Origin of the sequence: Streptomyces sp. NBC_00250 (assembly GCF_036192275.1) — a bacterium.
In the GTDB taxonomy this organism is placed as follows: domain Bacteria; phylum Actinomycetota; class Actinomycetes; order Streptomycetales; family Streptomycetaceae; genus Streptomyces.
The window spans coordinates 6,699,344-6,813,548 of record NZ_CP108088.1 but is presented as its reverse complement, the minus strand read 5'-3'; the positions used below and the strand labels follow the sequence as shown (position 1 = coordinate 6,813,548).

The window sequence follows — 114,205 nt, the reverse complement described above, 5'->3', positions numbered from 1 at the left end:
TCGACGGGGTGACCGTGCACGACCTGGACATGGAGGGCGTGCACTTCCGCAACTCCAGCAGGAACGGCGTCATCAAGAACTCGAAGATCTACGACACCGGGAACGACGGCCGGGGCATGGGCGAGGGCGTGTACGTCGGGACCGCCGGCAACCTCGGCGACCGCAGCGACGGCGCGCAGATCCTGAACAACGTCATCGGACCGGACGTCGGCGGCGAGAGCGTCGACATCAAGGAGGGCACCACCGGGGCGCGGATCGTCGGCAACACCTTCGACGGGCGCGGGCTGACCGGCGCCAACTTCGACGACTCCTGGGTCGACGTGAAGGGCAACGGCGTCCTCGTCGAGAACAACACCGGCGTGAACACGACGAACAACGGCTTCGAGACGCACACGCAGCAGAGCGGCTGGGGCTGCGGCACGGTCTTCAAGGGCAACCGCTCGAACCTGACGGGCGCGACCGGCGCGCAGCGGCTCGCGATCAACGTCACCAACCGGAGCGGCTCCTGCCCGACCACGGTCTACGCCTCGAACACCGTGACCGGCGGCAACGGCCTGACGAACATCCCCGTCACGCCCTGAGCCGACCCGTCGGGCACGGGCCCCCGGGAAATGACCGAGGCCCGCTCCCCCGAAGGGGAGCGGGCCTCGATTCGCTAGCGGCTAGCGCTCAGCGGAGAGCCTGTTCAGCTCTGGCCGCCGGCCAGCTTCTCGCGCAGGGCGGCAAGCGCCTCGTCCGACGCCAGGGCGCCGGAGGTGTCGTCCGACTCCGAGGAGTACGAACCACCCGAGATACCCGCACCGGCGTTGCCGGCGGCCGGGGCGGCAGCACCCTCGGCAGCGGCGGCCTCGTCGGCCTCGCGGGACTTGATGACCTGAGCCTGGTGCTGCTCGAAACGAGCCTGCGCCTCGGCGTACTGGGTCTCCCAGGCCTCGCGCTGGGTCTCGAAGCCCTCGAGCCAGTCGTTGGTCTCGGGGTCGAAGCCCTCGGGGTAGATGTAGTTGCCCTGGTCGTCGTAGGACGCGGCCATGCCGTACAGGGTCGGGTCGAACTCGACCGAGGCCGGGTCGGCACCGAAGGACTCGTTGGCCTGCTTCAGCGAGAGGCTGATGCGACGACGCTCGAGGTCGATGTCGATGACCTTGACGAAGATCTCGTCGTTGACCTGGACGACCTGCTCCGGGATCTCCACGTGGCGCTCGGCCAGCTCGGAGATGTGGACCAGACCCTCGATGCCCTCGTCCACGCGGACGAACGCACCGAACGGAACCAGCTTGGTGACCTTACCCGGGACGACCTGACCGATCTGGTGGGTCCGGGCGAACTGCTGCCACGGGTCCTCCTGCGTCGCCTTCAGCGACAGGGAGACACGCTCGCGGTCCATGTCCACGTCGAGAACCTCGACGGTGACCTCCTGGCCGACCTCGACAACCTCGGACGGGTGGTCGATGTGCTTCCAGGACAGCTCGGAGACGTGCACGAGACCGTCGACGCCACCCAGGTCCACGAAGGCACCGAAGTTGACGATCGAGGAAACGACGCCGGAGCGGACCTGACCCTTCTGCAGGGTGGTGAGGAACGTCTGGCGAACCTCGGACTGGGTCTGCTCGAGCCAGGCGCGGCGGGACAGGACCACGTTGTTGCGGTTCTTGTCCAGCTCGATGATCTTCGCCTCGAGCTCCTTGCCCACGTAGGGCTGGAGGTCGCGGACGCGACGCATCTCGACGAGGGAGGCCGGCAGGAAGCCACGGAGGCCGATGTCGAGGATGAGACCACCCTTGACGACCTCGATGACGGTACCGGTGACGATGCCGTCTTCTTCCTTGATCTTCTCGATCGTGCCCCAGGCACGCTCGTACTGAGCGCGCTTCTTGGACAGGATCAGGCGGCCTTCCTTGTCCTCCTTCTGGAGAACCAGGGCCTCGATCTCGTCGCCGACCTTGACGACCTCGTTCGGGTCGACGTCGTGCTTGATCGAGAGCTCACGGCTCGGGATCACGCCTTCGGTCTTGTAACCGATGTCGAGCAGGACCTCGTCCCGGTCGACCTTCACGATGACGCCGTCGACGATGTCGCCGTCGTTGAAGTACTTGATCGTCTCGTCGATCGCGGCGAGGAAGGCTTCCTCGTTACCGATGTCGTTGACCGCAACCTGCGGGGTGGTGCTGGTGGCGGTGGTCTCGGTGCTGCTCGTCATGTGGGAAAGGGCTCCGGTTACGGACAGAAAGTCGTAGGTACTGCTACGCCGAGAGCCCGTATCGCACCAAGAAGCCGGACAGCCAATGAGGCACCCTTCCCACACAGGGGAGGAGCCTCGAAAACCGAGGGGACATACAACAGGTACGAGCGCGGCCTGCTCCGTCTGAGGCGCGCAGGCCCGCAGCGCAACCTTTAGCATACGGGGGCGGCCGGACAGGGTCAATGCGCGAAGCGCGCACCCGGGGCAGATCTACTCAACTCCGGCACCAACTCGTGTCCATCCACGCCTCATCGGCGGGATCCGCGCACAGCGGCACTGAGCGCAAACTACATCGGCGGGCGAGATGAACCAAGAGTACGAACACGAAGTCCCCTCCGACTCGGCCGAGGAGGAGGCGGAAGCGACCCGGCGTGACGCGGGGGACGCGGAGAGCAGTCGGGCGAGCCGTGGCTGGTGGGACAGGAACGCCGACGAGTACCAGAGCGATCACGGATCGTTCCTCGGCGACGACCGGTTCGTCTGGGGTCCGGAAGGACTCGACGAGGCCGAGGCCGGGCTCCTCGGACCGGCCTCCTCGCTGAAGGGCCTCGACGTCCTGGAGATCGGCGCGGGCGCGGCGCAGTGCTCGCGGTGGCTGGCGGCGCAGGGGGCGCGGCCGGTGGCCCTCGACCTCTCGCACCGGCAGCTCCAGCACGCGCTGCGGATCGGCGGGGACGTGCCGCTGGTGGAGGCCGATGCCGGCGACCTCCCCTTCCGGGACGGCTCCTTCGATCTGGCGTGCTCGGCGTACGGCGCGGTGCCGTTCGTGGCCGACCCGGTGAAGGTGTTCCGCGAGGTGCGGCGGGTGCTGCGCCCCGGTGGCCGGTGGGTGTTCTCGGTGACGCACCCGATCCGGTGGGCGTTCCCCGACGAACCCGGCCCCGAGGGCCTCTCGATCGCCGCCTCGTATTTCGACCGCACCCCTTACGTGGAGCAGGACGAGCAGGGGCGTGCGGTGTACGTGGAGCACCACCGGACCGTCGGCGACCGGGTGCGGGACGTGGTGGCCGGCGGGTTCCGGCTGCTGGACCTGGTCGAACCGGAATGGCCGGAATGGAACAGCCAGGAGTGGGGCGGCTGGTCTCCGCTGCGGGGGAACCTGATCCCGGGCACGGCGATCTTCGTCTGCGAGCGCGAGGATTAGTCCTCTTTGAGGATCAGTCCTCTTTATAGGTGGGCCCTGTGGACAACGGGGCCCACCTTTTCGCGTCGCGTACGAGACTGAGTGCGTGATCCGAAACGACGCACTCGACCGTCTCCCCGTCCGCCATGCCGTCCCCGAGCTGCTGGCCGCGCTCGACCGGCGCGGTACGGCCGTGTTGTCCGCACCTCCCGGCACCGGCAAGACGACGCTGGTGCCGCTCGCGCTCGCGGGTCTCATAGGGGACGGACCGCGGCGGCGGGTCCTGGTGGCCGAGCCGCGGCGGATGGCGGTCCGGGCGGCGGCCCGGCGGATGGCGTGGCTGCTCGGCGAGGAGGTCGGCTCCACGGTCGGCTTCTCGGTGCGCGGGGAGCGGCGGACCGGTCCCTCGACCCGGGTCGAGGTGGTGACCACGGGCATCCTGCTCCAGCGGCTCCAGCGCGACCAGGAGCTGGCGGGTGTGGACGTGGTCCTGCTCGACGAGTGCCACGAGCGGCATCTGGACGCCGACACGGCGATGGCGTTCCTCGTGGACGTGCGGGCCGCCCTGCGGCCGGAGCTGAAGCTGATCGCCGCGTCGGCGACCAGCGACGCGGCGGCCTGGGCGGATCTCCTCACCTCCCTGGACGGCACGGGCCCGGCGCCGGTGGTGTGGAGCAAGGGCGAGGGGCACGGCTGTCGGGTCTCCTTCGCGGCGCCGCCCTCGGGCATCCGGCCGGCGCACGGCACGTGGGTGGACCCGGCGCTGCTCCGGCACGTCGCCGCGACGGTGCGGCTCGCGATGGAGCGGCACGAGGGAGACGTCCTCTGTTTCCTTCCGGGTGCGGGGGAGATCGCGCGGACGGCCGGGATGCTGGCCGACGTCGACGCGGAGGTGCTCCAGCTGCACGGGCGGGCCCCCGCGGCGGTGCAGGACGCGGTGCTGCGTGGTTCGGAGCCGGGCGGGCGGCGCAGAGTGGTGCTCGCGACCTCGGTGGCGGAGTCCAGCCTGACGGTGCCGGGGGTGCGGATCGTCGTGGACTCGGGGCTCGCCCGTGAGCCGCGCATGGACCACGCCCGGGGTCTCGGCTCGCTGGCGACGGTGACGGTCTCCGAGGCGACGGCGACCCAGCGTCTGGGCCGGGCCGGCCGTGAGGCCTTCGGTTTCGTCTACCGCTGCTGGGCGGAGGCGAGCGACGGAGGCAGGCCGCGCTTCCCGTCCCCGGAGATCAAGGTCGCCGACCTGGCGGACTTCGCCCTGCGGACCGCCTGCTGGGGCGACCCGACGGCGGAGGGGCTCGCGCTGCTCGACGCTCCGCCCGCCGGGGCGATGACGGCGGCCCGGTCGGTCCTCGACTCGATCGGAGCGGTGGATGCGGACGGCCGGGCAACCGACAGAGGGGTACGGATGTCCCGGCGGGGGCTCCATCCCCGGCTGGGCCGCGCCCTCCTCGACGGTGCGCCGGAGGTCGGGGCACGGCGGGCCGCGGAGGTGGTGGCGCTGCTCAGCGAGGAGCCGCCGCGCGACTACGGGGACGATCTGGCGGCGGCCTGGCGCGCCGCCCGCCGGGGCGCCGACGGGTACGGCGCCCGCTGGAAGGCGGAGGCGCGCCGACTGGAGCGGTCGGCGGCCGACGCGGTGGGCGGGGGCGCCGGGGCGGGTGCGGCCTCCGCGATCGGCGAGGACGCGGTGGCCGGTCTGGTGACGGCGCTCGCCTTCCCCGAGCGGGTGGCGAGGGCCAGGGAACAGGGGGGCTATCTGATGGTGTCGGGCAGCGGGGCGCGGCTCGGCGAGGGGTCCGGGCTGCGGTCCAGTCCGTGGCTGGCCGTGGCGGTGGCGGACCGTACGGCACGGGACGCCACGGCACGGGTGCGGCTGGCCGCGGTGGTGGACGAGGAGATGGCGCGGCGGGCCGCCGGACATCTGCGGTCCACCGGTGAGGAGGTCCGTTGGGAGGACGGGGACGTGGTCGCCCGCTCGGTGGACCGGCTCGGCGCGGTCGAGCTGACGGTCCGGCCGCTCGGGGCGAAGGCCGAGCCCTCGCTCGTACGGGAGGCGCTGCTCGACGGCCTGCGGCGCGAGGGGCTCGGGCTGCTGCGGTGGAGCCGGGAGGCCGGGGAGCTGCGCGAGCGGCTCGCCTTTCTGCACCGTGAGGTGGGGGAACCGTGGCCGGATGTGGCGGACGAGTCGCTCGTCGAGCGGGCCGGGGAGTGGCTGGAGCCGGAGCTGTCCCGGTTGGTGCGCCGCGCCGACCTGGGGCGGATCGACGCCGGTGACGCCCTGCGGCGGCTGCTGCCGTGGGCGTCGGGCGAGGCGGGCCGGCTGGGAGAGCTGGCGCCCGAGCGGATCGAGGTGCCCAGCGGATCGCGGATCCGGGTCGAGTACGGGGGTGAGCGGCCGGTGCTCGCGGTGAAGCTCCAGGAGATGTTCGGTCTGGCCGAGACCCCTCGGGTGGCGGGTGTCCCGGTGCTCGTCCATCTCCTCTCCCCCGCCGGGCGGCCGGCGGCGGTGACCGCCGACCTGGCGTCGTTCTGGCGGGACGGCTACCGGTCCGTGCGGGCGGAGCTGAGGGGGCGGTACCCGAAGCACCCGTGGCCCGAGGACCCGTCGGCGGCGGAGCCGACCCGGTTCACGAGCGCGCGGCTCAGACGGGAGGGGTGACCGGGGCCGTGGCGGGGGCCGGCGCCGGGTGGCGGGAGCGGGCCTCCAGCCAGAGGGCGAGGGCGAGGAGGAGCAGTGCGAGGAAGGTGAGGCTCCAGGGGAGGTAGGAGACGAGCAGGAGGATCGTGAAGCGGTTGGAGGAGACCATCTCGCCGACGCTCTTGATGTAGTCCTCGCGCATCTTCACGTGCCCCTCGAAGACGGTGAGGGTGTCGCGGCCCATCAGCGCCTTGGCGTTGCGGAGCTCCTCCTTGTGGATCTCCTCGCCGTTGACGGGGGCGCCGGTGACCGGCTCGATCCAGAACATCCGCTTGGTGGTGTACCAGCGGGTGAGGCCGGAGTCGGCGAGGATCTTCGGGGTGATGCCCTTGACCGGCATGGCCTTGGGCATGGGGACCTTGGTCCAGGGGATGGTCTGCTCGAAGTAGTAGACCTCCGTGCCCCGGAAGGTGCGGGTGCCCTTGTAGTGGATGGGGGCCGAGGTGCGGGTCTGGGCGTCGAAGTACTGGTAGTCCCGCTTCTCGGTGAGGAACGGCCACTTGAACTCGATGCCCTCGCGCCGGACCGGGTCGCCGTCGACGGATTCGCCGGTGGCGTTGACGGGGTCCTGGGTGTGGGCGTCGAAGATGTACCGCTCGGGGACCTGGGAGACCATCTTGCCGTCGGGGCCCGTGACATAGGCGAGGGCGTCCCAGACGACGACGTCGCGCCCGGCGTCGCGTTCGATCCGCCGCGACTCCTCCACATTGCCCTTGAGGGTCTGGATGATCGTGATCTTGTCGACCTTCTCCGCCTGGAGCGTGGAGTAGTTGAGCAGGGTCGCGGGCTTCGCCTCCAGGACGGTCTCCTGGTACTGGTTCGGCGGGATCTTCGCCAGGCGGGGAAAGGCGTACCAGCGCAGGGTCGGGGCCATCGCGGCGCAGAAGACGGCGAGGGCGAGGAGGACGAGGCTGGCTCGGCGGCGCACGGTCGCCCCCTACTTCTTGGGGCCGGGATCGGCGGTCAGCAGCGGCTTGGGCGAGGTGGGTCCGTCGGGCGGCAGATCGACCACGGAGACGAGGAGGACGAAGAGGAGGACTGGGGCGAGTCCGATGGCGGCGGCGACGAGGGCGCGCATGGTCGGCCTCCCGGGGTGCGATCTGATAGGTCGTCAGGGCGGGGGCACCGTAGCAACGCGGCCGCGAGATGAGAACACGTTGCACCGGGACACCGTCGGACCGTCGCGTCACCGGACCTTCGCGACCGGGGAACGCGAAGCGCCGCCCCTCCGCCCGGTGGGGCGGAGGAACGGCGCGAGGGGAACGCGGGCCGCGCGGGCGGCGGGTGCGTCAGGCCGAGGGCGAGGGAGAGGCCTCGGGCGAGCCGGTGCCGGAGGGCGTCGGCTCCGGGGTCGGCGTCGGAGTAGGGGTCGGCTCCGGGGTCGGGGTGGGTGCGGTGACCGTCAGCTTGATCTCCGTCTTCCCACCGCCGGGCGCGGTCAGGCGCAGCACGAACTCGCCCGCCTTGTCGCCCGCGAAGAGGTCCTTGAGGGAGATCAGGCCGTTGGCGTCGGTCTTCAGGACGAGCGTACGGACGTTGCCCGCCGCGCTCTTGAAGTACGGGCCCTCGGCGCTCTCCTCGGTGTCCGTCGCGGAGGCGACGATCACGGCGGTGACGAGCACACCGGGGGCGAGCGCGCCCTTGTCGGTGGCCTTCACCTGCGCGGGCTGGGTGAAGGCGGTACCGGTGGTGGCCGACAGGGGGTCACCGGCGACTCGGGCGAGGGTGTCCGCCCGGCGTTCGGTCACGGTCGCCGTGAACGCGGCCGCCTTCGAGCTGTTGCCCACCACGGTGGCCTTGACCGTGAACGGCCCGGTCTTCTCGCCCGCCCGCAGCGCGGGGGCGGCGGCGAGGCCTGCCGATCCGGTGGTGACGGTGGCGGTCGTCGCGCCGCCGGAGAAGCGGGTGTCTGTGGTGCCGGTGATCTCGAAGCGGATGCTCACCCCGGTGACCGGCGTGCCCGAGGCGTCGAGCGCCGCGACCGTCACCGCCTTGGCGAAGGCGCTCTCGGTGGTCGCGGTCAGTTCTCCGGTGGAGACGGTCGCGAGTCGCGCGACCTTGAGGGCCGGCGGGACGGTCGGCGGCTTCGTCGGCGGAGTGACCGGGGGCTTGGTCGGCGTGACCGGCTTCGTCGGAGACGGGGTGACCTCCGAGGGCCCGCCCGGCTTCGTCGGAGAGGGCTTCGGGGTGCCCGGCTCGGACGGCTTCGGAGCGGGGGGCGTCGGGGACGGCGAGGCGGGACGGCGGCGGTTGCCCTGACCCCGGTCGTCGCTGCGGTCGACCGGCAGCACTCCCGTGCCGTCCGGGACCTGGTGGGTGCCGCGCTGGTAGTACGTGAACCAGGACATGACCGTGTTCAGGTACTCCGTCGAGCGGTTGTAGCTGAGGATCGCCCGGTCGAGGTCCGCCTTGAGCGCGAGGTTGCGGTCGTTGGCGCAGAGGTAGAGACCGGCGGCCTGCGCGGCGTCGTAGATGTTGTTCGGGTCCTTCTTCCCGTCGCTGTTCGCGTCCTGGCCCCAGGTGGCCCAGGTGGACGGGATGAACTGCATCGGGCCGACGGCACGGTCGTGCTTGGTGTCACCGTCGTAGGCGCCACGATCGGTGTCGGAGATGAGGGCGAACCCGTTGCCGTCGAGGGCGGGACCGAGGATCGACTTGAGCGTCGTGCCGTTGGCGTCGACCCGGCCTCCGCTCGCCTGTCCGGACTCGACCTTGCCGATGCCGGCGAGCAGCTGCCAGGGCAGGTTGCAGCCGGGGGCGGTCGAACGGATCGACTGCTCGGCGCGCTTGTAGGCGGAGAGCACGGACGCGGGTATGCCGGCCTCGGCCGGCCCGGTGATGACCGGCAGGTTGGTGGCGGCCCCGGGCTTGTTCGGCGTGGCCAGCGGGGGCAGTTCCGTGTAGTACGGCGAGTCGCCGGTGGCGGAGCCGTCGCCGGACGGCGGCGCGGTGTCCCCGGCGCCGATGGTCCGGTCACCGCCGGCGTTGTCGGCGGGCGGCGTGGCCATCTCCGGCGCCTGCGAGGCGGCGAGCGCAGCGACCGCCGCAGCCACCACCGCACCGCTGGTGGCCCCCTTGCGCAGCCTGCGGCTCAAGTGCGCTGACATGTCCGTGGTCCCTTCCCCCTCGACTGAGGTCCCACGCTCCCCGCGTGAGACCTCCGGCGACCCTATGCCAACTCCGGACCACCGGGCACCGGCGCCTGATCGGCTTTCACGCTTTCGTCACCTCTCGGCTGCCTGCAGACCTCCCCGACCAGGCACAAAGGGGCGGCCGGTCGGGGCCCGGGCGGGAGCCGGAGCGGAGAACCAGGCACCTCCGGGCAACGATCGGGCAGAGACGGAGGGCCGGGCGCCCCTGCCGCGGGAACCGGGCGGAGGGTCGGGCGCCTCTTGCACTGCGGCCGATGATGTACCCCGGCCGTCACCACCGGATCCTGGGGGAACTCCCGTTGCCGTTCACGCTGAGCCATGCCGCTGCCGTACTGCCCGGGCTGCGCCGGAACGGGACCGCGCGCGGACCGCTGGTCGCGTCCGCTCTCGTCGCGGGCTCCTTCGCGCCCGACATGACCTATTTCGCCGCGACGGCCTTCCCCGGGGCGATGGTCCTCGGGGACGTGACCCACTCCCCCGTCGGGATCGTCACGGCCGACGTGCTGATCACCGCCGCGCTCGTGGCCCTGTGGCTGACCGTGCGTGAGCCGCTCGTGGCGCTGTTGCCCGCCCGGTGGCGCGGGCGGGTGTACGGGCTCGTCCGGGGCGACGCGTGGCGCGACCGGCACCCGGCCGTGCTCGCCGGGTGGTTCGGTCTCTCCGCGGTCGTCGGCTCGACGACCCATGTGGTGTGGGATTCGTTCACCCACCTCGACCGCTGGGGGACCCGGATGATCCCGTTCCTCGGGGACATCGTGGCCGGGTTCCCCGTCTATCTCTATGCGCAGTACGGCGGTTCGGCGCTGGCCCTGGGACTCCTCGGCTGGTTCACGGCGCGGGCCCTCCGGTCCGCCGCCCCGGGTGCGGAGCTGCCGGCCCGGGTGCGGGTCCCGGGCCGGCGCGGACGGCTGCTCGCGGCCGGGCTCATCGGCGGCTGCGTCCTCGCCGGGGTCGCCCACCGGGTGCTGCGCTGGGCGTCGTACTGGGGCTGGGACCGGATCGAGACGCCCCTGGACGTCATTCCGACGGCCTGCTTCGGGGCCGGCGCGGGGCTCGCCGTCGGGCTCGTGCTGTACGGGACGGGGGCGCGCCTCCTGGGAGCAGCGCCGGATCCGGGGCCGCCGGCCCCGGCCACCCCTCCCCCGGCGCCCGAGGGAGAGGGCCGCCCGGCTCCTCGTGCGGAGCGCTCCCGTCAGGGATCTCGCTGATCTTCTCCGGCGGGGTGAAGCCGCGGGCCGCGGCGGCGCCGGAGAGTCTGCGGTGCACGGCGAGCGAGACGCCCTCCAGGGTGCGGACGCCGTACCGCAGGGTGGGGTTGTCGTGGCTGAGGAGGGCGATCCGGTAGTCGACCGCCTCGGTGTCCGTGGTGCCCGCCGCCGGTCGTGCGATGCCGACGCTGTGGACGCGCCAGGCATGGGTGGCGCGGTGCAGCCAGCCGTTCTTGAGGTGGACCTTGACCGTACGGGGCGCGCCCGCGGTGACGCCCCAGGCCTGGTGGCGGACGACCCGGCCCATCAGTTTCATCGCCTCGGTGCGGCGTGAGACGGCGGCGAGCAGGGCCAGTTGGTCCCGGGCGGTGGTGCGGGTGAGGCCCCAGTAGCGGGCGCGGCCGAGGACGGTGTCCTGGGCTCCGGCCTCGCGCAGCACCCTGTTCAGCCGGGCGCGGGAGAGGCCCGCCCACAGTTCGGTGGCGGCGGTGTTGTCGGAGGTGGTGATCATCGCCTTCATCCGCCGGGACTCCGGCGCGGTGGGCGCCCTGCCGAGTTCCTCGGCGCGTCCGAGGACGGCCTGCAGGATGAGGACCTTGGCGATGCTGGCCGAGTCGTACGCCAGGGTGTCGCCGAGCCCGCAGCGCAGCCCGCGCCCGGGGTCGTGGACGGCGACGGACACCTGGCCGTGGCGGTCCTTGAGCGCGGCCGCGATGTCCTGGGACAGGCGGGCGGCGAGGGTGGGGTCGCGGGTCGAGGTGCAGAGTGCGGCTGCGCGGTGCGCTTCGGCCTCGGCGGGCCAGGCGGTGCCCGACGCCCCCAGGAGGGCGCCGAGCAGGGCGCAGGCGGTGAGGCGGGACCGGCGGCGCGTGAGCATGCTGCCAGTTTCGGGAGCCGGGCCTTGGGCCCGCTCCCTTACTGGTCCACCTGGCGCACAGCTTCCGGGGCCGGTCCCGCACCCCTGCGCGGCGCCCCCGTGGTGCCGGTTCAGGCCCGGAAGCCCGGGCCCGGCAGAGGGCGCCGTTCCGTGTGGCCGCCCTCCCCCGGGCTCCGTCGTCAGTGGGCCGCGGAGTCCCAGTCGTGGCCTACGCCCACCGAGACGTCGAGGGGGGCGCGGAGGTCGGCCGCTGCCGACATCTGCTCGCGCACCAGGGCCTCGACCTGCTCGCGCTCGCCGGGGGCGAGTTCGAGCACGATTTCGTCGTGGACCTGGAGGAGCATGCGGGAGGCGAGGCCCGCTTCCGTCAGCGCCCGGTCGACGTTCAGCATGGCGACCTTCACGATGTCGGCGGCCGTGCCCTGGATCGGGGCGTTGAGCGCCATCCGCTCGGCGGCCTCGCGGCGCTGGCGGTTGTCGCTGTTGAGGTCGGGCAGGTAGCGGCGGCGGCCCAGCATCGTCTCGGTGTAGCCGGTGGCGCGGGCCTCGTCGACGACCCGGCGCAGGTAGTCCCGTACCCCGCCGAAGCGCTCGAAGTAGGTGTCCATCAGGCCGCGGGCCTCGCCCGGGTCGATGTTCAGCTGCTGGGAGAGGCCGAAGGCGGAGAGGCCGTAGGCCAGGCCGTACGACATGGCCTTGATCTTGCGGCGCATCTCGGCGTCGACGGCGGACCGCTCGACGGAGAAGACCTGGGAGGCGACCGTGGTGTGGAGGTCCTCGCCGGAGGTGAAGGCCTCCAGGAGGCCCTCGTCCTCGGAGAGGTGGGCCATGACGCGCAGTTCGATCTGGCTGTAGTCGGCGGTCATGAGGGCCTCGAAGCCCTCGCCGACGACGAAGCCGTGCCGGATGGCGCGGCCCTCGTCCGTCCGTACCGGCACGTTCTGCAGGTTGGGGTCGGTGGAGGAGAGACGGCCGGTGGCGGCGACGGTCTGGCTGAAGGTGGTGTGGATCCGGCCGTCGGCGGCGACGGTCTTGATGAGGCCCTCGACGGTGGAGCGCAGCCGGGCCTGCTCGCGGTGGCGGAGCATGATGACGGGCAGGTCGTGCTCGGTCTGGCCGGCCAGCCAGGCGAGCGCGTCCGCGTCCGTCGTGTATCCGGTCTTGGTCTTCTTGGTCTTCGGCAGGTTGAGCTCGCCGAAGAAGACCTCCTGGAGCTGCTTGGGCGAGCCGAGGTTGAACTCGTGGCCGACGGAGGCGTGCGCCTCCTTCACGGCCTGCTGGACGGCGCCGGCGAACTGCTGCTCCATGGCCTCCAGGTGGTCGCGGTCGGCTGCGATGCCGTGCCGCTCCAGGCGGGCGAGGAGGGCGGAGGTGGGCAGCTCGACCTCGTGGAGGAGGTCACGTGCGCCGACCTCGCCGAGCTTCTCCTCGAAGGCCACGGCGAGGTCGAGGACGGCCCGCGCCTGGGTCATGAGGGCCTCGGCCTCGGCGGTGTCGTCGGCGCCGAAGGCGAGCTGGCCGTCGGCGGCGGCCGCGGGGGCGAGCTCGCGGTGGAGGTACTCGACGGAGAGTGCGTCGAGCGCGAAGGAGCGCCGGCCGGGCTTGACGAGGTAGGCGGCGAGAGCGGTGTCCATGGTGACGCCCGCGATGCTCCAGCCGTGCTCGGGGAAGACCCGCATGGCGCCCTTGGCGTTGTGCATGACCTTCGGCCGGTCGGCATCGGCGATCCAGGCGGCCCAGGCCTGCTCGTCGGCCTCGTCGAGCGTGCTCGGCTCGAACCAGGCGGCGGCGCCTCCGGCGGCGGCGAGGGCGATCTCGCCGACGTTCCCCGTGCCGAGGGCCCAGCTGTCGACGGTGGCGATGCCGAGGGGTTCGGTGCCGTGCTCGGCGAGCCAGGGGGCGAGCTCGCCGGCGCCGAGGACGGTGCCGTCGATCTCGACGCCCGCCTCCGGGGCCGGGGCGGTGTCCTCGGCGGCGCCCGGGTCGACGGCGAGGAGCCGCTCGCGCAGCGAGGGGTTGCGGATCTCCAGGGTGTCGAGGACGAGGGCGACGGCCCCGCGGTCGTACGGCTCGCGGGCGAGGTCGGTCACGCCCTTCGGCAGCTCGACGTCGGTGACCATCGCGGTCAGGCGACGGTTGAGCTTGACCGATTCCAGGTGGTCACGGAAGTTCTGCCCGGCCTTGCCCTTGACCTCCTCGGCGCGCTCGACGAGCTCGTCGAAGGAACCGAACTGGTTGATCCACTTGGCGGCGGTCTTCTCGCCGACTCCGGGGATGCCGGGCAGGTTGTCCGACGGGTCGCCGCGCAGGGCCGCGAAGTCGGGGTACTGCGAGGGGGTCAGTCCGTACTTCTCCTGGACCTTCTCCGGGGTGAAGCGGGTGAGCTCGGAGACGCCCTTGGTCGGGTAGAGCACCGTGGTGTGGTCGGAGACCAGCTGGAACGAGTCCCGGTCGCCGGTGACGATCAGGACCTCGAAGCCCGCGGCCTCGGCCTGGGTGGCGAGGGTCGCGATGACGTCGTCGGCCTCGAAGCCGTCGACGGCGAAGCGCGGCGCGTTCATCGCGTCGAGGAGCTCGCCGATCAGCTCGACCTGCCCCTTGAACTCGTCGGGGGTCTTGGAGCGGTTCGCCTTGTACTCCGGGAACTCCTCGGACCGCCAGGTCTTGCGGGACACGTCGAAGGCGACGGCGAAGTGCGTGGGCGCCTCGTCGCGCAGCGTGTTCGCCAGCATCGAGGCGAACCCGTAGATCGCGTTCGTCGGCTGTCCGGTCGCGGTGGTGAAGTTCTCCGCGGGCAGCGCGAAGAACGCCCGGTACGCGAGCGAGTGCCCGTCCATGAGGAGCAGGCGGGGGCGGGTGTCTGCGGGGTTCTTCGATGCTGTCTCGGCCACATGACGATCCTGCCACGGACGACTGACAATCCCGCCCACCGATCCCGCCCGCACCGGCGGGGTGCCGGGCTGTCGCCACCGCGTGACAGGATCGGAGACGTACGCCGCAGGATTACCGCTCAAGGGAGAGCGCGATGGTCAGCAAGCCGCCGGTCGGCGACCCGGTCCAGGACGCACCGCAGGTCACGCCGCCGCAGCACGCCGCCGCCGGGCTGCCCGCCATCGGGCACACCCTGCGGATCGCCCAGGAGCAGATGGGGCTGCGGCGCACCGCGCGGACCCTGCTCAAGGTCAACCAGAAGGACGGCTTCGACTGTCCCGGCTGCGCCTGGCCCGAAGGGGACAAGCGGCATGTGGCGGAGTTCTGCGAGAACGGCGCGAAGGCGGTCGCCGAGGAGGCGACGCTGCGCCGGGTGACCCCGGAGTTCTTCGCCGCGCACCCGCTGGCGGACCTGGCGACCCGCAGCGGGTACTGGCTCGGCCAGCAGGGCCGGATCACCGAGCCGATGCTGCTGCCGGAGGGCGGCGACCGGTACGAGCCGGTGACCTGGGAGCGGGCCTTCGCGATCCTGGCGGAGGAGCTGCGGGCGCTCGCCTCGCCCGACGAGGCGCTCTTCTACACCTCGGGGCGGACGAGCAACGAGGCGGCGTTCCTGCTGCAGCTCTTCGCCCGCGAGTTCGGTACGAACAACCTGCCGGACTGCTCCAACATGTGCCACGAGTCCTCGGGGTCGGCGCTGACGGAGACCATCGGCATCGGCAAGGGCAGTGTCTCCCTTGAGGACCTGCACCGGGCGGACCTGATCATCGTGGCCGGGCAGAACCCCGGCACGAACCACCCGCGCATGCTGTCGGCCCTGGAGAAGGCCAAGGCGGGCGGCGCGCGGATCATCTCGGTCAATCCGCTGCCCGAGGCGGGCCTGGAGCGGTTCAAGAACCCGCAGACCCCGCAGGGCATGCTCAAGGGTGCCGCGCTCAACGACCTCTTCCTCCAGATCCGGATCGGCGGCGACCAGGCCCTCTTCCGGCTCCTCAACAAGCTGGTCCTGGAGACGGCCGGGGCGGTCGACGAGGAGTTCGTACGCGAACACACCCACGGCTACGAGGAGTTCGTGGCGGCGGCCAAGGAGGCCGACTGGGACGAGACCCTCGCCGCGACCGGTCTGGACCGCTCCGAGATCGAGCGGGCCCTGGAGATGGTGCTCGCCTCCGAGCGGACCGTCGTGTGCTGGGCGATGGGCCTCACCCAGCACAAGCACTCGGTGCCGACGATCCGCGAGGTCGTCAACTTCCTCCTGCTGCGCGGCAACATCGGCCGGCCGGGCGCCGGGGTCTGCCCGGTGCGCGGCCATTCGAACGTGCAGGGCGACCGCACGATGGGGATCTTCGAGCGGCCCGCGCCCGCCTTCCTCGACGCCCTGGACAAGGAGTTCGGGATCGTCTCGCCGCGCCACCACGGCTTCGACGTGGTCCGGTCCATCCAGGCGCTGCGGGACGGCGAGGCGAAGGTGTTCTTCGCGATGGGCGGCAACTTCGTGGGGGCGACGCCCGACACGGAGGTGACGGAGGCGGCGATGCGCCGTGCCCGGCTGACCGTCCACGTCTCGACGAAGCTGAACCGCTCGCACGCGGTCACGGGCACGCGCGCGCTGATCCTGCCCACGCTCGGCCGTACCGACAAGGACGTGCAGGCGAGCGGCAAGCAGTTCGTGACGGTCGAGGACTCGATGAGCCTGGTGCACGCCTCGCGGGGCAATCTGCCGCCCGCGAGCCCGCACCTGCTGTCCGAGCCGGCGATCGTGGCGCGGATGGCCCGCGCCGTCCTGGGCGACGGATCGGCCACGCCCTGGGAGGAGTTCGAGGCCGACTACGCCACGATCCGGGACCGCATCGCGCGCGTGGTGCCCGGTTTCGAGGACTTCAACGCCCGTCTGGCGGCGAACGCGGGCGGCTTCCGCTTGCCGCACGGACCGCGCGACGAGCGCCGCTTCCCGACGAAGACCGGCAAGGCCAATTTCACGGCGGCGCCCGTGGAGTACCCGAGGGTGCCGGAGGGCCGGCTGCTGCTGCAGACGCTGCGCTCGCACGACCAGTACAACACCACGATCTACGGCCTCGACGACCGCTACCGGGGCATCAAGGGGGGCCGCCGGGTCGTCCTGGTCCATCCCGAGGACGCGGCCGCTCTGGGCTTCGCAGACGGGGCGTACGCGGACCTGGTGAGCGAGTGGACGGACGGCAGCGAGCGGCGGGCTCCCGGCTTCCGGGTGGTGCACTACCCGACGTCCCGGGGCTGCGCCGCGGCCTACTACCCGGAGACGAACGTACTGGTGCCGCTGGAGTCGACGGCGGACGTCAGCAACACCCCCGCGAGCAAGTCCGTGATCGTCCGTCTGGAAGAATCCGCCTCCGCCTAAGCGTTTGCTCAGGCAGCTCAGGAAGACCAGCCGTACGAAGACGTACGAAACGAACGGAGCCGGGCATGGGTGAGCAGCAGCACGTGAAGTTCCCGCAGGAGGTCCTCGACGAGTACGCGGCGCTGGGTGTCGACCTCCCGGCGCTCTTCTCGGCCGGGCACCTGGGGAACCGGATGGGAGTCCAGATCCTCGAGGCCTCCGCCGAGCGGGTCGTCGGCACCATGCCGGTGGAGGGCAACACCCAGCCGTACGGTCTGCTGCACGGCGGCGCCTCGGCCGTGCTCGCGGAGACGCTGGGCTCGATCGGCTCGATGCTGCACGGCGGGGTGTCGAAGATCGCGGTGGGCGTCGACCTGAACTGCACCCATCACCGCGGGGTGCGCAGCGGTCTGGTGACCGGCGTGGCGACGCCGGTGCACCGCGGGCGGTCGACCGCCACGTACGAGATCGTGATCACCGACGAGCAGGACAAGCGGGTGTGCACGGCGCGGCTGACGTGTCTGCTGCGTGAGGTCACCGCGAAGGACGCGTCCAACATTCCGGACACCCGGAACGCCTGAGCGGTGACACAGGCGGTCTGACCAGCGACGCACGACCAAGGGGCGGCACCTACGGGTGCCGCCCCTTCGGCGTTCCCGAGCGGCCCTCCACCCCCGATTTCGTCACGCTGTGTCACATGCACAAGATGTGGCGCATACCGAAGCGGAGGGGCCGGTTCGTCCGCTCAGGTTTCTGCCGTTGTCCGATATCCGGAGAGTCCGCTGAGCGGACCGTCAGTACCAAGAATCGCTCAAGCCCCTTAGCGGAACTGCGCGTTCTCACTATGTGAACACCGCATTACAGACCTCTATGTCCTGGTTTTCCCAGGCGACGCGCACACTCTTTCCCCGTCGGCATAACAAGACAGTCACATCCTGTCCTCGGCGCTCCCCGACCCTCCCCACCTGCGCTTAGAGTCACCGCCAGTCACCGCGCCGCCGGGCGCGTTCTACTGCACGGCCCTGTACCAACTCCAGTACGGCCCGGCGTTCCAAAACGGCACCCCTCGCTCCGCAGCTTCACGGCACCGCCTCATCCGAGGGGGCCGCGCCAGGGAAAGGACCCTTCGTGCGAAACCGTTCGATGCTCATACTCACCACCGCGGTCACCGCGGGAGCACTCACCCTCACCGCCTGTGGTTCGCGCGACGACAAGGGTGGCGCCGCCGAGAACGGTGACGGCGGCAACGTCACCGTGACCATCGGTCTCGACGCGCCCCTCACGGGCGAGCTGTCGGCCCTCGGCCTCGGCATCAAGAACTCGGCCGACCTGGCGGTCAAGACGGCCAACAAGAAGTCCTACGTCAAGGGCGTCACCTTCAAGCTGGAGTCCCTGGACGACCAGGCGCAGCCCTCCTCCGGCCAGCAGAACGCCACCAAGTTCGTCGCCGACAAGTCCGTCCTCGGCGTCGTCGGCCCGCTGAACTCCGGCGTCGCCGAGTCCATGCAGAAGGTCTTCGACGACGCGAAGCTGGTGCAGGTCTCCCCGGCCAACACCAACCCGTCGCTGAGCCAGGGCATCAACTGGAGCGGCGGCGAGAAGAAGCGCGGCTACAAGTCGTACTTCCGCACCGCCACCACGGACGCCATCCAGGGCCCGTTCGCCGCCCAGTACGTCTTCAAGGAGGCCAAGAAGACCAAGGCCTTCATCATCGACGACAAGAAGACCTACGGCGCCGGCCTCGCGGGCACCTTCAAGGGCGAGTTCGAGAAGCTCGGCGGCAAGGTCGTCGGCACGCAGCACATCAACCCGGACACCAAGGACTTCAGCGCCGTCGCCACCCAGGTGAAGAGCTCCGGCGCCGACGTCGTCTACTACGGTGGCGAGTACCCGGCCGGCGGCCCGCTGGCCAAGCAGATCAAGGCGGCCGGCGCGAAGGTCACCGTCGTCGGCGGCGACGCGATCTTCAGCCCCGAGTACGTGAAGCTCGCCAGCCCGGCCGCGGCCGACGGCGACATCGCCACCTCGGTCGGCGCGCCGATCGAGACCCTCCCCTCCGCCAAGGAGTTCCTGGCCAACTACAAGGCCGAGAACTACAAGGAGGCCTACGAGGCCTACGGCGGCTACGCCTACGACTCGACCTGGGCGATCATCGAGGCCGTCAAGAAGGCCACCGAGGGCAACGGCGGCAAGGTCCCCGAGCGCGCCAAGGTCGTCGAGGCCATGCAGGGCGTCTCCTTCGAGGGCGTGACCGGTTCGGTCGCCTTCGACGAGTTCGGTGACACCACCAACAAGCAGCTGACGGTCTACAAGGTCGAGGGCGGCGCCTTCAAGCCGGTCAAGTCCGGCACCTTCGGCGGCTGATCAACCCCACCACTCAGCACCACCTTCACCGCGCGGGGGGCCGCACCTGGCTCCCCGCGCGGTGTCACATCCGTCGAAAGTCTCGGAGGACAATGCGGTGAACGAACTGCCGCAGCAGCTGGTCAACGGCCTGCTACTGGGATCCATGTACGGGCTCGTCGCCGTCGGCTACACGATGGTCTACGGCATCGTCCAGCTCATCAACTTCGCCCATGGCGAGATCTTCATGACCGGCGGCTTCGGGGCGCTCACGGTCTGGCTCATCCTGCCCGGCGGCACCACCATGTGGGTCGCACTGCCCCTCATGATCATCGGTGCCATTCTCGTCGCGACGACGATAGCCGTCGGCGCGGAACGGCTCGCGTACCGTCCGCTCCGCGGTGGCCCACGCCTCGCCCCGCTCATCACGGCCATCGGCCTCTCGCTGGCCCTCCAGCAGATCGTCTGGGCCAAGTACCCCGAGGCGAAGTCCGCCCGGACCTTCCCGCAGATCCCCGGCGGCCCGATCGAGCTCGGCCCGGTCACCATCCAGACCGGCGACGTCTTCCTCCTGATCGCCGCCCCCGTCTGCATGGCCTTCCTCGCCTTCTTCGTCATGCGCACCCGCACCGGGCGCGGCATGCAGGCCACGGCGCAGGACCCGGACACCGCGAAGCTCATGGGCGTCAACACCGACCGCATCATCATGATCGCGTTCGCCCTCGGCGCCGCGATGGCCGCCGTCGGCGCCGTCGCCTACGGCCTCAAGTACGGCGTCGTCGACTACAAGATGGGCTTCCTCCTCGGACTCAAGGCCTTCACGGCCGCGGTCCTCGGCGGCATCGGCAACATCTACGGAGCCATGATCGGCGGAGTCGTCCTCGGTGTCGCCGAGACCCTGGCGACGGCGTACATCAGCCACGTCCCCGGCATGCAGCAGCTCGGCGGCCAGTCCTGGGCCGACGTCTGGGCCTTCGTACTCCTCATCGTCGTACTCCTCGCCCGGCCACAAGGCCTCCTCGGCGAGCGCGTCGCGGACAGGGCGTGAGCACCATGACCACCATCTCCGAGAACCCCAAGGCGGCAGCGGCCTCCGAGCCCGCTGCGGCGACCGGTCTCATCGGCTTCGTGCCGATCGGCATCGCCCGCGCCCTCACCCTGGGCGGCGGCGCCCTCACCGTCGCCAGCTGCTTCACCGCCTGGACCTGGACCGCCCGCTTCCCCGGCGACCTCACGTTCTACGGCTCCCCCGCCGGCCTCCAGATGCAGGTCCTGGTCCTGGGCCTGCTCACCACCCTCTTCGCCCTCTCCTCCTACGGCGTCAAGGGCACCCGCTGGCTGACCCCGGCAGGCGCCGACGCGGCTCTCAAGCTCGCCGCGCTCGCCTCCTTCGCCACCGCCTGGTTCACCGTCGGCGCGATCAGCCTCGAACTCGGCGGCCCGGTCAACCTGGAGCCGGGCGGCGCACTCCTCGCGCTCGCCAGCCTGCTCGCCCTCCTCGGCGCGCTCGCCCTCCCCTTCGAGCGGCCCAAGGTGCTGCCCGTCGACCCGGAGGACACCGGCTGGGACCAGTTCAAGCACAGCTGGAGCAACGGCTGGGCCACCTTCAAGGCCGCCTTCGCGACCGGCCCCGTGCGCCGACTGCCCTCGATGCACTCCTCCGTCGAGATCCTGATCATCACGGGCATCCTCGCCGTGGCGCTCGGCGTCTTCACCTACGGCATCGGCACCGAGTACGACGAGCTGTTCCTCGGCTTCCTGATCACGGCGGGCCTCGGCTTCGCGGCGGTCAACAAGTCGGGCCTCATGCAGCAGGCCACGCAGCTCACCAAGAAGCACCAGAACCTCTCCATCGCGGGCGCGTTCACGGCCGCGGCGCTCTTCCCCTTCACCCAGACCGACGACCAGTACGCGACGCTCGGCGTCTACATCCTGATCTTCGCCACGGTCGCCCTGGGCCTGAACATCGTCGTCGGCCTCGCCGGTCTCCTCGACCTCGGTTACGTCGCCTTCCTCGGCGTCGGCGCCTACGCGGCCGCCCTCGTCTCGGGCGCCCCGAGCTCCCCCTTCGGCGTGCACCTCCCCTTCTGGGCCGCCATCCTGGTCGGCGCCGGAGCCTCCCTGGTCTTCGGTGTCCTCATCGGCGCCCCGACCCTGCGACTGCGCGGCGACTACCTCGCCATCGTGACGCTCGGTTTCGGTGAGATCTTCCGCATCGCCGTCATGAACACCGACGGCACCTCCGGTCCGGACATCACCAACGGCTCCAACGGCATCGCGTCCATCCCGAACCTGAGCATGTTCGGGTTCGACTTCGGCGCCGAGCACTCGATCGCCGGCTTCACGATCGGCCGCTTCGCCAACTACTTCTTCCTGATGCTGCTGATCATGGCGGTCGTCGTGCTGGTCTTCCGGCGCAGCGGCGACTCCCGTATCGGCCGCGCCTGGGTCGCCATCCGCGAGGACGAGACCGCCGCGCTCGCCATGGGCATCAACGGCTTCCGGGTCAAGCTCATCGCCTTCGCGCTCGGCGCCTCGCTCGCCGGTCTCGCCGGCACCGTGCAGGCCCACGTCACCTACACGGTGACCCCGGAGCAGTACCTCTTCGCCGGACCGATCCCGCCCAACTCCGCCTTCCTGCTCGCGGCCGTCGTCCTCGGCGGCATGGGCACGATGAGCGGTCCGCTGGTCGGTGCCTCGCTGCTCTTCCTCATCCCGAACAAGCTCCAGTTCATGGGCGAGTACCAGCTCCTCGCCTTCGGCGTCGCGCTGATCCTGCTCATGCGCTTCCGCCCGGAGGGCATGATCGCCAACCGGCGCAACCAGCTGGAGTTCCACGAGAAGGACGAGACGCCCGCCACGCTCGCCAAGGCAGGTGCCTGAACCATGACGACCACCACCACGAAGGCCGCGGACTCCACGGAGCCCGTCGCCCGCGAGACCGTGCTCGACGCCCGCGGGGTCACGATGCGCTTCGGCGGCCTCACCGCCGTGCGCAATGTCGACCTCACCGTGAACAGCGGCGAGATCGTCGGTCTGATCGGCCCCAACGGCGCCGGCAAGACCACCTTCTTCAACTGCCTCACCGGCCTCTACGTCCCCACCGAGGGTGAAGTCCGGTACAAGGGCAAGGTCCTGCCGCCCACGTCCTTCAAGGTCACCGACGCCGGCATCGCCCGCACCTTCCAGAACATCCGTCTCTTCCACAACATGACGGTCCTGGAGAACGTCCTCGTCGGACGCCACACCCGGATGAAGCAGGGCCTCTGGTCGGCGCTGCTGCGTCTGCCCGGCTTCAAGAAGGCCGAGGCGGAGGCGACGGAGCGGGCCATGGAACTCCTGGAGTTCATCGGCCTCCAGGACAAGGCGCAGCACCTCGCCAAGAACCTCCCGTACGGAGAGCAGCGCAAGCTGGAGATCGCCCGCGCCCTCGCGAGCGACCCCGGTCTGATCCTGCTCGACGAGCCCACCGCCGGCATGAACCCGCAGGAGACGCGGGCGGCGGAGGAACTCATCTTCGCCATCCGGGACATGGGCATCGCCGTGCTCGTCATCGAGCACGACATGCGGTTCATCTTCAACCTCTGCGACCGGGTCGCCGTGCTCGTCCAGGGGCAGAAGCTGATCGAGGGCGACAGCCAGACCGTCCAGAGCGACGAGCGGGTCATCGCCGCCTACCTGGGCGAGCCCGTCGCGGACGCCGCGCCGGCGGAGGAAGCTCCCGTGGAGGAGGCCCCCGCCAAGGACGCGCTGTCCAAGGAGGCGCCCGCCGAGGCGGCTCCGGCGAAGGACGCTCCGGCGAAGGAGGTTCCGTCCGAGGACGAGGCCGACGAGGCCTCCGACGACGAGGCTGCCGAGGACGCGCCTTCGGGCGACGCCCCGGAGGCCCCCGAGGCCTCCGACGACGAGACGCCGGCTGCCGAGGAGACCTCCTCGGAGGACACCACGCAAGACCCCGGTTCGGGCAAGGAGAACGACGCATGACCGCACTGCTCGAAGTCGAGGACCTGCGCGTCGCCTACGGAAAGATCGAGGCCGTCAAGGGCATCTCCTTCTCCGTCGACGCCGGTGAGGTCGTCACCCTCATCGGCACCAACGGCGCCGGGAAGACCACCACCCTGCGGACCCTCTCCGGGCTCCTCAAGCCGGTCGGCGGCCAGATCAAGTTCGAGGGCAAGTCCCTCCGCAAGATCCCCGCGCACAAGATCGTCTCGCTGGGTCTGGCCCACTCCCCCGAGGGCCGGCACATCTTCCCCCGGATGACCATCGAGGAGAACCTCCTCCTCGGCGCCTTCCTCCGGAAGGACACCGCGGGCATCGCCAAGGACGTCCAGCGCGCCTACGACCTCTTCCCGATCCTGGGCGAGCGTCGCAAGCAGGCGGCCGGCACGCTCTCCGGCGGTGAGCAGCAGATGCTCGCCATGGGCCGGGCGTTGATGTCCCAGCCGAAGCTGCTCATGCTCGACGAGCCCTCGATGGGTCTCTCGCCGATCATGATGCAGAAGATCATGGCGACCATCGCCGAGCTGAAGGCCCAGGGCACCACGATCCTGCTCGTCGAGCAGAACGCCCAGGCCGCGCTCGCCCTCGCGGACCACGGTCACGTGATGGAGATCGGCAAGGTCGTGCTCTCGGGCACCGGCCAGAACCTGCTCCACGACGAGTCCGTCCGCAAGGCGTACCTCGGCGAGGACTGACCCACCAGGTCGGCACCAAGGACAGAAGGCCCGCCCCACAACGTCGTGGGGCGGGCCTTCTCCGTACGCGTACGGGGCGTCGGGCGTGGGCTACTGGCCCTTGGCCGCCTTCTTCTCCTCGGCGTCCTCGATGACGGCCTCGGCGACCTGCTGCATGGACATGCGCCGGTCCATGGACGTCTTCTGGATCCAGCGGAACGCGGCCGGCTCCGTCAGCCCGTACTGGGTCTGCAGGATCGACTTGGCGCGGTCCACCAGCTTGCGGGTCTCCAGGCGCTGGGAGAGGTCCGCGATCTCCAGCTCCAGGGCGCGCAGCTCGGCGAAGCGGGAGACGGCCATCTCGATGGCCGGCACGACGTCGCTCTTGCTGAACGGCTTCACCAGGTACGCCATGGCACCGGCGTCCCGGGCCCGCTCGACGAGCTCGCGCTGCGAGAAGGCGGTGAGCATGAGGACCGGGGCGATGGACTCGCCGGCGATCTTCTCGGCGGCCGAGATGCCGTCGAGGACGGGCATCTTCACGTCGAGGATGACGAGGTCGGGGCGGTGCTCGCGGGCGAGCTCGACGGCGGTGGCACCGTCACCGGCCTCGCCGACGACCGTGTAGCCCTCTTCCTCCAGCATCTCTTTGAGATCGAGGCGGATGAGGGCCTCGTCCTCTGCGATGACGACGCGGGTCGTCAGCGGCGGGACGTGCGACGCCTCGGCGTCGTCGGCGGGCTGGGGCGACTCGGGGGCGGTCACGGGGGCTCCTCGTTGCGGGGCAGGTACTGCTACATGAGCCTACCTAGGTCCTGTATGTTTGAGACACAGCAGGTTGCCACCGACCTTCGTTTCGAAGGAGCCCCGGTAGCCCAGCGGGAGAGGCGATGGTCTCAAACACCATACAGCGTGGGTTCGAATCCCACCCGGGGCACTCTACCTTCGATTCCAAGGAATCCTATAGGTTGGCGATCTTCACTCGTCACGGTGAACACCCCTTCGATTCCCTGCAGGGGAGTCACTGCCGAGCCAAGCTGCCGACATGGAGCAGCACAATCCTTCGATTCGCGAAGAAGCGCTCGCACTCCTCCGCCGAGGTCTGAGCAATAGGGCAGTCGCCGAGCAACTCAACGTGCCGCGTGGCACGGTCGGTTGGTGGCTCTCAGAGGACCGGCGACGACGCGGCGTCCGATACCAGCACCCGACGGATTGCCCCAGGTGCACTGGTCGGACATTCGACGCACCGGCCTACGCCTACCTCCTGGGGCTCTACCTCGGAGACGGCCACATCACCTCCAAGACGAAGCAGCACCACCTGTCGATCTTCTGCACCGCCTCATGGCCAGGGCTGATCGACGCAGCCGAGGACGCCATGCGCCGCGTCATGCCGATGCCTAGCGTTCGGCGACGGTCAAGGCAGGGGTGTGCCGAGGTGAAGTCCTTCACGAAGCACTGGACATGCATGTTTCCTCAGCACGGGCCCGGCAAGAAGCACGAACGCGAGATCGCTTTGGAGCCCTGGCAGCAGGAGATCGTCGAGGCACACCCCTGGGAGTTCATTCGCGGGCTGATCCACTCGGACGGCTGCCGGACCATGAACTGGACCACTCGCATCGTGAACGGGGAGCGCAAGCGCTACGAGTACCCGCGGTACTGGTTCACCAACATCTCGGACGACATCCGGCAGCTCTACACCGACACCCTCGACATGCTGGGCATCGAATGGACCCACTGCACCCGCCACGGAAAGCCGTACAACATCTCCGTCGCCCGCAAAGCCTCCGTCGCCCTCATGGACGCGCACGTGGGTCCCAAGCACTGACCCCTACGTCAGCGGATCTCCGATGTGGTGGACCCGCACCAGGTTCGTCGAGCCCGCGACTCCCGGCGGGGAGCCTGCCGTGATGACCACGATGTCGCCCTTCCGGCAGCGACCGATCCGCAGCAGTTCCTCGTCCACCTGGGCCACCATCGCGTCCGTCGAGTCGACGTGCGGGCCGAGGAAGGTCTCGACGCCCCAGGTGAGGTTGAGTTGGGAGCGCGTCGCCGGGTCGGGCGTGAAGGCGAGCAGCGGGATCGGCGAGCGGTAGCGGGAGAGCCGCTTGACCGTGTCGCCGGACTGCGTGAAGGCGACGAGGAACTTGGCGCCGAGGAAGTCACCCATCTCGGCGGCCGCGCGGGCCACCGCGCCGCCCTGGGTTCGGGGCTTGTTCCGCTCGGTCAGCGGCGGCAGGCCCTTGCCGAGGACGTCCTCCTCCGCGGCCTCGACGATCCGGCTCATGGTGCGGACGGTCTCGATCGGGAAGCGGCCGACGCTGGTCTCGCCGGAGAGCATCACGGCGTCGGTGCCGTCGATGACGGCGTTGGCGACGTCGGAGGCCTCGGCGCGGGTGGGCCGGGAGTTGTCGATCATCGAGTCGAGCATCTGGGTGGCGACGATGACCGGCTTGGCGTTCCGCTTGGCCAGCTTCACGGCGCGCTTCTGGACGATCGGCACCTGCTCCAGGGGCATCTCGACGCCCAGGTCGCCGCGGGCGACCATGATGCCGTCGAAGGCGGCGACGATCTCCTCGATGTTCTCGACGGCCTGCGGCTTCTCGATCTTGGCGATGACGGGCAGTCGGCGCCCTTCCTCGTCCATGATCCGGTGGACGTCGACGATGTCCCGGGCGCTGCGGACGAAGGAGAGGGCGATGACGTCGGCGCCGATGCGCAGCGCCCAGCGGAGGTCCTCGATGTCCTTCTCGGACAGGGCGGGGACGGAGACGGCGACGCCGGGCAGGTTGAGGCCCTTGTTGTCGGAGACCATGCCGCCTTCGATGACGAGGGTGTTCACCCGGGGCCCGTCGACGGAGGTGACCTCCAGGGTGACGCGGCCGTCGTCGACGAGGATGCGCTCACCGGCGGTGACGTCCGCCGCGAGGCCGGAGTAGGTCGTGCCGCAGCAGTGGCGGTCGCCTTCCGTCGGCTCGACGGTGATGGTGAACTCGTCGCCGCGTTCAAGGAGTACGGGACCTTCGCGGAAGCGGCCGAGGCGGATCTTCGGGCCTTGAAGGTCGGCGAGGACACCGACGCTGCGGCCGGTCTCGTCGGAGGCTTTGCGCACGCGCTGGTAGCGCTCCTCGTGCTCGGTGTACGAGCCGTGGCTGAGATTGAGGCGGGCCACGTCCATTCCGGCCTCGATCAACGCCTTGATCTGGTCGTATGTTTCGGTGGCGGGCCCAAGGGTACAAACGATTTTCGCTCGGCGCATGAGTCGAGCCTAGGGCTTACCCGCCAGTAGCGAGTTGGCGGGACATGACTACTCAACAACCTTTCCGTGAAAGGCTGTTGACAAGTCTTGAATATGTGCGCCGGGGTGCTCCGATGAGCGATTTTCGCGCCCCGCGCCCCGCGCCCCGGGCATGATCCGCCGGACGCCCCCTGGGTCTCAGAGTGCGGGCGGCCGCATCGTGAAGCGCGCCACGACCTCGGCGGTGACCGTCTGGCGCTGCGGTTCGAGGTCGAGCGGCGGGGCGTCCGCGACTCCCTCCGCCGAGTACGCCACCGCCGCCGAGCCGAAGGCGGCCCGCGTCGGCCTCAGCGGGTCCGCGCTCGCCGCGTCCGACAGTTCGAGGAGTGAGTCGAGCGAGGTGCCGAGCGCCTCGGCGTACGCCCGCGCCCGTGCCACCGCCTCCGTCACGGCGAGCCGGCGCGCCTCCGCGTACGAAGGGGAGGCCGGGCGCAGGCTCCACCACGGCCCGTCGACGCTCGTCAGTTCCAGGTCGGCGAGCCGGGTCACCAGCTCTCCCAGCACGGTGAAGTCGGTCAGTTCGGCCGTGACCCGCACCCGGCCGTGGAAGGCGTGCACGCGTTCCCCGCGCCCCTTGCGGGTCAGCTCGGGGGAGATGGAGAAGCTGCCCGTCTCCAGTTTCTCCACCGCGGATCCCTGTGCCTTGACCAGGTCGAGCACCAGGGTGTTGCGTCGGGTGAGGTCGGCCAGGGTCGCCGACCGGTCGGGGCCCCGGGCGGAGACGGCCACCCAGATCCGGGCGAGCTCCGGGTCGACCTCCAGCCGCCCCTCCCCACGGACCGTCACCTGGGGTGCTTCCGGGGTCGCGTGTTCCTGCGTCACGTCCTGACTCCTCCGTGTTCGGTCACGATCGTCCACCGAACACTTTCCCACTCCGTAACCCGATAGGTCTGTTGCCGACGTGCAGTCTGAGCCAGAATCTACGCGCGTTGTGCGCCACGGTCGGCGCCGACGGCACAGAACCACAAGGGGAGAGAACACATGCCGCTGAACCGCAGGACGTTCCTGGAGCGCTCGGCCGCCGCCGGGGCCGGAGTGGCCGTCGCCGGAGCCGTCGCCGTTCCGGCCGAGGCCCATGGCCACGGCCGCCCGCGTCCGCAGAAGCGGTACTCCTTCACCGTGATGGGCACCACCGACCTGCACGGCAACGTCTTCAACTGGGACTACTTCACGGACAAGGAGTTCGACGACAAGGCCCACAACGACGTCGGCCTCGCCAAGATCTCCACCCTGGTCGACCAGGTCCGCGAGGAGAAGGGCCGCCGCAACACCCTCCTCATCGACGCCGGCGACACCATCCAGGGCACCCAGCTGTCGTACTACTACGCCAAGGTCGACCCGATCACCGCCCGCCGCGGCCCGGTCCACCCGATGGCCCAGGCCATGAACGCCATCGGCTACGACGCCGCCGCGCTCGGCAACCACGAGTTCAACTACGGCATCCCGGTGCTGCGCAAGTTCGAGGAGCAGTGCGACTTCCCGCTGCTGGGCGCCAACGCGCTCGACGCCAAGACCCTGCGCCCGGCCTTCGCCCCGTACAGCATGCACCGGCTGCGCACCCCGCACGGCAAGGACGTCAAGGTCGCGATACTCGGCCTGACCAACCCCGGCATCGCCATCTGGGACAAGGCGAACGTCAGCGGCAGGATGGTCTTCCCCGGTCTTGAGGAGCAGGCCGCGAAGTGGGTGCCCAAGCTGCGCTCGATGGGCGCGGACGTGGTGATCGTCTCGGCGCACTCCGGCTCCAGCGGCACCTCCTCGTACGGTGACCAGCTCCCCCACATCGAGAACGCGGCCGGGCTCGTCGCCGAGCAGGTGCCGGGCATCGACGCGATCCTCGTCGGCCACGCGCACACCGAGATCCCCGAGTACCGGGTGAAGAACAAGGAGACCGGCAAGGACGTCGTCCTGTCCGAGCCGCTGAAGTGGGGCCAGCGCCTCACCCTCTTCGACTTCGACCTGGTGTGGGAGAAGGGCTGCTGGACCGTCGAGAAGGTCGCCGCGCAGGTCCTCAACTCCAACACGGTGGCGGAGGACCCGGAGATCACCGGGCTGCTCGGCGACGAGCACAAGAAGGTCGTCGCGTACGTCAACCAGATCATCGGCACCTCCACCGCCGTCATGACCACGGTCGACGCGCCGTGGAAGGACGAGCCGATCATCGACCTGATCAACGTGGTCCAGGCCGAGACCGTGAAGGCGGCGCTCGCGGGCGGCGCCCACGCGGCCCTGCCGGTCCTCTCGCAGGCCTCGTGCTTCTCCCGCACGGCCCGCATCCCGGCCGGGCAGGTCTCCATCAAGGACGCCGCCGGTCTGTACCCCTTCGAGAACACCCTGGAGGCCCGTCTGATGACGGGCGCCCAGCTCAAGGACTACCTGGAGTACTCGGCGAAGTACTACGTCCGGACCCCGGCGGGTGCTCCGGTCGACACCGCGAAGCTGACCAACGCGGACAACACCCCGGACTACAACTACGACGCCGTCTCCGGGCTCACGTACGACATCGACATCGCCGAGCCGGCCGGTTCCCGGATCGTGAACCTGTCCTTCGAGGGCAAGCCGCTGGACCCGGCGGCGAAGTTCGTCCTCGCGGTCAACAACTACCGGGCGAGCGGCGGCGGCGCGTTCCCGCACATCGCGGGCGCCCAGCAGCTGTGGGCCAACTCGGACGAGATCCGCAACACGATCATCCAGTGGGTGCAGGCGAAGGGGACGGTCGACCCGGCCCTGTTCGCCTCGGTGGACTGGAAGCTGACCCGGGACGGCGTCCCGGTCTTCTAGGACCCGCTAGACGATCTGTGTGAGAGGCGTCAGCTTCTGGCCCTGGGCCGGGATGCTCGGCGCCTCTCGTGTCTCCAGACCGAAACTGGTGAAGGCCGTCCGGCGGGGCAGCGGGTACGGCTCCTTGCCGCTGATCGAGTTGAGGATCGTCGCGCTCCGCCAGGCGGCGAGGCCCAGGTCGGGGGCGCCGACGCCATGGGTGTGCTTCTCGGCGTTCTGTACGTGGACGGCGCCGGTGACGGACGGGTCGAGGACCAGCCGGTAGTGCTCGTCGACCTTCGGGCGGCCGGCCGAGTCGTGGCGCAGATACGGGTCGAGACCGGCGAGCATCCGTTCCACCGGGCGTTCCCGGTAGCCGGTCGCGAGGACGACCGCGTCGGTGGTGAGCCGGGAGCGGGTGCCCTGCTGGAGGTGTTCCAGGTGCAGCTCCACCTGGGTGGTGGCGACCCTGCCTGCCGTACGGACCCGGACGCCGGGGGTGAGGACGGCGTCGGGCCAGCCGCCGTGCAGGGTGCGGCGGTACAGCTCGTCGTGGATGGCCGCGATGGTGTCGGCGTCGATGCCCTTGTGCAGCTGCCACTGGCGGGGCACGAGTTCACCGCGTACCGGCTCGGGCAGGGAGTGGAAGTAGCGGGTGTAGTCCGGGGTGAAGTGCTCCAGGCCCAGCTTGGAGTACTCCATCGGCGCGAAGGCCTCGCTGCGGGCCAGCCAGTGGATCTGCTCGGCTCCGGCCGGACGGGCTCGGAGCAGGTCGAGGAAGACTTCGGCGCCGGACTGGCCGGAGCCGATGACGGTCACGTGCCCGGCGGCGAGGAGCGTCTCGCGGTGGGCGAGGTAGTCGGCGGAGTGGAAGACGGGAACGCCGGGGGCGTCGGCGAGCGGCTTGAGCGGCTCGGGGACGTACGGTTCGGTGCCGACTCCGAGGACGACGTTGCGGGTGTACGCGCGGCCCAGTGCCTCGGCCTCGCCCTCCGGGTCGATCTGGGTGAAGTCGACCTCGAACAGGCGCCGCTCGGGGTTCCAGCGGACCGAGTCGACCTGGTGCCCGAAGTGGAGACCGGGGAGCCGCTCGCTGACCCAGCGGCAGTAGGCGTCGTACTCGGCGCGCTGGATGTGGAACTTCTCGGCGAAGTAGAAGGGGAAGAGGCGCTCACGGCTCTTCAGGTAGTTGAGGAAGGTCCACGGGCTGGCCGGGTCGGCCAGGGTCACCAGGTCGGCGAGGAACGGGACCTGGAGGGTGGCGCCCTCGATGAGGAGGCCCGGGTGCCAGTGGAAGGCCGGTTTCTGCTCGAAGAAGGAGGCGGCGAGCCCGCCGGGGACGCCGTGCGCGAGGGCGGCGAGCGAGAGGTTGAAGGGGCCGATGCCGACGCCCACCAGATCGTGGGGCTGTTCGAGGTCCTGCTGAGGGGTGCTGCCGGTCATCGCTGCGCGCTGCCTTCCACGAGGGTGATGAGCTGGGCCAGGTCGCCGGGGGTGGCGTGGGGGTTGAGCAGGGTGGCCTTGAGCCAGAGGCGGCCGTCGGCCTCGGCGCGGCCGAGGACGGCACGGCCCTCGGCGAGGAGGGTGCGGCGGATCGCGGCGACGGTTCCGTCGTCGGCGCCGCTCGGCCGGAACAGGACGGTGGTGAGGGTCGGCCTGGCCCGCAGGTCGAGCGTCGGCGCTTTCTCCACCAGATCGGCCAGGTCCCGGGCCCGGTCCATGCAGGCGTCGACGAGCGTGCCGAGGCCGGTGCGGCCCAGGGCCCGGAGGGTGACGGCGGTCTTGAGGACGTCGGGGCGGCGGGTGGTGCGCAGCGAGCGGCCCAGGAGGTCGGGGAGGCCCGCCTCGGTGTCGTCGTCGGCGTTGAGGTAGTCGGCGGTGTGGCCGAGGGCGGTGAGGTCGGCGGCCTCCCGTACGGCGAGGAGCCCGGCGGCGGCCGGCTGCCAGCCCAGCTTGTGGAGATCGATGGTGACGGTGCGGGCCCGGGTCAGGCCGTCCAGGAGGGGGCGGTGGGTGCGGCTGAAGAGGAGTGGGCCGCCGTAGGCCGCGTCGATGTGGAGTTCGGCGTCGTGCGCCGCGCAGACGTCCGCGAGGTCGGGGATCGGGTCGATGAGGCCTTCGTCGGTGGTTCCGGCGGTGACGGCGACCACGACGGGTCCGGTGAGGGTGGTCAGTGCCTCGTGGAGCGCGGCCGGGTCCAGGGTGCCGCTCGGGGTGGGCACGACGACCGGCTCGGGGAGGCCGAGGAGCCAGGCGGCGCGGCGGAAGGAGTGGTGGGCGTTCGCGCCGACGACGGTGCGGATCGGGCCGAGGCGTTCCCTCGCGAGCAGCAGGGCGAGCTGGTTGGACTCGGTGCCGCCGGTGGTGACGAGTGCGTCGGGGGCGGCGGCGTCCGGATACACCTCGGTGGCGAGCGCGGCCGTGACCTGGGCCTCCAGGGCGGAGGCGGCGGGGGCCTGGTCCCAGGAGTCCATGGACGGGTTCAGGGCGGAGGCGGCGAGATCCGCGGCGGCGGCGAGGGCGAGGGGTGGGGTGTGGAGGTGGGCGGCGCAGAGGGGGTGGGCGGGGTCGGCGGCGCCGGCGGCCAGTGCCCGGACGATCGTGGTCAGCGCCTCGTGCGAGCCGGTGCCGGTCTCGGGGAGTGCGGTGCCGAGTGCGCCGACGCGGCGGGCCACCGCTTCGGGGCCGCCGGCGGGGAGGGGGCCGCCGCGTTCCTCCGCTCCCGCGCGGAGTGCGTCGAGGACGGTGTCGAGGAGGGGGCCGAGGGCATCGGGGCCGGGGGGGCCTCCGGCGAGGGGTGGGGGTTCGGCACGCATGGACGACAGAGTGCCGGGGGTTGTGGGGGTATGTCCGGGGAGTCGATGGCTGTAACCCAAACGGGTTACCTGGGCTGGCGGGCCCGAGCCCGGCCGGTGGCTACCGGCCGGGCGCGGGCCCGAGGGGTGCGGCGCGGTCTGTCCTGGTCGTGTCCGGAACGTAGCGCCGTCTGGCCGCGGGCCAGGCGGGATTTTCCGGACATGGCCTAGGCCGTACGGGCCTTCAGGGCTCGGCGGAGGTCGTCCAGCTGGTCCACCAGTTTGCGGTGGAGGGCCGGGGTCGTCTCGTCGGTCGTCATGTGGTGGTCTCCCAGCGTCAGGGAGTCGGCGTCGATCGCGTACGACGGGAAGGCGTAGCGGCCGGCCGCTTCGGCCATCGCGGCGCCGCGGCGGGCGGCGAGGGCGATGGCCGCCGGGTAGAAGCGGGGGACGTACTCGCGTACGAGGTCCGACTGCTCCGGCTGCCAGAAGCCCTGGGCGGTGGCGGTGAAGAGGTAGTTGGAGAGGTCGTCCGTGTCGAAGAGGGCGGACCAGGCCGCCGCCTTCGCCTCGGGCGTGGGGAGGGAGGCCCGGCAGCGGGCCGCGCCCTCCTGGCCGGTGGCGCTCGGGTCGCGCTCCAGTTCGGCGGCGATCGTGGGCTCGTCGGTGGCGCCGAGGACGGCGAGGCGGGCCAGGATGCGCCAGCGCAGTTCGGGGTCGAGTTCGGGGCCGCCGTGGACGGTGCCCTCGTCGAGCCAGGAGGCGATCTTGTCGGGGGTGGAGGCGCTGTCGATGAACGCGCGGACGGCGGTGAGGCGCAGACCGGGCGCGTCGCCGTCCTCGGTGCGGCGCAGCAGCGCGCGGGCGATCTCGCCGATGGTGGCGAGGGCGGCGGGCCGCTCGTCCTCGGTGACGTACCGGTCGGCGATCTGGGCGCGGGCGAAGCCGAGGACGCCTTGGACGAGGGCGAGTTCGGTCTCCTCGGTGAGGTGTGCGAGGGCGATCTCCAGGTACTCGCGGGGGGCGAGGTCGCCGTCGCGGACCATGTCGCGGAGCGCGTTCCAGATGACGGCGCGGGTCAGTGCGTCGGGGATGCGGGAGAGGCCGCGCAGGGCGGACTCCTCGGAGAGCTCGTCGAAGCGGAGCTTGGCGTAGGTGAGGTCCTCGTCGTTGAGGACGACGAGGGCGGGGCGGGGGCCGGTGAGCTCGGCGGGCTCGGTCTGGGGCACGTCGAGTTCGCGGCGCTCGCGCAGGACGAGGTCGCCGGAGGGGTCGCGGTCGTAGAGGCCGGCGGCGATCCGGTGGGGGCGGCTTCCGTCGCGGTCGATCGCGAGCTTCCAGCGGAGGCCCTCGCCGGTGAGGGCGGGGGTGAGGGTGTCGACGCCGGTGGTGCGGAGCCACTGCTCGGCCCAGGCGTGGACGTCGCGTTCGGTGGCGGCGGCGAGGTTGTCGATGAAGTCGGCGAGGGTGGCGTTGCCGAACTTGTGGCGCTTGAAGTGGATGTTGATGCCGGCGAGGAAGTCCTTCTCGCCGAGCCAGGTGACGAGCTGGCGGAGGGCCGAGGCGCCCTTGGCGTAGGAGATGCCGTCGAAGTTGAGGAGGGCGGAGGCGGTGTCGGGGACGGACTCCGGGTCGGGGGCGACGGGGTGGGTGGAGGGTCGCTGGTCGGCCTCGTAGCCCCAGGCCTTCCGGGTGACGCCGAAGTCGACCCAGGTGTCGGGGAAGAGGTCGGTGCAGGCTTCGTTGACGGTCTGGTAGCCCATGTACTCGGCGAAGGACTCGTTCAGCCAGATGTCGTCCCACCAGCGCAGGGTGACGAGGTCGCCGAACCACATGTGGGCCATCTCGTGGGCGATGACCATGGCGCGGGTCTGCCGCTCGGTGACGGTGACGGCGGAGCGGAAGACGAACTCGTCGCGGAAGGTGACGAGGCCGGGGTTCTCCATGGCGCCCGCGTTGAACTCGGGGACGAAGGCCTGGTCGTAGGAGTCGAAGGGGTAGGGCTCCTCGAACTTCTCGTGGAAGCGGTCGTAGCAGGCCTTGGTGACGGCGAGGATCTCGTCGGCGTCGGCGTCGAGGTGGGCGGCGAGGGAGCGGCGGCAGTGGATGCCGAAGGGGAGCCCGGCGTGTTCGGTGCGGACCGAGTGCCAGGGTCCGGCGGCGACGCAGACGAAGTAGGTGGAGAGCGGTGGGGTGGCGGCGGCCTTCCAGCGGCCGTCGGGCTGCTGCTCGGTGATGCCGTTGGCGAGGACGGTCCAGCCCTCGGGGGCCGTGACGGACACCTCGAAGACGGCCTTCAGGTCGGGCTGGTCGAAGGCGGCGAAGACGCGCTGGACGTCTTCCATGAAGAGCTGGGTGTAGACGTACGACTCGCCGTCGCTGGGGTCCGTGAAGCGGTGCATGCCCTCGCCGGTACGGGAGTACCGCATGGTGGCGACGATCCGCAGGACGTGCTCGCCCGCGTCGAGGCGCAGCGGGAGCCGGTTCCCTTCGAGGGTGGTGAGGTCGAGCGGCTCGTCGTCCAGGAGGGCGGAGTGCAGGGTTTCGGGCTTCAGCTCGACGAAGGTGTCCCCGGCGGTGCGGGCGGTGAACCTGACGAGGCTGGTGGACTCGAAGGTCTCGTCGCCGGTGGTGAGGTCGAGGTCCACGCTGTAGTGCTGGACATCGAGGAGCTGGGCACGGGTCTGCGCTTCGTCGCGCGTCAGTACGGACATGGCCCTATGCTGCCCGATGCCTTCGGCGTCGGGCAGGGGTGGTGGCGACAAGACTCCGCTGGTGGGGGCGGGACGCCCCCTGCCGGGTTCAGGCGAGTCCGGAGCCGTCCAGGTGGGCGAAGGCCGCGGTGATGCGGGGGCGGTCGTAGCCGGCCGGGCCGGCCGCGCCGCTGGACAGCAGGGTGTGGAGCAGGATCCGGGCCTTGGCCGGGTCGAGGGCGCCGGCCGGGATCAGTCCGTGGTGCAGGAGGTCGTACTCGGATCCGGGGCCGCGGTAGGTGTCCGAGAGGGTCGCGCCGCCGCCCGTACGGGAGGCCAGGACGACGGGGATGCGGCGGGCGATCTCGGCGAGCGGTTCGACGAGCCAGGCGGGGGCGTGTCCGGCGCCGAAGGCGGCGACGACGAGGCCCTGGAAGCGGTGGTCGACGGCGTCGAGGAGTTCGCCGCGGTCGCCCAGGGAGAGGGTCACCAGGGCCACCCGTACGTCGGGGTCGAGCTTCAGCGGGCAGAACGCGGCCGGGACGGCGGGGCGGAGCAGGATGCGGGGCTCGCCCTCGACGACCGTGCCGAGTCGTCCGGCGCCGGGTGAGGCGAAGGTGGCGACGGAGGTGGTGTGGGTCTTGCGGGCGAGCCTGGCCGCGTGGATCTCGTCGGCGAGGACGACGAGGACGCCGAGGTCGCGGCAGGCCGGATCGGCGGCGACGGCGAGCGCGGCGGCCAGGTTGGCGGGGCCGTCGGCGCCGGGCAGGTCGGGACGGCGCATGGCGCCGGTGACGACGATCGGCTGCTCGGTGGTGCAGAGCAGGTCGAGGAGGAAGGCGGTCTCCTCCAGGGTGTCGGTGCCCTGGACGACGACCACGCCGGAGCCGGCGGCGACGGTGGCGCGGACCTCTGCGGCGAGTGCGGCGAGGTCCGCGTGGGTGAGGGTGGAGCTGGGGACGCGGCGGAAGTCGTTCAGGACGACGTCGTGGTCGCCGCCGAGCTCGGCCAGGACCTCCTGGCCGGTCATCCGGGCCGCGTCGCCGCCGCGTGCGGAGATGGTCCCTCCGAGGGTGAACACCGTGACGCGGGCCATCAGCGTGCTCCGTCCGCAATCGTCTCGTGGTGGCGGATGACCTCGGCGATGATGAAGTTCAGGAGTTTCTCCGCGAAGGCCGGGTCCAGTTTGGCGTTCCCCGCGAGTTCCCGCAGCCGGGCGATCTGGCGGGCCTCGCGGGCGGGGTCGGCGGGCGGCAGCTGGTGCCGGGCCTTGAGGACGCCGACCTGCTGGGTGCACTTGAAGCGCTCGGCGAGCATGTGCACGACCGCCGCGTCGATGTTGTCGATGCTTTCGCGCAGCCGGGTCAGCTCGGCCCGTACGGACTCTGGCTGAGACGGGGCCGGGGGCGGGGACGGGGTGGGCTGCTGGGGGCCGGTGGACTCGCTCATGATCTGCGAGCTTAGACGGATCTCGGGAGGATCGTGGGCGGGTGTTCGGGATCCGGAACGGTGTTGCTCCAGCCGCCGTGCACCGACCGTCCCTGTTGCTCGCGGAAGCGGACGGGGGCGGTGCCGACCCGGCGGGTGAACAGCCGGGAGAAGTAGGCCGGGTCGTCGTAGCCGACCCGGCGGGCGACGGCGGCGACGGGCAGTTCGGTGGCGGCGAGGAGTTCTTTGGCGCGGCCGAGGCGCACGGTGAGCAGGTAGTCCTTGGGGCTGCACCCGGCGGCCCGGCGGACGGCCGTGCGCAGCTCGGCGGCGGTCATGCCGTGCCGGGCGGCGTGTTCGGCGACGGAGAGCGGCTGGAAGGCGTCGCGGGCGAGGGCGGCGAGGACGGGGTCGCCGTCGGCGTTGGTGTCGGCGCGGGCCCGGCGCAGGGCGACGAGCAGTTCGTGGACGACGGCGCCGGTCTCGACTTCCAGGAGGGGGTTGCCGGGGCGGGCGGCGCGGGCGATCCGACTGATGGCGGCGCGGGCGGGGGCGGCGTCGGCGAGGGGGACGACGGGTCGGTCGGGTTCTATGTAGCCGAGTTCGGTGTAGGTGGTGGTGGCGGGTCCGGTGAAGTCGACGAAGGCCTCGTCCCAGCCGGTGCCGGGGTCGGCGCCGTAGTGGTGGGGGGTGCCGGGGGTCAGCCAGAGCAGGGCGGGGGCGGTGACGGTGGTGCGGCGCCCGTCGGCGCCCCGGTACCAGCCGCTGCCGGCGGAGACGACGACGGCCACGTGGTGGTCGAGGGTGCGGGGGCCGACGGTGGGCAGGGTGCCGTGCTGGAGTCCGACGCCGAGGCAGACGAGGCCGAGGCGATGGTGGACGGGGCTGGGCGTGAAATAGCGCATCCAGGTGTGGTACATGCGGTGGAGCCCTCTCTCGGGCCCGTCCGGCGCCATCGGGGTGGGAGGGGACGGGCGGGCCCTAACGTCCAAACTGCGACGATCTTTGTCCATGGACCGGTTCGCCGCCAGAGGGCGAGGGTGAGGCCATGAGCACGTTCGCTGTGGGTGACGAGGACTTTCTGCTCGACGGGCGGCCGGTGCGGCTCCTGTCGGGGGCGCTGCACTACTTCCGGGTGCACGAGGAGCAGTGGGAGCACCGGCTCGGGATGCTGCGCGCGATGGGTCTCAACTGTGTCGAGACGTACGTCCCCTGGAATCTGCACGAGCCGGAGCCGGGGAGGTACGCGGACGCGGACGCCCTCGGCCGGTTCCTGGACGCGGTGGCGCGGGCCGGGATGTGGGCGATCGTGCGCCCGGGGCCGTACATCTGCGCCGAGTGGGAGAACGGCGGCCTGCCGCACTGGCTGACCGGTCCGCTCGGGCGGCGGGTGCGGACCCTCGACCCGGAGTTCCTGGCGCCGGTGGAGGACTGGTTCCGCCGGCTGCTGCCGCAGGTGGTGGAGCGGCAGATCGACCGGGGCGGGCCGGTGGTCCTGGTGCAGGTGGAGAACGAGTACGGGAGTTACGGCAGCGACGGCGCCTATCTGGCGTGGCTGGCGGAGCTGTTGCGCGGCTGCGGGGTGAGTGTTCCGCTGTTCACGTCGGACGGTCCCGAGGACCACATGCTGACGGGTGGTTCGGTGCCGGGGGTGCTCGCCACGGCGAACTTCGGCTCGGGGGCGCGGGAGGGTTTCGCGACGCTGCGGCGCCACCAGCCGTCGGGGCCGCTGATGTGCATGGAGTTCTGGTGCGGTTGGTTCGACCACTGGGGCACGGAGCACGCGGTGCGGGACGCGGCGGACGCGGCGGAGGCGCTGCGGGAGATCCTGGAGTGCGGGGCCTCGGTCAACATCTACATGGCGCACGGGGGCACGAACTTCGGGGGCTGGGCGGGCGCGAACCGGGCCGGTGAGCTGCACGACGGGCCGGTGCGGGCGACGGTGACCTCGTACGACTACGACGCGCCGGTGGACGAGGCGGGGCGGCCGACGGAGAAGTTCCGGCGCTTCCGCGAGGTGCTCGCGAAGTACGCGGAGGGGCCGCTGCCAGAGGTCCCGGAGCCCCCGACCGGGCTCGCGGGCCCGGTTTCGGGCACCCTCGACGGGTGGGCTCCGCTGGAGACGGTGCTGGAGGTGCTCGGCGACGAGGAGGCGGCGACGCCGGTGCCGCCGACCTTCGAGCAGCTCGGTGTGGACCGGGGTCTGGTCCGCTACCGGGTGGCGGTGCCGGGTCCGCGGCAGCCGTATCCGCTGGGGGTGACGGGGCTGCGGGACCGGGCGGTGGTGTACGTCGACGGGGCCCCTGCGGGGGTGCTCGACACCATGGACGGGGAGAGCGTGTCCCTGCCCGGGTCGGTGGCGGGTCCGGCCGTGGTGGACCTGTGGGTCGAGTCGCTCGGCCGGGTCAACTACGGGCCTCGGCAGGCGGAGCCGAAGGGGATCGCGGGCGGTGTGCGGCACGAGCGGCAGTATCTGCACGGGTTCCGGTCCCGGGCGCTGCGCCTGGACGCCTTCGAGGTGGCGGCGGTGGCCGAGGTGCCGTTCGGCGCCGGGCGCGGGGGCCGGGGGCTCCACCGGGGGACGCTCGACGTGTCGGGTGCCGGGGACGCGATGCTGCGGCTGCCGGGCGCGACCCGGGGCTTCGTGTGGGTGAACGGCTTCTGCCTGGGCCGGTACTGGCCGGCGGCCGGCCCGCAGGACGCCCTGTTCGTGCCGGGTCCGGTGCTCCGGGAGGGTGCGAACGAGGTGTGGGTCCTTGAGCTGGAGGGGGACGGGGAGATGGGCGTCGAGCTCGGCGTCCTCTGACTCCTCGGACGGATGACTCCTCGGACGGAACGAACGGAACGAACGGAACGAACGGAACAAGGGGATCGAGCACGGGAAGGTGCCCCGGAGCCGAGGCCGCTCCGGGGCACCCGTACGCGAGATCCGTGACGGCTACAGCGTGGCCGCGGCGGACTTGATCGCGGAGGCGAAGGTCGAGACCTCCGTGTAGACGCCCGGGTAGCCGGCGCGGGCGCAGCCCTCGCCCCAGCTCACGATGCCGACCTGGACCCAGGCACCCGCGTTGTCCTTGCGGAACATCGGGCCGCCGGAGTCGCCCTGGCAGGTGTCGACCCCGCCCTGGCTGTAGCCGGCGCAGATCTCCTCCGCCGGGACGAGGTCGCTGCCGTACGAGCTCTGGCAGGACGCGTCCGAGACGAACGGGACGGTCGCCTTGCGCAGGTAGCGCTGCTGGCCGCCGCCCTCGGTGGCGGCGCCCCAGCCGGCCACGGTGAACGTGCCGCTGTTGTACGCCGTGGTCTCGGCGATCTTCAGGTTGGGCAGGGAGGTGATCGGGCTGGCGAGCTTGATCAGCGCCCAGTCCTTGCCCTTGCCGTTGTAGCCGGGGGCCTGGAGGACCTTGGTGGACTTGACCTTGATCGCGCTGCCGCTCTGCAGGTCCACGACTCCGGCGGTGGCGGTGATGCTGGTGTTGTTGCCGGAGCCGTTCACACAGTGGGCCGCGGTGAGGACGACCTGCGGGGTGATCAGCGAGCCGCCACAGCCCATGGAGAGCCGGACCATCCAGGGGAACTCGCCCTGGGCGGCTCGGGTGCCTCCGACGACGGGGGCGGGGGCGGCGGAGGCCGTGGTGGGCTGGAGGCTGACGGCCGCCAGGACGACGGCGCCGGCCGCGGCCAGCTTCTGGAGCGCACGGGCCATTCGGTTCTGCTTCACGTGTCTGCCTTCTCTCATGGGGGGTTGCCTCGACGGGTGATGACATGCGCCCGTCAAGTCATGTCGGGATTATCGACAACTCTCAACTGCCCCCACAAGGAAGCCTTTTCGGCCACGCCGCACCGGACCGTAAAATGAGCCGGAGGGGGTCCTGTATGCCGAACCGTCAGGAGGGCGACCGCGTCGCCCACGGCTTTCCGCACCGCGCCACCGTCGGGGCCTCGCTCACCGCGCTCTACCGGCGCCTCTCCCCCGACGGCGTACACCGCTACCCGGCGAGCGTGCCGCCCGCCGACGTGGCCCTCGGCGACGACGAGGACCTGCACCTCGGCACCCAGCGGGTCGCCCGCGCCCTCGTCCGGCACCTGCGGCTGCCCGAGGCGCGCATGGTGGTGAGCTTCCGGCCGATGGAGCACGCGGCGGCCGTGGACCTCGCGGCGGGGCCCGAGTACTTCGTGGAGCTCAACGACCGCTTCCGGACCCGCCGCCGGGACGTCGGCGCGGCCCTCGCCCACGAGATCACCCATGTCCTGCTGCACCGGCTCGGCCTCGGCTTCCCCGGCACCGCCGAGAACGAGATCCTCACCGACGTCGTGACCACGTACCTGGGCGCGGGCTGGCTGCTGCTCGACGCCTTCCGGCGGGACGGCGTGGAGAGCCAGAAGCTGGGCTACCTGACCCCGGAGGAGTTCGGTTACGTCCTGGCCAAACGGGCCGAGGTGTTCGGCGAGGACCCGTCACCGTGGTTCACCAGCGCGGTGGCGTACGAGGCATGGGTACGGGGCCGGGCCGAGGCCGACCGGGAACGGGCGGCGCCACCGCTCGCCGGGGCGGGCTGGGCCGAGCGCCGGCGGTACGGCTGGGAGCGGCGCCGGGGCCGGGCCGTCGAGGGCGCCCCGTACGCCTTCGACGGCGGCGCGCCCGCGACCGGCGTCTCGTTCCCCTGCCCGGTCTGCCGGCAGCGGCTGCGCGTCCCGGCGGGGCGGGCACTGCGGGCCCGGTGCGGGGTCTGCCGCACGGTGCTGGAGTGCGCGGGTTAGTCGTCCGCGGAGGGCTCCTCGACCAGGCTCTTGTGGAAGTGGACGTCCTCGGCGCCGCCCGGGATGCCGAGCACCCGGCCGGTCTCCACGTAGCCGTGCCGCCGGTAGAAGTCCGGGGCCTGGAAGGTGAAGGACGAGACGGTGGCGCGGTCGCAGCCGCGCCGCCGGGCCTCTTCCTCGGCCGCGCGCAGGAGCCGGCTCCCCCAGCCGTCCTTGCGGCTGTCCTCGCGGACCCACAGCATGTCGATCCCGAAGAGGCCGCTCCAGGTCCAGCCGGTGAGCCCGCCGATCAGCTCGCCGTTCTCGTCGACGGCCTTCACCGACAGCTCCCCCTGGTCCTCGGGGGTGGTGTTCGTGGCCGCGAAGTTGAACGCGTCGAGCCCCTGCTCCAGGAGCTTCGCGAGGGCGGCGTCGCCGTGGCCGACGCTGAGCGTCGCGTCGTCGTGATCGTGCGTCATGCGGTCCGATTCTGGCACGGGCGTACGAACGGGCCGCGCCTCCCCGGGCGGCGGGGACGGGAATCGATTTGCGCCAGGACCGGACGGCGGGTCAGGGTCGGCCCATGAGCACGCTGTTCGACGCCATCCGTGACGGGAACGAGAACGGGGCCGTACAGGCCCTGCGGGACGGGGCCGACCCCGAGGGCCGGGAGGACGGGGAGACCGCGCTGTACCGGGCGGCCGTCGGCAACGAGGCCGGAATCGTACGGGTGCTGCTGGCCGCCGGGGCCGACCCCGGCGGCTTCAGCGGCGAGGACGGCGATGAACTGCCGCTCTGCGGGGCGGCCGTCGGCGGGCACACCGAGGTGGTGCGGGCCCTGCTCGCGGCGGGCGCGGCGGCGGACCAGGAGGAGGAGTACGGCTTCACGGCCCTCGCCTGGGCCCTGCAGCTCGGGTACGCCGACACGGCACGGGCACTCCTCGAGTACGGGGCCGACCCCGACCGGCGGGGACCGGACGGGATCCTGCCGCTGGTGGCCGCCGCCCGGCGCGGCTCCACCGGCTGCGTACGGGCGCTGCTCGATCACGGGGCGAACTCCCGGGAGGCCGCGCTCCGGGAGGCGCGGCGCTGGATCGGCGCCGACATCGCGGCCGAGCTGCGGCGCGGGCTCGTCGCCGGGAACGAGGGCGGGCAGACGTACGAGGCGGTGGTCCGCCGGGTCCGGGAGGACGGCGGGATCACGGTCGTCGTCGAGCTGCTGCGGGAGAACGGCGCTCCGGGGCGCGGCAACGACCGCCAGACCGGGCACGCGGCGATCGCCACGCTCCTGGAGGCGGCGCTCGGACTGCACACCTCGCACGAGGAGCTGGCGGCACGGGCCCTGCGCTGCGGCGATCCGGAGCTCGACGACTGGACGACGGCGGTGGCCGAACTCGCGGGCCGGGCCGACGAGGAGACCTTCGTGGCGGCGGCCGCGTGGTGCGCGTACCGCGATCCGATGCGCCGGGCGCTGGGTGCGCGGGTGCTCGGCGCGCTGCCGGGCTTCGCGTCGAGCGCGGTTCCGGTGCTCCGGCGGCTCGCGGCGGAGGTGATGGCGGTGCCCGTGCCGGCGTGGGAGCCGGGGCCGTCGGCACGGCAGCAGGTGCCGTCGCCGCGGGAGCCGGGGCTTTCGGTGGTGTCGGCGCGCGAGCCGGTGCTGTCGGTGGTGTCCGCGCTGGGGGCGTGCGCCGATCCGGCCGCGGTACCCGAACTGCTCGCCGCGGCCGGGCATCCCGACGCGGTCGTACGGCGGGCGGTCGCGGGGGCCCTGGCCGGGATCGTGCCGACCGGGCACGTCGAGGCGCTCGGGGTGCTGCTCGCGCTGAGCCGGGACGGTGACGCGCGGGTGCGGGACTGGGCGACGCTGGCGCTCGCCGAACTGCCCGACGACACCCCTCTCGTACGGGAGGGGCTCGCCGAGCGGCTCGGCGACGCCGATCCGGAGACGGCGGCGGAGGCGGCGCGCGGGCTCGCGATCCGTCAGGACCCGCGCGCCGTCGACGCGCTGGCGTCGGTCCTCGCGGACGGCGATCCGGAGGGCGCGGCGCGGGAGACGGCGCTGGCCGCCCTGGAGTACGTCCACGACCCCCGGGTCAGGACCCGGCTGGAGTGGACGTTCCCGCGCCGCGGCTGACCGGACGCCCGCGGCTCAGCGGCCTTCGGGCGTGCCGGCCGTCTCCGGACGTGCTCAGCAGTCGTAGTCGATGAGGTCGAACGACGCGTAGTGGTCGGCGGTGTAGTAGTCCTCCGCCGTCGAGTCGCCGGTCACGATCCGGCGGGCGCCACGGGTGGAGGAGCCCGGGGTCTTGACCGTGTACTCGTGGTAGTAGCCGAGCGAGTGGGACGGCAGGACGCCCTCCCGGTTCTGGAAGACGGAACCGTCCTGGCGGTACGGGAAGGGGCCGCCCGCGTCGATCAGACGCAGGGTCGTGTACGCCTGGCTGGGGAGGTCCGAGTAGCAGATGTCCCCGACGGCCGCGGTCGCCGCGACGGAGGCCGTGACGGTGGCGGGCGCGGGGGCCGGCGCGGCGGTGGCCGGTGCGCCGAGGAGGAGGGAGGAGAGGAGGGCGGTGGCGACACCGCCGGCGAGGGTGAATCGAGGGGGGATTCGCATGACTGAGATCTTGACGCGCGTAGATCGGGGTCGGGAACCCCAACGCCCTTCAATTCGCCGGACGTTAACTCCTTGCCCGCGAACATGGGGATCCCGTGTGCACGGCGTCACCGGGATGTTTCCCGACCCGCGCGCAGCGCACCGCCGGAGCCCTTCCGGGCCCCGGCGTTCGTCACGGACGCGCGGGCTTCACCGGCCGCCCGCCGGGAGCCGCAGGCTCAGCAGGGCCGCCGCCCCGTAGGCGGCGAGGACCCATGGCATCGCCGCGCCGAGCGAGAGGTCCGCGAACCAGGCCGTGCCGATGGCCGCCGCGCCGAGGGCGCCGCCGAACTGCTGGGCCGTGGAGAAGACTCCGGACGCGCCGCCGGCCAGCTCGGCCGGGGTGGCCGACAGGACGATGCCGACGAGCGGGACGACGAGGAGCCCGAGTCCGGCGCCCGCGACGGCGAGGCCGGGGACCAGGGGCCAGGCGCCGGTGTGGGCGGGAGCAGCGGCCTCCATGGCGTACCAGACCCAGCCGTAGCCGCCCGCCATGAGGAGCGCGCCCGCGGTCGGGACGTACCGGCCGAGCTTGGCCGCGAGGGGTTCGGCGGCGGGTGCGGTGAGGAAGCCGCCGGCCGAGAAGGCGGCCATCAGGACGCCCGCCTGGGTCGGGGTGTAGCCCTGGCCGCCCTGCAGCCAGATCGCGAGGACCAGGAAGAAGCCCTGCATGCCGAAGGCGAAGAGGAGCTGGACGGCGAGGCCGTACGAGAAGGCGGGCACGGTGAACATCCGGCCCGGCAGCACCGAGCCGCGCGCCGCGAGCACGACCACCGCGAGGACTCCGGCGGCGAGGAGGCCCCAGCCCCGGAGCGGCCAGCCCCAGCTGCGGCCCTGGACGAGCGGCAGGACGACGGCGACGAGTCCGGCGGCGAGGACGAGGCTGCCGAGCAGCGGGGGCCGGGCGGCGGCGCGTTCGCGGGTGCCCGGGACGAGCACGACGGCGGCGGCCAGGGTGAGGAGGGAGACCGGCACGTTGACGAGGAAGACGCTGCGCCAGCCGAGTCCGAAGAGGTCGGCGTCGGTGAGGACGCCGCCGAGCAGCAGCCCGATCGCGGAGGCGAAGCCGGCCACCGCCCCGTACATCCCGAAGACCTTCCCCCGGTCCTTGCCGTGGAAGAGGCTGTGGAAGGAGCCGAGGACCTGGGGCATGAGGACGGCGGCGGTGACGCCCTGCACGGCGCGGGCGGCGATCAGCTGGCCGGGGCTCTGGGCGAGGCCGCAGGCGAGGCTCGCGAGGCCGAAGCCCGCGGTGCCGGCGAGGAAGAGGGCCTTGCGGCCGTAGCGGTCGCCCAGTCGCCCCGCGACGACGAGGGTGGCGGCGAAGCCGAGGAGGTAGGCCGAGACGGTCCACTGGAGGGCGCTCTCGGAGGCGCCGAGACCCTCGCCGAGGGAGGGCAGGGCGACGTTGACGATGGTGACGTCCACCAGGTCCATCAGGGCGGCGACCATCATGACGACGGCGGCGGCCCAGCGGCGCGGGTGGACGGGGTACGGGTCACCGGTGGCGGTGGTGTCGGTCGCGACGGTCGCGGACATCTCGGCCCCTCCTTTTATTTCGTTCGACCTAACGAAATAAAAAGTGGCATGGGTCCGCCCGTGATCGCAAGTCTTTCGTTCGGCCGAACTAAATGAATTTTGCTAGGCTGCGCCCCATGAGCGAGCAGGACACAGGACGACGCACCGAGGTGATCACCGCCCTCACCGCCGCCGGCCGGGACTCCAGCGCCGCCTCCGTCGCCTTCCACTCGGCGGTCGCCGCGCAGCAGGACCTGGGCGCCACCGAGACCAAGACGCTCGACCTGCTCCAGCGGCACGGCGCCCTCACCGCCAAGGAGCTGGCCGAGCACTCGGGCCTCGCCCCCGCCTCCGTCACCGGGCTCGTCGACCGCCTCGAACGCAAGGGCTTCGTCCGCAGGGTGAAGCACCCGACGGACAAGCGCCGGGTGCTGGTCGAGCCCCGCCCCGAGAAGCTCGCGGAGCTCGCTCCGCTCTTCGAGGACTGGTCGCGCGAAGTCCACGAGCTCTACGAGGAGTTCACGACCGAGGAGCTGGCGACGATCACCCGCTTCCTGACCGGGGCGACCGCACGCCAGCGGGCCGCGACCAAGCGCCTCACGGAGTGACGGGCCCCGTCAGGCCCCGTACACCGGGTGCGGCGGCTCCGCCTCCGCGAGGAGGCGCCGGGCCGTCTCCCCCGCCTCCGCCGGAGTGCGGCGCGTGCCCTTGTCCGCCGTCGGGCCGGGCCGCCAGCCCTCCATCACGGTGAGGCGGCCGCCCTCGGCCTCGAAGACCCTGCCGGTCACGCCCTCCGACGCGGCCGAACCCAGCCACACCACCAGCGGTGACACGTCCTCGGGCAGGGCTTCCAGACCGTCGAAGACCTGCTCGGTCATCCGGGTCCTGGCGGCCGGGGCGATCGCGTTGACCTGCACGCCGTACCGGGCCAGCTCCGCCGCCGCGACGAGCGTGAGGCCGACGATCGCGGCCTTGGCCGCCGCGTAGTTGCCCTGCCCGACGCTGCCGAGGAGCCCGGCGCCCGAGGTGGTGTGGACGACCCGCGCCACCGGCGTACGCCCCGCCTTGGCCTCGGCCCGCCAGTACGCGCCCGCGTGCCGCAGCGGCAGGAAGTGGCCCTTGCCGTGGACCCGCATGACCGCGTCCCAGTCCTCCTCGTCGAGGTTGACGAGCATCCGGTCGCGGAGGAAGCCCGCGTTGCTGACGAGGGTGTCGAGCCGTCCGTACGTGTCCAGGGCGGTCGCGACGAGGGAGGCGGCGCCCTCGGTGGTCGCGATGTCGCCGCCGTGGGCGACGGCCTCGCCGCCCGCCGCCCTGATCTCCTCGACGACCGCCGCCGCCGGGCTGTCCGGCCCCGGGCGCCCGTCGAGACCGACCCCGAGGTCGTTGACGACGACCCGGGCGCCCTCGGCGGCGAACGCGAGCGCGTGCGCCCGGCCGAGTCCGCGACCCGCTCCCGTCACGATCACCACTCGCTCGTCACACAGACCCATCTCGACTCTCCTTGCTGGCGGTTGCGACGTCGACGGTCGCGGCGTTTGAGGTCGCGGCGTGGACGGTCGCGGCGTTTGGGGTAGCGGCATGGACGGTCGCGACATCGACGGTCGCGGCGTTTGGGGTAGCGGCGTTCACGGTCGCGGCATCCAGGAAGGCGGGGCGCTCCCCGCCGCCGTGCACGAGGAGCGAGGCCCCCGAGATGTAGGCCGCCCGGTCGGAGGCGAGGAAGACGGCCGCCTCGCCGATCTCGTCCGGCGCGGCGAGCCGGCCCAGCGGTACGGTCCGGCCGACCGCGGCGATCCCGGCCTCGTCGCCGTAGTGGAGGTGGGACAGTTCGGTCTCCACCATGCCGAGGACCAGGGTGTTGACCCGTACGTCGGGGGCCCATTCGACGGCCATCGAGCGGGCGAGGTTCTCCAGGCCCGCCTTGGCCGCGCCGTAGGCGGCCGTACCCGGGGAGGGCCGGGTGCCGCTGACGCTGCCGATCATGACGACCGCGCCGCGCGAGGCCCGGAGGAGCGGGTGGGCGGCGAGGCTGACGGCGAGCGGGGCGGTGAGGTTGAGCTCGACCACGCGCGCGTGCCGTGCGGCCTCGCCCTCGCCGAGGAGGCGGTACGGCGTGCCGCCCGCGTTGTTGACGAGGGCGTCGAGCCGTCCGTACCGCTCGGCGAGGTCGGTGAAGAACTCCCGTACGGCGACGGGCTCCCGCAGGTCGAGGGGGTGGAACTCGGCGGTGCGGCCCGCCGCTTCGACCGGTGCGTCCGGGGGTCTGCGGGCGCAGACGGCGACCCGGGCGCCGGCCCGCAGAAAGGCGCGTGCGATGCCCGCACCGACTCCGCGGGTTCCGCCGGTGACGAGCACGACCCTCCCGTCCAGCTCCATCGGCTGCTACCTTCCTCCTCAAGAGGTTACCTAACAAACGTTTGGTGGAAAGGTAGCTGATCCACTCATGGGTGTCTGCACCTCGCGTCCCACTCCGGGCGTGGCCCTGGTCACCGTCGACTTCCCGCCCGTCAACGCCCTGCCCGTCAAGGGCTGGTACGCGCTCGCCGACGCCGTCCGCACGGCGGGCCGCGACCCCGAGGTCCGCTGTGTCGTCCTCGCCGCCGAGGGCCGCGGCTTCAACGCGGGCGTCGACATCAAGGAGTTGCAGCGCGACCCCGGGCACACCTCCCTGATCGGCGCCAACAGCGGCTGCGCCGAGGCCTTCGCCGCCGTGTACGAGTGCGAGGTGCCGGTCGTCGCCGCCGTCGCCGGCCACTGCCTGGGCGGCGGCATCGGGCTCGTCGGCAACGCCGACGCGATCGTCGCCGCCGAGGACGCCGTCTTCGGACTGCCCGAGCTGGACCGGGGCGCGCTCGGCGCCGCCACCCATCTGGCCCGGCTCGTGCCCCAGCACCTGATGCGGGCCCTCTACTACACCTCGCGGACCGCGACCGCCGCCGAACTGCACGCCCACGGCTCGGTGTGGAAGGTCGTCCCGCGCCCCGGGCTGCTCGACGCGGCGCTCGAACTGGCCGGGGAGATCGCCGCCAAGGACGGCAGCCTGCTCCGGCTCGCCAAGGCCGCTCTCAACGGCATCGACCCCGTGGACGTCCGGCGCAGCTACCGCTTCGAGCAGGGCTTCACCTTCGAGGCCAATCTCAGCGGGGTCGCCGACCGCGTCCGCGACACCTTCGGGAAGGAGAACTCCCCGTGACCCAGAGGACAGAGAAGTCGGACAAGGTACTGACCCCCGAGGACGTCGTGGCCCGGCTGCGCTCCGGCATGACGATCGGGATCGGCGGCTGGGGGTCCCGGCGCAAGCCGATGGCCCTGGTCAGAGCGCTGCTCCGGTCCGAGATCAGCGATCTCACGGTGATCTCCTACGGTGGCCCGGACGTCGGCCTGCTCGCCGCCGCCGGCCGGATCAGGCGACTCGTCGCGCCCTTCGTGACGCTGGACTCCGTCCCTCTCGAACCGCACTTCCGGGCGGCCCGCGAGCGCGGTGCCTTCGAGCTCACCGAGCTCGACGAGGCGATGTTCATGTGGGGGCTGCACGCCGCCGCCAACCGGCTGCCCTTCCTGCCGGTACGGGCCGGTCTCGGCTCCGACGTGATGCGGGTCAACCCGGGCCTGCGGACCGTCACCTCCCCGTACGAGGACGGCGAGGAGTTCGTCGCCGTGCCCGCGCTGCGCATGGACGCCGCCCTCGTCCACGTCAACCGCGCCGACCGGCGCGGCAACGGCCAGTACCTCGGCCCCGACCCGTACTTCGACGACCTGTTCTGCGAGGCCGCCGACACGGCGTACGTCTCCTGCGAGCGGCTGGTGGAGTCCTTCGGGCCGGACACCGTGCCCCAGACCCTCCTCGTCAGCCGCCACAGCGTCACCGGCGTCGTCGAGACCCCGAACGGGGCCCACTTCACGTCCTGCGTCCCCGACCACGACCGCGACGAGCCCTTCCAGAAGCTCTACGCGACCATCCCCTGGCCCGAGTTCGCCGAGCGCTTCCTCTCGGGCAAGAGCGAGGACGACTACCAGGCGGCCGTCCAGGCCTGGCACAAGGAGCAGCGGAAGTGACGACGGACGCGACGACGGCAGTGACCAGCCGGGCCGAGTACTGCGTGATCGCCTGCGCCGAGGCCTGGCGCGACAACGGCGAGGTGCTCGCCAGCCCCATGGGCCTGATCCCCGGCTTCGGCGCCCGCCTCGCCAGACGCACCTTCTCCCCCGACCTCCTCCTCACCGACGGCGAGGCCCTGCTCGTCGGACTCGACGGGGATCCCGAGGGCTGGCTGCCGTACCGCCGACACCTCGCCATGGTCACCGGCGGCAAGCGGCACGTGATGATGGGCGCCAGCCAGATCGACCGGTACGGCAACCAGAACATCTCCTGCATCGGCGACTGGGAGCGGCCCACCCGGCAGCTCCTCGGCGTGCGCGGGGCGCCCGTCAACACCCTCAACAACCCGGTCAGTTACTGGGTCCCCAAGCACTCGCCCCGGGTATTCGTCGAGCGGGTCGACATGATCAGCGGAGTCGGTTACGACCACGCCGTCGGCCCCTACCACCGTCTCCCCCGGGTGGTGACGGACCTCGCCGTCCTCGACTTCGAGACGCCCGGCCACGCGATGCGGCTCGCGTCCGTGCACCCGGGCGTGAGCGTCGACGAGGTCCGGGCGGCCACCGGCTTCGACCTGGTGATCGGCGACGACGTGCCCTGCACCCGGGAACCCACCGCCGACGAACTCCGGCTGATCCGCGAGGTCATCGACCCGCGCGGGCTGCGGGACCGCGAGGTCGCGCCCCGATGAGGACCCCGCTCACCGAGCTGACCGGGGTCCGCCACCCGATCGTGCAGACCGGCATGGGCTGGGTCGCCGGGCCCCGGCTGGTCTCCGCCACCGCGAACGCGGGCGCGCTCGGCGTCCTCGCCTCGGCCACGATGACCGTGGACGAGCTGCGCGCCGCCGTCCGCGAGGTGAGGTCCCGCACCGACCGGCCCTTCGGGGTGAACCTGCGCGCCGACGCGGGCGACGCCCGCGAACGGGTCCGGATCATCGTCGACGAGGGCGTACGGGTCGCCTCCTTCGCCCTCGCCCCCTCCCGCGACCTGATCGCCGAGCTCAAGGACGCGGGGGTCGTCGTGATCCCCTCCGTCGGCGCCCGGCGGCACGCCGAGAAGGTCGCCGGCTGGGGCGCGGACGCGGTGCTCGTCCAGGGCGGCGAGGGCGGCGGCCACACCGGCGAGGTCGCGACGAGCGTCCTGCTGCCGCAGGTGGTGGACGCCGTGGACATCCCGGTGATCGCGGCGGGCGGCTTCCACGACGGACGGGGCCTGGTCGCCGCCCTCGCCCACGGGGCCGCGGGCATCGCCATGGGCACCCGCTTCCTGCTGACCTCCGACTCGACCGTGCCGGACGCGGTGAAGGCCCGCTATCTGGCCGCCACGGTCAAGGACGTCACCGTCACCACCGCCGTCGACGGGCTGCCGCACCGGATGCTCCGTACGGACCTCGTCGCGTCCCTGGAGCACGCCGGGCGGGTACGGTCCCTGGCCCGGGCCCTGCGCCGGGCGGCCGGATTCCGCAGGATCTCCGGGCTCTCGTGGCCCGCGATGATCCGCGACGGCCTGGCCATGCGCCACGGCAAGGACCTCTCCTGGAGCCAGGTCCTGCTCGCCGCGAACACCCCGATGCTGCTGCGGGCGTCCATGGTCGAGGGCCGCACCGACCTCGGGATCATGGCCGCCGGGCAGGTCGCGGGAGTGATCGAGGACCTTCCCAGCTGCCAGGAACTCGTCGATCGGATCATGGCGGAGGCCGCGCAGGCCCTCCGCGCGCTCCCGCACCCCGAGGAGTGACCCACAAGCCGCACCGCCCACCCTCAACACCCTTGAGCCGCAAAGGAGTCCGGCCGTGCACCTGTCTCGACGCGCGCTGCTCACCGCCACCGGCGCCACCACCCTGCTCACCGCCCTGCCCACGGAGGCGATCGCCCGCCCCCGGTCCGCGCAGGCGCCCCCGATCCGGCAGATCCCGCTCCAGGGCGCAGTCAACGTCCGTGACCTCGGCGGCTACCCCACGTACGACGGGAGCCGGGTCCGGTACGGCCTCGCCTACCGGGGCGACCACCTCGCCAAACTGACCGACGCCGACCTGACCACGCTCGCCGGGCTGGGCCTCGGCACCGTGGTCGACCTGCGGATCCCCCTGGAGGTCGGCTACGACGGTGCCGACCGGCTCCCGGCCGGTGCCGTCCCGGTCCCCCGGCCCGTCACCGACAACGGTCTGTTCGGGCAGCTGCTCAGCGCGATCGGCTCGCGCGACCCCGTACGGCAGGAGGAGATGCTGGGCGGCGGACGGGCCGCCGCGTTCATGCGCGAGGTGTACCGGACGTTCGTCACCGACGCCGCGAACCGGGCCGCCTTCGCGGCGACCCTGCGGGACCTGGCCGATCCCCGCCGGGGGCCGCTGCTCCTGCACTGCACCTCGGGCAAGGACCGCACCGGCTGGACCGGGTGGCTGCTGCTCACGCTCCTCGGCGTGCCCGACACCCTCGCGCGCTCGGACTACCTGGCCTCCAACACCTTCCGCGCCGCGTCCGACGCACGGGTGCGGGAGGGATTGAAAAAGGCCGGGCTCATGCAGAACCCGGCCCTGATCATTCCGCTCCAGGAGGTGCGGGCGGAGTACCTCGACACCGCCCTGGAGCAGCTGCGCTCCTCGTACGGGAGCGTGTTCCGTTACGTGTCGGACGGCCTCGGCCTGGAGTTCCGCGAGCTGCTGGCGCTGCGCGAACGGCTGGTGCCCGGGGCCTGACGCCCCCCGGTGCGACCGGCACCGGCGCCCGCGGCGGCACCGCGACCGCCGCCCGTGCCGGAGCCGGCGCCCCGGCCACCGCCGGACGCGCGGCCCGCGCCGCCGGCGGAAGCGGCGGTGCGACCGGCGGAACCGGCGCTGCGGCCCGAGGAGCCCGCGGCGCGGCCCGAGGCCGTGCCCGCGGCTCCGGAACGACCCGAGCCCGTGCCCGTACCGGCCGTGCCTCCGGCCGGGGCGGGACGGCGACGCCGGCCGGAGGAACGGCCACCGCCGGCACCGGAGCCGGCCGGCTTGCGCGGCTGGGTCGGCTGCGGGGTCTCGACGACGACCGGGACGCCCGAGGGCTCCCGCGCGCCGGTCAGCTCGACCAGCTGCTCGTCGCTGGACTTGATCTGCGCCGTGCGGGGGCTGATGCCCGCGTTCGACATCAGACGGCCCATGTCGCGCTTCTGCTCGGGCAGGACCAGGGTGAAGACGCTGCCGGACTCACCGGCGCGGGCGGTGCGGCCGCCGCGGTGCAGGTAGTCCTTGTGGTCCATCGGCGGGTCGACGTTGACGACCATGTCGAGGTCGTCGACGTGGATGCCGCGCGCGGCCACGTTCGTGGCGACGAGCGTGGTGACCTGACCGCTCTTGAACTGGTCCAGGGTCCGGTTCCGCTGCGGCTGCGAGCGGCCGCCGTGCAGTCCGGAGGCCCGTACGCCGTTGGCGAGGAGCCGCTTGACCAGCCGGTCCACGGACCGCTTGGTGTCCAGGAAGAGGATCGTCCGCCCGTCGCGGGCCGCGATGCGCAGCGTGACGGCCTTCTTGTCGGTCTCGTCGGCCACGTACAGGACGTGGTGCTCCATGGTGGTGACCGCGCCGGCCGACGGGTCGACCGAGTGCACGACCGGGTCGTCGAGGAACATCTTGACCAGCCGGTCGATGTTCCGGTCGAGGGTGGCCGAGAACAGCAGTCGCTGCCCGCCCGGCTCGACCTGCTTCAGCAGCTTCGTGACCTGCGGCAGGAAGCCCATGTCGGCCATCTGGTCGGCCTCGTCGAGGACGGTGACGGCGACCTGGTCGAGGCGGCAGTCGCCGCGGTCGATGAGGTCGTGGAGCCGACCGGGCGTGGCGATGAGGATCTCGGCGCCGCGCCGCAGCGCGGAGGACTGCCGGCTGATCGACATGCCGCCGACGACCGTGGTGATGCGCAGCCGCAGCGCGGAGGCGTACGGCGTGAGCGCGTCGGTCACCTGCTGGGCGAGCTCGCGCGTGGGCACCAGGACGAGCGCGAGCGGCGCGCCGGGCTCGGCGCGGCGGCCGGCCGAACGGGCCAGGATCGCGAGGCCGAAGGCGAGGGTCTTGCCGGAGCCGGTACGCCCCCGGCCGAGCACGTCGCGGCCGGCCAGCGAGTTCGGGAGGGTCGCGGCCTGGATCGGGAACGGCTCCGTGACGCCCTGCTCACCCAGAGTCCGCAGCAGGCCCTCGGGCATGTCGAGGTCGGCGAAGGCGGCCACCGCGGGAAGCGCGGGCGTCACCGTCTCCGGCGGCGTGAACTCGCTCGGCGGCGGGGGCGCGGAGGGGCGGCGCCCCCCACGGGAGGCCTTCGGCTGTGACGTGGACTTCGCCTGGGCGGTGCGGGGGCTGCGCTTGTGGGGGCGTTCGGAGCGGGTCATGCGTGCCTTTCTGGCCGGTGCTCGCGGCACAGCCAGGGCCCGCACCTGCACGGTGCGGGCCCCGGCTGCTCTACCCGGAACACGCGATACGGGCCCCGGCTGTTTCCCGGAACGCGCGAAACGAGCCCCGGATGTCTCTACCGGAACAATAGTGCGCCCCGGGACCTTCCCGCCCCGCCCGATCGATCCCCGGACGGATCAGACCAGCCCAGCGCGGTGTGACGTGGGCGACCTCACAGCCCGGCGGTGATCGACACGGCCTTCACGTCGCCGACGGTCACAGCCCCTCGATGATCGTGACGTTCGCCTGGCCGCCGCCCTCGCACATGGGCCCCTCCCCCATCGGCCACCCTCGCACCACTCGGCCCCAGGGGGCCTCCCGGGCTTCGGGCGGCTGCGCCTGCCTCCGGCAGGACGGTCCCGACGCCCCGCCGCGGCCCGGTCACAGCCTCTCGATGATCGTGACGTTCGCCTGGCCGCCGCCCTCGCACATGGTCTGGAGGCCGTAGCGGCCTCCGGTGCGTTCCAGTTCGTGGAGGAGGGTCGTCATCAGTTTCGCGCCGGTCGCGCCGAGGGGGTGGCCCAGGGCGATCGCGCCGCCGTTGACGTTGACGCGGGCGGGGTCGGCGCCGGTCTCCTTGAGCCAGGCCAGGACGACGGGCGCGAAGGCCTCGTTGATCTCGACGAGGTCGATGTCGTCGATGGTCAGGCCGGTCTTCTTGAGGGCGTGGGCGGTCGCGGGTATCGGCGCGGACAGCATCCGGATCGGGTCCTCGCCGCGCGCCGAGAGGTGGTGGACGCGGGCCCGGGGGGTGAGCCCGTGCTCCCGTACGGCCCGCTCGCTCGCGAGGAGCAGCGCCGCGGCCCCGTCGGAGACCTGGGAGGAGCAGGCGGCGGTGATGGTGCCGCCCTCGACGACCGGCCGGAGCCCGGCCATCTTCTCCGCGCTGGTGTCGCGGCGCGGTCCCTCGTCGACGGTGACCTCGCCGTACGCCACGGTCTCCCGCGCGAAGCGGCCCTCGTCGATCGCCCGTAGCGCCCGCTCGTGCGAGCGGAGGGCGAATTCCTCCTGGTCACGGCGGGTGATCCGCCACTTCTCGGCGATCAGTTCGGCGCCGTGGAACTGGTTGACGGGAGCGTCGCCGTACCGGGCGCGCCAGCCCTCGCTGCCGTGGAAGGGCCCGCCGGTGAGCCCGAGGGGTTCGGCGGCCTGCCGGGAGGCGAAGGCGATGGGGATCATCGACATGTTCTGGACGCCGCCCGCGACGACCAGGTCCTGGGTGCCGGACATCACCGCCTGGGCGGCGAAGTGGACGGCCTGCTGGGACGAGCCGCACTGGCGGTCGACGGTCACTCCGGGGACCTCCTCGGGGAGGCCCGCGGCCAGCCATGCCGTACGGGCGATGTCGCCGGCCTGCGGCCCGACGGTGTCGAGGCAGCCGAGGACGACGTCCTCGACGGCGGCCGGGTCGATCCCGGAGCGGGCGACGAGCGCCTTCAGGGCGTGGGCGCCGAGGTCCGCCGGGTGGACGGACGAGAGTCCGCCCCCTCGGCGCCCCACGGGTGTGCGGACCGCTTCGACGATGTAGGCCTCGGGCATGGCGTCTCCTCCGATGGGTCGGGTGGGAGGTGCGGCGCCGGTGCCGGGGCCGTGCCTCCGCTACGTACGTACGGCGATGCCGTCCAGGACCATCGACAGGTACTGGCGGGCGATCTCCTCGGGGCTGTGCAGGCCGCCCGGCCGGTACCAGGACGCGGCGACCCAGACGGTGTCGCGGACGAACCGGTAGGTGAGGCGGACGTCGAGGTCGGCGCGGAAGACCCCGGCGGCGACCCCGCGCTCCAGGGTGCCGAGCCAGGCCTTCTCGAACTTGCGCTGCGAGTCGGCGAGGTAGTGGAAGCGGGGCTGGTCGGTGAGGTGCCGGGACTCCTTCTGGTAGATGGCGACGGCGGCGCGGTGCCGGTCGATCTCGCGGAAGGACTCGGTGACGAGGGCCTCGATGGTCTCGCGGGGCCCGAGTCCGGCGTCGAGGACGGCGTCGTACCCCTGCCACAGCTCGTCGAGGAAGGTCGAGAGGATCTCGTCGAGCATCGACTCCTTGGAGTCGAAGTGGTAGTAGAGGCTGCCGGCGAGCATCCCGGCGGCGTCCGCGATCTTGCGGACGGTGGTGGCGTTGTACCCCTGGGCGGCGAACACCTCGGCCGCCGTGTCGAGGAGTTCACGGCGCCGCTCGGGCCCGCCGCTCACCGGGGTCTTCTTCTTGCTTGCAGTGTTCGGCACAGGTCCATTCTGGTCCTACGCGTGCTGGCTGCTGACGGAGACCGTCTCGCCGGTCATGTAGGAGGAGTAGTCGCCGGCGAGGAAGACGATGACGTTGGCGATCTCCCAGGGCTCGGCGTACCGCCCGAAGGCCTCGCGCGCGGTCAGCTCGTCGAGGAGTTCGGTGGTGGTGACCTTCGCCAGGTGGGGGTGCATGGCGAGGGACGGGGAGACGGCGTTGACGCGGACGCCGTACGCGGCGGCCTCGACGGCCGCGCAGCGGGTGAGGGCCATGACGCCGGCCTTGGCGGCGGCGTAGTGGGCCTGTCCGGCCTGGGCGCGCCAGCCGACGACGGAGGCGTTGTTGACGACGACGCCGCCGGTGCCCGAGTCGCGGAAGCGGCGCAGCGCGGCGCGGGTGCAGCGGAAGGTGCCGCCGAGGGTGACGTCGAGGACCTTGTTCCACTGTTCGTCGGTCATGTCGGCGAGGTCGGCGGTGCCGCCGAGGCCGGCGTTGTTGACGAGGATGTCCAGGCGTCCGTGGAGCCGTACGGCGGTGTCGTACAGGGCCTGGACCTGGGTCTCGTCGGTGACGTCGCAGGGCTGGGAGGCGACGGAGTCCGCGCCGAACTCGGCGGCGAGGGCGGTCTCGGTCTCCTTGAGGCGCCGGGTGTGGGCGTCGCTGACGAGCACGCGAGCGCCCTCTTCGAGGAAGCGGCGGGCGGTGGCGCCGCCGATCCCGGCTCCGGCGGCTGCGGTGATCACGGCGGTCCGCCCGGCGAGGAGTCCGTGCCCCTTCACATAGGGCGGCGCTGGGGTACGGGTCATGGGCGCGGCTCCTTCGGGAGGCCGAGCACCCGCTCGGCGATGATGTTCCGCTGGATCTCGCTGGACCCGGCGTAGACGGTGTCGGCGCGGGAGAAGAGGAACAGCCGCTGCCAGTCGTCGAGTTCGTACGGGGCTCCGGCGGCGAGCGTGGCGGCGGGGCCGCAGACCTCCAGGGCGAGTTCGCCGAGGTCGCGGTGCCAGTGGGACCAGTACAGCTTGGCGGCGGAGGGGTCGGTGCCGCGCAGGGCGCCGGCGCGCAGGGCTTCGAGGCCGGCCCAGGCGCGGGTGAGGCGGTCGCGGATGTCGGGGTCGGCGGCGGCGCCGTTGCGGCGGGCGAGGGCGACGAGGGCGTCGAGTTCGCGGCGGAAGCCGACCTGCTGGCCGAGGGTGGAGACGCCGCGTTCGTAGCCGAGGGTGGCCATGGCGATCCGCCAGCCGTCGCCGGGCGCGCCGACGACGTTCGCCGCGTCCGTCGTGGCCCCGTCGAAGAAGACCTCGTTGAACTCGCTGGTGCCGGTGAGCTGGACGATGGGCCGGATCTCGACGCCGGGCCGGTCGAGGGGGACGAGGAGGTAGGAGAGTCCGGCGTGGCGCCGGGACCCCGGTTCCGGGCGCGGCTCCGTGCGGGCGAGGACGAAGCACCACTGGGACTCGTGGGCGAGGGAGGTCCAGATCTTCTGCCCGTTCACCACCCACCGGCCGTCCTGGAGGGTCGCGCGGGTGCGGACGGCGGCGAGGTCGGAGCCTGCGCCGGGTTCGCTGTAGCCCTGGCACCAGAGTTCCTCGACGGCGCGGATCGGGGGCAGGAAGCGGGCCTTCTGTTCCTCGGTGCCGTGGTCGATGAGGGTGGGGCCGAGGAGCTGTTCGCCGATGTGGTTGACGCGGGCGGGGGCGTCGGCGAGGGCGTACTCCTCGTGGAAGGCGATCTGTTCCTCGATGCTCGCGCCGCGCCCGCCGTACTCCTTCGGCCAGCCGACACAGGTCCAGCCGTGGGCGGCCAAGTGGCGCTCCCAGGCGAGGCGTTCGGCGAAGGCCTCGTGTTCGCGGCCGGGTCCGCCGCGCCCCTTGAGAGTGGCGAAGGAGCCGCTGAGGTGGGTCTTCAGCCAGCCCCGTATCTCGGCCCGGAACTCCTCGACGCTGCTCATGGCCGTACGTTAACCTACCAAACACTTGTTAGGGAACGGGTGAGGGCGGGGTGGCCGATGGATCTCTCGTACACACGGACCGAGGAGGCCTTCCGGGCCGACGCGCGGGAGTGGCTGCGCGACCACGTCCCCGCCGCGCCGCTGCCCTCCCTGGAGACGGGTGAGGGCTTCGCGGCCCACCGCGCCTGGGAGGCCGAACTGGCCGCCGGCCGCTGGTCGGTGGTCTCCTGGCCCGAGGAGTACGGGGGCCGGGGCGTCGACCTGGCCCGCTGGCTGGTCTTCGAGGAGGAGTACTGGGCGGCGGGGGCTCCCGGCCGGGTCTCGCAGAACGGCGTCCAGCTCCTCGCGCCCACCCTCTTCGACCACGGTACGGAGGAGCAGCGGGCCCGGATCCTGCCGTCGATGGCGACCGGGGAGACGATCTGGGCACAGGCCTGGTCCGAGCCCGAGGCCGGCTCCGACCTGGCGTCCCTGACCTCCCGCGCGGTCCGCACGGACGGCGGCTGGCTGCTCTCCGGGCAGAAGACCTGGTCCTCCCGGGCCGCCTTCGCCGACCGGGCCTTCGGCATCTTCCGCAGCGACCCGACGGCGGACCGCCCGCACCGGGGCCTCACGTATCTGATGTTCGACCTGCGTGCGCCGGGGGTGACCGTCCGGCCGATCGGCAGGCTCGACGGGAAGCCCGCCTTCGCGGAACTCTTCCTCGACGGGGTCTTCGTCCCCGACGAGGACGTGATCGGGGAGCCGGGCCAGGGCTGGCGCATCGCGATGTCCACGACGGGCAACGAGCGGGGCCTGATGCTCCGCTCCCCCGGCCGCTTCCTCGCCGCCGCCGACCGGCTCGTACGGCTCTGGCGGGCGGAGGGCGACCGGGCCGACCCGGCGCTGCGGGACCGGGTGGCGGACGCGGTGATCGGGGCACGGGCGTACCAGCTGTTCACGGCGGGCGCGGCGGCCCGGCTGGCGGCGGGGGCGCCGTCGGGGGCCGAGTCCAGCCTCAACAAGGTCTTCTGGTCGGAGTACGACCTGGCCCTGCACGAGACGGCCCTGGACCTCCTGGGCCCGGACGGCGAACTCGCGGACGGCGCGTGGGCGGAGGGGTACGTCTTCTCCCTCGCGGGCCCCCTCTACGCGGGCACCAACGAGATCCAGCGCGACATCATCGCCGAGCGGCTGCTCGGCCTCCCGAAGGGCCGCCGCTGATGACGTTCCTGCCGACCGACGAACAACGCGCCTTCGCCCGCTCCCTGGACGCGATGCTCACCGCCGCGGACACCCCGTCGGCGGTACGGGCCTGGGCGGGCGACGACCCCGGCCCGGGGCGGGCGCTGTGGGGTCGGCTCGCGGAGGCGGGGGTGTGCGCGCTCGCGGTCCCGGAGGAGTACGAGGGCATGGGCCACCTCCCGATCGAACTCGCCCACGCCTTCGTGGAGTTGGGGCGGCACGCGGTGCCGGGCCCGGTGGTGGAGACGGTGGCGACGGCGGTACTCCTCGGGGAACTGGCGCGCCTGGGCGAGCCGGGCCCGGCGACGCGACTGCTTCCGGCCCTGTCGGCCGGCGAGCGGACGGCGACGCTGGCGATCGCCGGGACGGAGGCCGTACGGCACGCCGTCCCGTACGCCCTGGACGCCGACCGGGCCGACGTGGTGCTCGTCGTACGGGGTGAGGAACTGTGGCGCGCGCCCGGTCACGGCCCCGTCCGGGTCTCCGCCGACCCCGCGCGGCGCCTGGCCCGCCCGGCACCCGGCGGGGAGCTGCTCGCCGAGGGCCCGGCGGTGGCCGCGGCGGCCGCGCGGGCCGGCCGCTGGGCGATGCTGGCGACGGCGGCGCAGTCGCTGGGCGTGGGCCTGGCGCTGCTCGACCGGACGGTCGCGTACGCCCGCCAACGCACCCAGTTCGGCACCCCGATCGGCGCGTTCCAGGCGGTCAAACACCGGCTGGCGGACACGCTGCTCGCCCTGGAGTTCGCGCGGCCGCTGCTGTTCGGGGCGGCGGTGACGATGACGTCGGGGGACCTCGCGGCGGCCAAGGTGACGACGGGCGAGGCGGGGTACACGGCGGCCCGCACGGCCCTCCAGGTGCACGGCGCCGTCGGCTACACGGAGGAACTGGACCTGTCGCTCTGGCTCCGCAAGGCCCGCCCCCTGAGGGATGCCTGGGGCGACCCGGCCACCTGCCGGGCGGCCGTCCTCACCGCGCGCTCATGACTCCTGCCGGGGCGGGCTCTCGTCGTTGCCCCGCCGGAGGGTCCGGGCCGGGCGTCCGGCGGACCAGGTGCGGATCACGAGTTCGTCGCCGTCCACCCAGGTCCGCACGACCTCGGTCGGGTCGACCCGGAAGAGGTGGAACGGCTGGGGTTCGTCCGCGTCGGCCACGTACCGGGCGACGGTCTCGGGGTCGGTGACCTCGACCGCCCGCCCCGAGACACGGACGTCCCCGCCGCCCATGTCGGTGCCGGCGCCCAGGTTGGCGAGGAGGGTGAGCCGTGGGTCGCGGCGCAGGTCACGGGCCTTGCGGGAGCCGGGCATCATGCCGAGCCAGAGTTCGCCGAAGCGGAAGCCCACCTCGATGCCGCTGAGCCGGGGCGAGCCGTCCTCGCGCACGGTGGCGAGGGCATGGTGGGTGTACTGCCCGAAGCGCTCGCGCACGGTCGCGGCGAACTCGGGTTCGGCGGCCTCGAAGGCCGACCAGGTGGTTCCGGTTCCGATGTCTCCCATGGATCCAGGAAACACCGGATACCCGACATCCACTGTCCGGATTACTCCGTACGTCTCAGGCCCGGAACCAGGATCAGGAGGTGGCGGCGCGCTCCGCCGCGCTGCGCTCGACGCAGAACTCGTTGCCCTCCGGGTCGCCCAGGGTCGCCCAGCCGGTGCCGTCCGGGTTCCGGCGGTCGTCGAGGAGGGTCGCGCCGAGGCCGAGCAGCCGCTCGATCTCCTCGTCGCGGGTGCGGTCCTGCGGCTGGAGGTCGAGGTGGATGCGGTTCTTGACCGCCTTCGCCTCGGGGACCTGGATGAAGAGGAGGCCGGCCCCGGGCGTCTCGACGAGCGCCTCCTCGTCACCCGGCTGATCCTCGTCGGAGAGCTTGGAGTCCAGGACCTTCGCCCAGAACGTAGCGAGGGCGTAGGCGTCGGCGCAGTCAATGGTCACGTGTCGTACCAGAGAAGTCATGGGCGTCATGATCGCCCACCGCCGCGACCGCGGGCCACCGGATTCCCCCTCGCTCGGTCGGCGGTGGCGAGTTCTCTCCCCTCGGTCGCCGCCACGAGCGCGGCGAGGGAGGAACGGGCGCCCTGGAGGTCGTGGATCTGCTCGTCGATCGCGTCGAGCCGGGCGACCAGCATCGGGCTGAGACAGGGCTCGATCTCCGCCTCGCTGCCGCAGACGCAGTCGAGGACCTCGGCGATGACCCGGGTCGGCAGTCCGGCACCGAGCAGGGCCCGGATCCGGCGCACGACGGCGGGGGCGTCGGGGCCGTACACCCGCTGCCCGCCGGGGGTGCGCTCCGAGGCGAGGAGGCCCTGCTCCTCGTAGTAGCGGAGCAGCCGGACGCTCACCGCGGTCTCACGCGCCAGCTCACCGATCTTCATGTGACCCCCCTCACATTCGCCCGTGCGTGCTTGAACCTCACATCCGTGTGAGCTCCTACGGTCCGAGCATGACGAACGACACGAACTCCTCGGACACGACGATATTCCACCTCGGCGGCGACCTCCCGGTCCGGCGGGTCGGCTACGGCACGATGCGACTCGCCGACGGCCCCGGCGACCCGAGCGGCCCGGAGGCCCGCATCTGGACGGCTCCGGCCGACCGGGCGGCGGCGGTCGCGCTGCTGCGGACGGCCGCCGAGGCGGGCGTGACCCTCTTCGACACGGCCGACGCATACGCCCTCGGGGCCGGGGAGGAGCTGCTCGCCGAGGCCCTGCGCCCGTACGGCGAGGGGGTCGCCGTGGCCACCAAGGTCGGCGTGGTCCGTCCGTCCCCCACCGAGTGGGTGCCGCTCGGTCACCCCGCCTATCTGCGCCAGCAGGCCGAGCTGAGCCTGCGCCGGCTGCGCACCGAGCGGATCGACCTGCTCCATCTGCACCGTATCGACGAGAACTTCCCGGTCGCCGAGCAGATCGGCGCCCTGCGGCAGCTCCAGGAGGAGGGCAAGGTCCGGCACATCGGTCTCTCGGAGGTGACGGTCGCCCAGCTGACGGAGGCCGAGGCGGTCGCGCCGATCGCGGCCGTGCAGAACCTCTACAACCTGGCGAACCGCGACCACGAGGCCGTCATGGAGCACACCGCCGGACGCGGGATCGCGTTCGTCCCCTTCTTCCCGGTCGCCATGGGCGGACACGCGGCCCCGGACGGACCGGTCGCCCGGGTCGCCCGCGAGATCGGCGCCACCCCGTCGCAGACGGCCCTGGCCTGGCTGCTGCACCGGGCCCCGCACATCCTCCCGATCCCGGGCACCACCTCGGCCGCGCATCTCGTGGAGAACCTGGGCGCGCTCGACGTCGCCCTCACCGAGGAGCAGTTCGCCCGGCTCGACGAGGAGGCGGGAGAAGCCGCCTCATGACCGGACGACGCCCTGCCGTCGCGCCGCCGCGAGCCAGACGGGGAACTCGGAGACGAGCCTGTCGTACAGCTCCGCGTCCGGAATCCTGCTCGGGTCCTGACCCGCGTGGAAGAACCCGGAGTTGTCGACGGGCCGCCTCGCCGGCACGTCCAGCTCGTCGAGGCGGCGCAGGAACTCGAACTGCCGGCTGCTCGGGTCGCCGAAACCGATGAACTGCCAGAAGATCGGCAGCCGGGCCGCCTTGCACACGTACCGCTCGGCCGCGAGCTTGTTGATCGGCCCGCCGTCGGTCTGGAAGACGACGAGCGCCGGCGCGGTGGATCCGCTGTCGAGGTAGTGGTCGATGACGGCGTCCATGGCGAGGTGGTAGCTGGTCTTGCCCATGTGGCCGAGCCCGGCGACGATCCGGTCGATCCTCCCGACGTGGTCGTCGAGCCGGATGTCGGTCTCGGCGTCGATGTCCGTGGAGAAGAAGACGACGGGCACCCGCCCGTCGTCGTCGAGCTGTGCGGAGAGCCCCAGCACCCGGTCGGCCAGGGCCTGGACCGCGCCGCTGTCGTAGTACGGCTTCATCGACCCGGAGTAGTCGACGACGAGGTAGACGGCGACGCGCTGCCCGTCGATCCCGTGCCGTCGGAGCGACTCGCCCGCCTGCCGGTAGAGACTCACCAGCGCGGGCGCGGCCTCCTCGACCTTCCGCAGGCTCAGTGCCATGGCTTCTCTCCCTCCGGAGGCTCCAGCCGTTCGATGTCCGCGAGCATGGCGTCGGCCAGGTCGCGCTCGGCGGCGTAGTACCGCTCGGCCCACCTGAGGGTGAGCCGGGGGTACGCCCAGGCCTCGTCCGCCGAGGCGTCCGCCGCGTCGGCCTCGGCGCGCAGCCGCATGCCCTCGGCGTACGCGCGGTGCTCGGCCAGGACCTCCCGTGTCCGCTCGGGTTCGAGGAGATGGCCGAGCCAGAGCCGGAGCATCGGCCCGTGCTTGAGGACCGGTGGGTCGACGGGGGCCGCTCCGGCCCAGACGCGGACGGCGGCGAGGCCCTCGTCGGTGATCCGGTAGACGCGTTTGTCGCGCGACCCGGCCTCCGGGGCGACCAGGCGCGAGTCGGCGTATCCGGCCTTCTCCAGGCGCTTGAGCTCGCTGTAGATCTGGCTGAAGGACGGGCTCCAGTAGAAGAGCCCCAGGGACCGGTCCGACCATTTCTTGAGGTCGTAGCCGGACAACTCCCGCCCGAAGGAGAGCAGTCCGAGTACGGCCCAGCTCGTCGCCGGAAGCGCCGGCACGGTCTCTTCGTCCGCCACGGTCGGCAGTCTACGGCCCTTCCCTCCCCCACTTATGCCTGCTAGAAGTATTTCGATTAGGCATATCCGCCGTATCTTCTCCGGGAGGAGCGCCCCGTGAAGTTCTCCATGATCTTCGAAGCACAGCTCGTCGACCCCACCCCCGCCCGCGAACACCGCGTCATCCACGACTGCGTCGAACAGGCCGTCCTCGCCGAGGAGATGGGCTTCGACCGGATCTGGGCGGTCGAACACCACTCCCTCACCCAGTACGCCCACATGAGCGCGTCCGAGATCTTCCTGACCTGGGTCGCCGCCCGCACCCGGACCATCCGCGTCGGCCACGGCGTGGTCACCATGCCCTTCGGCTACCAGCACCCCGTCCGGGTCGCCGAGCGCGCCGCCATGCTCGACGTGCTCTCCGGCGGCCGGGTCGACATCGGCGCCGGACGGGGCGCGACCCGCCAGGAGATGCGGATGTTCGGAGTGCGCCCGGAGGACACCCGGCCGCAGACGGAGGAGGCCCTGCGGATCTTCGCCGCCGCCTGGCGCGAGCCGGAGTTCGAGTGGCACGGCTCCCTCGACATCGGCCCCGGCGCGGTCCTGCCCCGCCCCGTCCAGCGCCCGCACCCACCGCTCTTCATGGCCTGCTCGCAGCACGAGTCGCTCCGGCAGGCCGCCGAACTCGGCATCGGCGCCCTGGTGATGGGGTTCGCGGGCGCCGACGACGTCCGCGCGATGCGCACGGTGTACGACGAGGCCGTCGCCGCACGGGACGGATCGCGGTTCGTCTCCACCGAGGTCAACGACCACTTCTCCGCCCTGTGCCCGACGATCGTCCTGGACGACGCCGACCGCGCCCTCCGGCTCGGCACCCGAGGGCAGCGCTTCTTCGCCGAGTCGATCGCCCACTGGTACGGCGGCGCCCCCGCGCCCACCGGCTACGCGGAGGACGAGGACCACGCCGGCGCCCTCGCCCGCGAACGGGACGAGCTGATCGCCCGGCTGCACGAGGCGAACGTCCCCGCCCGGCCGGTCGACACCGGCACCTACAACACCGACCACGCGTACGGGGACGCCGCCACGGCCATCGCGTACGTCGAACGTCTCCGTGAGATCGGCGTCGACGAGGTGATGTGCCTGATCCAGATGGGAACCGTGCCGCAGGAGGTCTGTCTGGAGACCATCCGCCAGTGGGGCACGAAGGTCATCCCGCACTTCCGGGCCCTGGACGCCGCCGCGTGAGCGCCCTGGACGGCAAGGCCGTGATCGTGACCGGCGCGGCCCGCGGCCAGGGCGCCGCCGGGGCGCGGCTCCTGGTGGCGGCCGGGGCACGGGTGGTCCTCACCGACGTACGGGAGGAGGAGGGCCGGTCGGTGGCGGCGGACCTCGGCGGGGCGGCCGTCTTCGTCCGCCACGACGTGACGTCGGCGGACGACTGGCGGACGGTGACGGACACGGCGGTCACCACGTACGGCGGGATCGACGGACTGGTCAACAACGCGGCCCTGTGGCGTACGGCGCCGATCGGGTCGGAGACGTACGAGAACTTCGAACTCCTCCTCAGGGTCAACCTGTTGGGACCGTTCCTCGGCATCCAGGCGGTGCTTCCCGCGCTCCGCGAGGCGGGCGGCGGCTCGATCGTGAACGTGTCGTCGACGGCGGGCCGCGTCGGAGTCCCCGGCCACGCGGCGTACGGGGCGGGCAAGTTCGGCCTGCGCGGCCTCAGCCGCTCGGCGGCACGCGACCTCGCCCCGTACGGCGTCCGCGTCAACTCGGTCCACCCGGGTGCCGTCGACACCCCCATGACGGCGGCGGTCGCGGACCGGGACTGGGCGCACGTACCGCTCGGTCGGATGGGCCGCCCGGAGGAGATCGGGGAGCTGGTCGCCTTCCTGCTCTCGGAGGCGTCCTCGTACGTGACGGGCGCCGAGTTCACGGTGGACGGAGGTCTCACGGCATGACGACCGACCCTCTGCGCACCGACCCCCTCACTCCGGCCGCCCGCGCGCTCTGCGACGCGATGTCGGCCGGCTTCCCCCGCCCGGAGGCGGGCGCGGAAGCCCTGCGGGCGGCGGCCCGGGCACACCTGGGCGAGATCCCACCGGCGCTGTCCGCCTCGGCGAACGGCGTTCCCGTACGCCTCTACGAGGGACGAGGGGACCCGGTCGTCGTCTTCGCCCACGGCGGCGGCTGGGTCCTGGGCGACCTGGACACCCACGACCGGACGTGCCGCGCGCTCGCCTCCCGTACCGGCGCGACCGTCGTCTCCGTCGACTACCGGCGCGCGCCCGAACACCGTTTCCCGGCAGCCGAGGACGATGTGTGTACCGCCCTGGGCTGGGTGGCCGACCGCTGTCCGGGACGGCCACTCGTCGTGGCGGGCGACTCCAGCGGCGGGAACCTGGCCGCGGCGGCGGCCCTGCGCGCCCGCGACGGGGCCGGCCCGGCGCTCGCGGGCCAGCTCCTTGTCCACCCGGCCCTGGACCACCGCCTGGAGGGACGGTCGGCGCGCGACTTCGCGGAGGGCTACTTCCACACGACGGCCCACATGCGCTGGTACTGGCGGCAGTACGTGGGCCCGGACGGCGACCCGGCCGCCGCCTCGCCGGGCCTGGCGGCCGACGTCACCGGACTGCCCCCGGCGCTCCTCGTCCTCGCCGACTGCGACCCACTGCGCGACGAGGGCCTCGCCCACGCCCGCCGCCTCTCCGCCGCGGGCGTCCCGACCGAGGTCCACCTCCACACCGGCATGTTCCACGGCTTCCTCGGCGGGGCGGGCCTGCTGCCGGAGGCGGACGCCGCACTGGACGGGGCGGCGGCCTGGCTGAGGAACTGCGGAAGGTAGCGCCCCGAGTCCCCCAACGCCCCGCGGTCCGGCCGCCCCTTCTGGGATCATCGACGTCCAGGGGTGCCACACAGGGGAGTTGGGGGTACGGGTGAGCTCGACGACGGACGCGGCCGAGGAGACGGGCACCGGCAGGCGACGGGCGCTGCTCATCGGTGTGGGCAGGACCCCGTTCCTGGAACGGGACGAGGTCCTCGCCCGGCGCTTCAAACCGCTCGACTTCGTCGACCGCGACATCGAGATGGTCCGCGCCGCCCTCGTCGAGTCCGACTACGAGGTCGACGCCCTCCACCCCGGCCACCCCGACCCGGAACGGCAGGACCCGGACGCCGGATCGATCGTGGTGGCCGTGGAGAAGTTCCTGCTCTCCTGCGAGGCGGGGGACACCGCCTTCCTCTACTTCTCCTGCCACGGGGTGACCGTCGGCGAGCGCGAGTATCTGCTCACCTCCGCCGCCCAGGCCCGGGCCAACGGCTCCCTGATCTCGCACACGATCCTGGAGGTCAGCCCCGAGGTCCTCCTCGGTCCCGTGCCCGAGGGCGTCACGGTCGTCGTCTGTCTCGACACCTGCCGTACCGACGACTCGCGCTCACCCGCAGACTTCCACGAGACGCCCCTGACGACTTCCGCCTACCGCGACGTGGCCTGGCTGCACGCGAGCGGCCCCGGACAGCCGGCCTATGCCGACCCCCAGAAGGGCAGCTACTTCGGGATCGCCCTGTCCCAGGCCCTGTCGCGCACCAGCCCCCCGAAGACCTTCAAGGAGGTCCACTCCTACGTCCAGGGGCGGGTGGGCCACCTCACCGCCCACCTCCCGGGCCCTTCGCCGACGGTCGACTCCCGGTGTGCGAAGGACCTTGAGGACCGGCTGGTCCTCTGCCGGGGCTCCCGGCAGACCGAGCGCTGGGCCAGAGCGGTCACCACATCCGTCCTCTGGAACCACACCTCGCACGGGCCCGAGGTGCACCAGCGGGTCAAGGACCGGCTCGAAGACCTGGCGCGCGAGGTCGCGAAGAGCCGGCTCGGCACGGACTCGGCCCTCACCAGCCCCTGGAGCGATCCGGAGTACCCGATCCGGGTCGTGGAGCGTCTCGGCCGTCTCGTCGAGACCGCCGGCCTCACCGGCAACGAACGCCTCTCCCCCGCCGAGACCGCCGCCCTGCTCGCCGCTCCCCTCATGCACGAGGGCGTCGTCGCCGTGGCGCTGAGCGAGCTGGCGTGGCTGCGTCCCGACCGACTGGACAAGCGGGAGGAGGGCGGCCGGGGCGAGGAGCCCGACGAGGGTCATCAGCGGCAGGTGTGCGACGAGGCGGCCGACCTGTGCCAGGCCCACTCGGGAGTGCACCACGTGACCGAGTCGCTGCGGCAGCGGAAGCTGACCGATGCCGCCACCGCCGCCGACCACTGGCTGCGCCACCGGTTCATCGCCGACTGGGACCGGCTGTGGGACCGCACCGACGACTACCCGGCCGTGAACGGCCTTCTCGACAGGGTGGTCGGGGCCGTCTCGGCGGGCGCCGAAGACATGTCCGGCGCGCAGCTCTCCGAGGTGGACCGGCACGTCCGCCGGGTCCTTCCGCACATGACGGTCCCTCCGGGGTCCAGCCCGCGCATCGACGCCTCCGCCAACCCCAGTTGGAGCCGGCTCGAACGCCCCGTACCCGGCAACATCTGGCGCGCCTGGGAGCTCGCCTACCTCCTGTGGCTGGCGGCGCTGCTCGCCGCCGACCCCCGCCGTATGTCCAGCGTGCTCGTCGACCACCTCGGCGCACGTCGGCCCCTCACCCCGGCAACCGTGGTGACCGCGCTCGCGGGCTGCGGCTGGGAGGCGCTCGACCGTGACGGGTCGACGGATTACGTACTCCGCCTCACCTGCCCGCATCCCGCGCTGCACGCGGCACTCGAAGAGCTGGCGGCGACCGCCGACGCCTCCGTGCGGGCCCTTCACCGACGCTGGCACGCCGACGGGCACACCGCGCCGGATCTCCTCCGGGGCGTTCCCCGGAAGGTGACCAGCGAGTTGCTGAAGCCGACGGATCAGAGCTACACGGTGCCCCTGGAGCGCTTCCGGCTCGCGGAGGACGAGATCCGGCCGCTGCTCATGGGCACCCAGTTGTACGGCGACCGGACGCTCGCGGTGCGGGAGCTGTACCAGAACGCACTCGACGCCTGTCGGCATCGGCGGCAGCGCGCCGAGTACGGCGACAGGCGGAAGCGGTTCAACGGCCCCGACCGTGAGCCCGAGATCCACTTCCTCCAGGCGTACGACGGGGACCGTCCGTACATCGAGTGCCGCGACGAGGGCTCCGGGATGAGCCGCGAGAAGCTCACCTCCATGTTCGCCCGCGCGGGCAAGCGGTACACGCAGGACCCGGACTACGTGCAGGAGCGGCGCAACTGGCGGCGGGTCGGCATGACGCCGATCCCCCTCAACAGCCGTTTCGGCATCGGGGTGTTCAGCTACTTCATGCTGGCCGACGAGGTCACCGTCCACACGGAGGCGATCGACGAGTACGGCAACCCGTCCCGCACGGCAGTCCCGCTCCGGGCCACCGTCCAGTCGGGCTCCGGTCTGCTCCAGATCGGCCCGACGGACAGCCCGCCGGGGCGAGGGGGCACCGTGGTGCGGCTCTACCTCAACCACGAGGGCGACGAGGAGGACCCGCCGTCGGTGGTGACGACGCTGCGGCGCCTGCTGTGGGTGAGCGACTTCCGGGTGACCGCGGTGGAACTGGGCCCGGACGGAGAGGAGATCCGCTCGGACGCCTGGGACCCGGGTGTCCTTCACGCCTCGGGGGCCCGCACCACGGAGTGGCACGGGCCGGCCGTGAAGGCGGGCGACGAGAGCTGGATCGTCCAGGGACCCGGGCAGCTGCTGCTCGACGGCATCGTCGTGGAGCGCGCTCCCGAGGTCTTCGGGTATGTCTTCAACCTCCGGGAGAAGCACCGTCCGGAGCCGAGCGTCAACCGGAACTCACTGGTCTCGTACGACTCCCTGGCGGTGCGGAAGGAGCTGCTCGCCGCGGTACCGGTCGCGGCAGGCGTGCTCGACGAGGTCCTCCTGCCGTGGCTCTGGGAGCTGGCGAGCGAGGAGCCGCAGCTCGTCGTCCGGCTCTTCGACCATCTGCCGCCCGGAGCGACCGGACTCCTCGACTCGGAGGCCGTCGACTACCGGCTCCCCGCCACTCGCCTGCCACTGCGCCGCACGGGCGTCCTCGGAATGGACTTCAGCCAGATGCGGCAGTGGACGGGCCGCGAGCCCAGGCCGAGCTCCGAGCGGGCCGAGGCGAAGATTCTCAGACGGTGGCGGCTGACCGCGCTGGGGGCGTCGTCGATCGGCGAGCCCGCGTTCGCGCCCGACCGCTACCCGGTGCCGATCGGTCTGGACGCACTCCTGGTGTCCTCCCGACTGTTCGACGGCGGCCGGTGGACGGTCCCCCTGGATGCCGCCCTACGCGCCGGCATCCCGCTGGCCGCGAGTGTCCGGGCGTTGCGCCGGTACGCGATCGCCGGCGCCCATGTCCCGGCCGCGCGGAGCATCGCGGACCTGCGCGCGGTGGGCGCACCCAGCCAGAGGATGGCGGATCTCTGCCAGGCCTACGAGGTGGCCGCACTGGCGGCGGCCGCCGAGCCGCCCACCGCCGCTCACGTGCCCCTGCTGACCGTGGCCACCCGCCACGGCGTGCCCCCGTCCCGCTTTCTGCCGGATCTGGACATCCTTCGGCGCCTCGGCGTCGAGATCCCCGATCCGGGTGTCCTCTCCGACGTCGACCTGACGGCGAAGCCTCTTGAGGCCGAATCCGCCATCCTCGAATTCTCCGGAGAACCCTGGCGGAAGGTCCACCCCGTCGATCTGCTGCGGTGCGCGCCGCTGCCCGCGCAGCGACGCCGACTGGCCGAGCGGATCACGGCCCTGGAGCCGCTGGGCCTCTCCCACACCGAAACGGTGCGCGAGGAGACCCTCGACCACCCCGCGCTGACTCCCTTCGAGCGGAGGCTGATGTCGCGCGACATCGACGACCTGCACCCATGGCTCCCCGCCGGTCGTCTGACCGTGCAGCAGCTCATGGACCGCAGCAACAGCATGAGCCGGACGCTCGGCGAGGTGGCTCGGGACGTGGCCCGGCTCGCGCCGGCCACCGGGGTGTCCGCTCCGGAGGTGCCCGAGGAGTGCCAGGACTGGGTCCCGCCGCGCTGGGTGGTGGGGGCGGCACGCTCCACCACGCCGACGTCCGGGACCGGGGCCACGCACCCCAGTTGGCGTCTGCTCAGCAACGCGCACCATGCCGAGCGCCGCCCTTCGCCGGAAGAACTGCGGCGGGAGCTCGTCCTCCTGGACACGTGGGGTTGCCTGGCCGATCCCGTCGACGCACTGGTGGAGGAGTTCGAGCACCTCTCACCCGCCCTCGTCGGCCTGCTCGACCACGGACTCAGCGACTGGTCCGGCGATGTGGACCGGTGGGGGTTCGATGCCGGCGTCCTCCGCATCCCCCTCTTCCTGAAGTTGGCGGCCACGAACCACACCACCCTGGGCGAAACCATCCTCGACCTGATGCGGAACAAGGGCGCCCGCCGGATTCCGCTCCTGATCCCCGTCGCCCCTGAGGGGGCCTCCTTCCTGACACCCGTACACGCCCATCTGACTCACCTGCTCCACAGAACCGAGCACGGCGAGTCCTTCCGCGAGCACCTGGCGATCCAGGACCTCCTCTCGCTCGCCATGACCCGCCGCGGCGGTACCCTCAGGGACGCCGCCACCGTCCTCGACGCCTACCGCTTCCTCGGCGGCCCTGCGGCCCCCGGCCCGATCACCGACGCCCTCGCCGACCTCGAACCCAACGACTTCGACCTCGCCGCCTTCGATCCGAGCCTCCTCGGCCCCGGAAACCTCGGCCCCCTCGAACTCGTCCTCGTGGCGGGCCGGTTCGGCTGGACGCTCGGGGAGACGTACGACCGTTACGCCCCCTTCGCGAGCCTCGGCCTCAGGGTCTCCACGCCCGAACCCCAGGGCGGCGAACGGGACATCGTCCCCGGCTGGCGTGACGTCATCGTCCTCACCGCACAGTTGACCGGCCGTTCGCCCGCCGTCGCGGGAACCGTCACCGACGAGCACGTCGTTCTCTGTGCCGAGGAGACGGAGCAGTCCGAGGACGGCGTCCGTGACAGCCTCCGCAGCTACGCCCGACTGTTCTCGCTCGTCGTTCCCACCCCCGGAGGACCACAGGTATGAGTCCCATCAGCACGTGGCGGCGCAAGCCGTTTCCCCTCACCGACCCCCGCACCGACTTCGTCTGGGAGGTGTGGACCGACGGCGACGGCGTGCAGGCCACCGGCCCATGTCCTGAGTGCCGGTGCACGACCAGGAACGTCATCACGGAAACCCAGTTCGCCGCCAAGGGCCCCTCCAGGCAACTGAGAGAGTTCGTGGCCTCCGCCGAGCCGGCGTACGCCGCGTGCGAGTGCACGACCTGGCACCTGCAGCGGCCCGACGGGTACACGTCCGGTTGCGGAGCCTCGTTCTACATCGCGTTCCCGGCCCACGGGCTCCCCCTGTGAGCGGCTTCTCCGAGGACGAACTCTGGAACGCCAACCTGCGGGTACGGGCGATGGCGAGCCCGCCCGAGCGGCTGCGGGCGGCGCTCCAGCAGGCCGAGGGGTACCGGAACTTCCTCACCACGCTCACCGGGCTGCTCACCGTGATCTTCGTGCTCAAGGGTCAGGAGAACCTGAGCAAGATGACCACCGGCCCGAGGTGGTGGGTGATCGGGCTGCTCGCAGGAGCGTTCGTGCTCCTCCTGGCGGCCTCGTGGATGCTGGTCTCGGCCGTGCACGAGCGTCCGGGCAAGGAGATCCTCACGGACGCGAAGTACTTGCTGAATTACGAGAAGAAACGGGCCGAAAGCGTCCGGCGGATGACCGGCTGGGCCCGCTGGATGGGTCTCGTCGGCGTGCTCGCCGTGTCGGCCGCCTCGCTGGTCACCTGGATCTTCCCGGGCCCGACCGCCTGATCCCCGGCACGCGACCCGACGCGCATCGGCGCCCCTCCAGTCGTCCGGTCGGGGACATTCGGGGGGCGCCGCGCTCAGTTCCGTACGTCGTTGTACGGGACGTTTTTCGGGGTGATCCGGCGGATCAGACCGTCAGGGAACGGTCCGTCGGGCGGATCGGGGCCGGCAGGGAGCTGGCTCCGGTCAGGTAGCGGTCCACGCCGCGGGCGGCGGAGCGGCCCTCGGCGATGGCCCAGACGATGAGGGACTGACCGCGGCCGGCGTCGCCGGCGACGTACACGCCATCGACGTTGGTGGCGAAGTCCGCGTCTCGGGCGATGTTACCGCGCTCGTCGAGGTCCAGACCGAACTGGGCGACCAGGCCGTTCTCCACGTCCGTGCCGGTGAAGCCCATCGCGAGCGTGACCAGCTGGGCGGGGATCTTGCGCTCCGTGCCCGGCTTCTGGGTCAGCCTGCCCTCGACGAACTCGACCTCGACGAGGTGGAGGAACTGGACGTTGCCGTCCTCGTCGCCCTCGAAGTGGGTGGTGGAGACGGAGTAGACCCGCTCGCCGCCCTCCTCGTGCGCGGAGGTGACCTTGTACAGCATGGGGAAGGTCGGCCAGGGCTGGCCCGGGTTCCGCTCCTCGCCCGGTCGGGGCATGATCTCCAGCTGGGTGACGGAGGCCGCGCCCTGGCGGTGGGCCGTACCGACGCAGTCGGCGCCGGTGTCGCCGCCGCCGATGACGACGACGTGCTTGCCCTCGGCGGTGATCGGCGGGGCGACGAAGTCACCCTCGACGACCTTGTTCGCCAGCGGCAGGTACTCCATCGCCTGGTGGATGCCGGCCAGCTCACGGCCCGGGACGGGCAGGTCGCGGGCGGTGGTCGCGCCGGCGGCGATGACGACCGCGTCGTAGCGGTTGCGGAGCGCCGTCGCCGGCATGTCGCGGCCGATCTCGACGCCGGTGCGGAACTTGGTGCCCTCCGCGCGCATCTGCTCGATGCGGCGGTTGATGTGCCGCTTCTCCATCTTGAACTCGGGGATGCCGTACCGGAGGAGTCCTCCGATGCGGTCCGCGCGCTCGTAGACGGCGACGGTGTGGCCGGCCCGGGTCAGCTGCTGGGCGGCGGCGAGACCCGCCGGGCCGGAGCCGATGACGGCGACGGTCTTGCCGGAGAGGCGCTCGGGCGCCTGCGGCTTGACGTCGTTGGCGTCCCACGCCTTGTCGATGATGGAGACTTCGACGTTCTTGATGGTGACGGCCGGCTGGTTGATGCCGAGCACGCACGCGGACTCGCACGGTGCCGGGCACAGGCGGCCGGTGAACTCCGGGAAGTTGTTGGTGGCGTGCAGGCGCTCCTGCGCCGCCGACCAGTCCTCGCGGTAGGCGTAGTCGTTCCACTCGGGGATCAGGTTCCCGAGCGGGCAGCCGTTGTGGCAGAACGGGATGCCGCAGTCCATGCAGCGGCCGGCCTGCTTGCTGATGATCGGCAGCAGGGAGCCGGGAACGTAGACCTCGTTCCAGTCCCGGACGCGCTCGCCCACGGGGCGGGTCTTGGCGACCTCGCGACCGGTGGACAGGAAGCCCTTGGGGTCAGCCATTGGTCGCCGCCTCCATCATCTTCTCGGTGGTCTCGGCCTCGGAGAGACCGGCGAGCTCAGCGGCGTCCTTGGCGGCGAGCACTGCCTTGTACGTGGTGGGGATGATCTTGCTGAACCGGTCCGCGTTCACGGCCCAGTCGGCAAGCAGCTTCTCGGCGACCGTGGAGCCGGTCTCCTCGTGGTGGCGGCGCACGACGTCGTGCAGCCACGCCTTGTCGGAGTCCGACAGGGTCTCGATCGCGCCCAGGTTGCCGGAGTTGACGTTGTCCCGGTCGAGGTCGACGACGTAGGCGACACCGCCCGACATGCCGGCCGCGAAGTTGCGTCCGGTCTCGCCGAGGACGACCGCCGTACCACCGGTCATGTACTCGCAGCCGTGGTCGCCCACGCCTTCCGAGACGACCAGGGCGCCGGAGTTGCGGACGCAGAAGCGCTCGCCGGTGCGGCCGCGGAGGAACAGTTCACCGCCGGTCGCGCCGTACCCGATGGTGTTGCCCGCGATGGTCGAGTACTCGGCGAGGTGGTCGGCGCCCCGGTCGGGGCGGACGATCACCCGGCCGCCGGAGAGGCCCTTGCCGACGTAGTCGTTGGCGTCGCCCTCCAGGCGGAGGGTGACACCGTTCGGCAGGAAGGCGCCGAACGACTGGCCCGCCGAGCCGGTGAAGGTGATGTCGATGGTGTCGGCCGGGAGGCCGGCGCCGCCGAACCGCTTCGTCACCTGGTGGCCGAGCATGGTGCCGACCGTGCGGTTGATGTTGCGGATGGCGACCTGGGCGCGGACCGGCTGGGCCTCCTCGGCGGAGGCGGCGTTCAGGGCCTCGGCGGCGAGCTGGATCAGCTCGTTGTCGAGGGCCTTCTCCAGACCGTGGTCCTGCTCGATCAGGGCGTGGCGGACCGCACCCTCGGGCAGCTCCGGCACGTAGAAGAGCGGCTCCAGGTCGAGACCCTGCGCCTTCCAGTGGGTGACGGCGCGGCTGGTGTCGAGCAGCTCGGCGTGGCCGACGGCCTCTTCGAGGGTGCGGAAGCCCAGCTCGGCGAGGATCTCACGGACCTCTTCGGCGATGAACTCGAAGAAGTTGACGACGAACTCCGGCTTGCCGGAGAAGCGGTCGCGCAGGACCGGGTTCTGGGTGGCGATGCCGACCGGGCAGGTGTCCAGGTGGCAGACGCGCATCATGACGCAGCCGGAGACGACGAGCGGCGCGGTCGCGAAACCGAACTCCTCGGCGCCGAGCAGCGCGGCGATGACGACGTCGCGGCCGGTCTTGAGCTGGCCGTCGGTCTGGACGACGATCCGGTCGCGCAGACCGTTGAGCAGCAGGGTCTGCTGGGTCTCGGCGAGGCCGAGCTCCCAGGGGCCGCCCGCGTGCTTGAGCGAGGTGAGCGGCGAGGCGCCCGTTCCGCCGTCGTGGCCGGAGATGAGGACGACGTCCGCGTGGGCCTTGGAGACACCGGCGGCGACCGTGCCGACGCCGACCTCGGAGACCAGCTTCACGTGGATGCGGGCGACCGGGTTGGCGTTCTTGAGGTCGTGGATCAGCTGAGCCAGGTCCTCGATGGAGTAGATGTCGTGGTGCGGCGGCGGCGAGATGAGGCCGACGCCGGGCGTCGAGTGACGCGTCTTGGCGACCCACGGGTAGACCTTGTGGCCGGGCAGCTGACCGCCCTCGCCGGGCTTGGCGCCCTGGGCCATCTTGATCTGGATGTCGTCGGCGTTGACCAGGTATTCGCTGGTGACGCCGAAGCGGCCAGAGGCGACCTGCTTGATCGCGGAGCGGCGGGCCGGGTCGTAGAGGCGGTCCGGGTCCTCGCCGCCCTCACCGGTGTTGGACTTGGCGCCCAGCTGGTTCATGGCGACGGCGAGGGTCTCGTGCGCCTCGCGGGAGATGGAGCCGTACGACATGGCGCCGGTGGAGAAGCGCTTGACGATCTCGGCGACCGACTCGACCTCGTCGACGGAGATCGCGGGGCGGTCCGAGGTGAAGCCGAAGAGGCCGCGGAGCGTCATCAGCCGCTCGGACTGCTCGTTCACCCGGTCCGTGTACTGCTTGAAGATGTCGTACCGCTTGTTGCGCGTGGCGTGCTGCAGGCGGAAGACGGTCTCCGGGTCGAACAGGTGCGGCTCGCCCTCGCGGCGCCACTGGTACTCGCCGCCGATGTCCAGGGCGCGGTGCGCCGAGGGGACGCCGGAGACGGGGTACGCCTTGGCGTGGCGGGCGGCGACCTCCTTGGCGACGACGTCGAGACCGGCGCCGCCGATCTTGGTGGCCGTGCCGTTGAAGTACGTGGCGACGAAGGTCTCGTCGAGGCCGACGGCCTCGAAGACCTGGGCGCCGCGGTAGGAGGCGACGGTGGAGATGCCCATCTTGGACATGACCTTGAGGACGCCCTTGCCGAGCGCGTAGATCAGGTTCCGGATGGCCTGCTCGGGCTCCAGGCCCTCGATGAAGGTGCCGGCGCGGACCAGGTCCTCGACGGACTCCATGGCGAGGTACGGGTTGACCGCCGCGGCGCCGTAGCCGATGAGCAGGGCGACGTGGTGGACCTCGCGGACGTCACCCGCCTCGACGAGCAGACCCACCTTGGTGCGCTGCTTGGTGCGGATGAGGTGGTGGTGGACGGCCGCGGTGAGCAGCAGCGAGGGGATCGGCGCGTGCTCGGCGTCGGAGTGCCGGTCGGAGAGCACGATGAGGCGGGCGCCGCCCTCGATGGCGGTGTCGGCCTCGGCGCAGATGGCCTCGATGCGGGCGGCGAGGGCCTCGCCGCCGCCGGAGACCCGGTAGAGGCCGGAGAGGGTCGCGGCCTTCATGCCGGGCATGTCGCCGTCGGCGTTGATGTGGATGAGCTTGGCCAGCTCGTCGTTGTCGATCACCGGGAAGGGCAGGGTGACGCTGCGGCACGACACGGGGGTCGGCTCAAGGAGGTTGCCCTGGGGGCCGAGCGAGGAGCGCAGCGAGGTCACGAGCTCTTCGCGGATGGCGTCCAGCGGCGGGTTGGTGACCTGCGCGAACAGCTGGGTGAAGTAGTCGAAGAGCAGCCGCGGCCGGGCGGACAGGGCCGCGATCGGCGAGTCCGTGCCCATGGAGCCGAGGGGCTCGCCGGCGGTGCGGGCCATCGGGGCGAGGATGACGCGGAGTTCTTCCTCGGTGTAGCCGAAGGTCTGCTGGCGGCGGGTGACCGAGGCGTGGGTGTGCACGATGTGCTCGCGCTCGGGGAGGTCGGAGAGCTCGATCTCCCCGGTCTCCAGCCACTCGGCGTACGGGTTCTCGGCGGCGAGGGCGGCCTTGATCTCGTCGTCCTCGACGATGCGGTGCTCGGCGGTGTCGACGAGGAACATCTTGCCGGGCTGGAGGCGGCCCTTGCGGACGACCTTGGCGGGGTCGATGTCGAGGACGCCGACCTCGGAGGAGAGGACGACGAGGCCCTCGTCGGTGACCCAGTAGCGGCCGGGGCGCAGACCGTTGCGGTCGAGGACCGCGCCGACCTGGACGCCGTCGGTGAAGGTGACGCAGGCCGGGCCGTCCCAGGGCTCCATCATCGTGGAGTGGTACTGGTAGAAGGCGCGGCGGGCCGGGTCCATGGTCTCGTGGTTCTCCCACGCCTCCGGGACCATCATCAGGACCGCGTGGGGCAGGGAGCGGCCGCCGAGGTGGAGGAGCTCCAGGACCTCGTCGAAGGAGGCCGAGTCGGAGGCGTCCGGGGTGCAGACCGGGAAGATCCGGTCCAGCGAGCCCTCGCCGAAGACGGTGGAGTCGAGCTGGGCCTCGCGGGCGGTCATCCAGTTCCGGTTGCCCTTGACGGTGTTGATCTCACCGTTGTGGGCGACGAAGCGGTACGGGTGGGCCAGCGGCCAGCTCGGGAAGGTGTTGGTGGAGAACCGGGAGTGGACCAGGGCCACGGCGGTGGCGCAGCGGCGGTCCGACAGGTCCGGGAAGAAGGGCTCCAGCTGGCCGGTGGTCAGCATGCCCTTGTAGACGATGGTGCGGGCGGAGAGCGACGGGAAGTACGTCGCGGCCTCGCGCTCGGCGCGCTTGCGCAGGACGAAGGCCTTGCGGTCGAGCGCGATGCCGGTGGCCTCGCCGGCCGCGTCCGCGACGAAGAGCTGGCGGAAGACCGGCATGGTGGAGCGGGCGGAGGCGCCGAGGAGCTCGGGGGCGACGGGGACCTCACGCCAGCCGAGGACGTTCAGGCCCTCGGCGGCGGCGATCGCCTCGATCTTCGCGGCGGTCTCGTCGGTGCCGTCCTCGGGGAGGAAGGCGATGCCGACGGCGTACGCGCCCGCCTCGGGGAGTTCGAATCCGGCGACCTCGCGGAGGAAGGTGTCCGGGACCTGGAACAGGATGCCGGCGCCGTCACCGGAGTCGGGCTCGGAGCCGGTGGCGCCGCGGTGTTCGAGGTTGCGCAGTACGGTCAGCGCCTGCTCGACCAGCGCGTGGCTGGCTACACCGGTGAGGGTGGCCACGAACCCGACACCACAGGCGTCGTGTTCGTTACGGGGGTCGTACATTCCCTGCTGAGCAGGGCGACCGTCCATGGGCGACCAGGCGTCGGAACGCATCGGCTCTCCCGTCGTCGTCGTGGCTGGGGGCACCTCCCAGACCACGTCTGGGGGAGCTACTGCCGAGGGACGACGTTGGCCCTCCGCGAAATTTCGTGCAGGTTACATGATGGCTGGCTTCTCGCGAAGTGGATAGCTCATTCCAACATGCGGACACCACCGACACGGAGCGGTGGTGTGGGTTCACCTGTGGTTTGCGAGGTCAGAGGCCTGTCTCGCGGGGACGGATCGAAGTGATCCGGAGGATCTCCGGGTCTTCGGCGACCCGTCACTGTGTGGGCTTCATTGCCCAGCGACGCTCATGCCTCATTCCCGTTGGTCACGGGTTCGAAACCGCCGAGTAACCGGCTACATATGTGGCGTCATGCATAGTGTCTCATCGCTTCGACGGATCGGACCAGGGATATACGTCACAGCCGATACGAGGCTTACATCCCGAAAAGGTGCCACGAAAAGGCCGAGAGGCCCCTTTCGGGAGCCTCTCGGCCTTCTGTGGGGGTGCGGATTCCGCACCCGGTCCCCCCTGCGTACGGGACGGGTTACAGCGCGGCCCCGAGGAGCACGCCGAGCCCGTACGTGACGGCCGCGGCGGCGCCGCCGAGGACGAGCTGTCGCATACCGCTGAAGAGCCAGCCGCGCGCGGTCACCCGGGCCACGAGCGCGCCGCAGGCGAAGAGCCCGACGAGCGCCAGCAGTACGGCGGGCCAGAGCGCGGTCGCCCCGAGCAGATACGGGAGCAGCGGGAGCAGCGCGCCGAGCGCGAAGGAACCGAAGGACGAGACCGCGGCCACCATCGGCGACGGCAGGTCGTCCGGGTCGATGCCGAGCTCCTCGCGGGCATGGATCTCCAGGGCCTGCTCGGGGTCCTTCGACAGCTGCATCGCGACCTCGCGGGCGAGCGCGGGCTCGACGCCGCGGGAGACGTAGAGCGCGGCGAGCTCCTCCATCTCGTCGATCGGGTGCTTGCGCAACTGGCGGCGCTCGACGTCCAGTTCGGCCTGGACGAGTTCGCGCTGCGAGGCGACGGAGGTGTATTCGCCGGCCGCCATGGAGAAGGCACCGGCCGCGAGTCCGGCGAGGCCGGTGATGACGACGGTCTGCGTGGAGACCGCGCCGCCGGCGACACCGGTCATCAGGGCGAGGTTGGACACGAGTCCGTCCATCGCCCCGAACACCGCCGGACGCAGCCAACCGCCGTTCACATCACGGTGCGTGTGGTTGTCGCGGTGGGCCTCGTGCAGTGGCGCCTGAGCTTCGATGATGGACATGGCTCTCCCCTCGTTCCGGCGGGCCGGGTTGCACCCGCCGCCCCCAACACCCTCGAAAATACGCGCGATGTAAGGGGCGCGCCAGCAAGGCAGGCCGTACTTACTAAGGCGTGCCTTGCTGCGTGAACCGGGTTCTGGCGAGGTGTCAGGCGGGTGACAGAGACGTTTCTTCAGCGAGTTCCCGGCCCGCGGTGGCACAGATCCAGACATCGGGGCGCCATCGATGCGCCCCCACCGAGGAAGGGGCCACGGACATGGTGACCACCACGGCATGCGATGTGCGCGAGCGGGCGAGAGGGGCACTCCTCGGCCTCGCCGTCGGCGACGCGCTCGGCGCGCCCGCCGAGAACATGCGGCCCTCCGAGATCCGCCGCCGCTGGGGCCGGATCGAGGGCTTCGTGACGGACAGCCCGGCGGGCACCGACGACACCGAGTACGCCATCTTCTCGGCGCTGCTCCTCGCCCGGCACGGCTCGGCGCTCACCGTCCACCACGTCGAACGGGCCTGGCACCACTGGATCGCCGACCTCGACGAAGGCCCGTTCCGGGGCGCGGGCTTCTCGGAGCGCGGCACCCTGGAGAACCTGCGCCGGGGCCTCGCCGCGCCGATCTCCGCGCAGCACCGGCACGCCTGGAGCGACGGTCTCGCCATGCGGGCGGCGCCGTTCGGGGTGTTCGCTGCGGGCCGCCCGGCGGAGGCGGCCCGACTGGTCGCGATCGACGGCAGCGTCAGCCACGACGGCGAGGGCATCTACGGCGGCCAGGCGGTCGCGGCGGGCGTCGCGGCGGCGATGACGGGAGCGGGCGTGACCTCGGTGATCGCGGCGGCCCTCTCGGCCGTCCCGATGGACTCGTGGACGGCCCGCTCGCTGCGCCGCGCGGTCGTCGCCGCCCAGCGCGTCCAGCCGGACCCGCTCACCCGCGAACGCCAGGTCCGCTCGGCAGTCGTCATCGGCGGCTACCCCTGGACGGACCTGGCCCCGGAAGCGGTGGGCCTGGCGTTCGGCGCCTTCGCGGCGGCCCGGGGCGACTTCCGTACGGCGGTCCTGACGGCCGTCAACATGGGCCGCGACGCCGACACCACGGCGGCGGTGGCGGGCGCGCTGGCCGGCGCGGCCGGCGGACTGCGGTCGATCCCCGAGGAATGGGCCTCCGCCATCACCCCCGTCACCGGCAGCTGCCTCCCCTCCATGCGCGGCTACCACGTCCTGGACGTGGCCGACCTCCTGACCCCGGAGGGAGAATCCTGATGAGCGCCGACACGACGACGGCAGCAGTGGACGCGGGCCACTCCCTCGCCTCCGCGGGCAACGCCCCCACCGCTGTGGGCAATCGTTCCGCAGGGCGGTGGGGGAACCCCCAGACGGAGTCTGGGGGAGGGTGGGCACAGCACCCATTGCCGGATACCGGCCCCCTGCTCGGCGCCCACCAGGACCTGACGGTGACCCCGGTGCCGGGCACCGACTCGCTGGACCTCGCCCCACCCCACGGCACGGGTTCATGGGGCGGCGCCCATGAGGCCCGACAGCCCGAGGCCCCCCGCAGGCCACCGCGCGACGCGATCGAAGGCCTCCTCCTGGGCCTCGCCGCAGGCGACGCCGCAGGATGGCCCGCCGCCAGGCACCGCGCCGCCCGCATGCCCGAGTGGACCCGCCGCCTCACCCGCGAACTCGACACCTTCGCCGAACAGAACGCCACGACCACCCTCCCCGTCCCCATCGCCCTCAACCAGCCCCCCGAACCCCTCCGTCTCGGCCCCTCCGACGACGCCGAGTGGGCGGCCTTCACCGCCGAGGCGATCCTCACCGCCTCGGGCCCGGTCTTCACCGGCCTCCCCCCGGAGCGCAGACTCCGCGCCGCCGTCGACCTCACCTGGAACGCCCTCGCCGGACAGGTCGCCGCCGCCGCCGACCGCGCCCCGGAGGTCGAGTCCGCCGTTCTCCCCCTCCGCGCCCGGATCTCCGTCCGCGCGGGCCTCGGCAACCTCGCCACCGGCCTGCGCCCGCCCGCCACCGGCCACGACAACCCGCACTTCTTCGACGACGCGGCCTGCGTCCGGGCCGTCGTCCTGGCCGTCGTCCACCCCGGCGACCCCCGCGCCGCCGCCGAACTCGCCGAGTTCGACGCCCGGTACACCCAGGACGGCGACGGAGTCCACGGTGCCCGCGCGATGGCGGCGGCCGTCGCCGCGGCGCTCGGCGGGGCGACGGTCGACGAGGCCGTCGAGGCCTCCCTCGCCGAACTCCCGCCCGTCACCGAGATCGGCCGCAACGCCCGCTACGCGGTGAAGCTCGCCCAGACCGCCGGTTCGGCCTTCGAGCTGGTCCCGCTCCTGGAGCACCAGATCGTGGACCACGTCTACAGCTACGGCATCGCCGCCGCCGAGACCGTCCCGGTGGCGCTCGCCCTCGCCACCGCCGCCCGGGGCGAGATGACGGCCGCGGTGCCGGCCGCCGTCTGCCTCTCCCGGGTCGCCGACTCCGCTCCCGCCCTGGCGGGCGCGCTCACCGGGGCGCTGGGCGGGGGCCGTTCGGTGCCGACGACCTGGCGCGAAGCGTGCCGGACGCTGGCGGGCTGCGCGCTGCCCCGGCTCGCGGGGACGGATCTGGTCGAACTCGCCGGGCTGCTCGCAGCCACGGAACCGGCCACCCCGGGTGGACAATTCCGACATGACCCCCACAGCGACAACCACAGTGACACCCACGCTGGATGACCGGATCACCGGAAGTCTCCTCGGGGCCGCCGTCGGCGACGCGCTCGGCGGCCCCGTCGAGGGCTACACCCCCGAGCAGATCGTGGAACGCCACGGCGGCCGCGTCACCGGGATCGTCGGCCCCTGGAACGGCGACGCGTGGCGGACCGCCCGCCCCATCGCCCCGTACCACAAGGGCGACGGGCACGTCACCGACGACACCTTGATGACCCATGCCCTGATCAGGGTGTACGAGAAGGTCCGCGGCCACCTCGACGCCTACGCGGTCGCGGACCACCTCGTCCCCGACCTGATGGGCTCCCCCGTCTGGATCCCCGAACTGGAGGCGGAGGCACTCCCGCTCCAGCGGATCTTCCTGGCCGAGAAGTGGCTGGTGGCTCGTCTCCACTACGGCCATGTGGACCCGCGCGAGGCCGGCAGCGGCAACATCGTCAACTGCGGCGCCGCGATGTACATGGCCCCGGTCGGGCTCGTCAACGCGGCCCACCCGGAGGCCGCGTACGCCGAGGCCCTCGACGTCGCCGGCGCGCACCAGTCCTCGTACGGCCGTGAGGCGGCGGGAGTGTTCGCGGCGGCGGTGGCGGCGGCGTGCGTGCCGGGCGCCACCCCGTCGTCGGTGGTCGGCACTGCCCTGGCGCTCGCGAAGGACGGCACGCGGTCGGCGATCGAGGCCGTGGCGGAAGTGGCGTCCCGGCACAGGGACTTCGAGTCGGCGCTGACCCCGCTCCGCAAGGCGGTGGCCCCCTTCGACTCGGTGGGCAGCGACTACCGCGCGCCGGGCCTGGGCGCCCGGCGCCCGTCCCGCCTCCATGCGATCGAGGAACTCCCGATCGCCCTCGGCATGCTCCTCGTCGGGGAGGGCGACTTCCGCCGTACGGTCCTGGGCGCCGTCAACTACGGCCGTGACTGCGACTCGATCGCGACGATGGCGGGCGCGGTCGTCGGCGCGCTGCACGGCGAGTCGGCGGTGCCTTCGGACTGGGCGAAGCAGGTCGCGGAGGCGAGCCGCCTGGACCTCCACGCCCCGGCGAGGGCGCTGACGGCGGTGGCCCAGGAGATCTTCACCCAGGACCGGGAACGCCGCCGGTCCCACGAGCAGGCGTTCGCCGCCCTGACCGGCGCGGCCGCCCGATGAACCTCCGCCTGACCTGGGTCCAGCCGGAGGACCTGGTGGGCCATGAACTCCGCCAGGCGGCGGAGGACGGCCGCGACGCGCAGGAGGTCGCCGCCCGCTGGCAGCGGGCCGGCGGCCCCCCTGCCCCACCCGAGGCCGGCGCATCACCGACCCCCCGCCCGGACCTCCGCCCCCTGGCCGAGAGCCTCCTGGACGCCCTGTCGGCTCTCCCGGCCCCCTTGCTCCTCCGGGAACCGACATCCCTACCGGAGATCAGATCCCTGACGACCCCCCGCACCGCCCCTCCCCCGGCCCCTGACGGGACCGGGCACGAAACACAGGGGTCCCCCGGGGCCGGGTACGCATCACCGGGGTCCCCCGGGTCCGGGTACGCATCACCGGGGTCCCCCGGGTCCGAGGACGAAAAGCCGAGGCACCGCGGGTCCGGGGGCAGCGCCCCCGCCGGGCCGTTCCTCGCGCGCGAAGCGCCGCGATCCCGGGGGTTCGGGGGCGGCCCCGGTCGCGTCAGGGTTTCGGGAAGGGGCGGGGTGGGGGAAGACACCGCCCTCCGCGACCGCCTGCACGCCGCCTGGCTGGGCCGCGCCGCCGGCTGCCTCCTCGGCAAGCCCGTCGAGAAGCTCCCCCTCACAGCCATCCGCGCCCTCGCCCGCGCCACCGGCAACTGGCCCCTCTCCACCTGGTTCACCGCCCGCGGCGTCCCGCCCGAGCTGCTCACCGCGCACCCCTGGAACCGTCGCTCCGCCCCGACCTCCCTCGCCGAGAACATCGACGGGATGCCCGAGGACGACGACCTCAACTACCCCCTCCTCAATCTGCTGCTCCTCCAGCGGTACGGCCGCGACTTCACCACCGCCGACGTCGCCCGCCTCTGGCTCGACGAGCTGCCCGCGGGCCGCGCCTTCACGGCCGAGCGCGTCGCCTACCGCAATCTCCTCGACGGGATCGAACCCCCGCTGACGGCCGTCCACCGCAACCCGTTCCGCGAGTGGATCGGCGCCCAGATCCGGGCCGACGTCCACGGCTGGACGCACCCGGGCGCCCCGCGCGCCGCCGCCGAGCAGGCGTACCGCGACGCCACCCTCACCCACACCGCGAACGGCGTCTACGGCGCCATGTTCGTCGCCGCCACCCTCGCCACCGCCGCGACCGGCACCGCCGACGTCCATCAGGCGCTCGCCGAGGGACTCGCCGTGATCCCACCCCGCTCCCGCCTCGCGCAGGCGGTCCGCCGGGGGATCGGACTCGCCCACGACATCCCCGACTTCGACACCGTCGTCGACCGCCTGCACGCCGAACTCGGCGGGTACCACTGGGTGCATGCCGTCCCCAACGCCGCCCTGCTCGCCGCGGCCCTCACCCACGCCGACGGCGACTTCACGCGCTCCGTCTGCGCGGCGGTCTCCGGCGGCTGGGACACCGATTCCAACGGCGCCACCGCCGGTTCGGTCGCCGGGCTGCTCGCCGGGCACCCCGACCGGCTGCCCGAGCGCTGGACCTCCCCCCTCAAGAACCGTCTCGCGACCTCGGTCCCGTCCTTCGACGGCATCGGCTTCGACACCCTGGCCGAACTGACCCATCTGGAGGCAGTACGCCCATGACCAGCATCGTCGTACTCGGCAGCACCAACATGGACCTCGTCGCCTACGTGCCGAAGGCCCCGGCCCTCGGCGAAACCGTCACCGGCCGCTCCTTCCGTACGATCCCCGGCGGCAAGGGCGCCAACCAGGCCGTCGCCGCCGCGCGCGCCGGCGCCGAGGTGTCGATGATCGGCGCGGTCGGCGCCGACGACTTCGGCACCCGGCTCCGGGCCACCCTCGAACACTGCTCGGTGGACACCGACCTCCTGCGCACCGCCGAGGGCGCCTCCGGCACCGCGCACATCGTCGTCGACGACGAGGGCGGCAACGCGATCGTCGTCGTCCCCGGCGCGAACGGCACCGTCACCTCCCTCGACCACGGCGACGAGGCCCTCATCGGCACCGCCGACACCCTGCTCCTCCAACTCGAACTCCCCCTGTCCGTCGTCGTGGAGGGCGCCGCGACCGCCCGCCGCCTCGGCGTCCGTACCGTCCTCACCCCCGCCCCCGCCCAGCCACTCCCGCCCGAACTCCTCGCCTCCGTCGACCTGTTGGTCCCCAACGAGCACGAGGCCACCGCGCTCACCGGCCTGACCGACCCCCGCGAGGCCGCCCTGGCCCTGCTCCGTGACGTCCCCGAGGTCGTCATCACCCTGGGGGCGGCGGGCAGCCTGTACGCGGTCCGGGGCGCCGATCCGGTGACGGTGCCCGCGCCCCGCGTCCGGGCCGTGGACACCACCGGGGCCGGCGACACCTTCGTCGGCGCGCTCGCGGTCGCCCTCGGCGAGGGCCGCCCCGCACCCGAGGCCCTCGCCTGGGCGGGGACCGCCGCCGCGCTCTCCGTCCAGCGCGAGGGCGCGTCGACGTCGATGCCGTTCCGCACCGAGATCGAGGCCGCCTTCGGCTCCCTCGACGAGACCGAGAGGGAGACCGACCGCGTATGACCACCACCCCGCACACCCCCGCGGCGCCCTCCCCCGCAGCCGCGCCCACACCTCGTGCCCCCCTGCACGGCCTGCGCGTCCTGGATCTCGCGACCCTCTTCGCCGGCCCGCTCGCCGCCATGATGCTGGGCGACTTCGGCGCCGACGTGGTCAAGGTCGAGCACCCCCGGAAGCCCGACCCGTCCCGTGGTCACGGCCCCGCCAAGGACGGCATCGGTCTCTGGTGGAAGGTCCTGGGCCGCAACAAGCGGGCGATCACCCTCGATCTCTCCTCGCCCGGCGGCCGGGACACCCTCCTCGCGCTCGCCGCCGACGCCGACGTGATCGTGGAGAACTTCCGCCCCGGCACCCTGGAACGCTGGGGCCTGGGCTGGGAGGAGCTCTCCACCGTCAACCCGCGTCTGGTCCTCACCCGGGTCACCGGCTTCGGCCAGTTCGGCCCGTACGCCCACCGCCCCGGCTTCGGCACCCTCGCCGAGGCGATGAGCGGTTTCGCCGCCATCACCGGCGAGCCCGAGGGCCCGCCCACCCTGCCCCCCTTCGGCCTGGCCGACTCGATCGCCGCCCTGGCCACGGCGTACGCCGTGATGACCGCGCTCACCGCGAGGACGACGACCGGGCGCGGCCAGGTCGTCGACATGGCGATCATCGAACCGATGCTCTCGGTCATCGGGCCCCACCCCCTCTGGTACGACCAACTCGGCTATGTCCAGCCCCGCACGGGCAACCGATCCCGCAACAACGCCCCGCGCAACACGTACCGCACCTCCGACGGCTCCTGGGTCGCCGTCTCGACCTCCGCCCAGTCCATCGCCGAACGCGTCATGGTCCTGGTCGGCCGCCCCGATCTGATCGACGAGCCGTGGTTCGCCGACGGCACGGGCCGGGCCGAGCACGCGGACGTCCTGGACGAGGTGGTCGGTTCGTGGATCGCCCGCCACACCCGGGACCAGGCCATGGACGCCTTCGAGAAGGCGGAGGCGGCGATCGCCCCGGTCTACGACATCCGGGACGTCGTCGCCGACCCCCAGTACCGGGCGCTCGGCACCGTCACCGAGGTGCAGGACCCCGAACTCGGCCCGATCAAGATGCAGAACGTCCTCTTCCGCCTCTCCGAGACCCCCGGAGGCATCCGCTGGCCCGGCCGGCCCCACGGCGCCGACACCACCGCCGTCCTCTCCGAACTCGGACTCAGCCCCGCCGAGATCGGCGCCCTCCGCGAGCAGGGAGCGGTATGAGCAACATGAGCGAGACCCCGGCCCGCGCGAACGGCACGGCGCGCCGCCGGCCCACCGCGACCGCCGTCACCTGGCTGTACGCCCCCGGCGACCGCCCCGAGGTGGTCCGCAAGGCACTGGCCTCCGGCGCCGATGTCGTCATCGTCGATCTGGAGGACGCGGTCGCCCCGCACCGCAAGGCGTACGCCCTCGCCGCCACGGCCGATCTGCTCGCGGACCCGCACCCCGTCCCGGTCCACGTCCGCGTCCACACCCCGCGCGACATCCCCACCCTGGCCCTCCTCCCCGGCCTCCACGGTCTTCGCGTTCCCAAGGTGACACACGCCACTGACATCCACCGGCTCGCCGAGCTCGCCCCGGGCCTCCCGCTCTACCCGCTCCTGGAGAACGCCCTCGCCGTGGAGCACGCGTACGCCATCGCCACCGCCCACCCCGCCGTCCGCGGCATCGCGCTCGGAGAGGCCGATCTCCGCGCGGACCTGGGCGTACGGGAGGACTGCGGCCTGGACTGGTCGCGCGGCCGGGTGGTGGTCGCGGCCCGCGCGGCCGCCCTCCCGCCCCCGGCCCAGTCGGTCCATCCCGACATCGGCGACATGGACGCGCTGGCCGCGGGCTGCGCCCGGGGCCGGGCCATGGGCTTCTTCGGCCGGGCGGCCATCCACCCCCGCCAGCTCCCGGTCATCGAGCGCGCCTATCTCCCCACCCCGGAGGAGGTCGACGCGGCACGGGAGGTCGTCGCGGCCGCCGGCCCCGAGCGGGGTGCCCTCGCCCTCCCGGACGGGCGCTTCGTGGACGCGGCGGTGGTGGCGGGCGCCCACCGGGTCCTCGCCCTCGCGGCCCGGACGGCGTGACTCCCCTGCCCGGGCATGCGAAAGGGCCGCCGGGACCTCTCGGTCCCGACGGCCCTTCGACCGGCTGGAAAAGGATCAGCTCTTGGTGGCGGACCCGGCGCCGTTGCCGGCCTTGTCCTCCAGGTCCCCGTCGGACGTGTCGGTGTCCGGAGCGTCGGTGTCCGGAGCGGCGTCCTTGAGCTCGCCGTCCGTCGGCCCGTCCGTCTCGGCGGCGTCACCGGACTTCTCCGCGCCGTCCTTCTCCGCGGCCTTCGGCTCCACGATCTCCTCGCGGCCCGGACGGATCCGCGCCGAGATCGCGATGTAGAGCACCGCGAGCACGAAGACGATGATCGCGGTCCACACGTTCAGGCGCAGGCCGAGGATGTGGTGGGCCTCGTCGACGCGCAGGTACTCGGTCCAGACGCGACCCGCGCAGTAGGCGGCGACGTACAGCGCGAAGGCGCGCCCGTGGCCGAGCTTGAAGCGGCGGTCGGCCCAGATGACGAGGACGGCGACGCCGACGCACCAGAGCGACTCGTACAGGAAGGTCGGGTGGTAGTACCCGGCCTCGCGGTTCGCGCTCTCGGTGATCTTCAGGGCCCACGGCAGATCGGTCGGCTTGCCGTAAAGCTCCTGGTTGAACCAGTTGCCCCAGCGGCCGATGGCCTGGGCGAACGCGATTCCGGGAGCGATGGCGTCGGCGTACGCCGGGAGCGGGATGCCCCGTCGGCGGCAGCCGATCCAGGCACCCACCGCGCCGAGCGCGATGGCGCCCCAGATACCGAGGCCGCCCTCCCAGATCTTGAAGGCGTCGACCCAGTTCTCACCCTCGCTGAAGTACAGCTGGTAGTCGGTGATCACGTGGTAGAGGCGTCCGCCGACGAGGCCGAAGGGCACCGCCCAGACGGCGATGTCGGCCACGGTGCCGGCAGTGCCGCCCCGGGCGATCCACCGCTTGTTGCCGTACCAGACGGCGACGAAGACACCGATGATGATGCAGAAGGCATAGCCGCGCAGCGGGATCGGTCCGAGGTTGATCACGCCGGTCGACGGGCTGGGAATGTAGGCAAGGTCCATGGCAGGACCGACGCTACCCTGCCGGGCGGGCGGGACGGCAGCCCACCCGGCAACGTATGGGTAACTAACCCAACCGGAAGCGGTGGCTCAGCCCGCCGAGGGAGAGACCGGAGCAGCCGGAGTGACCGGCGCGGCCGTGCCGGGCTTCTTGCCCTTGTTGGCCTCCGCGACCCACTTCTTCAGGTTCTCCGGGGAGATCTGCTCGCTCCCCTTCGTCGGGAAGATCGATTCTCCGTTGAGCAGGACGGTCGGCGTGCCGCGGAAGCCGCCGTTCTGGAAGGCCTCGTTCGACTTGACCACCCAGCTGTCGTGCGTCCCGTCGTTGACACAGGCGCGGAAGGCGGGCGTGTCGAGCCCCGGCACCTTCGCCGCCAGCTCGATCAGCTTGTCGTTGTCGCCGAAGGCGTCGTCCGTCTCCGGCGGCTGGTTGACGTAGAGCGTGTCGTGGTACGAGGTGAACTTCCCCGCGTCCTGGGCGCACGCGGCCGCGTTCGCCGCGCGCAGGGAGCCGCTGCCGCCCATGTTCCCGTCGATGAGGGTGGCGAGGTGGTACTCGGCCCTGAGCGCGCCCGAGGCCTCCAGCTCGTGGATGGTGTCCCGGAACGCGTTCTCGAACTGGGCGCACGCCGGGCAGCGGAAGTCCTCCCAGATCGCCAGCGTCGACGGGGCGTCCGTCTTCCCGGTGGGAATGGCGGGCTTGCCGTCCTCCTCGGTCGCTCCGGCCGGCGCGACGACCGGGCCGGCCTTGTCGGACCCGCTGTCCTTGTCGCCGCCCGCGGCGATCACGCCGACGACCGCGGCGAGACCGAGGACGCCGACCACCGCCGCCGACACGATCAGGACGCGCCGCTGCTTCTCGCGGGCCTTCTCTCGCTCACGCTGCTCCTTGAGGCGCTCCCGCGCGCTCCCCTTGCCGTCACCGCTGTTCTTCTCGCTCACGCCTCGGAAACGAACCGGGGAGGCACGTGCGTGCCTCCCCGGTCGCAGATCCACCCAAATGGGTTACGAAACGCGCCTCACGCCCTCGGCGAGTTCGGCCGCCAGTTCCTTTACGGCGGCGAGTCCCGCGGTCTCGTCGCCGTCGGCGTCCAGGATCCGCTTCACGAAGGCGGAGCCGACGATGACGCCGTCCGCGAAGGCGGCGACCTCCTTGGCCTGGGTGGCGTTGGAGACGCCGAGGCCGACGCACACCGGGAGCTCGGAGGTGGCGCGGGTGCGCCGGACGAGGTCGGCGGCCTCCTGGCCGACCGACTCGCGGGTGCCGGTGACACCCATGAGCGAGGCCGCGTAGACGAAGCCGGAGCCGGCCGCCGTGATGGTGGCCAGGCGCTCGTCCTTGCTGCTGGGCGCGACGACGAAGACGGTGGCGAGACCGTGCTTGTCGGCGTTCGCGCGCCAGACCGCGGACTCCTGGACCGGCAGGTCGGGCAGGATGCAGCCCGCGCCGCCGGCCGCGGCGAGCTCCTCGGTGAAGCGCTCGACGCCGTAGCGGTCGATCGGGTTCCAGTACGTCATGACGAGGACCGGCTTCCCGGTGGCCTCGTGGGCCTCGCGGACCGTGCGCATGACGTCGGCGATCTTGACGCCGCCGCGCAGGGCGATGTCGTCGGCGGTCTGGATGACCGGCCCGTCGAGGACCGGGTCGCTGTGCGGGAGGCCGACCTCGACCACGTCCGCGCCACCGTCGAAGACGGCCTTGATCGCCGCGATGCCGCCGTCGACGGTCGGGAAGCCGGCCGGGAGGTACGCGATGAGCGCGGCCCGGTTCTCCGCCTTCGCCTTGGCGAGGGTGTCGCTGAGCAGCTGGATGTTGCCGGTGCCGGTCGTCACTTGGAGCCCTCCCCGTCGTACAGGCCGAAGTAGCGGGCGGCCGTGTCCATGTCCTTGTCGCCGCGCCCGGAGAGGTTCACGAGGAGCAGGGCGTCCTTGCCGAGCTCCTTGCCGACCTCCAGGGCCCCGGCGAGGGCGTGCGCCGACTCGATGGCCGGGATGATGCCCTCGGTGCGGGAGAGCAGCCGCAGCGCCTGCATGGCGGCGTCGTCGGTGACGGCGCGGTACTCGCCGCGCCCGCTGTCCTTGAGGTACGCGTGCTCCGGGCCGATGCCCGGGTAGTCGAGGCCCGCCGAGATCGAGTACGGCTCGGTGATCTGGCCCTCCTCGTCCTGGAGGACGTACGACCGCGAACCGTGCAGGATGCCGGGCTCGCCGGCGGTGAGGGTGGCCGCGTGCTCGCCGGTCTCGACGCCGTGACCGGCCGGCTCGCAGCCGATCAGACGGACGTCCGCGTCGGGGACGAAGGCGTGGAAGAGGCCGATGGCGTTGGAGCCGCCGCCGACGCAGGCGATCGCCGCGTCGGGGAGGCGTCCGGCGCGCTCCAGGATCTGGCGGCGGGCCTCGACGCCGATGACCCGGTGGAAGTCGCGGACCATGGCGGGGAAGGGGTGCGGTCCCGCCACGGTGCCGAACAGGTAGTGCGTGCGGTCCACGTTGGCGACCCAGTCGCGGAACGCCTCGTTGATGGCGTCCTTGAGGGTGCGGCTGCCGGACTTCACCGCGATGACCTCGGCGCCGAGCATCCGCATCCGGGCCACGTTGAGGGCCTGGCGCTGGGTGTCGACCTCGCCCATGTAGATGGTGCAGTCGAGGCCGAACAGGGCGCAGGCGGTGGCGGTGGCCACGCCGTGCTGACCGGCGCCGGTCTCGGCGATGACGCGGGTCTTGCCCATGCGCTTGGTGAGCAGGGCCTGACCGAGCACGTTGTTGATCTTGTGCGAGCCGGTGTGGTTCAGGTCCTCGCGCTTGAGGAAGATCCGGGCGCCACCGGCGTGCTCGGCGAACCGGGGCACCTCCGTGAGGGCGCTCGGGCGGCCCGTGTAGTTGACCATCAGGTCGTTGAGCTCGCGGGCGAACTCCGGGTCGGACTTGGCCTTGTCGTACTCGACGGCGACCTCGTCCACGGCGGCGACGAGGGCCTCCGGGATGAACTTGCCGCCGTAGGCACCGAAGTAGCCCTCGGCGGTCGGGACCTGACCCTCCGGGTCTGGAATGAAGAACTCGCTGGACATGCGGATGCTCCTCGCGGGGCGGGGTGCCCCGTGCGTTGAACGTGCGGTCGATGGTCACGGTATGCGCACGACCCACTCACGTCCGCCAACGCCGGCCGATGCCGGGCCGCCCGCCTGGGCTGCGCCCGCCATGGGCCTCCGGCCGCTCACCCCGCCCGTTGTGGGCAATCGTTCCGCTGGAGCGGGACGGGTGGGCACAACGGACGGCGCCCCTTGCCGGGCCCAGGCTCGCCGCGCCCTGACCCGCACCCCATGTGCGCCGCACTTGTGGTGCGGGTTCAGGCACAAGGGGCGGAGGCGCCGCCGAGGGCGCCGTCCCGTGTGCCCACCCTCCCCCAGACTCCGTCCGGGGGGACCCCCACCGCCCCGCGGGACGATTGCCCACACGGGGGGGGCGGGCGCGGCGGTGCGGTGCCCACGCGGCGGTGGGTTGCGATGCCGGGCAACGGCGGGGCCACGGGGCCAAGGGCCTCGGTGGCTGGGCGTTGCTGCGTCAGTTCGTGATGGTGCGCGCGAGGCGCCGGCGCCATCGCATGCCGTTGACCTGGCCCGGCTCGTCCCCGATGACGTACCGGACCCGGCGGCCGTGGACACGGCGGGCGGGCGCGCGGCAGCCACGCGGACGGCAGCCCCGGGCCAGCGGGGCGTGCGGCGCGGGTACGGACGCGGCTGCGATCCGCAGCCTGCCTCCGCGCACGCCGACGGTCCCCCGGGCGGCGCCCGGAGGGGTCGGCGTGGCGCGGCGGCGGGTCATGTCGCGGTCAGCTCCGGCCGTGCCGGAGGGCCGGGTGGGCGCCGGCGGCGACCAGGTCGGCGACGGCGGCCTTCGGGTCGCGGCCGGTGACGAGCGATTCGCCGACCAGGACCGCGTCGGCGCCCGCGTTGGCGTAGGCGATGAGGTCGTGCGGGCCGCGGACGCCGGACTCGGCGATCTTGACGATGTGCGCGGGAATCTCGGGGGCGACGCGCTCGAAGGTGGAGCGGTCGACCTTGAGGGTCTTCAGGTTCCGCGCGTTGACGCCGATGATCCGGGCGCCCGCGTCGACGGCCCGCTCGACCTCGTCCTCGTCGTGGACCTCGACGAGCGGGGTGAGCCCGATGGACTCGGCGCGCTCGATGAGGGAGACCAGTGCCTCCTGCTCCAGGGCGGCGACGATGAGGAGCGCGAGATCCGCTCCGTACGCGCGTGCTTCCCAGAGCTGGTACGCGGTGACGATGAAGTCCTTGCGCAGGACCGGGATGTCGACCTTGGCCCTGACGGCCTCCAGGTCTGCGAGCGAGCCGCCGAAGCGGCGCTGCTCGGTGAGGACGGAGATGACGGCCGCGCCGCCCGCCTCGTAGTCCGCGGCGAGTCCGGCCGGGTCGGCGATCGCGGCGAGCGCGCCCTTGGACGGGCTGGAGCGCTTGACCTCGCAGATCACCTTGACGCCGTCGCCGCGCAGTGCGGCGACGCCGTCCTTGGCCTGCGGCGCCTTGGCGGCGCGCTCCTTGAGCTCGTCGAGGGTGACCCGCGCCTGCCGCTCTGCGAGGTCGGCGCGTACGCCTTCGATGATCTCGTCGAGCACACTCACGCGAGGGGCCCCCTTCCGGGACGGTGATGGTGATGATGAACCAGGTTCAGCCACATCGATCCTATCCGCAGGACGGCCCCGAGCTCGCATCGGCCGGAGGTGCGTCCCACCTGCTGGGACTCCCGTAGGGGTCCCCGAGGCGCCGTACCGGGCCCTCAGGGGGCCAGTGCGGAGCCGAAGGGAAGGTTCCGGACCAGGGTGAAGAGGGCGAGGACGGCCCCGATCCCCCACCACCAGACCGGGGAGACCGCGAGGCGCATGGGCACCCCGCGGATGGCACGAATCAGCCAAAGAACCATGAGGACGCCGAAGAGTCCGTAGCCGATGACGGCGAGGGCGTTGGCACCCAGGGCGGCCGGGAGGTCGCCGTGGACGAAGGCGTGGGCGCTGCGGAGTCCGCCGCATCCGGGGCAGAAGACGCCGGTGAAGCGGAGCAGCGGGCATACGGGGTAGTGCCCGGGTTCGTTGGGGTCGACGGTCCCGACGTACGCGAAGGCGGCGGCCACCCCGGCGAGCGTGGCGACCGGCGGGAACAGCCGCCGCGCGAGCGACCGGGTCGGGGGCGGTACGGGACCGCCTCCCGGTACGGGACCGCCGGGCCACGCGTGCGCGTGCGGCGGCGGTACGGGAGGGCCGTCCCACGCCGGAGTGGCCGGTCGGGCGGCGGTGTCCCCGGGGACCGGTTCGGCCGGTGGCACGGGTTCACCCGGTGGTACGGGCACAGGTTCACCCGGTCGGGTGCTGGATGCGTCGGTCACGGCTCCGGCCGTGGGCTGCGGGTCCACCCGGTGATTCTCGCCCCGGACGCGCGAGAGCGCAGCCCGGCACGGCCGGACTGCGCTCTCGGATGTGGCGTGTCGCGTCAGGAACGGGCCTGCGCGGTCGCGGCCTCGCGGGCGGCGGTGACGGCCGCCGACTCCTTCGGCATGCCGAGGCCCGCGGCCTTCATCGCGCCGCCGACGATGCCGCCGAGCACGATGACACCCATGCCGGCCCAGAAACCGGGCAGGTTGGCGGCCACCATGAAGACCCCGGCGATGCAGAAGCCGATGAAGGAGATGATGACACCGGTCCAGGCGGCCGGGGTGTGTCCGTGGGCGCTGCCCGCCATGAGTTGCTCCTCGTTGCAGTTGCTCGATGGTGAGGTCTCGCGTGCGCGGACTCTCGGCGCTCATTGTCCCGCACACGGGCGCGCGAGGGTGAATCGGGGGTACCGGGACGATCACGCGTCGCGGTGGGCTCCCCCGTCAGCCGTCGTGGGTCGGCCCCGTCAGGCGTCGCGGATCGGCCCCGTCAGGCGCCGTGCGTGGGGTCCTCGCCGCGGTCCAGGGCCTTCCACAGGTCCTCGGGCCGGTCCGGGTCGGTCGTGGGGGCCTTGCGCGCGGCGCGCGGGGTGCCGGAGCGCTCGTAGCGGCCGCCCATCGCGGGCCAGGTCTTCCCGAAGCGCAGCGCGAAGAGACCGGCGAGCAGGATGAGGACGGCTCCGGCGGCGGTCACGTACGGCCAGACTGTGTGGGTCAGGCCCGCGACGGCGGCGGCGGTGTCGCCGCTGATGCGGGCGGCCTCGGCGTTCAGCGCGGCGCTGTCGGACGCGCCGAGGACCGCGGCGACCGCGGCGCCCGCGCCGCTGAGGGCGAGGAGCGCGGAGACCAGGGTGCGGCCGGTGCGGCGGACGGCGAAGACGGCGAAGAGCGCGGCGAGACCGACGATCGCGAGGGCGGTCGGCACACCGGTGACGGTGCCTCCGTCGGCCTCGACGGAGACGCTGCCGCCGCCGACGGACGCGGTGCCCTCCGCCCAGATCTGGCCGGCGGAGAGCAGGACGACGGTGGCGCCGAGGGCGCCGAAGAGGAGGGCCGCGGCCAGGCTGCGGCGGCCGCCGGTGGGGACGGCCGCGCGGGCGGCCCGGGGCTGGGGTACGGGTACGGCACTCACGTACCCCACTATCCCCTACGTGGTCAGGCGCCGTTCATCCGGTTGGCGGTGTGAACGGCCCGGAGGACGGCCGCGGCCTTGTTGCGGCACTCGTTGTCCTCGGCGACGGGATCGGAGTCGGCGACGACACCCGCTCCGGCCTGCACATACGCGGTTCCGTCGCGGAGCAGGGCCGTGCGGATGGCGATGGCCGTGTCCGCGTCACCGGCGAAATCGAGATAACCGACACATCCGCCGTACAGGCCGCGCCGGGAGGGTTCGAGCTCCTCGATGATCTGCATGGCGCGGGGCTTGGGCGCGCCGGAGAGCGTGCCGGCCGGGAAGCAGGCGGTGAGGACGTCGAAGGCGGTCCTGCCCTCGGCGACCTCGCCGGTCACGGTGGAGACGATGTGCATGACGTGCGAGTAGCGCTCGACGGACATGAAGTCGACGACCTCGACGGAGCCGGGCGTGCAGACGCGGCCGAGGTCGTTGCGACCGAGGTCGACGAGCATGAGGTGCTCGGCGCGCTCCTTGGGGTCGGCGAGGAGTTCCTCGGCGAGGTCGTGGTCCTCCTGCGGGGTGGCGCCCCGGTGCCGGGTGCCGGCGATGGGGTGGAGCAGCGCGTGCCCGTCCTCGACCTTGACGAGGGCCTCGGGGCTGGATCCGACGACGTCGAAGCCGTTCTCGAAGCGGAAGAGGTACATGTACGGGGAGGGGTTGGTGGCCCGCAGGACCCGGTAGACGTCGAGCGCGGAGGCGGTGCACGGGGTCTCGAACCGCTGCGAGGGCACGACCTGGAAGGCCTCGCCCGCCCTGATGCGCTCCTTGATGTCCTCGACGGCGTCCTGGTAGGCCGGTCCGCCCCAGAGCGCGGAGAACTCGGGGAGTTCGGAGGCGGGCAGCGCGGTGGGGGCGGTGGCGACCGGGCGGGCCAGGTCGGCCTCCATGGCGTCGAGGCGGGCGACGGCGTGCGCGTACGCCTCCTCGACACCGGTCTCCAGGTCGTTGTGGTTGATCGCGTTGGCGATCAGCAGGACCGAGCCGTCCCAGTGGTCGAGGACCGCGAGGTCGCTGGTGAGGAGCATGGTCAGTTCGGGGAGCCGCAGGTCGTCCCGGGTGGAGTCGCCGATCTTCTCCAGGCGGCGGACGATGTCGTAGCCCAGGTAGCCGACCATGCCGCCGGTGAACGGCGGCAGACCGCCACCGAGCACTCTGTCGAGGTCGCGCGGGGTGTGGAGGGTCTCGACGGTGGCGCGCAGGGCCAGGAGCGGGTCGCCGTCCGTGGGGACGCCGACGGGCGGGGTGCCCAGCCAGTGGGCCTCGCCGTCCTTCACCGTCAGGGTGGCGTCGCTGCGGACGCCGATGAAGGAGTAGCGGGACCAGCTGCGGCCGTTCTCCGCGGATTCGAGGAGGAAGGTGCCGGGCCGTTCGGCGGCGAGCTTGCGGTAGAGCCCGACCGGGGTGTCGCCGTCCGCGAGCAGCCGGCGGCTGACGGGGATGACGCGGCGGTCGGTCGCCAGCTTGCGGAAGGTGTCGAGATCCATGGCGCCAGACCCTACTCGGAGACGGGGTGCACGTCGGACGTGGTCACGGGGAGCACGTCGGCGTCGAAGCAGGTCCGGGCGCCGGTGTGGCAGGCGGCTCCGACCTGGTCGACCTTGACGAGGACGGTGTCGGCGTCGCAGTCGAGGGCGACGGACTTGACGTGCTGCACGTGCCCGGAGGTGTCGCCCTTGACCCAGTACTCCTGGCGGCTGCGGGACCAGTAGGTGCAGCGGCCGGTGGTGAGGGTGCGGTGGAGGGCCTCGTCGTCCATCCAGCCGAGCATCAGCACCTCGCCGGTGTCGTACTGCTGGGCGATGGCGGGGACGAGCCCGTCGGGGCTGCGCTTGAGCCGGGCGGAGACGGCCGGGTCGAGATTGCTGCTCATGGCGCCATTGTGCCGCGACCCGGGGTGGTGTCCGGCGGGGCGTCCACTGGGCGGACCGGCGGCACCCGCCGTACGCTGGCGGTCATGTCGACCCATGCCAAACGTGAACGGCTTCTGCTCGCCGACCTGTTGGAGGCGGCGGGACCCGATGCGCCGACGCTCTGCGAGGGCTGGCGGACCCGGGACCTCGCGGCCCATGTGGTGGTGCGGGAGCGGCGCCCGGACGCGGCGGCCGGTTCCCTCGTACCGGCGCTGAAGGACCGGCAGGACCGGGTGCAGGCGGAGTTCGCCGACAAGCCGTACGAGGAGCTGATCCAGCTCGTCCGAACGGGCCCGCCGCGGTTCTCCCCCTTCACCATCAAGCAGGTGGACGAGGGCGCCAACGTCGTCGAGTTCTACGTCCACGCCGAGGACGTACGCCGGGCGCAGCCCGAGTGGTCGGCGCGCGAGCTCGACCCGGTCTTCGCGGACGCCCTCTGGTCCCGCCTGGAGCGCACGGCCCGTCTGCTCGGCCGCAAGCTCCCGGTCGGCCTGGTGCTGCGCCGCCCGAACGGCCAGACGGCGGTCGCCCACCGCGGCACCCCGGTGGTGACGGTCTCCGGGGAGCCGGGCGAGCTGACGATGTACCTGTACGGCCGCCAGGCCTCGGCCAAGGTGGAACTGGACGGGGAGCCGGAGGCGATCGAGCGCCTGCGGGAGACGAAGCAGCTGGGGCTCTGAGCGGTCAGCGGGGCAGCTCGGCCCGCCGGACGGCGGTGACCACGAGGCCGCAGAGACCCGCGAGGGCGCAGATCACCGCACTCGCGACGTACACCGGTTCGATGCCCCACAGCTCGATCGCCGCGCCCGTGACCGGGAAGCTGAGCGGCGCTAGGCCGAGGCTCATGAGGCTGGAGACCGCGGAGACGCGGCCGAGGTAGGCGGGGTCGCACTCGGTCTGGAGGAGGGCGTTGCACAGCGCCCCGGCGAGTCCGGCGAGCAGGCCGACGACCAGGGCGACGGCGACCGCGACGGCGAGGTGTGACGCGAAGGCGAGGGCGCCGATGGCGACGGCGCCCAGCGCCATGGCCCAGCCGCTGACGGCTCCCGCGCGCGGGACGCGCCCCCATACGGTCAGGAGCAGCGAGGCGGCGCCCGCGCCCACACCGAAGCCGGCGAGGATCCAGCCGATGCCCGATGCGCCCCAGCCGCGCTGGTCGGCCAGGACGGCGAGGCCGACGTTGAAGGGGCCGACGAAGCCGAGGTCGCTGAGCAGCACGACGATCATCAGCGGGCCGAGGACACGGTGCCCTCGCAGGTAGCGCAGTCCGTCGGCGAGGTCGCGCAGGGCGGTGCCGTCGCGGGCCTCGTCCGCGGCGGGCAGCGGCCGGAGGCGGAGCGCGCACAGCAGGGGTATCGAGAGGGCGAAGAGCAGTCCGGCGACGCCGAAGGCCGTGGCCGGGCCGCCGAGGGCGACGGCGAGGCCACCGAGCGGACCGCCGAGGACGGAGCCGAGGCGGTAGGAGAGGCCGCGCATGCCCTGGACGCGGGCGAGCTGATCGCGTTCGGTGATGCGGGGCGGCAGAGCGCCGACGGCAGGCAGGAAGAGGGCGTCGACGACGCCGAAGACGAGAGCGACGCCGGCGAGCGCCCACAGGCCGGGCGCGGCGAGGAACAGGACCGCGGCGAGGCCGAGGACGACCAGGCAGCGGACGGCGTCGGAGGCGATGACGACCCGGCGCGGGCCGAGGCGGTCGGCGATCACTCCCCCGAAGAGCATGAGCAGGGCGCGGGGCACGGCCGAGACGGCCATGACGAGCCCGGCCTGGGCGGGGGTGCCGCTGCTGACGGCGGTCCAGGAGAGGGCGAGGTAGTAGACGCTGTCGCCGAGCGTGGAGGCGGTGTAGGCGCCGAGCCAGCGCAGGACCTGAGGGTTCCGGTGGGCGGGCCGCGTCGTGGCGGCGGTCACGACGGCGGTCATGCGCGGTAGGGGAAGCCATTGAGGTGGATGGCGACGTTCTCGCGGCCCTCGTTGTCGCCGGCGGCCTCGGCCGCGCGCGCCTGCTGGTCGTACTTGCGCAGGACGGCGTCGAGTTCGGCGCCGAGGGCGGCGAGCTCGCCCGCGGTGAGGCGGGGCAGCCACTCGGAGCTGAGGGAGGCCGAGCGCCACGCGTCGGACCAGGTGTGCCGCTCGTCGAGGAAGCGGGCGTACATCTGGGTGCGCTGCTCGTCGACCGTACGGCCGAAGGCGGCGCTCGCGGCGGCGAGCTCGGGGGCGTCGCGGAGGTCCTCGTCGTGGATGCTGAAGCCGTACGAGCTCGGCTGCCACCACCTCTCCCGGCCGTCCGTCGACCGGGTCTCGGCCTCCTCGATGAGGCCGTGCTCGGCGAGCTTGCGCAGGTGGTAGCTGACCAGCGAGACCGCCTCGTCGACCTGGTCGGCGAGCTGGGACGCGGTGGCTGTGCGGGCCACGAAGAGGGCGCGGTAGAGGCGCATCCGCAGCGGGTGCGAGATGGCTTTCAAGGTGCCGAGATCGGTGATCCGGCGGTGCTCCGGCGAGGTCATGACAGCGACCCTAGATGCGAAGGAAAACTTGCGCAACGAAAATTGCACAAATAATCCTGTGCATCTGGCGAAGAAGAAGGGCCCCCGAAGGGGCCCTTCACCAAGCGGAACGGCGGGTCAGCGGACCGGGTGGCCCGCCGCCCGCAGCTCGTCCTTGACCTGCGAGATCCGCAGATCGCCGAAGTGGAAGACGGAGGCCGCGAGCACCGCGTCCGCGCCCGCCGCCACCGCCGGCGGGAAGTCGGAGAGCTTGCCCGCGCCGCCGGAGGCGATGACCGGGACCGTGACGTGCTTGCGTACGGCCGCGATCATCTCGGTGTCGTAGCCGTCCTTCGTGCCGTCCGCATCCATCGAGTTGAGCAGGATCTCGCCCGCGCCCAGCTCGGCGGCCCGGTGCGCCCACTCGACGGCGTCGATGCCGGTGCCCTGGCGGCCGCCGTGCGTCGTCACCTCGAAGGAGCCGGAGGCCGTACGCCGGGCGTCGACCGAGAGGACGAGCACCTGGCGGCCGAAGCGCTCCGCGATCTCCTGGATCAGCTCGGGGCGCGCTATGGCGGCGGTGTTGACGCCGACCTTGTCGGCGCCCGCCCGCAGCAGCTTGTCGACGTCCTCGGCCGAGCGGACGCCGCCGCCGACCGTGAGCGGGATGAAGACCTGCTCGGCGGTGCGGCGCACCACGTCGTAGGTGGTCTCCCGGTTGCCGGAGGAGGCGGTGATGTCGAGGAAGGTCAGCTCGTCGGCGCCCTCGGCGTCGTACAGCTTGGCCATCTCGACGGGGTCGCCCGCGTCCCGCAGGTTCTGGAAGTTGACGCCCTTGACGACCCGGCCGTTGTCGACGTCCAGGCAGGGGATCACCCGTACGGCGAGAGTCATTCCGCACTCCCCCGGTACGCCTCGACCTCGACCTCGACGACCAGGCTGGGGTCGACGAAACCGGAGACGATGATCATCGACGCGGCGGGGCGGACGGCGTCGAACAGCTCCTTGTGGGCGCGGCCGACCTCGTCCACGTCCCGGGCGTGGGTGATGTACATCCGGGTGCGGACGACGTCCTCCGGGCCCAGGCCGAGCTTCTTGAGCGCGTCGAAGGCCACGTTGAAGGAGTTGATCGTCTGCTCGTACGGGCCTCCGCCGGCGATCTGGCCGCCGATCACCGACGTACAGCCGGCGACCAGGACAAGACCGTTCGGCAGCTCCACCGCGCGGGAGTAGCCGAACTGCTCCTCCCAGGGAGCGCCGGTGACGACCTTGCGTACGGAATCGGTCATGCCGACGCCACCGCCTCCAGCGCCTCTTCGAGGGTGAACGCCTTGGCGTACAGCGCCTTGCCGACGATCGCGCCCTCGACGCCCAGCGGGACGAGGCCGGAGATGGCCCGCAGGTCGTCCAGGGAGGACACGCCGCCGGAGGCGACGACGGGCTTGTCGGTGGCCGCGCAGACGTTCTTCAGCAGCTCCAGGTTGGGGCCCTGGAGGGTGCCGTCCTTGGCGATGTCGGTGACGACGTAGCGGGAGCAGCCCTCGGAGTCGAGGCGGGCGAGCGTCTCGTAGAGGTCGCCGCCGTCGCGGGTCCAGCCGCGGCCGCGCAGGGTCGTGCCGCGCACGTCGAGGCCGACGGCGATCTTGTCGCCGTGCTCGGCGATGACCTTGGCGACCCACTCGGGGGTCTCCAGGGCGGCGGTGCCGAGGTTGACGCGGGTGCAGCCGGTGGCGAGGGCGGCGGCGAGGGAGGCGTCGTCGCGGATGCCGCCGGAGAGCTCGACCTTGATGTCCATGGCCTGGGCGACCTCGGCGATCAGCTGCCGGTTGTCACCGGTGCCGAAGGCGGCGTCGAGGTCGACGAGGTGCAGCCACTCGGCGCCCGAGCGCTGCCAGGCGAGGGCCGCCTCCAGCGGGGATCCGTAGGAGGTCTCGCTGCCGGACTCGCCGTGCACGAGGCGGACGGCCTGGCCGTCGCGGACGTCGACGGCGGGGAGGAGTTCAAGCTTCTGAGCCATGATCAGAGGGTCTCGATCCAATTGGTGAGGAGCTGGGCTCCGGCGTCGCCGGACTTCTCGGGGTGGAACTGGGTCGCCCACAGGGCGCCGTTCTCGACGGCCGCGACGAAGGGCTCGCCGTGAGTGGCCCAGGTGACCTTGGGGGCGCGGATGTTGACGTTGCCGACCTCCAGGGTCCACTCGCGCACCGCGTAGGAGTGCACGAAGTAGTACCGGGCGTCGGCGTCGAGGCCCGCGAACAGCTCGCTGTCCTGGGGCGCGTCGACCGTGTTCCATCCCATGTGGGGGACGACGGGGGCGTTCAGCGGTTCGACCGTACCGGGCCACTCGTCGAGGCCCTCGCTCTCCACGCCGTGCTCGATGCCGTGGGCGAAGAGGATCTGCATGCCGACGCAGATGCCCATGACCGGGCGGCCGCCGGCGAGCCGGCGGCCGATGATCCACTCGCCGCGGGCCTCCTTGAGCCCCTTCATGCAGGCGGAGAAGGCACCGACGCCGGGGACGAGGAGTCCGTCGGCGTTCATCGCGGTGTCGTAGTCGCGGGTGATCTCGACGTCGGCGCCGACCCGGGCGAGGGCGCGCTCGGCCGAGCGCACGTTGCCGAAGCCGTAGTCGAAGACGACGACCTTCTTGGGGGTGCTCGCGGTCATGCCCACACGTCCAGCCGCAGCACACCGGCGACGAGACACATCGCGGCGCCGAAGGCGACGAGTGCGATGAGGCCCTTGGGCATCTGCTGCTTGACGAAGGAGTAGATGCCGCCGAGCAGGAAGAGCCCGACGACGATGAGGATGGTGGAGAGGCCGTTCACGTTTAGAGCGCGCCCTTCGTGGAGGGGAGGATTCCGGCGGCGCGCGGGTCGCGCTCGGAGGCGTAGCGGAGGGCGCGGGCGAAGGCCTTGAACTGGCACTCCACGATGTGGTGGGCGTTGCGCCCGTACGGCACGTGGATGTGCAGGGCGATCTGGGCCTGGGCGACGAAGGACTCGAAGATGTGCCGGGTCATCGTCGTGTCGTACGAGCCGATCATCGGCGCCATGTTCTCGGGCTCGGTGTGCACGAGGTACGGGCGGCCGGAGAGGTCGACGGTCACCTGGGCGAGCGACTCGTCCAGCGGGACGGTGCAGTTGCCGAAGCGGTAGATGCCGACCTTGTCGCCGAGGGCCTGCTTGAAGGCGGCGCCGAGGGCGAGGGCGGTGTCCTCGATCGTGTGGTGCGAGTCGATGTGCAGGTCGCCGTCGGTCTTGACGGTCAGGTCGAACAGGCCGTGCCGGCCGAGCTGGTCGAGCATGTGGTCGTAGAAGCCGACCCCGGTCGACACATCGACCTTTCCGGTGCCGTCGAGGTCGATCTCGACGACGACGGAGGTCTCCTTGGTGGTGCGCTCAACGCGGCCTACGCGGCTCATCGCTCCTGCTCCTTCATCAATTCACGAACCGCGTCGAGGAACGCGTCGTTCTCTTCGGGGGTGCCCGCGGTGACCCGTAGCCATCCCGGTACGCCGTTGTCGCGGACCAGGACGCCCCGGTCGAGGATCCGCTGCCAGGCCGCGTGCGTGTCGGGGAACTTCCCGAACTGCACGAAGTTGGCGTCCGAATCGGTGACCTCGTAGCCGATCCCGCGCAGCTCGGTGACGAGCCGGTCGCGCTCGGCCTTGAGCTGCTCGACGTACCCGAGGAGGGTGTCGGTGTGCTCCAGGGCGGCGAGCGCGGTCGCCTGGGTGACGGCGGAGAGGTGGTACGGCAGCCGGACCAGCTGGACGGCGTCGACGACGGCCGGGTGGGCGGCGAGGTAGCCGAGGCGCAGTCCGGCGGCGCCGAAGGCCTTGGACATGGTCCGGGAGACCACCAGGTTCGGGCGGCCCTCGATGAGGGGCAGCAGCGAGTCCCGGTGGCTGAACTCCACGTACGCCTCGTCCACGACCACCATCGAGGGCTTGGCCGCCTGGGCCGCCTCGTACAGCGTCTCCACGGTCCGCGCGTCGACGGCCGTGCCGGTGGGGTTGTTGGGCGAGGTGATGAAGACGACGTCCGGCGCGTTCTCGGCGATGGCCTGGACGGCCGCCTCGACGTCGATCGTGAAGTCCTCGTTGCGCGGGCCGGAGATCCAGCCGGTGCCGGTGCCGCGGGCGATCAGGGCGTGCATCGAGTACGAGGGCTCGAAGCCGATCGCGGTACGGCCCGGGCCGCCGAAGGTCTGCAGCAGCTGCTGGAGGACCTCGTTGGAGCCGTTGGCCGCCCAGACGTTCTCGGTGGCGACCGGGTGCTTGCCGGTCCGGGTGAGATAGCGGGCGAGCTCGGTGCGCAGCTCGACCGCGTCCCGGTCGGGGTAGCGGTTGAGGCCGCGGGCGGCCTCGGCGACCCGCTCCGCGATCCGGGCCACCAGGGGCTCGGGCAGCGGGTAGGGGTTCTCGTTGGTGTTCAGCTGGACGGGGACGTCGAGCTGGGGCGCGCCGTAGGGGGACTTGCCACGCAGCTCGTCCCGGACGGGCAGATCGTCGATTCCGGTCACTTGGTCACCGGCACCTTCCACCCGAACCGGGCCTTGACCGCCGCGCCGTGGGCCGGGAGGTCCTCGGCCTCGGCGAGGGTGACCACGTGGTGGGCGACGTCGGCGAGCGCGTCGCGCGTGTAGTCCACGATGTGCACCCCGCGCAGGAAGGACTGCACGGAGAGGCCCGAGGAGTGGCAGGCGCAGCCGCCGGTGGGCAGGACGTGGTTGGAACCGGCGCAGTAGTCGCCGAGCGAGACCGGGGCCCAGGGGCCGACGAAGATCGCGCCCGCGTTGCGGACGCGGTCGGCGACGGCGGCGGCGTCGGCGGTCTGGATCTCCAGGTGCTCCGCGCCGTACGCGTCGACGACCTTGAGACCGTCGGCCAGGTCGCGGACGAGGACGATCGCGGACTGGCGGCCGGCGAGGGCCGGGACGATCCGGTCGTCGACGTGCTTGGAGGCGGCGACCTGCGTCTTCAGCTCGGCCTCGGTGGCGGCGGCCAGCTCGTCCGAGTCGGTGACGAGGACGGAGGCGGCCATCGGGTCGTGCTCGGCCTGGCTGATGAGGTCGGCGGCGACGTGCACGGGGTCGGCGGTGGAGTCCGCGAGGATCGCGATCTCCGTCGGGCCGGCCTCGGCGTCGATGCCGATGCGGCCCTTGAGGAGACGCTTGGCGGCGGCCACGTAGATGTTGCCGGGGCCGGTGACCAGGTTGACGGGTGCGCAGCCGGGATCGCCGTCCGTGCTCTCGGTGCCGTACGCGAACATGGCGACGGCCTGGGCGCCGCCGGCGGCGTACACCTCGTCGACGCCGAGCAGGGCGCAGGCGGCGAGGATCGTGGGGTGCGGGAGTCCGCCGAACTCCTTCTGCGGGGGCGAGGCGACGGCCAGGCCCTCGACGCCGGCCTCCTGGGCCGGGACGACGTTCATCACGACGGAGGACGGGTAGACGGCGCGGCCGCCCGGCACGTACAGACCGACGCGCTCGACCGGGATCCACTTCTCGGTGACCGTGCCGCCGGGGACGACCTGGGTGGTGTGGGTGGTGCGGCGCTGCTCGCGGTGGACGAGGCGGGCGCGCCGGATGGACTCCTCCAGGGCGGCGCGGACGGCCGGGTCGAGCTCGTCGAGGGCGCGGGTGATCGCCTCGGCGGGGACGCGCAGGCTCGGGACGCGGACGCCGTCGAATTTCTCCCCGTACTCGATCACCGCGGCCGCGCCATGATGCCGGACGTCCTCGCAGATCGGCCGCACCGTCTCCAGGGCGGCTTCCACGTCGAACTCGGCACGGGGCAGCAGGTCGCGCAGGGCGGAACCCTCGGGGAGGGCCTCGCCGCGCAGATCGATTCGAGAGATCACGGGTCAATTCTCGCAGACGGCCCACAGCGTCGGACGCCCGTATCACTGGCTGATACACGCCACACTGGCGTCTTGTCGCCACTCCTGACCGTTAGCGTTCAGCCCGTTACTCAGCGGGAAGAACGGCTGTACGAATCCACGAACCCCCGGAAAAGGGATCGGGGAATCGTGGGAACGGATCGTGGAAAGCGAGGGGGGCGGCAGTGACCGAGCCGCACGAGGACGGGATGCCGGACGGTCTCACGGGCCCGGAGCGGGCCGTGTGGCGGGCGTTCCGGGTCGGCAGGACGTGCGACCTGACAGAGGGGAACGCGGAGCGGGACGACCCCTTCGGGGGACGCGAGTGGGGAGAGGAGCGGAGTGTCCGCGCCGACGTGGTGGCGCTGCTGCTGCTCGCCGGGCCGCCGGCCAGGTCCGGCCGGGTGGCCGCGCTGAAGCTGCGCGGCGTCCGGATCACCGGCGTGCTGAACCTGGCGGGCGGGACGATAGGGCCGTACGTCGAATTGCAGGGCTGCCGGTTCGACGGCGAGGTGGTGCTGCCCGAGGCCCGCTTCGGCACGCTGCGGATGGTCGATTGCGCGCTGCCGCGCCTTGAGGCCGCCCGGCTGCACACCGAGGGGGACCTGCATCTGCCCCGCTGCCGGGTGAAGTGGGGCATCCGGCTCACCGACGCGCAGATCGGCACGGACCTGCTGATCAACCAGATCCAGGTGTGGCCGGACCGGCGCGGCCGGGCCATCGCGGCGGACGGGATGGTGGTCGCCCAGGACCTCCAGGCCGAGCTGATCGAGACGCACGGGGAACTGAGCCTGCGCGGGGCGAAGGTCGGCGTGTCCCTCAGCCTGCGGGGCAGTGTGCTGCGTGGCGCGCAGGGCCGCCGCGCGCTCAACGCACCGCAGCTGACGGTGGAGCGCTCGCTCTATCTGAACGCCGCCTGGGTGTACGAGGACGCGGGGGCGTACGGGAACTCGGGGTACCCGAGCGGCGGCTCGACGTCCACCCCGCCGTACGGGGTGACGCCCGCCCAGGGCGCCCGCCGCAAACCGGTGGAGTGCCACGGCGGGGTGCGGCTCGACGACGGCCGGTTCGGTGACGCGGTGGACCTGCACCACGCCCGGTTCCTGCTGAACGGGGCACGGCGGGAGGAGGTCTCGCTGCGCCGGATCGTCACACCGGAGCTCCGGTTCAACGGCGAGCGCCCGGAGGAGGGCCGCGTCGTGCTCAACGGCGCGAAGGTCGTCACCCTGATCGACCTGTCGACGAGCTGGCCGGGCCCCGGCGGGCTCGCGATGGGCGGCTTCGCCTACGAGAACCTCGTGCCGTACGGACACTTCCCGCTGGCCCGGCGCCTGGAGTGGGTGGCGGCGGCGACCCCGGAGTACGCCCCCGAGCCCTACGAGCGCCTCGCGACGGTCCTGCGGAACAGCGGGGAGGACGCCGACGCCCGCGAGGTGCTGCTCGCCAAGCAGCGGCGCAGACGGGAGACCCTGCCGCTGGCGGGGAAGCTCTGGGGCTACCTCCAGGACTGGACCGTGGCCTACGGCTACCGGCCGGGCCGGGCGGCGCTGTGGATGGCGGTCCTGTGGGGGGCGGGCACGGTGGCCTTCTCCCGCTACCACCCGATACCGCTGAAGGCGGAGGAGGCCCCCGAGTGGAACGGCACGCTGTACGCGCTCGACCTGCTGCTCCCGGTGATCAATCTCGGCCAGGACGGCTACTGGCGCCTTGAGGGGATCTGGCAGTGGGTGGCGGCGGTGCTGATCCTGCTGGGCTGGATCCTGGCGACGACGGTGGCGGCGGGCGCGACGCGACTCCTGAGCAGGGGGTGACGAGGCGCGGTGACCACCGTGCCGCGCTGAGGTGAGGAGGCGCGGTGACCACCGTGCCTGGCAGGGGGTGAGGCGGCGGAGGTTTGGTGTGAGGGGCGTGAGGCGGGCTGCGGGCGCGGGAGGGGACGGGAGACAATACGTCGCACCATGTGCTTGCTCCGTTCCCTGATCGGCTCCGTCCGTTCGGCCCGGCACTCCCCGCGGCTCACCGCCGGGTTCGTGCCGGCCGACGACGTGCTGCTCGACGCCCCGGACGAGCGGCTCGCCCCCGCCCTGGTCGCCGCCGCGCTCGCCGACCCGGAGCCCGCCGCGAAGCTGCTCGCCACCACCCGGGACGCCGGTGAGTGGGAGGACCGCGACCGGTACGTCACCCGGCTCGCCACCTTCGCGTACAGCAGGGACGACTGGCTGACCCACTGGCTCTCCGCCGCGCCCGGCGACCCCGACGCGCTGCTCGTCACGGCTCAGCTCGCCGTCCGCAGGGCCTGGGAGTCGCCCGCGCGGGCGGAGCGGCTGCGCGAGCTCGGGCCGCTGATCCGCAGCGTCACGGAGGGGGCCCCGCACGACCCGGTGCCGTGGCGTCTCGCCCTGGACCACGCGCGCGGGGCGCACGCCGGGCCCGCCGTCTTCGAGTCGCTCTGGGAGCAGGCCGTGCGCCGCTCCCCGCACCACTACGGCAGTCACGTCGCGGCCCTGAAGTACCTGTCCGCGCAGTGGTACGGCTCCCACCGGGCCGCCTTCGACTTCGCCGAGCAGGCGGCGGACGATGCCGCCCCGGACTCGCTCGTGCGGGCGCTGCCGGTCCGCGCGGCCCACGACCGGCTCCGGGTGCCGCCGGACCGGGACCCGTCCGTGCCGGAGGCGCGGATCGACCGGGCGGCGGACCGTGCCCTGGCCCTGTCGGCGGTCTTCCCCGCGGGCGACCCGTGGCCGGCCGAGGTCCGCAATCTGCTGGCGTACGTGCTGGTCGAGCGGGCGCGGTGGGAGGAGGCGCGGGAGGAGTTCGGCCGGATCGGGGTCCACGCGACCTCGTTCCCGTGGGGGTCCGCGCGAGGTGCCGGGCGGGGAGCCGTACGGGAGGATCCGCTGCGCGGGTTCCTCGCCGCGCGGGACCGGGTCGGGACCGAGCTGGCCCGCCGTACGCCCCTCTGGGACATCGGAGACGGACGGGCCGGACGGGGCGGGCCCGGCGGCCATTAGGCTTGACCGCTGTGACCACCGCTCGCCTGCCTCTCTTCCCGCTCAACGCGGTGCTGTTCCCTGGCCTCGTGCTGCCGCTGAACGTCTTCGAGGAGCGTTATCGCGCCATGATGCGCGAGCTGCTCACGATCGACGACTCGGAGCCCCGCCGCTTCGCGGTCGTCGCCATCCGTGACGGCCGCGAGGTCGCGCCGACCGCCCCCGGCATGCCGGACCAGACGGCGCTGCCGGAGAAGGGCCCGGCCGCGGGCTTCGGCTCCGACCCCATCCAGTCCTTCCACCGGGTCGGCTGTATCGCCGACGCGGTGCAGATCCGGGAGCGCGCCGACGGCAGCTACGAGGTGACGGCCACCGGCACGACCCGGGTGAAGCTGCTGTCGGTCGACGCGAGCGGGCCGTTCCTGGTCGCCGAGGTCGAGGAGATCCCGGAGGAGCAGGGCGAGGAGGCCGGCACCCTCTCCGAGGGGGTGCTCCGGGCCTTCCGCAGCTACCAGAAGCGGCTCGCGGGGGCGCGCGAGCGTTCGCTGACGACGAGTGAGCTGCCGGACGACCCCTCGGTGGTGTCGTACCTGGTCGCGGCGGCGGCGGTGCTCGACACACCGTCGAAGCAGCGGCTGCTCCAGGCTCCGGACACCGCGACCCGGCTGCGCGAGGAGCTGACGCTGCTGCGCGCGGAGACGGCGGTGCTGCGGCATCTGCCGTCGCTGCCGGTGGTGGACCTGACGCAGGCCCCGACGTACCCGAACTGAGCCGACCGGGCTGAGCCGTACCGAGCCGACCCGAACCGAGCCGACCCGAGCCGAGGAAGAGCGCGCGTGGCGAAGAAGCAGAAGAAGAACAGCGGCGGCACCCCGGCGACGGTGGCCCTGACGGCGGCCGGCACCCGGTTCACCCTGCACGCGTACGAGCACGACCCGGCCTCCCCCTCGTACGGCGAGGAGGCGGCGGAGGCCCTCGGGGTCTCCCCGGAGAGGGTCTTCAAGACCCTGGTGGCGGACGTCGACGGCGAGCTGACGGTCGCGGTGGTCCCGGTCGCGGGCCAGCTCGACCTGAAGGCGCTGGCCTCGGCGGTCGGCGGCAAGCGCGCGGCGATGGCGGACCCGGGGGCGGCGGAGCGCACCACGGGCTATGTCCGGGGCGGCATCTCCCCGCTCGGCCAGCGCAAGCGGCTCCGCACGGTCCTCGACGCCTCGGCCTCGGAGCACGCGTCCATCTGCATCTCGGCGGGCCGGCGCGGTCTTGAGGTGGAGCTCTCCCCCTCCGACCTGGCCGCGCTCACGGCGGCGGTCGTGGCCCCGATCGGCCGCGCCTGACGTCGGCGCGGCCTCCCCAAGGCCAGGAAGGTAGCCGGGGGCAGCGAACCGCCCCCGGAAGGTGACCGGGGACGGAGGACCGCTACCTTCAGCTCGGGCTCGGGCCCTGGGTGTACGGCTTCGACTCGCCCCACGGTTCGGGTTCCGGGTCGCGCGGGCCGAAGAGGGCCGTGAGCGCCAGGTGCACGATCATCGCGGCGAGCGGCCAGGCCAGCATCGCGGCGGCCGCGAAGTTCAGTTCGAGCGGTGCCTCGAAGGCGATGCTGGGGCCGACGGCCTTGGCGTGGGCGACCACGTCGCTCGTCGGGCCGAAGGACGTCCCGAGGCCCCAGGCGAGCAGCGAGCCGAGGACACCGCCGAGCGCGAGACCGAGGACGAGCGGCACGCCGCCCTTGCGGCGCGCGAGGAAGACGACGAGCGCGGCGACCGCGCCGAAGGCCAGCGCGAGAAGGACGAACGTTCCGTCCGCGCCGATCGCCGCTTCCCCCTCCGAGTTGCGGAGGTAGACACCCTTGCCGTCCGAGATGAGCAGGATCCGCGGGGCCAGATTCAGCCACAGCACTCCGAGCAGCGCCCCCGCGATCGCCGAGACGACGGTGACCAGGACACCCTGCAGGACCTCGGCCATCGTGATCGGGTCCCCGGCCGGGCCGTGCATCGGCGGGGGCGGCGGAGGCCAGTCGGGGTCGTGCGGCGATGGCTGGTGAGGCGGAGTCAGGGGTGCGGTCACCCCGCCATCGTGCCAGGTGTGTCTGTGGCCCGCCTCAGCGGACGGCGGCCCGCCGGTACGCCCAGGTGGCGACGGCCAGGGAGACCACGCCGACCACCCCGCACACGGCGAGGTCGAGGGCGACGACAGCCCAGTCGGGACGCGGGTCGAACGTGCGGGCCAGGGCCTCCACGCCGTACGTCGACGGCAGCAGGTCCCGGGCCCAGCCGATGGGCCCCGGCAGCCGCTCCGCCGGGAGCACGCCCAGGAGCAGGGCGGCTGACATGCCGAGCTGGCCGAGGAGGGTGGCGAACTCCTGCCGGGGCGCGAGGAGCCCGAGGGCCGCGCCGAGCCCGGCGAGCGCGGCTCCGGCGAGCGGCACGACGGCGGCGAGGATCCAGAGGTGGCCGAGCGGCAGCCCGAAGAGCACGGAACCGACGACGGCGGTGACGGCCGTCCCGGGCACGGTGAAGGAGGCGTACGCCCCTGCGGCGCCGAGCACGACGGCGGCGGGCGGCACGGGCAGGGTGGCGTAGTGGTCGAGGCCGCCGGTGGCCCGCAGCTGTCCGAAGTACTGGGCGAGCAGGTTGAGCGCGACGAAGGCGACGACGAGGACGGTGGATCCGGCCACGACGGCGCGTGCCTCGGAGCCCCCGTCGACGACCCCGCGCATCAGGACCATGATCCCGATGGACTGGAAGGTGGCGACGAAGAGCAGCGGGATGCGGGCGACCCGGGCGCGGGAGAGCTGCGCGCGGTAGACGGCGGCCAGGGCCGGCAGCAGCCGGGCGCGCGGGGCGAGGGGCGCGGCGGCCTCCTCGTCGTCGTGCTCCCGGACGGAAAGCGCGCCGGTCGGCAGGGCCTCGGCGGGCACGGTGCTCACTGCGTACAGCTCCTGGGGGTGACGTGCGGTACGGGCAGACCGTGAGGTGCACGGGTCACGTGCGGCACACGGGCTGCGTGAGAGGCAAGGTCCACGCGAAAGGCAAGGTCCATTTGAGAGGCAAGGTCCACGTGAGAGGCAAGGGTCACGCGAGGGGTCACGCCGTCACCGGTCACGCCTTCACCAGCCCCTCGTTCGCGCCGCCCAGCGCCAGGTACACGTCCTCCAGGCTGGGCGTGGCGAGCGTGAAGTCGTCGAGCGCGGCGAACGCGGCGCCGCCGGTGACGGTGGCGACGGCCGCGCGGGCCGCGTCCGGGGCGAGCCGGAGGATCCAGCGCCGTCCCGTCTCCTGGGCGAGTGCGCGCAGCGCGGCGACCTCGGGCAGGTCGAGGGGCGCCGACTCGCGCCAGACCAGTTCGACGCGGATCTCGCCCGCGACGCGTTCCTTGAGTCCGGCGGGGGTGTCGCAGGCGATGACCTTGCCGTGTTCGAGGACGGCGACCCGGTCGAGGACGGTCTCGGCCTCGATGACGTTGTGGGTGACGAGCAGCACGGTGGTGCCGTGTTCGGCGCGTCGCCGGTCGACGGCCGCCCAGACGGCGCGGCGGGCGACCGGGTCCATGCCGGTGGTGGGCTCGTCGAGGACGAGGACGGGGCGCTCGCCGACGAGCGCGGCGGCGAAGCAGGCGAGCCTGCGCTGGCCGCCGGAGAGCTTCCTGAGCGGCCGGGAGGCGAGCGCGCCGAGGCCGAGCTCGTCCAGGACGGTGTCGCGCTCGGCGCGCGCGTCGTGGGCGGTGAGGCCGCGCAGCCGCCCGGTGGTCTCGGCGGCGAGGGCGACGGTCAGCTCGTCGAGGGCGGTGGACTCCTGGCCGAGGTAGGCGAGGAGCCGGGACGCCCGCTCGGGGTGGCGCACCAGGTCGTGGCCGAGGAGCCGGACGCTGCCGGAGTCGGGGCGCAGGAGCCCGGTGAGCTGGCGGACGAGGGTGGACTTGCCGGCGCCGTTGGGGCCGAGCAGGCCGAAGATCTCGCCGCCGCGCACGTCGAGACTGATCCCGTCGGTGGCCCGCACCTCGGGTGTCGCGGGCGCACCGCGCCCGCCGCGCGTGGCGGGGTACGTCTTGACCAGGTCCCGCACCACGCACACCGTACTCACGGGGGAAGAGCCTACGGGGTCGCCGGGCCCGCTCCGGGCGCGGGGGCGTGTTCGGCGGCGGCCCGGACGTCGATCTCGCGCCAGAATCCCGCCCGGATCGCATACCGGTCGTGCTCGTCGATCTGGTCGTCCTTGTGGGCGAGCAGCCCGAATCGGGCGGCGTACCGGAGGAGTTCGCCGTCGATGCGGTGCGGGATGCGGGGGTAGAGGGTGGACAGCTTCGAGACGTGGCTCTGCTCGGGAAGCCGCTCCATCCACCGGCGGGCGAACACCTGTCCGACCTCGAACGGATCGCCGCCGACGGTGGTGATGTCCTCTTCGCGGTCCGCCCAGCGCTGCTCGGCACTGGTGAGGGCGGCGAGGGTGGGCAGGGAGGCGGTCTCGGCCGGTTCGCCGAGCGTGGGGGCGGGGCGCTCGACCCAGCCCCGGTCGGAGGACCAGCGG

Annotated in this window: 99 protein-coding genes, 1 tRNA gene and 3 pseudogenes (2 of these 103 cut by a window edge); 44 read left to right on the top strand and 59 right to left on the bottom strand. The window is 72.4% G+C overall.

Features of this window, described 5'->3' with window-relative positions:
* On the top strand, window positions 1-581 hold the 3' portion of the coding sequence (locus OG259_RS30825) for a right-handed parallel beta-helix repeat-containing protein (RefSeq protein ID WP_328945226.1). 367 nt of this gene lie to the left of the window's left edge; only the last 581 of its 948 coding nucleotides appear in the window; the start codon falls outside the window, past its left edge; the stop codon is at window positions 579-581.
* A gap of 104 nt (window positions 582-685) precedes the next feature.
* On the opposite strand, the gene rpsA is transcribed toward OG259_RS30825, so the two are convergent.
* Entirely contained in the window at window positions 686-2,197 is a 1,512-nt protein-coding gene (rpsA, locus tag OG259_RS30820; RefSeq protein ID WP_328945225.1) for a 30S ribosomal protein S1, read from the bottom strand.
* A gap of 346 nt (window positions 2,198-2,543) precedes the next feature.
* Here rpsA and OG259_RS30815 point away from each other — a divergent pair, with 346 nt between their 5' ends.
* The gene (locus OG259_RS30815) at window positions 2,544-3,383 is read left to right on the top strand and encodes a class I SAM-dependent methyltransferase (protein WP_328945224.1); all 840 of its coding nucleotides are present in this window, start codon (window positions 2,544-2,546) and stop codon (window positions 3,381-3,383) included.
* 85 nt (window positions 3,384-3,468) lie between these two features.
* Window positions 3,469-6,021, top strand: coding sequence for an ATP-dependent helicase HrpB (hrpB, locus tag OG259_RS30810; RefSeq protein ID WP_328945223.1), 2,553 nt, complete (start codon window positions 3,469-3,471; stop codon window positions 6,019-6,021).
* Here hrpB and OG259_RS30805 read toward each other — a convergent pair.
* The 3 genes from OG259_RS30805 to OG259_RS30795 form a co-directional block, all read right to left on the bottom strand.
* The gene (locus tag OG259_RS30805) at window positions 6,005-6,988 is read right to left on the bottom strand and encodes a DUF3068 domain-containing protein (protein ID WP_328945222.1); all 984 of its coding nucleotides are present in this window, start codon (window positions 6,986-6,988) and stop codon (window positions 6,005-6,007) included. The two genes, hrpB and OG259_RS30805, sit on opposite strands and share 17 nt — an antisense overlap.
* 9 nt (window positions 6,989-6,997) lie before the next feature.
* Window positions 6,998-7,138: an SPW_0924 family protein gene (locus OG259_RS30800; RefSeq protein ID WP_106975990.1), complete on the bottom strand. Its 141-nt coding sequence runs from the start codon at window positions 7,136-7,138 to the stop codon at window positions 6,998-7,000.
* A 211-nt stretch (window positions 7,139-7,349) separates the two neighbouring features.
* On the bottom strand, window positions 7,350-9,167 hold the full coding sequence (locus OG259_RS30795; RefSeq protein ID WP_328945221.1) for a lytic transglycosylase domain-containing protein: 1,818 nt from the start codon (window positions 9,165-9,167) through the stop codon (window positions 7,350-7,352).
* Window positions 9,168-9,511: 344 nt separating this feature from the next.
* Between OG259_RS30795 and OG259_RS30790 the strand changes: the two genes are divergently transcribed.
* A complete protein-coding gene (locus OG259_RS30790; RefSeq protein ID WP_328947224.1) occupies window positions 9,512-10,420 on the top strand; it encodes a DUF4184 family protein in 909 nt (302 codons plus the stop codon).
* A 181-nt stretch (window positions 10,421-10,601) separates the two neighbouring features.
* Here OG259_RS30790 and OG259_RS30785 read toward each other — a convergent pair.
* Window positions 10,602-10,931 (bottom strand): annotated as a pseudogene (locus tag OG259_RS30785) (serine hydrolase); the annotation flags it as partial.
* Window positions 10,932-11,476: 545 nt separating this feature from the next.
* Window positions 11,477-14,188 carry a DNA polymerase I gene (polA, locus tag OG259_RS30780; RefSeq protein ID WP_443052047.1) on the bottom strand — a complete coding sequence of 904 codons (2,712 nt, stop codon included), beginning with the start codon at window positions 14,186-14,188 and terminating at the stop codon, window positions 11,477-11,479.
* Between the two features lie 134 nt (window positions 14,189-14,322).
* On the opposite strand from polA, the gene OG259_RS30775 reads away from it, so the two are divergent.
* The 7 genes from OG259_RS30775 to OG259_RS30745 all read left to right on the top strand — a co-directional run bounded on the left by OG259_RS30775 (window position 14,323) and on the right by OG259_RS30745 (window position 23,624).
* Entirely contained in the window at window positions 14,323-16,605 is a 2,283-nt protein-coding gene (locus OG259_RS30775) for an FdhF/YdeP family oxidoreductase (RefSeq protein WP_328945220.1), read from the top strand.
* 65 nt (window positions 16,606-16,670) lie between these two features.
* On the top strand, window positions 16,671-17,165 hold the full coding sequence (locus OG259_RS30770; RefSeq protein ID WP_328945219.1) for a PaaI family thioesterase: 495 nt from the start codon (window positions 16,671-16,673) through the stop codon (window positions 17,163-17,165).
* Window positions 17,166-17,727: 562 nt separating this feature from the next.
* Entirely contained in the window at window positions 17,728-18,948 is a 1,221-nt protein-coding gene (locus tag OG259_RS30765) for a branched-chain amino acid ABC transporter substrate-binding protein (protein ID WP_443052149.1), read from the top strand.
* Between the two features lie 97 nt (window positions 18,949-19,045).
* Window positions 19,046-19,975 (top strand): branched-chain amino acid ABC transporter permease, encoded by a 930-nt coding sequence (locus tag OG259_RS30760; RefSeq protein ID WP_328945217.1) that lies wholly within the window; start codon window positions 19,046-19,048, stop codon window positions 19,973-19,975.
* Window positions 19,972-21,810 carry a branched-chain amino acid ABC transporter permease gene (locus OG259_RS30755; RefSeq protein ID WP_443052046.1) on the top strand — a complete coding sequence of 613 codons (1,839 nt, stop codon included), beginning with the start codon at window positions 19,972-19,974 and terminating at the stop codon, window positions 21,808-21,810. The genes OG259_RS30760 and OG259_RS30755 overlap by 4 nt, the downstream gene beginning before the upstream one ends.
* Window positions 21,811-21,813: 3 nt before the next feature.
* On the top strand, window positions 21,814-22,911 hold the full coding sequence (locus tag OG259_RS30750) for an ABC transporter ATP-binding protein (RefSeq protein ID WP_328945215.1): 1,098 nt from the start codon (window positions 21,814-21,816) through the stop codon (window positions 22,909-22,911).
* Window positions 22,908-23,624 carry an ABC transporter ATP-binding protein gene (locus OG259_RS30745; RefSeq protein WP_024757294.1) on the top strand — a complete coding sequence of 239 codons (717 nt, stop codon included), beginning with the start codon at window positions 22,908-22,910 and terminating at the stop codon, window positions 23,622-23,624. Before OG259_RS30750 ends, OG259_RS30745 begins: the two co-directional genes overlap by 4 nt.
* Window positions 23,625-23,714: 90 nt before the next feature.
* Here the strand turns inward: OG259_RS30745 and OG259_RS30740 are convergent, their stop codons facing one another.
* Entirely contained in the window at window positions 23,715-24,368 is a 654-nt protein-coding gene (locus OG259_RS30740; protein WP_328945214.1) for an ANTAR domain-containing response regulator, read from the bottom strand.
* Between the two features lie 99 nt (window positions 24,369-24,467).
* Between OG259_RS30740 and OG259_RS30735 the strand changes: the two genes are divergently transcribed.
* Both OG259_RS30735 and OG259_RS30730 read left to right on the top strand, forming a co-directional pair.
* Window positions 24,468-24,540, top strand: a tRNA-Leu gene (locus OG259_RS30735).
* A 108-nt stretch (window positions 24,541-24,648) separates the two neighbouring features.
* Window positions 24,649-25,428 carry a helix-turn-helix domain-containing protein gene (locus OG259_RS30730; RefSeq protein WP_328945213.1) on the top strand — a complete coding sequence of 260 codons (780 nt, stop codon included), beginning with the start codon at window positions 24,649-24,651 and terminating at the stop codon, window positions 25,426-25,428.
* Window positions 25,429-25,431: 3 nt separating this feature from the next.
* Here the strand turns inward: OG259_RS30730 and pyk are convergent, their stop codons facing one another.
* Both pyk and OG259_RS30720 read right to left on the bottom strand, forming a co-directional pair.
* Window positions 25,432-26,859, bottom strand: a complete 1,428-nt coding sequence (pyk, locus tag OG259_RS30725; RefSeq protein WP_328945212.1) for a pyruvate kinase — start codon at window positions 26,857-26,859, stop codon at window positions 25,432-25,434.
* Between the two features lie 177 nt (window positions 26,860-27,036).
* Entirely contained in the window at window positions 27,037-27,720 is a 684-nt protein-coding gene (locus OG259_RS30720) for an SIMPL domain-containing protein (protein WP_328945211.1), read from the bottom strand.
* Window positions 27,721-27,879: 159 nt separating this feature from the next.
* Here OG259_RS30720 and OG259_RS30715 point away from each other — a divergent pair, with 159 nt between their 5' ends.
* Complete coding sequence (locus OG259_RS30715; RefSeq protein WP_328945210.1) at window positions 27,880-29,679, top strand: bifunctional metallophosphatase/5'-nucleotidase; 1,800 nt, start codon at window positions 27,880-27,882, stop codon at window positions 29,677-29,679.
* Between the two features lie 6 nt (window positions 29,680-29,685).
* On the opposite strand, the gene OG259_RS30710 is transcribed toward OG259_RS30715, so the two are convergent.
* The 6 genes from OG259_RS30710 to OG259_RS30685 all read right to left on the bottom strand — a co-directional run bounded on the left by OG259_RS30710 (window position 29,686) and on the right by OG259_RS30685 (window position 37,494).
* Window positions 29,686-31,101, bottom strand: coding sequence for a lysine N(6)-hydroxylase/L-ornithine N(5)-oxygenase family protein (locus OG259_RS30710; RefSeq protein WP_328945209.1), 1,416 nt, complete (start codon window positions 31,099-31,101; stop codon window positions 29,686-29,688).
* On the bottom strand, window positions 31,098-32,474 hold the full coding sequence (locus tag OG259_RS30705) for a pyridoxal phosphate-dependent decarboxylase family protein (protein ID WP_328945208.1): 1,377 nt from the start codon (window positions 32,472-32,474) through the stop codon (window positions 31,098-31,100). Before OG259_RS30705 ends, OG259_RS30710 begins: the two co-directional genes overlap by 4 nt.
* Before the next feature lie 206 nt (window positions 32,475-32,680).
* Window positions 32,681-35,167 carry an aminopeptidase N gene (gene pepN / locus OG259_RS30700; RefSeq protein WP_328945207.1) on the bottom strand — a complete coding sequence of 829 codons (2,487 nt, stop codon included), beginning with the start codon at window positions 35,165-35,167 and terminating at the stop codon, window positions 32,681-32,683.
* Between the two features lie 88 nt (window positions 35,168-35,255).
* Window positions 35,256-36,242: an asparaginase gene (locus OG259_RS30695; RefSeq protein ID WP_328945206.1), complete on the bottom strand. Its 987-nt coding sequence runs from the start codon at window positions 36,240-36,242 to the stop codon at window positions 35,256-35,258.
* Window positions 36,242-36,595: a chorismate mutase gene (locus OG259_RS30690; protein ID WP_328945205.1), complete on the bottom strand. Its 354-nt coding sequence runs from the start codon at window positions 36,593-36,595 to the stop codon at window positions 36,242-36,244. Before OG259_RS30690 ends, OG259_RS30695 begins: the two co-directional genes overlap by 1 nt.
* Window positions 36,596-36,606: 11 nt before the next feature.
* A complete protein-coding gene (locus OG259_RS30685) occupies window positions 36,607-37,494 on the bottom strand; it encodes a helix-turn-helix domain-containing protein (RefSeq protein WP_328945204.1) in 888 nt (295 codons plus the stop codon).
* A gap of 128 nt (window positions 37,495-37,622) precedes the next feature.
* Between OG259_RS30685 and OG259_RS30680 the strand changes: the two genes are divergently transcribed.
* Window positions 37,623-39,380, top strand: coding sequence for a glycoside hydrolase family 35 protein (locus OG259_RS30680; RefSeq protein WP_328945203.1), 1,758 nt, complete (start codon window positions 37,623-37,625; stop codon window positions 39,378-39,380).
* Window positions 39,381-39,512: 132 nt separating this feature from the next.
* Here OG259_RS30680 and OG259_RS30675 read toward each other — a convergent pair whose 3' ends face one another.
* Window positions 39,513-40,280 (bottom strand): S1 family peptidase, encoded by a 768-nt coding sequence (locus tag OG259_RS30675; RefSeq protein ID WP_328947222.1) that lies wholly within the window; start codon window positions 40,278-40,280, stop codon window positions 39,513-39,515.
* A 170-nt stretch (window positions 40,281-40,450) separates the two neighbouring features.
* On the opposite strand from OG259_RS30675, the gene OG259_RS30670 reads away from it, so the two are divergent.
* On the top strand, window positions 40,451-41,335 hold the full coding sequence (locus tag OG259_RS30670; protein ID WP_328945202.1) for a hypothetical protein: 885 nt from the start codon (window positions 40,451-40,453) through the stop codon (window positions 41,333-41,335).
* Here the strand turns inward: OG259_RS30670 and OG259_RS30665 are convergent.
* A complete protein-coding gene (locus OG259_RS30665; protein ID WP_328945201.1) occupies window positions 41,332-41,793 on the bottom strand; it encodes a GNAT family N-acetyltransferase in 462 nt (153 codons plus the stop codon). The genes OG259_RS30670 and OG259_RS30665 overlap by 4 nt on opposite strands.
* Before the next feature lie 104 nt (window positions 41,794-41,897).
* On the opposite strand from OG259_RS30665, the gene OG259_RS30660 reads away from it, so the two are divergent.
* Window positions 41,898-43,448: an ankyrin repeat domain-containing protein gene (locus tag OG259_RS30660; RefSeq protein WP_328945200.1), complete on the top strand. Its 1,551-nt coding sequence runs from the start codon at window positions 41,898-41,900 to the stop codon at window positions 43,446-43,448.
* 54 nt (window positions 43,449-43,502) lie between these two features.
* On the opposite strand, the gene OG259_RS30655 is transcribed toward OG259_RS30660, so the two are convergent.
* The gene (locus OG259_RS30655) at window positions 43,503-43,928 is read right to left on the bottom strand and encodes a ribonuclease domain-containing protein (RefSeq protein WP_328945199.1); all 426 of its coding nucleotides are present in this window, start codon (window positions 43,926-43,928) and stop codon (window positions 43,503-43,505) included.
* Window positions 43,929-44,117: 189 nt separating this feature from the next.
* Entirely contained in the window at window positions 44,118-45,506 is a 1,389-nt protein-coding gene (locus tag OG259_RS30650) for an MFS transporter (RefSeq protein ID WP_328945198.1), read from the bottom strand.
* A 116-nt stretch (window positions 45,507-45,622) separates the two neighbouring features.
* On the opposite strand from OG259_RS30650, the gene OG259_RS30645 reads away from it, so the two are divergent.
* Window positions 45,623-46,093, top strand: a complete 471-nt coding sequence (locus OG259_RS30645; protein ID WP_328945197.1) for a MarR family winged helix-turn-helix transcriptional regulator — start codon at window positions 45,623-45,625, stop codon at window positions 46,091-46,093.
* 9 nt (window positions 46,094-46,102) lie between these two features.
* Here the strand turns inward: OG259_RS30645 and OG259_RS30640 are convergent, their stop codons facing one another.
* On the bottom strand, window positions 46,103-46,978 hold the full coding sequence (locus OG259_RS30640) for an SDR family oxidoreductase (RefSeq protein ID WP_328945196.1): 876 nt from the start codon (window positions 46,976-46,978) through the stop codon (window positions 46,103-46,105).
* A gap of 133 nt (window positions 46,979-47,111) precedes the next feature.
* Window positions 47,112-47,864: pseudogene (locus tag OG259_RS30635) on the bottom strand (SDR family oxidoreductase); the annotation flags it as partial.
* 67 nt (window positions 47,865-47,931) lie between these two features.
* Here OG259_RS30635 and OG259_RS30630 point away from each other — a divergent pair.
* Genes OG259_RS30630 through OG259_RS30610 form a run of 5 tightly spaced genes read left to right on the top strand, consistent with a single transcriptional unit; the run spans window position 47,932 to window position 52,285 of the window.
* Window positions 47,932-48,681 (top strand): enoyl-CoA hydratase family protein, encoded by a 750-nt coding sequence (locus OG259_RS30630; RefSeq protein ID WP_328945194.1) that lies wholly within the window; start codon window positions 47,932-47,934, stop codon window positions 48,679-48,681.
* A complete protein-coding gene (locus OG259_RS30625) occupies window positions 48,678-49,544 on the top strand; it encodes a CoA transferase subunit A (RefSeq protein ID WP_328945193.1) in 867 nt (288 codons plus the stop codon). The genes OG259_RS30630 and OG259_RS30625 overlap by 4 nt, the downstream gene beginning before the upstream one ends.
* The gene (locus OG259_RS30620) at window positions 49,541-50,278 is read left to right on the top strand and encodes a CoA-transferase subunit beta (protein WP_328945192.1); all 738 of its coding nucleotides are present in this window, start codon (window positions 49,541-49,543) and stop codon (window positions 50,276-50,278) included. Before OG259_RS30625 ends, OG259_RS30620 begins: the two co-directional genes overlap by 4 nt.
* The gene (locus tag OG259_RS30615) at window positions 50,275-51,327 is read left to right on the top strand and encodes an NAD(P)H-dependent flavin oxidoreductase (protein WP_328945191.1); all 1,053 of its coding nucleotides are present in this window, start codon (window positions 50,275-50,277) and stop codon (window positions 51,325-51,327) included. Before OG259_RS30620 ends, OG259_RS30615 begins: the two co-directional genes overlap by 4 nt.
* A gap of 55 nt (window positions 51,328-51,382) precedes the next feature.
* Entirely contained in the window at window positions 51,383-52,285 is a 903-nt protein-coding gene (locus OG259_RS30610) for a tyrosine-protein phosphatase (protein WP_328945190.1), read from the top strand.
* Here OG259_RS30610 and OG259_RS30605 read toward each other — a convergent pair.
* The 5 genes from OG259_RS30605 to OG259_RS30585 form a co-directional block, all read right to left on the bottom strand.
* Window positions 52,210-53,943 carry a DEAD/DEAH box helicase gene (locus tag OG259_RS30605; protein WP_328945189.1) on the bottom strand — a complete coding sequence of 578 codons (1,734 nt, stop codon included), beginning with the start codon at window positions 53,941-53,943 and terminating at the stop codon, window positions 52,210-52,212. The genes OG259_RS30610 and OG259_RS30605 overlap by 76 nt on opposite strands.
* A 442-nt stretch (window positions 53,944-54,385) precedes the next feature.
* On the bottom strand, window positions 54,386-55,543 hold the full coding sequence (locus OG259_RS30600; RefSeq protein WP_328945188.1) for an acetyl-CoA C-acetyltransferase: 1,158 nt from the start codon (window positions 55,541-55,543) through the stop codon (window positions 54,386-54,388).
* Window positions 55,544-55,603: 60 nt separating this feature from the next.
* Complete coding sequence (locus OG259_RS30595) at window positions 55,604-56,224, bottom strand: TetR/AcrR family transcriptional regulator (RefSeq protein ID WP_266890733.1); 621 nt, start codon at window positions 56,222-56,224, stop codon at window positions 55,604-55,606.
* Window positions 56,225-56,239: 15 nt separating this feature from the next.
* The gene (locus tag OG259_RS30590; RefSeq protein ID WP_328945187.1) at window positions 56,240-57,031 is read right to left on the bottom strand and encodes an SDR family oxidoreductase; all 792 of its coding nucleotides are present in this window, start codon (window positions 57,029-57,031) and stop codon (window positions 56,240-56,242) included.
* Window positions 57,028-58,176, bottom strand: a complete 1,149-nt coding sequence (locus tag OG259_RS30585) for an acyl-CoA dehydrogenase family protein (RefSeq protein WP_328945186.1) — start codon at window positions 58,174-58,176, stop codon at window positions 57,028-57,030. Before OG259_RS30585 ends, OG259_RS30590 begins: the two co-directional genes overlap by 4 nt.
* A 57-nt stretch (window positions 58,177-58,233) precedes the next feature.
* On the opposite strand from OG259_RS30585, the gene OG259_RS30580 reads away from it, so the two are divergent.
* A complete protein-coding gene (locus OG259_RS30580) occupies window positions 58,234-59,379 on the top strand; it encodes an acyl-CoA dehydrogenase family protein (protein WP_328945185.1) in 1,146 nt (381 codons plus the stop codon).
* Window positions 59,379-60,383 carry an acyl-CoA dehydrogenase family protein gene (locus tag OG259_RS30575; protein WP_328945184.1) on the top strand — a complete coding sequence of 335 codons (1,005 nt, stop codon included), beginning with the start codon at window positions 59,379-59,381 and terminating at the stop codon, window positions 60,381-60,383. Before OG259_RS30580 ends, OG259_RS30575 begins: the two co-directional genes overlap by 1 nt.
* Here the strand turns inward: OG259_RS30575 and OG259_RS30570 are convergent.
* The 3 genes and pseudogenes from OG259_RS30570 to OG259_RS30560 form a co-directional block, all read right to left on the bottom strand.
* Complete coding sequence (locus OG259_RS30570) at window positions 60,378-60,893, bottom strand: pyridoxamine 5'-phosphate oxidase family protein (protein WP_328945183.1); 516 nt, start codon at window positions 60,891-60,893, stop codon at window positions 60,378-60,380. The genes OG259_RS30575 and OG259_RS30570 overlap by 6 nt on opposite strands.
* A gap of 82 nt (window positions 60,894-60,975) precedes the next feature.
* Window positions 60,976-61,347: pseudogene (locus OG259_RS30565) on the bottom strand (VOC family protein); the annotation flags it as partial.
* A gap of 5 nt (window positions 61,348-61,352) precedes the next feature.
* A complete protein-coding gene (locus OG259_RS30560; RefSeq protein ID WP_328945182.1) occupies window positions 61,353-61,766 on the bottom strand; it encodes a MerR family transcriptional regulator in 414 nt (137 codons plus the stop codon).
* 68 nt (window positions 61,767-61,834) lie between these two features.
* Between OG259_RS30560 and OG259_RS30555 the strand changes: the two genes are divergently transcribed.
* Window positions 61,835-62,740 carry an aldo/keto reductase gene (locus OG259_RS30555; RefSeq protein ID WP_328945181.1) on the top strand — a complete coding sequence of 302 codons (906 nt, stop codon included), beginning with the start codon at window positions 61,835-61,837 and terminating at the stop codon, window positions 62,738-62,740.
* On the opposite strand, the gene OG259_RS30550 is transcribed toward OG259_RS30555, so the two are convergent.
* Together OG259_RS30550 and OG259_RS30545 are read right to left on the bottom strand one after the other, a co-directional pair.
* Window positions 62,735-63,454 carry a VWA domain-containing protein gene (locus tag OG259_RS30550; protein WP_328945180.1) on the bottom strand — a complete coding sequence of 240 codons (720 nt, stop codon included), beginning with the start codon at window positions 63,452-63,454 and terminating at the stop codon, window positions 62,735-62,737. The genes OG259_RS30555 and OG259_RS30550 overlap by 6 nt on opposite strands.
* Window positions 63,445-64,038 carry a PadR family transcriptional regulator gene (locus OG259_RS30545; protein ID WP_328945179.1) on the bottom strand — a complete coding sequence of 198 codons (594 nt, stop codon included), beginning with the start codon at window positions 64,036-64,038 and terminating at the stop codon, window positions 63,445-63,447. Before OG259_RS30545 ends, OG259_RS30550 begins: the two co-directional genes overlap by 10 nt.
* A gap of 96 nt (window positions 64,039-64,134) precedes the next feature.
* Between OG259_RS30545 and OG259_RS30540 the strand changes: the two genes are divergently transcribed.
* The 6 genes from OG259_RS30540 (at window position 64,135) to OG259_RS30515 (ending at window position 72,873) form a co-directional block, all read left to right on the top strand.
* Window positions 64,135-65,262 carry an LLM class flavin-dependent oxidoreductase gene (locus OG259_RS30540; RefSeq protein ID WP_328945178.1) on the top strand — a complete coding sequence of 376 codons (1,128 nt, stop codon included), beginning with the start codon at window positions 64,135-64,137 and terminating at the stop codon, window positions 65,260-65,262.
* Window positions 65,259-65,981, top strand: coding sequence for an SDR family NAD(P)-dependent oxidoreductase (locus OG259_RS30535; protein ID WP_328945177.1), 723 nt, complete (start codon window positions 65,259-65,261; stop codon window positions 65,979-65,981). The genes OG259_RS30540 and OG259_RS30535 overlap by 4 nt, the downstream gene beginning before the upstream one ends.
* Window positions 65,978-66,865: an alpha/beta hydrolase gene (locus tag OG259_RS30530; protein WP_328945176.1), complete on the top strand. Its 888-nt coding sequence runs from the start codon at window positions 65,978-65,980 to the stop codon at window positions 66,863-66,865. The genes OG259_RS30535 and OG259_RS30530 overlap by 4 nt, the downstream gene beginning before the upstream one ends.
* 91 nt (window positions 66,866-66,956) lie before the next feature.
* Window positions 66,957-72,095, top strand: coding sequence for an HD domain-containing protein (locus OG259_RS30525; RefSeq protein ID WP_328945175.1), 5,139 nt, complete (start codon window positions 66,957-66,959; stop codon window positions 72,093-72,095).
* Window positions 72,092-72,421 (top strand): hypothetical protein, encoded by a 330-nt coding sequence (locus OG259_RS30520; RefSeq protein ID WP_328945174.1) that lies wholly within the window; start codon window positions 72,092-72,094, stop codon window positions 72,419-72,421. The genes OG259_RS30525 and OG259_RS30520 overlap by 4 nt, the downstream gene beginning before the upstream one ends.
* On the top strand, window positions 72,418-72,873 hold the full coding sequence (locus OG259_RS30515) for a hypothetical protein (protein WP_328945173.1): 456 nt from the start codon (window positions 72,418-72,420) through the stop codon (window positions 72,871-72,873). The genes OG259_RS30520 and OG259_RS30515 overlap by 4 nt, the downstream gene beginning before the upstream one ends.
* Before the next feature lie 124 nt (window positions 72,874-72,997).
* Here the strand turns inward: OG259_RS30515 and OG259_RS30510 are convergent, their stop codons facing one another.
* The 3 genes from OG259_RS30510 to OG259_RS30500 all read right to left on the bottom strand — a co-directional run bounded on the left by OG259_RS30510 (window position 72,998) and on the right by OG259_RS30500 (window position 80,284).
* Complete coding sequence (locus OG259_RS30510) at window positions 72,998-74,458, bottom strand: glutamate synthase subunit beta (RefSeq protein WP_328945172.1); 1,461 nt, start codon at window positions 74,456-74,458, stop codon at window positions 72,998-73,000.
* Window positions 74,451-79,016: a glutamate synthase large subunit gene (gene gltB, locus OG259_RS30505; RefSeq protein WP_328945171.1), complete on the bottom strand. Its 4,566-nt coding sequence runs from the start codon at window positions 79,014-79,016 to the stop codon at window positions 74,451-74,453. The genes OG259_RS30510 and gltB overlap by 8 nt, the downstream gene beginning before the upstream one ends.
* Window positions 79,017-79,555: 539 nt before the next feature.
* Entirely contained in the window at window positions 79,556-80,284 is a 729-nt protein-coding gene (locus tag OG259_RS30500; RefSeq protein WP_328945170.1) for a VIT1/CCC1 transporter family protein, read from the bottom strand.
* A gap of 254 nt (window positions 80,285-80,538) precedes the next feature.
* On the opposite strand from OG259_RS30500, the gene OG259_RS30495 reads away from it, so the two are divergent.
* From OG259_RS30495 to OG259_RS30465, 7 genes are read left to right on the top strand one after another with little or no spacing between them, the layout of a single operon-like run.
* Entirely contained in the window at window positions 80,539-81,534 is a 996-nt protein-coding gene (locus OG259_RS30495) for an ADP-ribosylglycohydrolase family protein (RefSeq protein ID WP_328945169.1), read from the top strand.
* Complete coding sequence (locus OG259_RS30490) at window positions 81,534-82,997, top strand: ADP-ribosylglycohydrolase family protein (protein WP_328945168.1); 1,464 nt, start codon at window positions 81,534-81,536, stop codon at window positions 82,995-82,997. Before OG259_RS30495 ends, OG259_RS30490 begins: the two co-directional genes overlap by 1 nt.
* A complete protein-coding gene (locus tag OG259_RS30485) occupies window positions 82,954-84,132 on the top strand; it encodes an ADP-ribosylglycohydrolase family protein (protein WP_328945167.1) in 1,179 nt (392 codons plus the stop codon). The genes OG259_RS30490 and OG259_RS30485 overlap by 44 nt, the downstream gene beginning before the upstream one ends.
* Window positions 84,129-85,730: an ADP-ribosylglycohydrolase family protein gene (locus tag OG259_RS30480; protein ID WP_328945166.1), complete on the top strand. Its 1,602-nt coding sequence runs from the start codon at window positions 84,129-84,131 to the stop codon at window positions 85,728-85,730. The genes OG259_RS30485 and OG259_RS30480 overlap by 4 nt, the downstream gene beginning before the upstream one ends.
* Window positions 85,727-86,653, top strand: a complete 927-nt coding sequence (gene rbsK / locus OG259_RS30475; protein ID WP_328945165.1) for a ribokinase — start codon at window positions 85,727-85,729, stop codon at window positions 86,651-86,653. Before OG259_RS30480 ends, rbsK begins: the two co-directional genes overlap by 4 nt.
* The gene (locus tag OG259_RS30470) at window positions 86,650-87,891 is read left to right on the top strand and encodes a CaiB/BaiF CoA transferase family protein (RefSeq protein ID WP_328945164.1); all 1,242 of its coding nucleotides are present in this window, start codon (window positions 86,650-86,652) and stop codon (window positions 87,889-87,891) included. Before rbsK ends, OG259_RS30470 begins: the two co-directional genes overlap by 4 nt.
* A gap of 5 nt (window positions 87,892-87,896) precedes the next feature.
* Window positions 87,897-88,742 carry an HpcH/HpaI aldolase/citrate lyase family protein gene (locus OG259_RS30465; RefSeq protein WP_328947221.1) on the top strand — a complete coding sequence of 282 codons (846 nt, stop codon included), beginning with the start codon at window positions 87,897-87,899 and terminating at the stop codon, window positions 88,740-88,742.
* A gap of 75 nt (window positions 88,743-88,817) precedes the next feature.
* Here the strand turns inward: OG259_RS30465 and lgt are convergent, their stop codons facing one another.
* From lgt to hisI, 11 genes are all read right to left on the bottom strand, one after another.
* Window positions 88,818-89,801, bottom strand: coding sequence for a prolipoprotein diacylglyceryl transferase (gene lgt / locus OG259_RS30460; RefSeq protein ID WP_328945163.1), 984 nt, complete (start codon window positions 89,799-89,801; stop codon window positions 88,818-88,820).
* 87 nt (window positions 89,802-89,888) lie between these two features.
* On the bottom strand, window positions 89,889-90,740 hold the full coding sequence (locus OG259_RS30455) for a DsbA family protein (RefSeq protein ID WP_328945162.1): 852 nt from the start codon (window positions 90,738-90,740) through the stop codon (window positions 89,889-89,891).
* Between the two features lie 63 nt (window positions 90,741-90,803).
* Window positions 90,804-91,631, bottom strand: coding sequence for a tryptophan synthase subunit alpha (trpA, locus tag OG259_RS30450; RefSeq protein WP_328945161.1), 828 nt, complete (start codon window positions 91,629-91,631; stop codon window positions 90,804-90,806).
* Window positions 91,628-92,866, bottom strand: a complete 1,239-nt coding sequence (gene trpB / locus OG259_RS30445) for a tryptophan synthase subunit beta (protein WP_328945160.1) — start codon at window positions 92,864-92,866, stop codon at window positions 91,628-91,630. Before trpB ends, trpA begins: the two co-directional genes overlap by 4 nt.
* Before the next feature lie 493 nt (window positions 92,867-93,359).
* Window positions 93,360-93,620: a tryptophan biosynthesis modulator TrpM gene (gene trpM, locus OG259_RS30440; protein WP_328945159.1), complete on the bottom strand. Its 261-nt coding sequence runs from the start codon at window positions 93,618-93,620 to the stop codon at window positions 93,360-93,362.
* Window positions 93,621-93,627: 7 nt separating this feature from the next.
* Window positions 93,628-94,437: an indole-3-glycerol phosphate synthase TrpC gene (trpC, locus tag OG259_RS30435; RefSeq protein ID WP_030314603.1), complete on the bottom strand. Its 810-nt coding sequence runs from the start codon at window positions 94,435-94,437 to the stop codon at window positions 93,628-93,630.
* Between the two features lie 155 nt (window positions 94,438-94,592).
* Window positions 94,593-95,135 carry a DUF2752 domain-containing protein gene (locus OG259_RS30430; protein WP_443052045.1) on the bottom strand — a complete coding sequence of 181 codons (543 nt, stop codon included), beginning with the start codon at window positions 95,133-95,135 and terminating at the stop codon, window positions 94,593-94,595.
* Window positions 95,136-95,299: 164 nt separating this feature from the next.
* Entirely contained in the window at window positions 95,300-95,548 is a 249-nt protein-coding gene (locus OG259_RS30425; RefSeq protein WP_328945158.1) for an HGxxPAAW family protein, read from the bottom strand.
* 182 nt (window positions 95,549-95,730) lie between these two features.
* Complete coding sequence (locus tag OG259_RS30420; RefSeq protein WP_328945157.1) at window positions 95,731-96,381, bottom strand: TIGR02234 family membrane protein; 651 nt, start codon at window positions 96,379-96,381, stop codon at window positions 95,731-95,733.
* Between the two features lie 14 nt (window positions 96,382-96,395).
* Window positions 96,396-97,898 carry an anthranilate synthase component I gene (locus tag OG259_RS30415; RefSeq protein ID WP_328945156.1) on the bottom strand — a complete coding sequence of 501 codons (1,503 nt, stop codon included), beginning with the start codon at window positions 97,896-97,898 and terminating at the stop codon, window positions 96,396-96,398.
* Between the two features lie 11 nt (window positions 97,899-97,909).
* Complete coding sequence (hisI, locus tag OG259_RS30410) at window positions 97,910-98,284, bottom strand: phosphoribosyl-AMP cyclohydrolase (protein WP_328945155.1); 375 nt, start codon at window positions 98,282-98,284, stop codon at window positions 97,910-97,912.
* An 84-nt stretch (window positions 98,285-98,368) separates the two neighbouring features.
* Here hisI and OG259_RS30405 point away from each other — a divergent pair, with 84 nt between their 5' ends.
* Window positions 98,369-99,004 carry a TIGR03085 family metal-binding protein gene (locus tag OG259_RS30405; protein ID WP_328945154.1) on the top strand — a complete coding sequence of 212 codons (636 nt, stop codon included), beginning with the start codon at window positions 98,369-98,371 and terminating at the stop codon, window positions 99,002-99,004.
* 4 nt (window positions 99,005-99,008) lie between these two features.
* Here OG259_RS30405 and OG259_RS30400 read toward each other — a convergent pair whose 3' ends face one another.
* The 10 genes from OG259_RS30400 to hisD form a co-directional block, all read right to left on the bottom strand.
* On the bottom strand, window positions 99,009-100,244 hold the full coding sequence (locus OG259_RS30400) for an MFS transporter (protein WP_328945153.1): 1,236 nt from the start codon (window positions 100,242-100,244) through the stop codon (window positions 99,009-99,011).
* Window positions 100,241-100,828 carry an ArsR/SmtB family transcription factor gene (locus OG259_RS30395; RefSeq protein ID WP_328945152.1) on the bottom strand — a complete coding sequence of 196 codons (588 nt, stop codon included), beginning with the start codon at window positions 100,826-100,828 and terminating at the stop codon, window positions 100,241-100,243. Before OG259_RS30395 ends, OG259_RS30400 begins: the two co-directional genes overlap by 4 nt.
* Window positions 100,829-100,945: 117 nt before the next feature.
* Window positions 100,946-101,701: an imidazole glycerol phosphate synthase subunit HisF gene (gene hisF / locus OG259_RS30390; RefSeq protein ID WP_328945151.1), complete on the bottom strand. Its 756-nt coding sequence runs from the start codon at window positions 101,699-101,701 to the stop codon at window positions 100,946-100,948.
* On the bottom strand, window positions 101,698-102,096 hold the full coding sequence (locus OG259_RS30385) for a RidA family protein (RefSeq protein ID WP_328945150.1): 399 nt from the start codon (window positions 102,094-102,096) through the stop codon (window positions 101,698-101,700). Before OG259_RS30385 ends, hisF begins: the two co-directional genes overlap by 4 nt.
* Window positions 102,093-102,824, bottom strand: coding sequence for a bifunctional 1-(5-phosphoribosyl)-5-((5-phosphoribosylamino)methylideneamino)imidazole-4-carboxamide isomerase/phosphoribosylanthranilate isomerase PriA (priA, locus tag OG259_RS30380; RefSeq protein ID WP_328945149.1), 732 nt, complete (start codon window positions 102,822-102,824; stop codon window positions 102,093-102,095). The genes OG259_RS30385 and priA overlap by 4 nt, the downstream gene beginning before the upstream one ends.
* A 2-nt stretch (window positions 102,825-102,826) precedes the next feature.
* Window positions 102,827-103,474, bottom strand: coding sequence for an imidazole glycerol phosphate synthase subunit HisH (hisH, locus tag OG259_RS30375; RefSeq protein WP_328945148.1), 648 nt, complete (start codon window positions 103,472-103,474; stop codon window positions 102,827-102,829).
* Window positions 103,471-103,635, bottom strand: a complete 165-nt coding sequence (locus OG259_RS30370; RefSeq protein WP_187623890.1) for a hypothetical protein — start codon at window positions 103,633-103,635, stop codon at window positions 103,471-103,473. Before OG259_RS30370 ends, hisH begins: the two co-directional genes overlap by 4 nt.
* A 2-nt stretch (window positions 103,636-103,637) precedes the next feature.
* Complete coding sequence (gene hisB, locus OG259_RS30365) at window positions 103,638-104,231, bottom strand: imidazoleglycerol-phosphate dehydratase HisB (RefSeq protein WP_015032911.1); 594 nt, start codon at window positions 104,229-104,231, stop codon at window positions 103,638-103,640.
* Window positions 104,228-105,334 (bottom strand): histidinol-phosphate transaminase, encoded by a 1,107-nt coding sequence (locus tag OG259_RS30360; RefSeq protein WP_328945147.1) that lies wholly within the window; start codon window positions 105,332-105,334, stop codon window positions 104,228-104,230. The genes hisB and OG259_RS30360 overlap by 4 nt, the downstream gene beginning before the upstream one ends.
* Window positions 105,331-106,674, bottom strand: coding sequence for a histidinol dehydrogenase (gene hisD / locus OG259_RS30355; protein WP_328945146.1), 1,344 nt, complete (start codon window positions 106,672-106,674; stop codon window positions 105,331-105,333). Before hisD ends, OG259_RS30360 begins: the two co-directional genes overlap by 4 nt.
* A gap of 203 nt (window positions 106,675-106,877) precedes the next feature.
* On the opposite strand from hisD, the gene OG259_RS30350 reads away from it, so the two are divergent.
* The 4 genes from OG259_RS30350 (at window position 106,878) to ybaK (ending at window position 111,016) form a co-directional block, all read left to right on the top strand.
* Entirely contained in the window at window positions 106,878-108,503 is a 1,626-nt protein-coding gene (locus OG259_RS30350) for an oxidoreductase (RefSeq protein ID WP_328945145.1), read from the top strand.
* Between the two features lie 147 nt (window positions 108,504-108,650).
* Entirely contained in the window at window positions 108,651-109,703 is a 1,053-nt protein-coding gene (locus OG259_RS30345; protein WP_328945144.1) for a hypothetical protein, read from the top strand.
* Between the two features lie 11 nt (window positions 109,704-109,714).
* Entirely contained in the window at window positions 109,715-110,452 is a 738-nt protein-coding gene (locus OG259_RS30340) for an LON peptidase substrate-binding domain-containing protein (RefSeq protein ID WP_328945143.1), read from the top strand.
* Window positions 110,453-110,518: 66 nt separating this feature from the next.
* Complete coding sequence (gene ybaK, locus OG259_RS30335) at window positions 110,519-111,016, top strand: Cys-tRNA(Pro) deacylase (RefSeq protein WP_328945142.1); 498 nt, start codon at window positions 110,519-110,521, stop codon at window positions 111,014-111,016.
* An 88-nt stretch (window positions 111,017-111,104) separates the two neighbouring features.
* On the opposite strand, the gene OG259_RS30330 is transcribed toward ybaK, so the two are convergent.
* The 4 genes from OG259_RS30330 to OG259_RS30315 form a co-directional block, all read right to left on the bottom strand.
* Window positions 111,105-111,746: a DUF2567 domain-containing protein gene (locus OG259_RS30330; protein WP_328945141.1), complete on the bottom strand. Its 642-nt coding sequence runs from the start codon at window positions 111,744-111,746 to the stop codon at window positions 111,105-111,107.
* A 34-nt stretch (window positions 111,747-111,780) separates the two neighbouring features.
* On the bottom strand, window positions 111,781-112,608 hold the full coding sequence (locus OG259_RS30325) for an ABC transporter permease (RefSeq protein ID WP_443052044.1): 828 nt from the start codon (window positions 112,606-112,608) through the stop codon (window positions 111,781-111,783).
* A gap of 172 nt (window positions 112,609-112,780) precedes the next feature.
* Complete coding sequence (locus OG259_RS30320) at window positions 112,781-113,752, bottom strand: ABC transporter ATP-binding protein (protein ID WP_328947218.1); 972 nt, start codon at window positions 113,750-113,752, stop codon at window positions 112,781-112,783.
* 20 nt (window positions 113,753-113,772) lie between these two features.
* A protein-coding gene (locus OG259_RS30315) for an NYN domain-containing protein (RefSeq protein WP_328945140.1) crosses the window boundary here: on the bottom strand, window positions 113,773-114,205 show its end. The gene runs 938 nt beyond the window's last position; only the last 433 of its 1,371 coding nucleotides appear in the window; the start codon falls outside the window, past its right edge; the stop codon is at window positions 113,773-113,775.

Bases quoted from the DNA above. Each gene is read 5' to 3' on its own strand.
- OG259_RS30715 (WP_328945210.1), top strand. From the start codon at position 27,880: ATGCCGCTGAACCGCAGGACGTTCCTGGAGCGCTCGGCCGCCGCCGGG.
- OG259_RS30405 (WP_328945154.1), top strand. From the start codon at position 98,369: ATGTCGACCCATGCCAAACGTGAACGGCTTCTGCTCGCCGACCTGTTG.
- OG259_RS30680 (WP_328945203.1), top strand. From the start codon at position 37,623: ATGAGCACGTTCGCTGTGGGTGACGAGGACTTTCTGCTCGACGGGCGG.
- OG259_RS30705 (WP_328945208.1), bottom strand. From the start codon at position 32,474: ATGCGTGCCGAACCCCCACCCCTCGCCGGAGGCCCCCCCGGCCCCGAT.
- OG259_RS30695 (WP_328945206.1), bottom strand. From the start codon at position 36,242: ATGGCCCGCGTCACGGTGTTCACCCTCGGAGGGACCATCTCCGCACGC.
- OG259_RS30745 (WP_024757294.1), top strand. From the start codon at position 22,908: ATGACCGCACTGCTCGAAGTCGAGGACCTGCGCGTCGCCTACGGAAAG.
- OG259_RS30345 (WP_328945144.1), top strand. From the start codon at position 108,651: ATGTGCTTGCTCCGTTCCCTGATCGGCTCCGTCCGTTCGGCCCGGCAC.
- hisH (WP_328945148.1), bottom strand. From the start codon at position 103,474: ATGACCGCGAGCACCCCCAAGAAGGTCGTCGTCTTCGACTACGGCTTC.
- OG259_RS30630 (WP_328945194.1), top strand. From the start codon at position 47,932: ATGGGTGTCTGCACCTCGCGTCCCACTCCGGGCGTGGCCCTGGTCACC.
- OG259_RS30655 (WP_328945199.1), bottom strand. From the start codon at position 43,928: ATGCGAATCCCCCCTCGATTCACCCTCGCCGGCGGTGTCGCCACCGCC.
- OG259_RS30730 (WP_328945213.1), top strand. From the start codon at position 24,649: ATGGAGCAGCACAATCCTTCGATTCGCGAAGAAGCGCTCGCACTCCTC.
- OG259_RS30400 (WP_328945153.1), bottom strand. From the start codon at position 100,244: ATGACCGCCGTCGTGACCGCCGCCACGACGCGGCCCGCCCACCGGAAC.
- OG259_RS30560 (WP_328945182.1), bottom strand. From the start codon at position 61,766: ATGAAGATCGGTGAGCTGGCGCGTGAGACCGCGGTGAGCGTCCGGCTG.
- gltB (WP_328945171.1), bottom strand. From the start codon at position 79,016: ATGCGTTCCGACGCCTGGTCGCCCATGGACGGTCGCCCTGCTCAGCAG.
- OG259_RS30770 (WP_328945219.1), top strand. From the start codon at position 16,671: ATGGGTGAGCAGCAGCACGTGAAGTTCCCGCAGGAGGTCCTCGACGAG.
- pyk (WP_328945212.1), bottom strand. From the start codon at position 26,859: ATGCGCCGAGCGAAAATCGTTTGTACCCTTGGGCCCGCCACCGAAACA.
- OG259_RS30750 (WP_328945215.1), top strand. From the start codon at position 21,814: ATGACGACCACCACCACGAAGGCCGCGGACTCCACGGAGCCCGTCGCC.
- lgt (WP_328945163.1), bottom strand. From the start codon at position 89,801: ATGGACCTTGCCTACATTCCCAGCCCGTCGACCGGCGTGATCAACCTC.
- OG259_RS30425 (WP_328945158.1), bottom strand. From the start codon at position 95,548: ATGGCGGGCAGCGCCCACGGACACACCCCGGCCGCCTGGACCGGTGTC.
- trpM (WP_328945159.1), bottom strand. From the start codon at position 93,620: ATGACCCGCCGCCGCGCCACGCCGACCCCTCCGGGCGCCGCCCGGGGG.
- OG259_RS30640 (WP_328945196.1), bottom strand. From the start codon at position 46,978: ATGGGTCTGTGTGACGAGCGAGTGGTGATCGTGACGGGAGCGGGTCGC.
- rpsA (WP_328945225.1), bottom strand. From the start codon at position 2,197: ATGACGAGCAGCACCGAGACCACCGCCACCAGCACCACCCCGCAGGTT.
- OG259_RS30815 (WP_328945224.1), top strand. From the start codon at position 2,544: ATGAACCAAGAGTACGAACACGAAGTCCCCTCCGACTCGGCCGAGGAG.
- priA (WP_328945149.1), bottom strand. From the start codon at position 102,824: ATGGCTCAGAAGCTTGAACTCCTCCCCGCCGTCGACGTCCGCGACGGC.
- hisF (WP_328945151.1), bottom strand. From the start codon at position 101,701: ATGACTCTCGCCGTACGGGTGATCCCCTGCCTGGACGTCGACAACGGC.
- OG259_RS30415 (WP_328945156.1), bottom strand. From the start codon at position 97,898: ATGGATCTCGACACCTTCCGCAAGCTGGCGACCGACCGCCGCGTCATC.
- OG259_RS30795 (WP_328945221.1), bottom strand. From the start codon at position 9,167: ATGTCAGCGCACTTGAGCCGCAGGCTGCGCAAGGGGGCCACCAGCGGT.
- OG259_RS30520 (WP_328945174.1), top strand. From the start codon at position 72,092: ATGAGTCCCATCAGCACGTGGCGGCGCAAGCCGTTTCCCCTCACCGAC.
- OG259_RS30550 (WP_328945180.1), bottom strand. From the start codon at position 63,454: ATGGCACTGAGCCTGCGGAAGGTCGAGGAGGCCGCGCCCGCGCTGGTG.
- OG259_RS30600 (WP_328945188.1), bottom strand. From the start codon at position 55,543: ATGCCCGAGGCCTACATCGTCGAAGCGGTCCGCACACCCGTGGGGCGC.
- hisI (WP_328945155.1), bottom strand. From the start codon at position 98,284: ATGAGCAGCAATCTCGACCCGGCCGTCTCCGCCCGGCTCAAGCGCAGC.
- OG259_RS30690 (WP_328945205.1), bottom strand. From the start codon at position 36,595: ATGAGCGAGTCCACCGGCCCCCAGCAGCCCACCCCGTCCCCGCCCCCG.
- OG259_RS30585 (WP_328945186.1), bottom strand. From the start codon at position 58,176: ATGAGCAGCGTCGAGGAGTTCCGGGCCGAGATACGGGGCTGGCTGAAG.
- rbsK (WP_328945165.1), top strand. From the start codon at position 85,727: ATGACCAGCATCGTCGTACTCGGCAGCACCAACATGGACCTCGTCGCC.
- OG259_RS30685 (WP_328945204.1), bottom strand. From the start codon at position 37,494: ATGTACCACACCTGGATGCGCTATTTCACGCCCAGCCCCGTCCACCAT.
- OG259_RS30470 (WP_328945164.1), top strand. From the start codon at position 86,650: ATGACCACCACCCCGCACACCCCCGCGGCGCCCTCCCCCGCAGCCGCG.
- OG259_RS30480 (WP_328945166.1), top strand. From the start codon at position 84,129: ATGAACCTCCGCCTGACCTGGGTCCAGCCGGAGGACCTGGTGGGCCAT.
- OG259_RS30395 (WP_328945152.1), bottom strand. From the start codon at position 100,828: ATGACCTCGCCGGAGCACCGCCGGATCACCGATCTCGGCACCTTGAAA.
- OG259_RS30605 (WP_328945189.1), bottom strand. From the start codon at position 53,943: ATGACCCGCTCCGAACGCCCCCACAAGCGCAGCCCCCGCACCGCCCAG.
- OG259_RS30660 (WP_328945200.1), top strand. From the start codon at position 41,898: ATGAGCACGCTGTTCGACGCCATCCGTGACGGGAACGAGAACGGGGCC.
- OG259_RS30485 (WP_328945167.1), top strand. From the start codon at position 82,954: ATGACCCCCACAGCGACAACCACAGTGACACCCACGCTGGATGACCGG.
- OG259_RS30465 (WP_328947221.1), top strand. From the start codon at position 87,897: ATGAGCGAGACCCCGGCCCGCGCGAACGGCACGGCGCGCCGCCGGCCC.
- hisB (WP_015032911.1), bottom strand. From the start codon at position 104,231: ATGAGCCGCGTAGGCCGCGTTGAGCGCACCACCAAGGAGACCTCCGTC.
- OG259_RS30650 (WP_328945198.1), bottom strand. From the start codon at position 45,506: ATGTCCGCGACCGTCGCGACCGACACCACCGCCACCGGTGACCCGTAC.
- OG259_RS30580 (WP_328945185.1), top strand. From the start codon at position 58,234: ATGGATCTCTCGTACACACGGACCGAGGAGGCCTTCCGGGCCGACGCG.
- OG259_RS30670 (WP_328945202.1), top strand. From the start codon at position 40,451: ATGCCGAACCGTCAGGAGGGCGACCGCGTCGCCCACGGCTTTCCGCAC.
- OG259_RS30530 (WP_328945176.1), top strand. From the start codon at position 65,978: ATGACGACCGACCCTCTGCGCACCGACCCCCTCACTCCGGCCGCCCGC.
- OG259_RS30510 (WP_328945172.1), bottom strand. From the start codon at position 74,458: ATGGCTGACCCCAAGGGCTTCCTGTCCACCGGTCGCGAGGTCGCCAAG.
- OG259_RS30590 (WP_328945187.1), bottom strand. From the start codon at position 57,031: ATGACCCGTACCCCAGCGCCGCCCTATGTGAAGGGGCACGGACTCCTC.
- pepN (WP_328945207.1), bottom strand. From the start codon at position 35,167: ATGTCCGTACTGACGCGCGACGAAGCGCAGACCCGTGCCCAGCTCCTC.
- trpB (WP_328945160.1), bottom strand. From the start codon at position 92,866: ATGTCCAGCGAGTTCTTCATTCCAGACCCGGAGGGTCAGGTCCCGACC.
- OG259_RS30665 (WP_328945201.1), bottom strand. From the start codon at position 41,793: ATGACGCACGATCACGACGACGCGACGCTCAGCGTCGGCCACGGCGAC.
- OG259_RS30765 (WP_443052149.1), top strand. From the start codon at position 17,728: ATGCTCATACTCACCACCGCGGTCACCGCGGGAGCACTCACCCTCACC.
- OG259_RS30775 (WP_328945220.1), top strand. From the start codon at position 14,323: ATGGTCAGCAAGCCGCCGGTCGGCGACCCGGTCCAGGACGCACCGCAG.
- OG259_RS30490 (WP_328945168.1), top strand. From the start codon at position 81,534: ATGAGCGCCGACACGACGACGGCAGCAGTGGACGCGGGCCACTCCCTC.
- OG259_RS30575 (WP_328945184.1), top strand. From the start codon at position 59,379: ATGACGTTCCTGCCGACCGACGAACAACGCGCCTTCGCCCGCTCCCTG.
- OG259_RS30570 (WP_328945183.1), bottom strand. From the start codon at position 60,893: ATGGGAGACATCGGAACCGGAACCACCTGGTCGGCCTTCGAGGCCGCC.
- OG259_RS30555 (WP_328945181.1), top strand. From the start codon at position 61,835: ATGACGAACGACACGAACTCCTCGGACACGACGATATTCCACCTCGGC.
- OG259_RS30495 (WP_328945169.1), top strand. From the start codon at position 80,539: ATGGTGACCACCACGGCATGCGATGTGCGCGAGCGGGCGAGAGGGGCA.
- OG259_RS30385 (WP_328945150.1), bottom strand. From the start codon at position 102,096: ATGACCGATTCCGTACGCAAGGTCGTCACCGGCGCTCCCTGGGAGGAG.
- OG259_RS30645 (WP_328945197.1), top strand. From the start codon at position 45,623: ATGAGCGAGCAGGACACAGGACGACGCACCGAGGTGATCACCGCCCTC.
- OG259_RS30615 (WP_328945191.1), top strand. From the start codon at position 50,275: ATGAGGACCCCGCTCACCGAGCTGACCGGGGTCCGCCACCCGATCGTG.
- OG259_RS30800 (WP_106975990.1), bottom strand. From the start codon at position 7,138: ATGCGCGCCCTCGTCGCCGCCGCCATCGGACTCGCCCCAGTCCTCCTC.
- OG259_RS30710 (WP_328945209.1), bottom strand. From the start codon at position 31,101: ATGACCGGCAGCACCCCTCAGCAGGACCTCGAACAGCCCCACGATCTG.
- OG259_RS30675 (WP_328947222.1), bottom strand. From the start codon at position 40,280: ATGGCCCGTGCGCTCCAGAAGCTGGCCGCGGCCGGCGCCGTCGTCCTG.
- OG259_RS30500 (WP_328945170.1), bottom strand. From the start codon at position 80,284: ATGTCCATCATCGAAGCTCAGGCGCCACTGCACGAGGCCCACCGCGAC.